Source organism: Micromonospora sp. WMMD967, assembly GCF_029626165.1.
Lineage (GTDB): Bacteria > Actinomycetota > Actinomycetes > Mycobacteriales > Micromonosporaceae > Micromonospora > Micromonospora taraxaci.
This window is the reverse complement of the sequence record NZ_JARUBK010000001.1, coordinates 630137-745018: the sequence shown is the minus strand read 5'-3', so window position 1 is coordinate 745018 and position 114882 is coordinate 630137. Positions and strand designations below refer to the sequence as shown.

Genomic DNA, 114882 nt, shown 5'->3' with positions numbered 1-114882 from the left:
CACGCGCCTCGGCGTCCCTGGCCCGCTGGTAGGAGGCATGGATCTCGGCCTCGGCCTCGGTGCGGCCGACCCAGGTCGCGCCCTCCACCGACTTGCCGGGCTCCAGGTCCTTGTAGACCTCGAAGAAGTGCTGGATCTCCAGCCGGTCGAACTCGCCGAGGTGGTGGATGTCGCGCAGGTGCTCCTGGCGGGGGTCCTCGTAGGGCACGCAGAGGACCTTGTCGTCCCCGCCCTTCTCGTCGGTCATCCGGAACATGCCGATCGTGCGGCAGCGGATCAGGCAGCCCGGGAAGGTCGGCTCGGGGACCAGCACCAGGGCGTCCAGCGGATCGCCGTCCTCGCCCAGCGTGCCCTCGATGAACCCGTAGTCAGCCGGGTACTGAGTCGAGGTGAAGAGGGTGCGGTCCAGCCGGATCCGGCCGGTCTTGTGGTCCACCTCGTACTTGTTCCGGTGACCCTTGGGGATCTCAACCGTAACGTCGAAATCCATGTGCACGCTCCCTCGTCTGCCCACGCTGGCTAACGGAACCACTGGCGCCCTCCGGACAGGTGAATGCCCACCCGCCGACTCCGGCCGCCGCATAGTCTTCGGACCGAAGTAGTGTCACCCAAGCCGATTTTCGCTGGGGGAGGAGGGGGTCGTGGGGAGGGAAGATTCACACTACCGCCCGGACGGGGGCTCCGGGCACGGTACCGGACGATCCGGTTCGGGCGGTGCGACGGGTCGCGTCCCGGTGCCCGAGGCTCACCTTCCACGGACTCCGGAGCCGGCGAACCAGGCGCCGGAGGTCTCGCCCGAGAGGCCTCCGCCGCTGCCCTGGCGCCCGCCGGGCGGGTCGCCCCCTCCCGGCCCGAACAACGGTCGCTTTCCGGCGCTCGACGGTGACCGACCGGCGAGCGGTAGGCCGCAGGGAAACGCCTCGGTGCCGGTCGGCCCGGCGTCGGGCGGTTCGCCGAGGGGCAGTGCCTCGGTCCCGGCCGGTCCCGTTCCGGGCGGTTCGTCGAGGGGCAGCGCGTCGGTGCCGGCCGGTCCCGTTTCGGGCGGTTCGCCACGCGGCAGTGCCTCGGTCCCGGTCAGCCCCGCGCCGGTCAGCCCGGTGCCCGGCCGCGCCCCGAACGCTCCGGGCGGCCCGCCGCTGGGTCCGCCGATCTCCGCGTTGCCCGCGTCCGCCGATGCCGCGCCGGCCCCTGCACCCGTCCCGCGGGGCCGCCGTCGGCGGCTGCCGGTGGTCCTGGCCGTCGTGCTGTTGCTGGTGCTCGCCGGCGTCGGAGTCGTCGTCACCCGACCCGGCCCGGTCGCCGGCTGGCTGGGCGACGACGCCGGGTCCGGCCCGAAGGCCGCCGCTGAGACCCCGGATCCCGATCCGTCCGACGTGCTGGCCGGCCCGGACCCGAACGCGCCGCTGCCCACCGCCGACGGAGTTCGTGCCGTGCTCGACCCGCTGGTCGGCGTCGCCGCACTCGGCAGCCGGGTGAACGTCTCGGTGGCCGACGTGATCTCCGGCCAGACACTGTTCGCCAAGGGCGCGGACGACGGCACGGTCCCCGCCTCGGTGACCAAGCTCGCGACCGGGGTGACCGCGCTGGCCGCCCGTGGACCCGGTTACCGGATACCCACCCGCGCGGTGGCCGGTGCGAAGGCCGGCGAAGTGGTGATCATCGGGGGCGGCGATCCCACCCTGGCGATCGACAAGAAGGGCTACTACCCGGGGGCGGCACGCCTGGACGACCTGGCCGCCCAGGTGCGCACCGCGCTCGGCGGGGCCTCCCCGACCAGCGTGACCGTCGACGGCTCGGTCTACTCCGGCCCGGTCTACGGCCCAGGCTGGGACGACGACATCCCCACCGGCGGGTCCGGCGGCGCGGTGACCGCGTTGATGACCGACGGGGCGCGCCGAGACCCGAGCGTCGACCACGGGGCGGCCGCGCGGTTCGCCGAACCGGACCTGGCCGCCGGCAAGGCGTTCGCCCGGCTGCTCGGCGTGCCGACCGACACCGTGAAGCGCGGCACGGCGCCGGCTCCGGCCCAGGCCGCAGCCGGTGGCACCCCGGCACCCGGTGCCGAGTTGGGCGTGGTGCAGTCCCCGCCGATGATCCGGATGGTCGACATCATGATCAGCGAGAGCGACAACCTGGTGGCCGAGGCGTTGGCCCGCCAGGTCGCGTTGGCCCGTAACCAGCCGGCCTCGTTCGACGGTGGCGCCGCCGCGATGGACGCGCAGGTGGCCGAGCTGGGTCTGCCGGCCGACGAGATCACGCTCTCCGACGGCAGCGGGTTGTCCCGCCGCAACCGGATCAGCCCGTCGCTGCTGACCGACCTGATCCGGCTGGCGGCGAGCCCGGACCATCCGGAGTTGGCCGGCGTGTTCGGCGGTCTGCCGGTGGGCGGCTGGTCCGGGACCCTGGACGAGCGCTACCGGAACACCCCCGGCACCGCCGCCGGTGCGGGCAGCGTCCGGGCCAAGACCGGCACGCTGACCGCCGTGCACTCCATCGCGGGCCTGGTCACCACCGCCGACGGTCGGCTGCTCACCTTCGCCGTGCTCACCGACCAGGTGCCGGGCGGGAAGGAGACCGCCCAACCGGCGCTGGACCGGATCACCGCCGCGTTGGCCGGCTGCGGCTGCGGCTGACGTCGCCGAGCCGGGGTCGTCCGGCCCCCGCCGGAGCGGCCATCGGCGTCGATCGAGGACGCGAGGCCGGGCCGGGGTGTCGCGGCGCGGGTACGGTGGGTTCATGGCGCAGTTCGTGGACTGGGATCTGGCCGCCGCCACCGCGGGGGCGTTGAGCAAGTCGGGCCCCCGGGTGTCGTACGCCGAGGCCACCGACGTGGTCGGCGACCTGCGGCGGCTGACCGACGAGGCGGCCGGGCACGTGGCCGACTACACGGGGTTGACGGCGCAGGTGTCGCACCCGCCGGTGCGGGTGGTCGACCGCCGCGACTGGGCGGCGACCAACATCGCCGGTCTCCGCGAGGTGATCACCCCGCTGGTGAGCCGGCTCTCCGGTGACAAGCAGCCGGGCGCGCTGACCGAGGCGATCGGGTCCAGGTTGACCGGGGTGCAGGCCGGGACGGTGCTGGCCTACCTCTCCGGTCGGGTGCTCGGCCAGTACGAGGTCTTCTCGGCCGACCCGGGTCAACTGCTGCTCGTCGCACCGAACATCGTCGAGGTGGAGCGCAAGCTCGGCGCCGACCCACGGGACTTCCGCCTCTGGGTCTGTCTGCACGAGGTGACCCACCGCACCCAGTTCACGGCCGTCCCGTGGATGCGGGCCTACTTCCTGAGCGAGGTGCAGGCGTTCGTCGACGCCTCGTCCAGCGGGAACGAGCACCTGGTCGAGCGCTTGCGGCGCGGGGTGGCCACCCTGTCCGAGGCGGTCCGCGACCAGGACAGCCGCACCAGCGTGCTGGACATCGTGCAGACCCCGGCGCAGCGCGCCGTGCTGGACCGGCTCACCGCGTTGATGACCCTGCTGGAGGGGCACGCCGAGTTCGTCATGGACGGCGTCGGGCCCCAGGTGATTCCGAGCGTGGAGCGGATCCGGGCGTCGTTCAACCGCCGCCGTGAGGCCGGCAACCCGCTGGAGAAGGCGATCCGCCGGCTGCTCGGGGTGGACGTCAAGATGCGCCAGTACGCCGAGGGGCGCAAGTTCGTGCACGGTGTGGTGGAGCGGGTCGGCATGGAGGGGTTCAACTCCATCTTCAACTCGCCGCTCACACTTCCGCGGCTGTCGGAGCTGGGCGACCCGGACGCGTGGGTCGCCCGGGTGCACGGCCCGGCCGGCACCATCCCGGCCGCTGGCTGACCACCCGACGGTGGCCGCGCTCGCTCCGCCGGTGGCCGCGATCCGGGTGGCGGTCCGCCGTGCTCTGACCGGTCTGCCCTCGGACGGGCCGGTGCTGGTCGCCTGCTCGGGCGGCGCGGACTCGCTCGCCCTCGCGGCGGCCACCGCGTTCGTGGCACCCCGGCTGGGCCGCGGCACCGTGCTCGTCAGCGTCGACCACGGCCTGCAGGGCGGCTCCGCGGAGCGCGCCGAGGCGGTGGCCGCGTGGGCCCGTGGAGCCGGTTTCACCGCCGCATCGGTGGTCCGGGTGGAGGTGGCGGGGCGTCCGGGTGGGCCGGAGGCGGCTGCCCGGGAAGCGCGGTACGAGGCGCTGGTCGAGGCCGCCCGGCAGCACGGCGCGGTCGCTGTGCTCACCGGGCACACCCGTGACGACCAGGCGGAGACCGTGCTGCTCGCGCTCGCCAGGGGTGCCGGTCCGCGCGGCCTCGCGGGGATGCCGGCCCGGCGTGAGCTGGACGGTGTGCCGCTGCTGCGTCCGCTGTTGGAGATCGGCCGGGACGAGACGCGCGCCGCGTGCGCCGTGCTCGGGTTGAGCCCGTGGCAGGACCCGCACAACACCGACCCGTCGTACGCCCGGTCGCGCGTGCGGGCCGACCTGCTCCCGGCGTTGGTGCGGGCGCTCGGACCGGGGGTGGTGGACAACCTCGCGCGTACCGCCCGATTGGTGGCGGCCGACAACGCCGCGCTCGACGAGTTGGCGGCGACGGCGCTGGCGGCGGCTCGGCACCCCGACGGAGGGCTCTGGGCGCCGGCGTTGCTCGCTCTCACCCCTGCGGTACGCGGCCGGGTGCTGCACGCCTGGGCGCGGGAGTTGGGCGCCCAGGCGGGTGCGTTGTCGCACCGGCACGTCGGCGCGCTGGACGCTCTGGTCACCGCCTGGCACGGTCAGGGCCCGGCGGACCTGCCCGGCGGGGTCCGGGTCCTCCGCCGGGCCGACCGGCTGGCACCCGGCTGAGACGCCGGCCGGCGGTACCCGTCGCCCGCCCGACTGGGCGGGTCGCGGCCGGCGGAGTGGTTGTCAGCCGCTGTGTGCCCGGTCCCGGAACGTGGTCCGGTAGCTGTGGGGGGTGGCGCCGACCCGGCGGCTGAAGTGGTGGCGCAGCGCCGCCGCGTCGCCGAAGCCGGCCTGGTCGGCGACCGCCTCCACGCTCAACGGGGTCTCCTCCAGCAGCCGGCGGGCCAGTAGCACCCGTTGGTTGGTGAGCCAGTCGTGCGGGGTGGTGCCGGTCTCGGCGCGGAAACGGCGGGCGAACGTGCGGGGTGCCATGCCGGCGCGCGCTGCCAACTCCTCGACGGTGATCGTCCGGTCCAGGTGGCCCATCAGCCACTCCAGCACCGGCTCCAGCGTGGGCGCCTCGGGTGCCTTCGGGATGGGCGCCTCGACGTACTGGGACTGGCCGCCGTCGCGGTGCGGCGGGACCACCATCCGCCGGGCCAGTCGGGTCGCGGTGGCCGAGCCGTGTTCCTGGCGGATCAGGTGCAGGCAGGCGTCGATGCCGGCCGCCGTGCCGGCGCTGGTGAGCAGCCGACCGTCCTGGACGTAGAGCGAGTTGCACCGCACGCGGGCGCGGGGGTGCCGGTGTTGCAGCTCATCGACGTGCCGCCAGTGGGTCGTGCACTCCCGGTCGTCGAGCAGCCCGGCCTCGCCGAGCAGGAAGGCGCCGGAGCAGACGCTGAACAGGTACGCCCCACGGGCGTCGGCGCGGCGCAGGGCGTCCAGCACCGGGCCGGGAACGGTGGTGCCCTGTTTGTGCGCGGGGACGGCGACCAGGTCGGCCTCGTCGACCGGGCCGAGGTCGGCGTGGGGCGTGAGGTGGAAGCCGGACGACGTACGCACCGGAGCGCCGTCGGGGCTGCACACCTGGAAGCGGTAGCCGGGGAAACCGTCGGCGGTGCGGTCGGTGCCGAACACCTCGGCGAGCACGCCGAGCTCGAACGGAGCGACCTGATCGAGGGCGAGGACGGCAACGGATCGGAGCATGTGACGAGGGTAACCCGACAGGTGGCAGTAAATCGATGGTCACTGGCATTACTGCCACTGTCCGGGCGGTCCGGGTGGGCGCAGACTGGTCTCAGTCCGGTGCGCACCGGCGGCGAAACCGACAGCAACCATGCGAAAGTGAGCGCCGCCATGGAGTTCCTGTTCCTTCTCCTGTTCCTCGTCCTGCTCGCCGCCGCCTCGGCGGCCGGGCTCACTGCGGACAGCCACGATTCGGCCGACTGGAAGCCGAGCGATGACGGTCGCCGATGGCGTTCCCGTACCAACTGATGTGGTTGGCGCAGTTTGCGTAGAAAATCCTTGGCGGGACCGCGCCAAAAGGTGCGGCCCCGCCGACGGAGGCCATCCGACGTACGGCAGGCTAGGAGCATGGCTGACGGCTCCTGGTACGACGCCGACATCGACCACGTGATCATTTCCGAGGCGCAGATCCGCGAGAAGACGGCGGAGCTGGCCAAGCAGGTTTCCGCGGACTACGCCCACGTGGGCGACGGACTGCTGCTGGTGTGCGTACTCAAGGGTGCGGTGATGTTCATGGCGGACTTCGCCCGGGCGTTGGGCCGCAACGGCCCACCGGCCGAGCTGGACTTCATGGCCATCTCCTCCTACGGCCAGGGCACCACCTCGTCCGGTGTGGTCCGCATCCTCAAGGATCTGGACCGGGATATCGCCGGTCGGCACGTGGTGGTCGTCGAGGACATCGTCGACTCCGGGCTCACCCTGTCCTGGCTGCTGCGCTACCTGGAGTCGCGCTCGGCGGCGAGCGTCGAGGTGGTCGCGCTGTTCCGCAAGCCGGACGCGGTCAAGGTGCCGGTCCCGGTGAAGTACGTGGGCTTCGACATCCCCACCGAGTTCGTGGTCGGGTACGGCCTGGACTTCGGTGAGCGCTACCGGGAGCTGCCGTACGTCGGCGTGCTCAAGCCCGAGGTCTACGCCCGCTCCTGACGCCCGGCCGTGAGCTGTCGCGGCGGCTCGGCGGCGGCGTGAGGCCCATTCGTATCGGCATCCATCAAGCCGACGTTCAGCGCGCTCTCAGGTGTTGCGGTTACCGTGGAACACGGTGGCCCGGAGGTTACTCCGCGCCCGACCCCCTCGACCGCGTGACCGGGCGTTCGGGTGGCCGGGCCGGACTCCCCGCCACGCCGGTTCCGACCCGGGGCGTTTGATGGTGCACGACTGCGGGGCTCGCAAGCTCACTCCTCGCGTACACGGTGTACCGTCGAATGACCGCGGCGCGGCAGTTTTCGCGCCTCGGGGTCGAGGCCGGCCCGCACGGCGGCTCCGGCCGCCGCACACGCGGCGACACCATCAGACGGTCAGGACGTCGATCAGGAGGATGCGGGCGCCTCGGCGCTCGACAACAGTATGGAACGTACGCGTTTCTTCCGCCGACCGGTGGTCTGGATCATCCTGGTCATCCTCGGCGCCGTTGTGCTCAGTCAACTGTTCACCGCTGGTCCCAGCTACCACCGCGTGGACACTTCCGTTGCGCTCGACCAGCTGCACACCGCCAAGATCAATAAGGTCGTCTTCCAGGACAAGGAGCAGACGGTCCAACTGGACCTCGCTCAGAAGACGAAGTTCGGCAAGACCGAGACCGACAAGATCGAGGCTCAGTTCCCGTACCAGGCTGGCGACCAGATCTGGAACGAGGTGCTGGACGCCAAGGCGGCCAACCGGGTCACCGGTCCGGCCGACGTCAAGGTCTCCTCGGACAGCATCTGGGTGAGCCTGCTGGTCAACCTGCTGCCGATCGCGCTGCTCGTCCTTCTGCTGCTGTTCTTCATGTCGCAGATGCAGGGCGGCGGCTCCCGCGTGCTCAACTTCGGCAAGTCCAAGGCGAAGATGATCACCAAGGACACTCCGAAGACGACCTTCGCGGACGTCGCGGGTGCCGAGGAGGCCGTCGAGGAACTGCACGAGATCAAGGACTTCCTGCAGAACCCCGCGAAGTACCAGGCTCTGGGCGCCAAGATCCCGAAGGGCGTGCTGCTGTTCGGCCCGCCCGGCACCGGTAAGACCCTGCTGGCCCGCGCGGTCGCCGGCGAGGCCGGAGTGCCCTTCTACTCCATCTCCGGCTCCGACTTCGTGGAGATGTTCGTCGGTGTCGGCGCGAGCCGGGTCCGCGACCTCTTCGAGCAGGCCAAGGCGAACGCCCCGGCGATCGTCTTCGTCGACGAGATCGACGCCGTCGGCCGGCACCGTGGCGCCGGCATGGGCGGCGGTCACGACGAGCGCGAGCAGACGCTCAACCAGCTGCTCGTCGAGATGGACGGCTTCGACACCAAGGGCGGGGTCATCCTGATCGCCGCCACCAACCGGCCGGACATCCTCGACCCGGCGCTGCTGCGCCCGGGCCGGTTCGACCGGCAGATCCCGGTGGACGCCCCCGACATGGAGGGCCGCAAGGCCATCCTGCGGGTGCACGCCAAGGGCAAGCCGTTCACCCCCGACGTCGACCTCGACTCGGTGGCACGGCGTACCCCGGGCTTCAGCGGCGCCGACCTCGCCAACGTGATCAACGAGTCGGCCCTGCTCACCGCCCGCAAGGACCAGCGCGCCATCACCAACGACTCGCTCGAAGAGTCGATCGACCGGGTGATCGCAGGTCCGCAGCGACGGACCCGCGTGATGAGCGACCAGGAAAAGAAGATCACCGCGTACCACGAGGGTGGGCACGCGCTGGTCGCCTGGGCGCTGCCGCACGCCGCGCCGGTGCACAAGGTGACGATCCTGTCGCGCGGCCGCTCGCTGGGCCACACCCTGGTGCTCCCCACGGAGGACAAGTACACCCAGACGCGCGCCGAAATGATCGACACCCTGGCGTACGCGCTGGGCGGTCGGGCCGCCGAGGAGCTGGTCTTCCACGAGCCGACCACCGGTGCCGGCAACGACATCGAGAAGGCCACCCAACTGGCCCGCGCGATGATCACCCAGTACGGCATGAGCTCCAAGCTCGGCGCGATCAAGTACGGCACCAGCGGAGACGAGCCGTTCCTCGGCCGCAACATGGGCCACGAGCGGGACTACTCGGACTCGGTGGCCGCCGAGATCGACGGCGAGATGCGGGCACTGGTCGAGCTGGCGCACGACGAGGCCTGGGAGATCCTGGTGGAATACCGGGACGTCCTGGACAACATCGTGCTCGAGCTGATGGAGAAGGAAACCCTCTCCACCGCCGACATGGCGCGGATCTGCTCCCGGGTGGTCAAGCGCCCGCCGCTGGCCCCGTACAACGGCTTCGGCAAGCGCCAGCCCTCCACCGAGCCGCCCGTGCTCACCCCTGCGGAGAAGGACAAGCTCAAGGCGCAGGCCCAGGCTGACGGCGCGCAGGCGTCGGTCGGCGGTGGGACGCCGTCCAACAACTCGGACGGCACGCACTGAGCAACGACCCGACGGCCAGCTCCCCCCACCGGGAGCTGGCCGTCTCCGCGACCGAACCCGACGGCGACGACGAGCTGGACTACGTGGCCGCGCGGCTGATCAGCGGCAAGCTGACCGGTCGCCCGGTCGAGGACGCCGTCGACCTGGGCCGGATCGAGAAGGCCGTCCGCGAGATCCTGATCGCGGTCGGCGAGGACCCGGACCGCGACGGTCTCCAACAGACCCCGGCCCGCGTCGCCCGCGCGTACGCCGAACTCTTCGCCGGCCTGCGGGTCGACCCGGCGCAGGTCCTCAGCACCACCTTCGAGGCCAACCACGAAGAGCTGGTGATCGTCCGGGACATCGACGTCATGAGCCTCTGCGAACATCACCTGCTGCCGTTCCGGGGCAGCGCGCACATCGGCTACATCCCCGGCCCGGACGGGCGGATCACCGGCCTGTCCAAGCTGGCCCGGCTGGTCGAGGTCTTCGCCCGTCGACCCCAGGTGCAGGAGCGGCTCACCTCGCAGGTCGCCGACCTGCTGATGAGCAAACTCGCACCACGCGGCGTCGTCGTCGTGCTCGAATGCGAGCACATGTGCATGGCGATGCGCGGCATTCAGAAGTCCGGTGCCAAGACCATCACGTCAGCGGTGCGCGGCATCCTGCAGACGGACTCGAAATCGCGGGCCGAGGCGATGGCACTGATCATCCCCCGCTGACCCACCGACACACCACGGCCGGCCGACCCCTCCCGGGACGGCCGGCCGATTCCGTTCCTGCCCCAACCGCGGCCCGCGCTGGTCAGCCGGCGAGCACTGCAAGCAGCAGGCCGGCCGTTACCAGTACCGCCGGCACCAGACACACCAGCGCACCGAAGCGCACCGTACGGTCCAGCCGCTCAGCCGGGCCGACGCGGAACAACCGCCCGATGCCCACCCAGCCGGCGACGAACGCGACCGCCGGCATCGGAAGCCCACAGATCAGCGCCGCCACGGTGGCCGGCCCGATGCCCGTGGCGGCGTACACCGCGACTTGAATCAGCGGCACCACCAGCGCCAACGGCCCGTACACCAGGAGGTTGCGCGCCCGGACCGACCACGACCCCGGCCGGAACCGGCGGCGCGTGCCCAGCGCCGCGTCCGCCGCCTCGGCCCGACCCCGCGCGGCCCGCAGCGCCGCCAGCACCGCCGCCGGGCCACCCGCCATCGACCGGGCCGCCTCGGTCAGTTCCGGCGGCGACGGCACCAGGGAGATCGCCGGTACGCCCAACTCCCGCAGCCGCTCCTGCTGACTCGCCAACCCGGTCCGGACCGCCGTCAGCTCCTCCCGGGCGGCCTCCGCCGACCGGGCCTGCTCACCGGCTGCGGCAGCCGCGCTGCGGCGTACCCCATCCAGCTGACGCGCCGCGGCCAGGTACTCCGCCCAGACCGTGCTCGGCTCGACCGCCGTCGGCGTCACCTGCCCGTCCGCCGAAGCGGCCCGCTGCCGCCCCGGCCCGGTCACCGTCGCGTTCGGACCCACCTCGACACCTCCCGCTCGCGTCACCGCATCAGCCGGTCTCGTCAGCGAACGGCACCAGGACGCGGCCCCGCTCGTCGGGGCCGTCCCACAGCACCGCACGGTCGGGACGAACCTGCCAATCCACCGGCCGCCCGAAGACGGCCGTGAGCTGCGGGACCGGCACGTCCAGCACGACCACGGCGGCCAGCTTGTCGACCTCGCCCGCCGGCTCGAACAACGCCGCGAACGGCGGCACCGCACGCCACCAGCCCAGCAGGTGCCTCCCGGTCGGTGGCCCGTCCCGCAGCAACGCCCGCAGCCGGTCCACCGGCAACTCCCGGGGGCCCGGCCGGTCCAGGCCGAAGACCACCAGGTACGTCGGCAGTTCGTCGGCCGAATCCGCCAGCAGCGTCGGCAGGTCCACCACCTCGGCCGAATGACGGGTCGCCAGCTCGGCGGTCAACGCCTCCGCCAGCGCCCGCGAGCCCGGGTCCGGTGCCGCCACCAGAAAACGAGCGGTGCCCGGCGGATGATGGTCGGCGGTGCTCCGGGCAGCTGTCGCCAACAGCCCGCCCGCCGCGGCACCCGAACCCAGCACCGCGAGGTTGCGCCCGGCCGCCGGCCCCAACGGCACGGCGACCGTCGAGCGGGCCAGGTCCACCGCACGGCCCAGCAACGCGGCCGGCCCGTGCGCCTGCCCGGCCAACGCCGCCCGATGCCGCGGATCGTTGCTCAGCAGAGGTCGGGCGTAACCGGCGAAGACCACCGGCGGCACCGACCCGGCCGGGCGGGCCGCCCACAACTCGTGCCGAAGCTCCTCCACCACCTCCGGGTGGTCCTGCGGGTCCGGATAGCGGATCAGACGTTCGTGACCGCGGATCGCACCCCGAGGGCCGCCGAGCCCTCCGGCGGTGTTGACCACCGCGCTGCCCACCGGCAGACCGGCCGCCGAGTCGTTCGTCGGCTCCAGCACCGGGCTGCCGCCCGGCAACGCCACCCGCACCGGAAACTGCCCGAGCACCGAATCCCGGTGACCGGCATCGGCGCGGCCGCTCAACCCCAGCTCACCCGCGCCGGCCAGCACCAGGTGCACGCCGAACGCCCGACCGGACCGGGCCAACCCGTCCAACTGGGCCGCCACCTCGGCTGCCAGCCGGTCCCGCTCGGCGAAGAGCAACGGCACGTTCTCCACCACGCAGACGATTCGGGGCAACGACTGATGCTGACGCAACTCCGCGAACCGTTGCCCGCCGGCCCGCGCCGCCGCCTCCGCCCGCCTCCGCACCTCGGCCGTCAGCTCGTCGAGCAGATCCCGCACGTACTCCCGGTCGGCGGCCATCGCGGCGGCCTGCACCTGCGGAATCCATGACCGGTCCCGCTCGGTCTGCAGGAACTCCACGAAGGACTCACCATCGCCGAGATCCGCCAGGTAGAGCGACAGCTCGTCCGGGCCGTACCGGGCGGCCAGACCCAGCAACGCCGTGGTCAGGAACGCCGCACGACCACCTGCGGAACGGCCACTCACCAGCCAGTGCGGCGTCAGCTCGGTGAAGCCCAACGGCACCGACCGGCCCCCGGCATCGCCGACCGTGGTCGTCATCCCGTCCACGGAGTCCGACTCCCACAGACGCTCACCCCTCGGCGGCAGCAGAGCCGCCAACGCCAACCGTGAACCCGCCTCCACCTGCTCGGCCAGCCGTCGACAAACCGCGCCCACCAACTCGGTTGGCGGATCCGACTCCACGAACACCGGCGAGTTCAACCCACCCGGGGGATCCGCGCCCGGCCCGGCGAAGGACGACCCCGGCGGATCGCCGACCAACGCGTACGCGTTGCGCAACGCCACAGCAGTGGTACGCGGCAGCGGCGCCCGGACCGCGTACGGGCCGGCCGGAGGCCAACCGGCCACCACCAGATGCAACCCCGCCGCCGGACCCTGCTCGGCCAGCGCCTCAAGCCGTGCCAGGTCGCTCGGGCCAGTCGACTCCGGCAACGCCGCGACCACCAACAGCAACGTACGGTCGTGCCGACGCCGCCCACTCGCATTCGGCGTGACCCACTGCTCCGCCTCGGTCAACACCGCGCGCAGGCCCGTCACGTCCACCGCGGGCGGCGGCAACAGGCCGGCATCGGCGAGCGGACCGAACGACGTCAGCACCGAACCAGTGGCATCCACCGCACGAACCAACAACGCACCCGCCGGTGTCGCACCCAACAACCGCAGGAGTACGGCCCGGAGCAACCCCGCCACCCGAGGCTCCCGGGCGTCCGCGTCCACGCTCAGATGACCGGTGCCCACCAACGGCACCAGTGCGGGAAAACGGGCGTCATCCAACGGTGCCGCCGTGCCGACCCGCACGAACAGCGGCGGACCATCACCCGCCGGAGTGTCAGCGGTCAGCGAATCCAGTGCCGCACCCGACCAACCCGGAGCCAGCCGTGCCGCGACCTCGCGCAGGCGGTCGGCCACCTCGTACTGGCGGCGCTGATCGGCCGGGGCCGGTCGCGTCTCGTCCAGGATCCCGGCAGCGGCGGTCGCAACTGCCGCCGCCCGACGATGCAGAGCTGCGGCGCGGTTCGTACGAGCCTTCGGACCGGCCACCGCGTCCACCCCCTCTGCCCGAGGTTGGCAACCCCTCCCCAGCAGAGACGGTATCCCAGCCGGGTCCGCTCCTCCGGGAGGTGCCTCGGCGGTGCGCCGGGGATGTCGTGGATCTCACCGGTGGGGAGGGGTCCGTCACGATCCGCTGGATCTGAGGCATTGGCTCCGAGGCGTCCAGCCGATAACTTCAGGAGGTGGAATCAGTGCAGCCCCCCGCCGGTTCCCAGGTCTCCCGCGTACCGGCCCAACGGGCACCGTCCGAGCAGCTGCCGCCGGCTGCGGCACCACCGGCGCCTCAGCCGCCGCGCCGTCGAATGCGGACCGTGCTCACCGTCGTCGCCGGGGTCCTCGCTGTGCTCTGCATGGCCGGAGCCATCACGGGCTACGTGCTGTACAACCGGGCGGCAGCCCCCGATCGCAGCGCACCCGACGTGGCTGTTGACAACTACCTACGCGCATTTCTCGTAGACCGCAACGACGCGAGAGCGGACCTCTACACCTGTGAAGGTGGGGCGGAGTTGGAGGCTATCCGGAGTTTGCGGAGCGACCTCCTTGAGCGTGAGAAGCAGCTTGGTGTCACTATCCGTGTCAGTTGGGGCAGCCTGGACGTCAATGATCAGGGCAGCACCAGCTCGGTCGAGACGGTCATTCGGCGTACTGCCACGGTGGATGGCGTGCAGCAGAGCTTGACCGACACGTGGCGATTTGACGTCGAGAAGCAGGATGGCTGGCTGGTCTGTAGCAGCAGCAAGGTTGAATGACCTTACTCGATCCACAACAAGTGGACCGGTACCTCCAGGGTGGTGGGTGACTGGCCGCGCCAGGCCCACCGGTACCACTCCACCTCCGGGGTGATCCGGACGCAGATGTCTCCCTCGGCACCCGAGTAGGTCTCGGTGACTGCCCGCAGGTCGCGATGTTCACGGCCATCCTCGACGTGCACCACCCGTCGACCGGTCACCGCGTCGGCCTCGAAGACGGGTGTGGGTGGCCGGTGTGCTGGGCCGTCCAGCGAGACCAGTCGGATGCCGGTCTCCCGTTCATCCTCCGCGACCGGGCGGCTGCCAACCGTCTCCACCCAGACCCGCTCGACCGGCACCAACGGAGCGAACACCTCCACCTGGTCGGCTTCGGCCCGGTACCACTCGTGCTCGGGGATGACCGGCACGTAGGTCCGGGCGTTCTGCACCACCCTGTCGTCCGCGCGCAGGTCCCCTCGCCAACCCATCCCCGGCAGCCCTACCAGAACCCGTCTCCCACGTAGCTCCACCCGATCGGTGGCGGGGACGACAGCCAACGGGCGGGGCGGCCGGGGCGCCCAGTCTGGCTGGTCAGCGAACGGGTCCGGCAACGGTCCGGTCATGCTTGCGGTGGCCTCACTCGGCGGCACGCAGCGGGGCGCCCCGCTCGCGCATGAACGGAACCGGATCGATGGCGCCGGAACTCTTCCGGTTGTTGCGCTCGTGCACCTCGAAGTGCAGGTGCGGGCCGGAGGAGTTGCCGCTGCTGCCGACCTGCCCGATCACGTCGCCGGCCGCGACGATCTGATGAACCTTGACGCGTGGCTGAACCACCATGTGGCAGTAGCGGGTGATGTAGCCACCGGCGTGCAGCAGGTCGACGAACCAACCGCAGCCGCCCTTGTCCGGGTACCCGTCGACGTCACAGTCCCGCCGATTCCTGTTGTCCGGGTCGCATTGAGCGACCAGCACCCGACCGGATGCCGCTGCGCGGATCTCGGTACCCTTCGCCGCGCCGATGTCCACCCCGTGATGGCTGGGTCGGCTGGCGGTGCGGAAGCCGGAGCCGACGTCGCCGGGGATCGGTGCGGTCCAACCGGAGGCAGCGATCTCGCCGCGCTCGGCCGCGTCGCACACCGCCTTGCCGTTGATCTCGACTGTGCGGGCCGCGCCGCCGGCCAGCGCGTTCACAAGTTTGCTGGCCAACTCCTCGTGCTTGGCGTACGCGTCCGGATAGGCGCTGACCTGCACCTGCTGTGCCACCACAGTCAGCGGTCGGCGCTGCCAACTGCGGACCTTGACGAGCTTCTCGTAGAACTTCCGAGCTGCGTACGAGGGAGTTAGCCGCTCGGCGACCGATCCCCAGCCGGGCCGTTGCTGGAACAGCCCCAGCGAGTCGTGGTCGGCCCCGACGCCCTCGTTCGGCAGGTTGAGGGACTCGGGCTCGGCTCTGTTCGCCAGGTTGCGCAGGGCTGACTCCTGCATCGCGGTTGCCAGGGCGATCACCCAACCCCGCGACGGCACCCCCATGTCCTGACCGACCTTGATGATGATCGCGGCGTTGCGAACCTGCGCGTCGCCGTACTCGGCGAACCGCGGTAACTCGCCCACGATGTCCACCGGACGGACCGGTCCGCAACCCCAGCCAGCCAGGTTGTCCCCGTCCTCCGCGTCGCCGCCGAGCCCACTCAGGAAGAACGCCGCCGTCCCGCCGGTGCAGCAGAGCAGAAGCAGCACACCGGTGAGAATCGTGGCGATCACGCCGACCCGCACCGGCCGGCGGATGGCGGAACCCCTGCCGGCGCTCACGGCCGCTCCCAATCCACCACGTCGACCATCCACCCCTTGTCGGACGTGACGAGTTCCAGCCTCAGCCGGCCGTTGTCAAGCGGAAGCAGCAACTCGACGAACGTCTCGGTGCGCTCCCGCATGGTTGGCGGACCGGTGACCTGCTCGGCGGGCACAGTCTCAGGTTCGGCGCCAGCCATCTTCTCGGTCAGGGCAGGCGTGGAGAGCGGCCGGAGGCCGGCCTGCCACTCCTCCGTGGTCATCCCGGGGCGGCCCAGCCATGCCTTGGTGAACCGGTCAGCGGTCTGTTCGGGTGTGCGCCCACCGGGCGACGTCACCGGTGATGGCGGAGCCTCATTGGAGAGCACCCCGTCGTCACCGGTCGTCGGGTCCACTGTGGTGATCGGCTTGTTCGGGCGGCTGCTCAAGCCGTCGGTCGGATCGAGGGGCCCGGAGATCAACCGAGCTGCACCGAGCACGCCGAAAACGAGTACCGCGATGACCAGTGCCACGCCCAGCCGGGACCGCAGCGCCCGGGTGAAGAGAGACTCCAGCGCCCGTCGCATCACCGTCACCGCGCCTCTGAGCGCACCCGAGGTCCGGAACGGTCCGGCGTGCGCTCCGTCGACCCCGGCCGGTAGACGACGAACGACGGGTTCTCGGCCGGCACGTCCGGCTCGGTCCACGTTGCCGGCTGCCGGCGACGTGGCTGGGGGGCGACGGGACGGCCCCGGCGCCCGGTCTCGGTCGCCGGTGCCTCGTCGGGACGTTCCCGGCCGTCGGGGCGTCCGCCGTCGCGCTGGCCCTCACTGGGAGCCGACGGCGTCGGAACCGGATCCTCCCGGCGGGCCTCCGGGCGCAGTCGGGTCTGCTCCGCGTCGGGTGACCGTCGGCGCCCGCCCACCGGCTCGGCCGGGCCGCCCGGCTCTGCCACATCCAGTCGTGCAGCGGTCCGCATGTCGCGGAAGAACCGGCGGTGCCAGGAGCCGGCGGAACTCACCGCCTCGCTGCTGTCCTTGCCGCCGAGTTGGGTGATCCGTCGGTACGGCCGCAGCAGCAGCCAGCCGACCACCCCGCAGAGCCAGACGAGCACCACCTGAAGCCAACCCGCCAGGGTGGGTGTGCTCATGATCAGATCGACGGCGAACAGGTAGATCGCGGCGCCGGTGCCGAAGATGGCGATGTTGAACACCGCAGCGACCACGGCGTTCCCCAACCGCCGTAGGCCGGCGCTGGCGGGCCGGAGCAGACCCACGGTGCCCAGGATCGGTGCCGCGATCACCGCCCACCGGAAGATGAGGAAACCCAGCAGGACCAGCAAAGACGCCGTCAGGTCGAACATCGCGAAGAGCAACGCGGCCAGCACCGCGATGAACCCCGCGCCGACCCGGTCCATGTCCCGCACACCTTGGAGGTATTCGTACGCCTCCGGGTCCTCGGTCTGGATCTGCTGGGCGACACGTGCCCACTGCTGCTGCTTGGCCTTGATCGTCGCCTCCCGGGTGGCCGGGTTGGCGCGCAGCTTCTCGGCCTCTTCCCAGGAGAGCGCCTTGGCGTCGTACAGGGCGGGGCCATACTTCCGAGCGGTCTCGCTGTCCGCGGAACCGAGCACTCCACGCAACCAGTTGCGGTAGAGCATGGTTTCGGTAGCGGTGTCACTGGCTCGCACGGCGGGGGTGCGGGAGTCCTTACAACGGTTCGGGTCTGGATCGAGGCACCGTCCCGGATCCGGTTCCTTCGCCTGTGGGCCGACGGCGTCGTGAACGACTCCGAGACTCGTGACAAGTGCGCCGTCGGCGACATTGGCCGACTTGACCGGCCAGGCGGCGAGGGCCGTGACCGCGACCATCACCAGAAGCGCCCAGCCTGCGGTGGTCATCGCGTTGCTCATGTCTGACTGACGGGACCGCCAGAGCAGATAGAGCCCCACCACGCACAGGGTGATGATGCCGAAGACGCTGAACACCTTCTCGTACACGGCCTTGGTTGCCTGCTCGACCAAGGGGTCAGCCCAGCCCCACATCGAACCGGGGTCCCAGGCGCGCTCTCGAAGTGCGTTGGACGCACCGATGATTGCCGTGGCGGCCATGAACTCACCATTGGCGATCGTCGTGGTGAACTTGTAGTCCGGATGCAGCACGCTAGAAGCGCAGCCACCCTCGATGTCATAGGTGTTGTAGCTGTAGCCACCGTAGCCGTAAAGGCTGTAACGGCCTGCCACTCCATTCGCAGCGTCCTTCGGCGGTGCTGCTGCGAACCAGCCGGCGAGGCCCGAGTCCGGCGTGCCCGGGGTGGGCGCGTTACGGCACTTGACCTCGTCTTCGCTCACGGTCTGGAGCTTCTCTACGCAGGCTCGGAAGTCGGCCTGCCATTCGGCTGTCGTGCAGAGGTCGGCGCGGGCTTGGGCGACGGGCGGTGCGGCGGCTGCGGCCTGCGCGCCGATCAGCGGCCAGGTGAGGGTGGCCCCGGCCAGGACGCCGAGGGCGAGCAGGAACGACACGATCCTTGCCCGGGCCCCAGGGCCTGTGGCCCGGCCCGCCTCGGCTCGACCGAGGACCTTGACCCAGGCCCTAGCCATGTCACGCCTCCAGATCCGGCAGGGGGATGCTCGGCAGGACTCCGGCCGCCGCGGCGATGGCCGCAGGCGTCGTGTCGAGGTGGTCCAGTAGCCCTTCGACGTACGAGACGTCGACGCGGACCTTCTGCACCCGGCCGTCGACGTCGCGCATCACGAACTCGCGGAAGCCGAGGCGGGAGGCCGAGTTGGTGTCGGCGGCGGAGAGCGAAGCGAGTGTTGCCTCGTAGCCGTCGTTCACCGGCACCCGCAGCAGCCGTAGCGCCTCGGAGGCGATCTCGGCGTCCTCGGCGATGCGGCCGACGAAGACGGTGGAGACGAGGTTCTGCACGTCGAGGCCGAGGATGTCGCGGGGGTTCTGCGAGGCGACCAGCGCGGCGAGGTTCCACTTACGGGAGTCGCGGGCGAGTCGGACCAGGAACGAACGCCCGGACCGCCAACCCTCCATGAAGTGCGCCTCGTCCAGGCCGACCAGTTTGCGGGACGACATCGAGCCGCCGTAGCAGCGCCGAACGGCGAGCCGGTGCGCGGTGTGCAGCATCGGCAGGGCCAGTGCCTCCTCGGCCGACCAGTACTCGCGTTCGATCTTGAGGTCGGGCAACCGTAGCCCGGCCATGGTGATCACGGTGAGTGCGGCGTCGGCGCCGAGCAGCCCTTCCGGGGGGCGGCCGAAGAAGAGCATGGCCAGGGGCATTTCGGCGGTGTCCAGCAGGAGGTTGGCCAGCTCCTTGCCGGCGTCGTCGTCGAGGCGCCCGAGGCAGCTCACGACGTCGTCGAGGGTGGATGTCTCCTCGGCGGGAACCTGGCGGACGGCGTGCCGGAACAGGGTGGCGGTGGACGCCTCCCTGGCCACCTGCGGCGGAACGAGCATCATGCAGATGTCCTGGACCAGCATGCGCCGCTCGGCCCGCGCGTTGGAGACCGCGATCTCGAATTCGCGGTCGCCGGCGGCCCCGGTGCCGAACTCGGTGCGCAGTGGCGTCGGGATGAGCGAGTAGGGTGCCAGGGTGCCGTGCTCCGAGCCGGTCAGGTTCAACACCCGGGAGTACGGCCGCAGCTCGGGCATCGAGCAGAGGCGGGCCAGCGGCCCGGACGGGTCGAGCAGGGTCACCTGGACACCACGGCGGGCGGCCAGGTAACCCAGGGCGCCGAGCAGGGTCGACTTGCCACCACCCGGTTCGGCGACGAAGACCGCGAGCCCGGAGCGTTCCCGGACCTCCATGGGGAAGTGCAGGTCGAGGAACACCGGGCGGCGGCAGGTGCCGGCGGTCCGGCCGATCAGGTCACCGCGCCGGTCGCCCACGTTCGATGCGGCCTGGGGGAGCGCTGCTGCGAGCAACGGCACCGGCATACGCCGGACGTACCCGGTGTTGGCGATCGGCTCGCCGGGGATGAACTCGCGGGCCAGCCAGTCCTGGTTCTTCGGGTGTTGCAGGGAGATGCGCAGTTCCCGGGAGTAGAGCTGGATGAGCCGGCGGGCCCGCTCCAGGCATTCCTCCCTGGTCCGACCGCCGACAGCGATCCGGTGCCAGCCGTGTGCACGGGCCGAGTCGACCGGCAGGCCGGTGGTCATCTCGTCGCCGATCACCAGCGCGCGCTTGGCGAGCCGCTCCAGCTCCGGGGGTGCGTCGATGCCGTGTTCGGCGTAGTCGAGCTGCTGCGAGCGGATCATCCGTAGCCGGTGCTCAAGGTTACGGAAGGAGTCGCCCGAGCCGAGGATGTCGACGCGGGTGGAGATCTCCATCGGCCAGGGCAGCCGCTCGTGGAAGTGCAGCCAGGGCTCGTGCCGTTCCGGGATCTCCAGCGGCTCCATCCGACCGACCGCGAGCACGGCCACGTGCCGTTCCTCGCCGGTCATCCGGTTGACCAGCTTGACCGTCGAGCCGTACGGGGTGCGGTAGCGCTCCACCTGCTCGGTCAGGGCGAGCAGGTCACCGCGTTCCCAGCGTCCGTCGGTCACCGGCGAGAGCGTGCCGGGGGGTGCCATGCATAGCGCCACCGAGCGGTAGAGCAACCATTCCAACTCCTGTGCGGTGACCCGTCGGCCTCGCATGCCGAAGGCGCCGAGCACCTCGTCGAATTGTTCGACGGTGCGGCCCAGCTTGCGGCGTTCGCCCTCGGCGGTGCCCCGACCGAAGGTGCGCAGCATGCGTTCGGTGAGGGAGTCGCCGAGGGAGCGCCGGGCGAAGGTGACGCCCAGGTAGGTCTGGCCCTCGGCGTGGTTGACCGCCATCAGGTGCCGTTGGGCGGCGACCAGGTGGTCGGCCCAGCCGGTGGTGCCGGGCACGTCGGCGAGTGGCGCGGCGGTGTGGGCGTCGATGGTGCGTGCCCACTCGTCGGCGGGGAACGGCCTGGTGGTGCGGCGCAGGTGCAGCCGGAAGCCGGCCAGGCCGGCGTACTGCTCGGAGATCGCCGACAGGAGCGCCTCGCGTTCGGCGTCCGGCCGGAATGCCCAGCGGACCTCGGGCAGCCAGTACCAGGCGGTGACCGTGTTGGGAGTGAAGGTGAGGTGACCGGCGATCTCGGTGATGGCCAGTTCGACCGAGGGATCCCGGTCGCCGAATTTGATCTTCGGCGCGCGGATCCGGGTCGGCTTCGTCGGACGGTCCTGGCGGCTGGCGGCGCGTCCCCGGGGCGAGGCGACGTCCTTGCCCACTCCATTGGGCCGGTCCGCGCCACCGGCGCGGCGTTGGGGCCGCTCCAGGGCTGGCCGATCCGTCGGGGCGGCGCTGGCCGGATGCTCGACGGGAGCGGTCGGCCGATCCGCCGGAGGGGTGGGAGCCGGAGGTCGTTCCACAGGTGCCGCCGGTCGACCCGACGTGGCCTTCGGCCGGGACGATGGCGTGCTGTCGGATGGGCGGGTCGCCGGACCGAGGGCCCTCGGCGCCGGGGCTCCCTCGGCGGGCGGGTCGGGTTCGTCGGCCGGCCGGAGCATCGGCAGCCGATCGCCGGCCTGGTGCGGCACCCGTGACTCGTTGCCCGGGTAACCGCCGTGCCGAGGCTCGACGCGCCGGCCGCCGTTGCCGGGCTGGTCGTCGGGGGTCCACGGTGGTTCCAGGTCGGGGACCGGTCGAGCTGGTGTCGGACCGGCCGCAGGCGGTTGCTGCTGCGGCATCGCCACCTGCTCCCGCGTGCCAGGGCCGGCCGAGACGGCTCGTGGGCCGGGCCGGGAGCCACCGAACAGGTCCAGGAAGGGCGAGTCGATGTCGGCGTTCTCGCCGGCGGCGACCGCGCTCGGCTCGGCCGGCGGCGTCCGCCGAGGGACCGGACGGGGCGCCTGGAACACACCGACCGCGCCATGGCCGGGCGACGTCACGAGCGCGGGATCGAGCGCGACCTCGTCCTCGTCGTCGGTGTAGTCGAATGACTGCGCACGGTGACCTGCCGGCACGGCCGGGCGACCGGCCGGGGGACCCGGCGTGGACGAGCGACTCATGCGACCGCCCTACCGACTGTCGACACCCTGCTGCCCGCGTGCTGCGGCGGACCAATCGGCGTGCGCCCGGTCATGCCAGCTCCTCCCGGATCCTGATCCGGCTGCCGACGAGGCGCGGATCGCGCTGCTCGACCGCCGGCTCCCGGGTGCGTCGCCAGTCGGTCAGCGCGGTGCGGATGACCACCCGCGCCGGCCGATCGGGGTCGACGTGCCGGAAGATGAACGACGTGGTCACGATGGCGAGCGCGATCTCCCAGGCTGGGAAGAGCTCGACCGTCAACGTGAACAGCCAGTGGATGAACATGTAGAGGGGGACCAGCAGCATGAAGAGCCCGTACTGGGCGTAGGGCAGGTGGACCGGAAGGGTGTAACCGGGCGGCCCGAGGTAGACCAGGCGGGCCCGGTAGATGTCGTCGTCGGTGCGCAGCCGCATCTGGTGACCGCGCCTATTCGAAGATCAGGTCGATCAGGTAATCGCCGACGAAGAAGAGCGTTGCCGCGCCGGCGATGAAGGCGAGGCCGACGATGGCGATCGCGGAGCTGGTCAGCACCTTGGAGATCTCGCCCCGGCTGGCACGGCCGATGAAGATGACGCCGAGGACGGCGAGCAGGATCGGCGCGATCTTGCTGGCGAAGAAGGTGACGACACTGTTGGTGTCGATCCCCTTCGGTGCCGGCTCGGCGAGCGGAGCCGACGCCAGGGTGGAGAGCGCGTGGGCGACGCCGGACGACGCCGTCTCCATGAGCTCGAAGGCGATCACTGGAACCTCCCCATAGCGCGGCCGGCGGTGCCGCTGCGGTGCAATAGGCGAACCTGGCGGGAAAAGTGCTCCACAGGGCGCAGCGTTCTTGACCCTGTGTTCGTTACTCACCACAGAGCGTGGCGAGGTTTGGGCGGTTTTCCCCCGCTTCGGCCCTCCCTCCAAGCTTCGCCATCTCGATGCTGGCCAATTCCAAAGCGTACGGGCCGCCCCGGATTGCGACAAGCCGCGAAGGGCCTGCCTGATGCTGCCCGAATGACCGATCGTACACCTGTTCTAACGAGCACGTCAGGGGTGGTGGTGCGAGGCCGACCCGGGTCGGCGGGCACCGCTGCCACGACCGGTACCTTCTAGTCGTGACCGATCTGGTGCGGGCTCCGGGCCCGGTGGTGATGGGCGTCCTCAACGTCACGCCGGACTCCTTCTCCGACGGCGGACGGTACGCCGACCTCGACGCCGCCGTCGGACACGGCGTCCGTCTGCGCGACGCCGGCGCGCACCTGGTGGACATCGGCGGCGAGTCGACCCGCCCGGGTGCCGAGCGGATCGACGCCGCCACCGAGGTCGAGCGGGTGTTGCCGGTCATCCGCGAGCTGACCGCCGCCGGCGTCGTGGTCAGCATCGACACCAGCCGGGCGCGGGTGGCGGAGGCCGCCCTGGCCGCCGGCGCGGCGGTGGTCAACGACGTCTCCGGCGGGCTCGCCGACCCGGACATGGCCCGCGTGGTCCGTGACGCGGACTGTCCCTGGGTGCTGATGCACTGGCGGGGCCACTCCCGTGAGATGCGTGAACTGGCCACCTACACCGATGTGGTGGCCGATGTGCGGGCCGAGCTGACCCAACGCGTCGACGCGGCGCTGGCCGCCGGGGTGGCCGCCGAGCGTCTCGTCGTCGACCCCGGCCTCGGCTTCGCCAAGACGGCCGCGCACAACTGGGAGCTCAGCGCCCGACTGCCGGAGCTGCTGGACCTCGGCTACCCGCTGCTCTTCGGCGCCAGCCGCAAGTCGTACCTCGGCGGGCTGCTCGCCGCCCCGGACGGCACGCCGCGGCCGACCGCCCAGCGGGAGGCGGCGACGGTGGCGACCAGCGTTCTGGCGGTCGCCGCCGGCGCCTGGGGCGTACGCGTGCACGACGTGCGGGCCACCACCGACGCGCTCGCCGTCTGGGCCGCGACCGGCAGCCCGCGCCTGACCGCCGGGCCCGGCGGGGAACACGTCGTCCAGGCCCGGGAGATCCAGCAGGAGGCACGGCGATGAGCACGGACCGGATCCAGCTGACCGGCCTGCGGGCCCGTGGCCGGCACGGGGTGTACGACTTCGAGCGGGCACAGGGGCAGGACTTCGTCGTCGACGCCGTCCTGGAGATGGACCTCGCACCGGCCGCTGCCAGCGACGATGTCACCGACACCGTCCACTACGGGGAGTTGGCCGAACGCCTGGTCGCCGTGGTGACCGGTGAGCCGGTCAACCTGATCGAGACCCTCGCGGACCGGCTCCTCGCCGTCTGCCTCGCCGACGAGCGGGTCGCCACCGCCACGATCACCGTGCACAAACCGGAGGCGCCGGTGCCGCACACCTTCACCGACGTGGCCGTCACCATGACCCGGACGCGGGCCCGATGACCAGGGCCGTGTTGTCGCTGGGCAGCAACCTGGGCGACCGTCTGGAGCACCTGCGCACCGCCGTCGCCACGCTCGGCGACGCCGTACTCGTGCTCTCCGGGGTGTACGAGACTCCGCCGTGGGGCGACGCCAACCAGCCCGCGTACCTCAACGCGGTGGTGCTGGTCCAGGACGGGAGCGCGACCGCGCGCGACTGGCTGGAGCGGGCCCGGGACGCGGAACGCGCGGCCGGGCGCGTGCGTGACCCGCAGCGGCGGTTCGGCCCGCGCACCCTCGACGTGGATGTGATCGCCGTGTGGGGTGACGACGACGAGCCGGTGCTCAGCGACGACCCGGAGTTGACCCTGCCGCATCCGCGAGCGCACCTGCGCGCGTTCGTGCTGCGGCCGTGGATCGACATCCAGCCGTACGGTCGGCTGCCCGGTCACGGGTGGCTGACGGATCTGCTGACCACGGGTCCCGCGGCGGACGAGGCGCTGGAACTGCGTCCCCGACCGGAGTTGGCGTTAGAGTCGACGGCATGACCGAGCGGAGCCGGCCGGCATGACGCAGGCGAAGTCCCCACGACCGGGCGGGTCGGGCCCGGATCGGTCCCGGATGGGCCCCACCCGGATCTCGACTCTCGTCGTGGCCGCCCTGGCCTCGGCGGCGGTTGCCTGGCTGCTGATCAGCAGCCTCTACTACAGCGGCATCCCGCGGCTGCCCTGGCTGCCGGTGGTGACGCTGGCCGGGCTGGCGGTGCTCGAGGCGTACGCCGCGATCAACACCCGGGGCCGGATCGAACGCAAGCCCGGCCGGGACCCGGTCAACCCGCTGCTGGTCGCCCGTTTCGTGGTGCTGGCCAAGGCGTCGGCACTGGCCGCGGCCATCTTCGCCGGCTTCTACGCGGGGCTCACCGGCTGGCTCTTCGTGGAGACCACCCGCGCCGCCATTGACGATCGTCCGGCGGCGGGCGGGGGCCTGCTCGCCTCGCTGGCTCTGGTCGGTGCCGCGCTGTGGCTGGAGCGCTCCTGCCGGGTGCCGGAGCGTCCGGACGACGACCGCGAGCAGGACCCACGGGACAGCCGCCCCGGCCAGCGCTGAGCAGGGGGTTACGCCCGGCTGCGGGCGCGGGTACGGTGCCTGCGATCGGGGAGCAAGGGCCACCCACGGTTCGTCCGCGCGCCGGACCGGGGACGGCCGGCCACTGGGGAGGGGCGGCGTCATGGGGTACGACGAAGTGGGCCGGGAACGGTCGACGGAACCCTCGTCCGGGGTGCCCGCCGCCGTTCTGGAGAACGTCTTCGACGACCCCACCCATGGTGAACCCGGCCGGGACCGGATCGGCGTACATCTGGGGTGGGAGCTCCTGCTGTTGGCCGGGCTGGCTGCCCTGGGCTGGCTGCTCTGGCAGGACGATCCGGCCGCTCTGCGCGGCGGCAACCTGCGGACGTTGCTGGTGGCCGCTGTCGGGTTGGGGCTGCTCGCGCTGGCCGCCGGGCTGAGCCTGCGGACGGCGGCGCCGAACCTGGCCGTGGGGCCGATCGCTGTCGCCGCCGCCCTGCACTACGCCGAGCAGGGCGATCGTGGTCTGCTGGCGTCGGTCGGCCCGGCCGTGGCGGTCGCCGCGCTGGGCGGGCTCGCGCTGGCGCTGGTCGTGGTGGTGCTGCACGTGCCCGGCTGGGCTGCCAGCCTGGCCGGCGCGGCCGGCGTGGTGGTGTACATCGAACGACGTTCGGCGCCCGTGCTGGTGCAGGGCGACTACGACCCGGGGCGCAGCGCCGGGTACCTCTTCGCCGGCTTCGCCGCGGTGGCCGTCCTCGGTGGGTTGTTCGGTGCCATTCGGGCCGTCCGGCGGCTGGCCGGCAGGTACCGACCGATATCCGACCCGGCCCGACGGCGGGGCGCGCTGGCGGCCGTGGTCACGGCTGTCGCGTTGGTCGGGTCCAGTGTGCTCGCGGCCCTCGCCGGTGTGCTGCTCGCCGCGAACGGCCCGGAACTCGTCGCGCCCACCTCGGGCCTCGACTGGACGGTGCTGGCGGTGGGGGTGACCCTGCTCGCGGGCACCAGCGCCTACGGCCGGCGGGGCGGCGTGTTCGGCACGCTGCTGGCGGTCGGTGTGGTCACCCTCTTCCAGACGTACGCGCCGGAGCGCGGTTGGACGCTGAGCAACTGGGCGGTCGGTGGGGTGGTGCTCGGCGTCGGACTGCTGGTGACCCGGCTGGTCGAGACGTTCGGGCGACCCCGGCCGGGCAGCGTCGACAAGCCCGAGCCGGTCAACGACGGCACGATCAGCGCCGGCTGGACCATGCCGCAGTCCCAGCCGGTCGACAACTGGCCCCCGACGCTGCCGACTCCCGCCGCGCCCCAGCCGGTCGACCCGTGGCGGGATCCGCGGTGGGAGGACGGCCCGCGCCGCTGGGACACCGACGAGCGGTGACAGGCGTCGCGTCGCGTCCGCCGAGCCGGGGCTGATCTCGACAGTTAGGCTCGGCGGCATGACCGACACACCTGCCGCCACCCCCGGCGGAACCTCCTTCGAGGAGCTTGACGCGTTGCCCACCGAGGAGCTGCGGGAGCGGGCGTTCGCCCTGGCCCGGGAGCGTCGCGACGTCGGGTTCTACTGGTCGGTGATACGACACCTGCCGAACGCGGACGAGGCCACGGTCCTGGACGGCGCACCGAACTCGATCGGCCCGACGATCGACGAGGCCAACGCGCTGTGGCGCGAACTGACCGGTCACGGGTACGAGGAGTCGGCGCCGCTGCTGCGGGCCGCCTTCATCGACTACCTGATGAAGCACTGAGCCGCTCGGGGCAGCCCAGGTCCACCCGAGCTACCGGTTCGGGGTCTGGGCGTATCGCGTCGCTCCTGCACCGCTCCGGCCCGGTCGGTCGTTACGGCACGGCTGCCGGCACCGGCGGGCTCGCCGTGTTGCTGCTGGTCGGCATCGCTGGCAGCCCGGCTTTCACCGGCTGGGCCGCCACGCAGACCGCCCCGCAGTCCGCCGCCGCGTTCTACGTGCGCCTGCTCGCGTGGCCGGCGTGGCGGCTCGACGCGGACGGGCAGGCCGGCGGCTTGTTCGCCGCCGACCTGCGAGCCGTGCTGGTGGTGGTCCTCGCGGTGGGTCTGCTCTACCTGCTGCCGGCCGCCCAGGTGGCCCGGGTGCCCGGCTCGGTCAGCCAGTTCTTCTCCGGCTGGGCCGCGTACGTGCTGGCCGCCGGGCTCGCGGCCGTGCTCGCGGCGCTGCTCGGCCCCACCCCGTCCCTGCTGGGTGCCATGCAGGACGCCAGTGCGGGCGCCGGCTACGGCTTCCTCACCGGTTGGATCATCGGCACCGCCAGCCTCGGCGGCCGCGCCTGACCCGAAGCCGGCCAGCCCGGGCCGGGTTGACCGGCGCGGCCCGGACCGGCGCGGCCCGGACCGGCGCGGCCCGGACCGGCGCGGCCCGGACCGGCGCGGCCCGGTTCCGACGTCGGCCGCCCACGAGCCGAGCAACCCGGGACAGGGCCGGTCGGCGTCGGGTCAGTCCGTCGTGCGGCCGAGGTCGAGCAGGCGCTGTCGGGTGAGCGTGCCCACCGGTCGCCCGGCGTCGGTCACCACGAGCTGGTCCCGCCCCGAGGTGAGCAGCACCGCCAACGCGTCGTACGCGGAGCCGTCCAGTGCGACGGTGGGCAGGTCGGCAGCGGCGTCGCCGGACACCGGCTCCAGTGACTCCCGGTCGAGTGGGGTGACCGCCAGCCGGCGGATGCCCCGGTCGGCGCCGACGAACTCGCGTACGAACGGGGTGGCGGGCGCGCCGAGCAACGCGGCCGGCGTGTCGTACTGCTCCAGGTGCCCGCCCCCGGACAGCACGGCGATCCGGTCGCCGAGCCGGACGGCTTCGTCGAGGTCGTGGGTGACCAGCACGATCGTCTTGCGGACCTCGGCCTGGAGGCGGAGGAACTCCTCCTGAAGGCGGGCCCGCACGATCGGGTCGACGGCTGAGAACGGCTCGTCCATCAGCAGGACCACCGGGTCGGCGGCGAGCGCACGCGCCACCCCGACCCGCTGCCGCTGGCCGCCGGACAGCTCGTTCGGGTAGCGACCGCCGAACTGGGTCGGGTCCAGCCCGACCAGGTCGAGCAGTTCGTCGACGCGGGCCTTCGTCCGGCCCTTGGGCCATCGGAGCAGCCCCGGCACGGTGGCCACGTTGGCCCGGACCGTCTGGTGTGGAAAGAGGCCGACGTTCTGGATGACGTACCCGATTCGGCGGCGGAGCCGCACCGGGTCGACGTCGGTGACGTCCTCGTCGCCGAGCATGATCCGGCCGGCGGTCGGCTCGATCAGGCGATTGATCATGCGCAGCACCGTCGACTTGCCGCAGCCGGACGGGCCGATGAGCACCACCAGTTCGCCGGCCCGGACGTCCAGGCTGAGATCCCGGACGGCCTCGGTGCCGTTCGGATACCGCTTCTGGATGCCCTGCAGGGAGATCGACGCCGCACGAGGGGATTCGGCCGCGTCGGCAGCCTCCGGGGTAACGTCCACGTATGTCCTTCCGCCTGAGCTACCGGGCCGACCCGGGTAACCCCTGGTTCTCCTGGCAGTACGTGCGGGACAACTCTGACACGATCCTCGCCGCCGTGCGCGAACACGCCTCCCTCACCGGGCGCGCGGTGTTGATCGCGGTGCTGATCGCCCTGCCGCTGTCGGTCCTCGCGTACTGGTTCCGTCCACTCGCCGGGCCGATCCTCGCGGTCAGCGGGGTCGTCTACACCATCCCGTCGTTGGCGCTCTTCGCGTTCATCGCCCCCTACCTGGGCACCGGTACGACGACGGTGCTGGTGGGGCTCGTCCTCTACGCGTTGTTGCTGATCGTGCGCAACATGGTGGCCGGGCTCAACCAGGTGCCTCCGGAGGTCGGCGAGGCCGCCGAGGGCATGGGCTACGGCCGGTGGGGTCGGCTGTTCCGGATCGACCTGCCACTGGCCCTGCCGGGCATCGTGACCGGCGTCCGGCTGGCGACCGTCTCGACGGTGGCGTTGGTCACGGTCGGGGTGCTGGTCGGGCACGGCGGTCTCGGGCAGTTGATCTTCGCGGGCTTCCAGAACAACCTCTACAAGGCCGAGATCATGACCGCCGCGCTGCTCTGTGTGGCACTCGCGGTCGTGCTCGACCTGCTGCTCGTCCTGGTCGCCCGACTGGTGACCCCCTGGTCCACCCGGAGGGCACGGTGACCGTCGCGGCGAACCCGATCAGCCAGGCCATCGTCTGGATCAACGACCCGCTGAACTGGACCAACCCCGGGGGCATGCTGGACCGCCTCGGCGAGCACCTGACGATTTCCGCCCTCGCGGTGGCGCTCGGCTGCCTGGTGGCCTGGCCGCTCGGCCTCTGGCTCGGGCACCTCGGTCGGGGCGGCGGTCTGGTGGTGCTGGTGTCGAACGCCACACTGGCGATCCCCACCCTGGCGCTGCTGACCATCCTGCCGGTGGTCTTCGCCAGCGGCTTCGGGCGTACGCCGGTCGTGGTGGCGCTGGCCGTCTTCGCCGTACCGCCGCTGCTCGCCAACGCGTACACCGGGGTGCGACAGGTCGACCCGGAGACCCGCGACGCGGCCCGGGGGATGGGCCTGTCCGGCGGGCAGCTGCTGCGTCGTGTCGAGCTGCCGCTCGCGGTGCCCTACCTGGCGGCCGGCTTCCGGACGGCCGCGGTGCAGGTGATCGCGACGGCGGCGTTGGCGTCCTTCGTCAACGGTGGTGGTCTCGGTCAGATCATCCGGACCGGCTTCGGCATCGGTATCGCGGCCGGCGGCGGGCAGATCGTCGCCGGCGGTGTGCTGGTGGCCGGCCTGGCGCTGCTGGCCGAGGTCGTCCTGGGTGGCGTGGAACGGCTGGTCACCCCACGTCCACTGCGGCGCGGGCGGCAGGGCGCGGCGCGGCCCCGGCCGGCCGACGCCACCGGACGCGCCTGACCCGCTGACCCGTCCGGGTGAGCCCGCGTCGAGCCGGCGGCCAGTGGTGGGCCGATCGGTGACGATGCGGTGACGAAGTCCACCTCAGGTTGTCGGTCGCTTCCGGACCATGTTGGGTGGATATTCGCGGGCGGCCGACAGCCAGGATCGCCCGTCGGACACGCGGCCGGCCCGGTACGGGCCGCGCCGGGACACGGAAGGCGGGCACATGCGCGCACGTACACGTCTGGCCATCGGCGCGGTCAGCGCCGTCGCCGGGGCGGCACTCCTCACCGGCTGCGGTGGCGCGGGCTCGTCCGGCACCGACGCACCGCAGACCAGCGCCTCCGGCGCCGGTTGCGCCCCGGTCGCCGGCCAGCAGCTCATCGCACTGCAGGACGACAAGAAGCTCCAGAACTCCGACAACGTCATCCCGGCGGTCAACAGCAAGGCCGCCAACCCGCAGCTGATCGCCGCACTGGACAAGGTCTCCGCGACGCTGGACACCCCGAAGCTGATCCAGCTCAACAAGGCCGTGAACGACGAGCGTAAGACCCCGAAGGTGGCGGCCGAGGAGTTCGCGACGGCCAACAACCTCACCGCGGGCATCGCCAAGGGCCCGGGCGGCGACATCACGGTGGGTGCCGGCAACTTCGCCGAGAGCCAGATTCTGGGCGAGTTGTACCGGATCGCGCTCACCGCCGCCGGCTACCAGGTCAAGGTGCAGCAGATCGGCAACCGGGAGCTGTACGAGCCGGCGCTGGAGAAGGGCGAGGTCCAGGTCGTCCCGGAGTACGCGGCGACGATGGCCGAGTTCCTCAACACCAAGGCCAACGGTCCGAACGCCCAGCCGGTCTCCTCACCCGACATCAACACGACGGTGACCGCGCTCAAGGCCGAGGGCGACAAGGTGGGCATCACCTTCGGTGCCCCGGCCGCCGCGCAGGACCAGAACGCCTTCGCGGTGACCCAGGCCTTCGCCGACAAGTACGGCGTGCGGACCCTGTCCGAGTTCGCCGCGAAGTGCTCGGGCAGCGCGACGGTGCTGGGTGGCCCGCCGGAGTGCGAGCAGCGCCCGTTCTGCAAGCCGGGCCTGGAAAAGACGTACGGGCTGTCGGTGGGCAAGTTCTCCTCTCTGGACCAGGGCGGGCCGCTGACCAAGAGCGGTCTGCGCGACGGCTCGATCAGCGTGGGTCTGATCTTCTCGTCGGACGGCGCGTTCGCGACGAGTTGAGCGTTGTCCCGAGGTGCTGAGGACGCCCCCGCCCTGATCGGGCGGGGGCGTCCGCGCGTCCGGGACCCCGTTCCCTCCGGCGGATCTCCTCGGTAGGCTGCACATCCATGCCAGCCCCGGCCACCTCTGACACCCGGCGTCAACCACCGCTGCTGACCATGCTCTTCTGGGCGGGCGTCGCCCTGGCGCCGGTGGCGGCACTGATCCTGCTGGTCGCCGACGGCAACGGCCCGCTGCGCTTCGCCGCGGTGCTAGCCATCGTCGCTGTGGTGCTGATCGGTCTCTCGATCGCGCTGCGCCCCGACGCGGAGGGCGCCTCGGCGCGGGCCGACGAGTTGCTGGAAGAGATCGAGGAACTCCGCCGGGAGTTGCGCGCCGAGATCGTGGCCGCCGCCCAGCGCGGTAACCAGGCACTTGACCAGGCACAACGCGCTCAGGAGGGGATCGGCGCGATCCGCCGGCGGCTCGACGCCAGCGGTGCCGCCCTCGCCGGTGCCGTTTCCGCCGCCGATCCGGCGGGTGCCGGGCGGGCGCGGGTGCCGGCCGGTGAGCCGCCCGTGGACGAGGTGCCGGTGGCCCGCAGCCGGGTCCAGGCGCCGGGTGACGCGCCAGCGGGCCGCGTACGGGTCTCCGCCCCGGACGTCGCGTCCCGACGGGCTCGCCCCGAGCGGGTGGCCCCCGACGAGTCGGCGTACCCGAGGGAGGCCGCCGAACCGCCGGCCGCCGCCGGGATGTACGGCGCGGACCGGTCGACCGGCACGGCGTACGGCTCCGCCCGCCCCCGGGAGCACGATCGCCCCGACCCCGGACACCGGTCGGCGGGCGTCGTCCGGCACACCGAGACCGTGCACGTCACCACCCGGCACACGGTGGTGGACGGCGGGCACCCGGAGCGCGCGGGGCGCTACGGCGGCGGCGGGTACGCCGGGCAGTGGACTCCGCCGGCGCAGGAGTGGAGCCGGGGCGCCGAGCGGCGCACGCCGGACTTCGAGGAGGAGGGGTCGGGCTGGACGGGCGGCCCTGACGAGCCGGAGTGGACCGATCCGCGCGACGCGTACGCCCAAGCCGACGAGCCTGCTGCGGCCCGGTCGCATCGCACGCCGGAGGGGCCCGCCTCGCGCTCCTGGGACAGCCCGGACGATCGCGGTTGGTCGGAGCAGCGTGACCGGGCGAGCGGTGCCGCGCCGCAGTCCGGGCCGCCGCTGCGGGCAGACGACACCGGTGAGTACTGGTCGCAGTTGCGGGCCGGTGACCGGTGGGCCGCCGTCCGCGACGACGAGAACGGCCGTGAGCTGCGGGTCGGCGAGCGCCGGGCCGAGGTGCACGCCGACGCCAGCGGTACCGAATACCGGATGGCCGACCGCTGGGCGGCCGTCCGGCACGAGGACCCGCGCGGTTACGACGAATCGCGCCGGCACGAGGACCCGCGCGGTTACGAGCCGCGCCGGCAAGAGGAGCCCCGCCGGCACGAGGAGCCGCGTGGTTACGACGAGCCGCGCCGGCACGATCGCGACGGTGGCTGGCGGGGTGAGCCGGCGGGCCGACCGGCGCTGCCGGAGGGCGGCGTCCCGGTGCCGGACGAGTGGCGCCCACCGCGCCAGCGCGGCCACCAGGCGGAACCCTCCCCGGAGCGGCCCGGTCGCCGTCGGGTCGACGAGCGCTACGGCTACCCGCCGCAGGACGACGTGCCGCGTGCCGGGGGTGCCCCGCCCGAGCGCTGGCGCTGACCGGTCAGGCGGTCCCCGTCACTTGTCGATGTCCCCGACGACGAAGAACATCGAGCCGAGAATCGCGATCAGGTCCGGGACCAGGCAGCCGGGGAGCAGGGTGGCCAGCGCCTGCACGTTCGCGTACGAGGCCGTGCGCAGCTTCAACCGCCACGGTGTCTTCTCACCCCGGGACACCAGGTAGTAGCCGTTGATGCCGAGCGGGTTCTCCGTCCAGGCGTACGTGTGCCCCTCCGGTGCCTTGAGCACCTTCGGCAGCCGTGTGTTGATCGGCCCGGTCAACTGGTCCACCCGGTCGAGGCACTGCTCGGCGAGGTCCAGTGACGCGTACACCTGGTCGAGCAGCACCTCGAAGCGCGCGTGGCAGTCCCCGGCGGTGCGGGTGACCACCGGCACGTCCAGTTCGTCGTACGCCAGGTAGGGGTCGTCGCGGCGCAGGTCCAGGTCGAGCCCGGAGGCGCGGGCCACCGGCCCGGACGCCCCGAACGCGGCGGCGTCCGCGGCGGACAGCACGCCCACACCCACGGTCCGGGCCAGGAAGATCTCGTTGCGGCGGATCAGGTGGTCCAGGTCGGGCAGCCGCCGTCGTACCTCACCGATCGCCGCGCGGGCCCGACCGGTCCAGCCGTAGGGCACCTCCTCCTTCAGGCCGCCCACCCGGTTGAACATGTAGTGGATCCGGCCGCCGGAGACCTCCTCCATCACCGCCTGGATGGTTTCCCGCTCCCGGAAGGCGTAGAAGATCGGCGTGATCGCCCCGATCTCCAACGGGTACGAGCCGAGGAACATCAGGTGGTTGAGCACCCGGTTCAGCTCCGCGAGGGCCATCCGCAGCCAGGTGGCGCGCTCCGGCACCTCCATGCCCATCAGGCGTTCCACGGCGAGCACCACACCCAGCTCGTTGGAGAACGCCGAGAGCCAGTCGTGCCGGTTGGCCAAGACGATGATCTGCCGGTAGTCGCGTACCTCGAACAGCTTCTCCGCGCCCCGGTGCATGTAACCGACGATCGGTTCGCAGGCGACGACCCGCTCGCCGTCGAGCACCAGCTTCAGCCGCAGCACACCGTGCGTCGAGGGGTGCTGCGGGCCGATGTTCAGCACCATGTCGGTGCCGAGCTGCTGGTCGCCGGTGCCGGCGACCAGGCCGGCCCCGGTGCCGACGGTCAGTTCGCGGAGGGCCCCGGCGTCGGTGGTCATGCCCGTCATCGTGCCACGGCCGGGCCGGGCGGGATGCCGACCGGTTGGCGCAACCACCAGTGCCCGCCGAGCCCGGCCGGGTCGGTTAGCTCGGCCACCGCCGACGCCGCGGCCAGCGCCCGCACGTACCCCGCCGGGTCACTGCCGGCCAGGCTGAGCGGCGGTCGGCCGCCGTCGGCCCCGAGCGCCCGCAGCGCCTCGGACTGCGAGACCAGGGAGTACGCACACCCGGCGACCTCCGCGCCGGCGGAGGCGACCGAGTCCATGGCCACGTGCGCTGTCACGTCAGTCGACCCGTCCGGAACCGGAGGCACCTGCCGCCCACCCCGGTACCCGGTCAACGTCCCGTCCACCGGTCGGTCGGCGCTCAGGTGCCCGTAGTCGACCGCCACCGCGAGCCCTCGGTCGATCCGCCCTACTGCGGTGGCCCAGGCCTCGTCCCGGGTCCTCCCTATTTCCGCGCGGTTGCTGTGGGGGGTTTCCGGGCAGCCCGGCCGGCTCCGGGCGGTCAGGCTTGATCCCTGCGCCGGCCGGGCTGCCCGGAAACCCGACTCGCTTGCGCTTGTCGCGTCTGGTGAGGTCAGACCCCGGGCCGCTCTGGCTGGGCTCGTGGGGTGGGGCCACCACGTCGTCAGCCAGTCGAGGTCGTCGGGGGTCACCGACTCGCCGATGGTCTCCCCGCCGTTCTCAGGGTCGACGAGCACGTATCGCCAGCCGTCTTCGGTGTGGACGGCCACGTCGAGTGGGACGTTGTCCAGCCACTCGGTGGCGATCAACAGTCCGGTGATGCCCTCGGGGATCGCATCGGTCCAGCTGATCTCTTCGGGCAGGTTCCCGGGGCGGTCGGCGTACTCGACAGCGGTGAAGCGGACCCGTTCCGCAAGCGACCGGCGAACGGTGCCCGACGACGGATCGTCCGGCGACCGGCGGACGGAGGCCGCAGGAGTCAGGGTTTCCGGGGAGCCCGACCACGCAGGGATCAAGCCTGACCGCCCGGAGTGGGCGGGCTCCCCGGAAACCCCCACCACGAGTCCGACGAGAGCCCGCAGCAGCTCTCCACGCCCAGCGCCCACGTCGACCACGTCGAGTCGGTAGGGGTGTCCGAGGGCGGTGTCCACCTCGACAATCAGGCGTAGCAGCGCGCTGGCGAAGGCCGGGGAGGCGTGCACGCTGGTTCGGAAGTGATCGGCCGGCCCGCTGCCGGCGACGAAGAAACCGTCCGGCCCGTAGAGGGCCTGGCTCATCGCGTCCCGCCAGGCGATCGGCATCTGTCAGCTCCGAGTCCAGAGGGCAGAGGGGTGCGCGGTGATCAGGTGATGAGAAGTAGGTCGAAACCGATCCCGGCCCCTATCTTTCATCACCTGATCACGATGGCGCAGGGGACCCTTATTTCGGTGGTGAAGGTTTTCACACATGCTTGTCCTGGTTCGGCGGGCCGGGCGCATACTTGCGATCGACCGGTACCCCTTCTCGAGGACTGGATCATCGTCATGAGCGCACCGCTGCGCCCGCGTCCGGCCGCCCCGCACGGGCCTGCCGTCTCGCGGGATCGCGCCGTTCTCGGCGCCCCCCGCCTACTGACCGTCGGTGTCATCGGAGCCGGTCGGGTCGGAGCCGTCCTGGGTGCCGCACTCGCCGCCGCCGGGCACCGGGTGGTCGCCGTCGCCGGCGGCTCCGGGGCGAGCCGTGCCCGGCTGGCACTGCTGCTGCCCGAGGTGCCACGCCGTCCGGTCGCCGCCGTTGCGCACGCCGCCGTCGACCTGCTGCTGATCGCGGTGCCGGACGACGCGTTGGCCGCCGTGGTGGCCGACCTCGCCGATCGGGGTGCGTTGCGTCCCGGTCAGGTGGTCGCGCACACCTCCGGCGCGCACGGCCTCGCCGTGCTGGCGCCGGCCACCGAGGTGGGCGCCCAACCGCTCGCCCTGCACCCCGCGATGACCTTCACCGGTACGCCGGACGACCTGGCCCGGCTGGCCGGCATCTCGTACGGGGTGACCGCCCCTGCCCAGCTGCGCCCACTGGCCGCCCGACTGGTGACCGACCTGGGCGGCGTGCCCGAGTGGGTGGCCGAGTCGGACCGCCCGCTCTACCACGCCGCGCTGGCTCACGGCGCTAACCACCTGGTGACCCTGGTCAACGAGGCGACCGACCGGCTACGCGACGCCGGGGTGGACCGGCCGGAGAAGGTGCTCGCTCCGCTGCTGCGGGCCGCCCTGGAGAACGCCCTGCGCCTGGGCGACGACGCCCTGACCGGGCCGGTCTCCCGGGGCGACGCGGGCACCGTCGAGCGGCATCTGGCCCGGCTGGCCGCCACCGCCCCGGAGTCCGTTCCCGCGTACCTGGCGTTGGCCCGGCGTACCGCCGACCGGGCGATCGCCGCCGGCCGGCTGCGGCCGGTGGACGCGCAGTCGCTGCTCGGCGTGCTGGCCGACCGCGGTCGGGAGGTGTCGCTATGACGCAGGTCGTGCACACGCGCGCCGAACTCGCCGAGGCCCGGGCCGCCCTGAAGGGCACGGTCGGGGTGGTGATGACCATGGGCGCGCTGCACTCCGGGCACGAGACGTTGCTGCGCGCGGCCCGGGAACAGGCCGACCACGTGCTGGTGACGATCTTCGTGAACCCGTTGCAGTTCGGGCCGAACGAGGACTTCGACAGGTACCCGCGCACCCTCGACGCTGATCTGGAGGTGTGCCGCCGGGCGGGGGCCGACCTGGTCTTCGCCCCGTCGGTGACCGACATGTATCCGGACGGCCAACCCCGCGTACGCCTCGATCCGGGTCCGCTCGGCGCGGAGCTGGAGGGCGCGAGCCGCCCCGGCTTCTTCCACGGAGTACTCACAGTGGTGTTGAAGTTGCTCCAGCTCACCCGGCCGGACCTGGCGTTCTTCGGCGAGAAGGACTACCAGCAGCTGACCCTGGTCCGGCGGATGACCCGGGACCTGGACGTGCCGGTGGAGGTGGTTGGCGTGCCGACCGTCCGGGAGCCGGACGGGCTGGCGTTGTCGAGCCGTAACCGCTACCTGAGCGAGCCGGAGCGGGCCGCCGCGCTGAGCCTGTCCGCCGCGTTACGGGCCGGTGCGCGGGCCGCCGACGACGGTCGGGACGCGGGCGCGGTGCTGACCGCGGCGCACGCCGCGTTCGGCACCGGTACGCCTGGGGCCCGCCTCGACTACCTGGTGCTCACCGACCCCGAGTTGGAGCCGGGGCCGGTGTCCGGGCCGGCCCGGCTGGTGATCGCCGCCTGGGTGGGCGCCACCCGGTTGATCGACAACGCGGCCGTCCACCTCGCCCCGCGCCCCTGACGCGGCCGCACCGCACCGACCTCCACCAACCTTGTGAAAGGCCACCCTGATGTTGCGGACCATGCTCAAGTCGAAGATCCACCGCGCCACGGTGACCCAGGCCGACCTGCACTACGTCGGTTCCGTGACGGTGGACGAGGATCTGCTCGACGCCGCCGACCTGCTCCCCGGTGAGCAGGTGGCGATCGTGGACATCACGAACGGCGCCCGGCTGGAGACGTACGTGATCCCGGGCGAGCGGGGCAGCGGCGTGATCGGCATCAACGGTGCCGCCGCGCACCTCGTGCACCCCGGTGACCTGGTCATCCTCATCTCGTACGGGCAGATGGACGATGCCGAGGCCCGGTCGTACCGCCCGCGGGTGGTGCACGTGGACGCCGACAACCGGGTGATCGAGTTGGGCGCGGACGTGGCCGCCGTGGCATCCGGCATGGTCGGTGACCCGGTGCCGAGCCCACTGGCGGTGTCCGCTGTCTGATCCCCTGCGAGGCGATTCCGGTCTGTTACCGGAAGGTCATTAGCGGTTACCCTGGGGTACTGGCGTAAGCCGGTCGGTGGCTGGGGGAGGCCGCGATGCGCCGTGCCATGACGACAGTGATCGTCGCTGCCGGGGCAGCGTTGTTGCTGGTTGGCTGCGCCGGCTCCGGTGGCCTGGACGCTGACCTGACCGACGACTGGGCGGCGTTGCCGCCACCGTCGGCGTTCACCCCGTCTGCCGGTGTGTGCCAGGCCGCCGACTTCACCGAGGTGGTCACCCTCGCCAGTTACGAGCCGGTGGACTGCGCCGGCCCGCACCGGCTGGAGACCGTGCACGTGGGGGCGTTTCCCGCCGAACGGGCGAGCGCCCCGGCTAGCGGGTCGGCCGAGTTGCGGGGCGCGTTCGCCGAGTGCGACACCCGGGCGACCGGCTACGTGGGCGACGACTGGCGGGCGGGTCGGCTGCGTCTTTCCGTGGCTCTGCCGTCCGGCCCGGGCTGGGGTGCGGGTTCCCGCTGGTTCCGGTGCGACCTGACCGAGTTGACGACCACCGAGGCGGGGGCCACCGTGGTGGTCCGGTCCGGCAGCCTGCGCGATGCGTTGAAGGGGCAGTCCGGGCTGCGGCTCGGTTGCCAGCAGACCCGCGTGGCGGCCGGCCGGGGTGTGCAGACGCTGGTGCCGGTGGAGTGTGCCCGGCAGCATGACGCCGAGTTCGTCGGGGTGTGGCGTGCGCCGGACATGCCGTACCCGGCCCGGGACGCCGACTGGGCGCCCCTCTACACCGGGTGCCGCAGCGCCCTCAGTCGGTACGCGGGCGTGCCGGACGACGCCGACCTGCGCTTCCGCAGTGGTGTGGTGGTCCGTCCACCGGGGGCGGGGCGGTGGAAGGTCGGTGACCGGGGCGTGCGCTGCTACCTGTGGCTCAGCAACCGTACGGTGACCGCCTCGCTGAAGGGCGCGGGCCCGGCCGGCCTTCCGGTCCGGACGAAGTGACAGTGAGCCCCCGGCCGGCGCGACGCGGACGGCGGCGGACGGGGTAGCCGAAAACACTCGTCCCGCCCCCGCCGCCCCGGGCGAGGATCGTTCGGGTTGACTGGGAGGATGGACGTTCCGACCGTCGACCTGCCGGCCCTGCCCACGTTGCTGGCCGCGCCCGCTCCCGGCTGGGTGGAGACCACCGACGTGATCGTGGTGGGTTCCGGGGTTGCCGGGCTGACAGCGGCGCTGCACCTGCGCGAGGCGGGCCTGCACGTCACGGTGGTCACCAAGGTCAACATCGACGACGGTTCGACCAGGTGGGCGCAGGGCGGCATCGCCGCCGTGCTGGACCCGACGGACACTCCGGCGGCGCATGCCCGGGACACCGAGATCGCCGGGGTCGGGCTCTGCGATCCGGCGGCGGTCCAGGTGCTGGTCGAGGAGGGCCCCACCCGGCTGCGCGAATTGATCCGCATCGGCGCCGAGTTCGATCGTCATCCGGACGGATCCCTGATGCTGACCCGTGAGGGCGGACACCGGGCGGACCGGATCGTGCACGCGGGCGGGGACGCGACCGGCGCGGAGGTGCAGCGGGCTCTGCACGCCGCCGTGCAGCGCGACCCGTGGATCCGGTTGTTCGAGCACGCCCTGGTGCTGGACCTGCTGCGCGCGCCCGGGGACGGCCCGGACGGGCTCGGCCCGGCCTGCGGCATCACCCTGCACGTGCTCGGCGAGGGCAGCGAGGACGGCGTCGGGGCGTTGCTGGCCCGGGCGGTGGTGCTCGCCACCGGGGGGATGGGACAGATCTTCTCAGCCACCACAAACCCGGCGGTCTCCACCGGGGACGGGGTGGCACTGGCGCTGCGGGCCGGCGCGGCGGTGACCGACGTGGAGTTCGTCCAGTTCCACCCGACGGCACTGATCACCCCGTCCGGCGAGGGAGTCCCCGGTGCCGGGCACGCGCAGCAGCCGTTGGTCTCGGAGGCGCTGCGGGGCGAGGGCGCGTACCTGGTGGACTCCGACGGCAAGCGGTTCATGGTCGGCCAGCACGAGTTGGCCGAACTGGCACCCCGGGACGTGGTGGCCAAGGGCATCCACCGCGTGCTGCTGGCGTCCGGCGCGGACCACGTCTTCCTCGACGCACGCCACCTGGGCGGGGACTTCCTGGCCGGACGGTTCCCCACGATCGTGGCGTCGTGCCTGGCGATCGGCGTGGACCCGGCGACCGACCTGATCCCGGTGGCGCCCGCCGCCCACTACGCCTCCGGCGGTGTCCGCACCGACCTGCGGGGTCGCACCTCCATCCCCGGCCTGTACGCGTGCGGCGAGGTGGCCTGCACGGGCGTGCACGGCGCGAACCGGCTGGCCAGCAACTCGCTGCTGGAGGGCCTGGTCTTCTCCCGGCGGATCGCCGAGGACATCGCGGCCGGCCTGCCCGAGCAGGTACAGCCGGCCGACACCGGTGCCTGGCGCGGCGGCGCGGGTTGGGTGCTGCCCGCCGAGGTGACGCCGACCCTGCAACGGTCGATGACCCGCGGTGCCGGCGTGCTCCGGTCCGCGACGACGCTGGCCGGTACGGCCGGAACGCTCACCGAGCTGGGCGCTGCCCGGGGCCGGCCGCGGACCGCCGACTGGGAGGCGACGAACCTGCTCACGGTGGCGTCGACGCTGGTGGCTGCCGCGTACGCACGTGGTGAGACGCGGGGTTGCCACTGGCGGGAGGACTTCCCGACGGCCGACGAGCGGTGGCTGGGCCACCTGGTCGGGTCGGTCGGGGCGCAGGGCCGGGTGACGCAGCAATGGGAGGGGAAGGCACAGTGAGCGCGAGGAGTGAGCCGGTGTTGCGAGCCCCGCAGTCGCGAACAGAGGCGGCACAGTGAGCGCGAGGAGTGAGCCGGTGTTGCGAGCCCCGCAGTCGCGAGCGGAGACGGCACTGACGGAGTCGACGGAGGCTGCGTTGCGTGCGGCTGGTTTGGACCCGGCCCAGGTGCGGCAGGTGATCGAGACCGCGCTGGTCGAGGATCTGGGTCCGGAATTCCTCGACGTCACCAGCGTGGCCACCATCGGGGCGGAACAGACCGACACCGCCGATCTGGTGGCCCGCGCGGACGGGGTGCTGGCCGGGATGGCTGTGGCCGCGGCCGTGTTCGAGCTGGTGGGCGAGGTGACGGGCTTCGGTCGTACCGTCGAGGTGTCGGTGCTGGCCCGGGACGGGGAGCGGGTGGCGCGCGGCGCGGTGCTGGCGACGGTGACCGGCCCGACCCGGTTGCTGCTGACCGCCGAGCGGACGGCGCTCAACCTGCTCTGCCGGATGTCCGGGGTGGCGACGCACACGCGCGCCTGGGCGGACGCCCTGGCCGGCACGAAGGCGATGGTGCTGGACACCCGTAAGACGACGCCGGGGCTGCGGGCGTTGGAGAAGTACGCGGTACGGGCCGGTGGGGGCACCAACAAGCGGATGGGCCTCTACGACGTCGCCATGATCAAGGACAACCACAAGTTGGCGGCCGGGAGCATCACGGCTGCCTACCGGCGGGTCCGGGAGGCGTTCCCGGAGGTGCCGGTGCAGGTCGAGGTGACCACTGTCGACGAGGCGGTGGAGGCCGTGGAGGCCGGTGCGGACTTCCTGCTCTGCGACAACATGACGCCCGAGGTGTTGGCCGAGACGGTCACGGCGGTGGGTGACCGGGCCGAGTTGGAGGCGACCGGCGGGCTGACCCTGGAGGTGGCGGGTCGGTACGCGGCCACCGGCGTCGACTTCCTCTCGGTGGGCGCGCTGACCCACTCGTCGCCGATCCTGGACATCGCGCTGGACCTGCGTATCGAGTAGTTGTCTAGGCTGCGTGGGTGCTGCTCTGCATCGACATCGGAAACACCAACACCGTGCTGGCGACCTTCGACGGCGACAAGCTGGTGCACTCCTGGCGAATCAAGACCGATGCCCGCTCGACGGCGGACGAGCTGGGCCTGATGTTCCGGGGCCTGCTCGCCGGGGACAACGTCGAGATCACCGGGGTGGCCGCCTGCTCCACGGTGCCGGCGGCGCTGCGGTCGCTGCGCACCATGTTGAGCCGCTACTACGCGGACCTGCCGAGTGTCGTGGTCGAGCCGGGTGTGCGCACCGGTGTGCAGTTGGCGATCGACAACCCGAAGGAGGTGGGTTCCGATCGGGTGGTGAACACCCTGGCCGCGTACACCCTCTACGGCGGGCCGTCGATCGTCGTGGACTTCGGCACCACCACCAACTTCGACGTGATCAGCGAGCGCGGCGAGTTCCTCGGCGGCGCGTTCGCCCCGGGCATTGAGATCTCGTTCGACGCGTTGGCCGCCCGGGCCGCGCAGCTGCGCAAGGTCGAGGCCACCAAGCCCCGGTCGGTGATCGGCAAGAACACCGTGGAATGCCTCCAGGCTGGCCTGTACTTCGGCTTCGCCGGACAGGTGGACCGGATCGTCGAGCGGATGACCGAGGAGTTGGGCGAGGTGCGGGCGGTGATCGCCACCGGCGGCCTCGCCTCCCTGGTGATCAACGAGTGCCGCAGCATCACCCACCACGAACCGATGATCACTCTGATCGGCCTGCGGATGGTCTACGAGCGCAACAGGTGACCCGGGCGTGGTCGGCGGCGGGTCCGTGCGGGGTGTCAGCGCCGCCGGGCCCCGTCAGAGGTCGCCAGGCCGGTCGGCGGTCGCCCGGCCCGGTCAGCGCCGCCGGGCGCGCAGGACGATCGTGCGGTACGGCAGCTCGACGGTCTCCCGGCCGCTCAGGTCGGGGTGGCTGGCCAGGAGCTCCCGCAGCTCCCGGTCGATCCTCGCCCGCCGATCGGTCGGGGCGGTGAGCCAGTACGAGCGGGTGTGCAGCATCGCCACGATGTCGTCGGGCGTGAGCGTGGTGTGGTGGGGGAACTCGCCCAGCTCGATCGGCTCGAACGCCGGGCCGAAGTTGGGGTACTTCTCGATCACGTTGCCGGCGTTGTCCCCCAGGTGCGCGATCCGGCCCAGGTCGGCGACCCAGCTGACCCGTTCGTCCCGGATGTTCCAGATCGGGGCGAACGTCCCACCTGGCCGCAGCACCCGGGCGATCTCGGCGTGCGCCAACTCCCGGTCGAACCAGTGGTACGCCTGCCCCACCAACAGGGCGTCCGCGACTCCGTCGGGTAGCGGCAGAGACTCCGCGCCGCCGGCCAGCGCCGTCAGCCCCGGGGTGGCGGCCGCCAGCTGGGCGCGCATGTCGGGGTCCGGTTCCACGGGGGTCACCTCGTGGCCCAGGGCGAGCACCCCGCGGGTGAGGATGCCGGTGCCCGCGCCCAGGTCGACGACCCGCGCGGCGCTCCCCAACCCGTCCAACGCCCACCGCACGGCCCAATCCGGGTAACGGGGTCGGAACCGGTCGTACTCGGCTGCGGCCGCGCCGAACGAGAGGGCCTGAGTGTGATCCGCCATGCCGCGCAGGTTATCCGTTAACGACCCGATGAGGGCTTGAGTACGCTCGGGCCTGACCCCGCCGACAATCCTTCGTTGAGGAAGCGTGCCGTGAGCGAGCAGAACGCCGTGCCAGTGGACCCCGCCGACGACCTTCCCGAGCAGATGAAGGTCCGCCGGGAGAAGCGGGACCGGATGCTCGCCGACGGCATCGAGCCTTACCCGGTCGGTTTCTCCCGTACGGCCACGCTGGCGCAGGTCCGGGAGCGCTACGCCGACCTGCCGACCGACACCGCGACCGGTGACCAGGTCGCTGTCACCGGTCGGGTGATTTTCGTGCGCAACACCGGCAAGCTCTGCTTCGCGACCCTCCGGGACGGCGACGGCACCGAGTTGCAGGCGATGCTCTCCCTGGACCGGGTCGGGCCGGAGCGGCTGGAGGCGTGGAAGCGCCTGGTCGACCTCGGTGACCACGTCGGCGTCACCGGCGAGGTGATCACCAGCCGCCGCGGTGAGCTGTCGGTGCTGGCGCAGCAGTGGGAGATGACCGCCAAGGCGCTGCGCCCGCTGCCGGTGGCCCACAAGCCGCTCTCCGAGGAGGCGCGCGTCCGGCAGCGTTACGTCGACCTGATCGTCCGGCCGCAGGCACGGGAGATGGTGCGCACCCGCGCGGCCACCGTACGCAGTCTGCGCGATTCACTGCACGGGCAGGGCTTCATCGAGGTGGAAACGCCGATGTTGCAACTGCTTCATGGTGGTGCGACGGCCCGACCGTTCGTGACCCACAGCAATGCGTTGAACACCGATCTGTATCTGCGAATCGCGCCGGAACTGTTTCTCAAGCGCGCCGTCGTTGGTGGCGTCGACCGAGTCTTCGAGATCAACCGCAACTTCCGTAATGAGGGTGTCGACTCTTCGCACTCGCCGGAGTTCGCGATGCTGGAGACGTACCAGGCGTACGGGGACTACGACACGATCGGCGCGCTGACCCGTAATCTCGTGCAACAGGCGGCGATCGCCGTGAGCGGTTCGACGGTGGTGACCCACGCCGACGGGCGGGAGTTCGACCTGGGCGGCGAGTGGCGATCCGTGACGCTGTTCGGTGTGCTTTCCGAAGCGCTCGGCGAGGAGGTCACGGTCCGCACCGACCGGACCCGCCTGGTGGAGTACGCGGACAAGGTGGGATTGGCCGTCGACCCGAAGTGGGGGCCCGGCAAGCTGGCCGAGGAACTGTTCGAGGAACTGGTCGTGCCCAGCCTCCAGGCGCCCACCTTCGTGCGGGACTACCCGGAGGAGACCAGCCCGCTCACCCGAGCCCACCGCAGCGAGCCGGGTCTGGCCGAGAAGTGGGACCTCTACGTGCTCGGTTTCGAGCTGGGCACCGGATACTCCGAGCTGGTCGACCCGATCGTGCAGCGCGAGCGGCTGGTGGCCCAGGCGCAGCTGGCGGCCCGTGGCGACGACGAGGCGATGCGTCTCGACGAGGACTTTCTCCGGGCGATGGAGTATGGAATGCCCCCGGCCGGCGGTATGGGAATGGGAATCGACCGCCTGTTGATGGCCCTGACCGGGCTGGGAATTCGGGAAACGATCCTCTTCCCGTTGGTCCGCCCCGAGTAGTCGTGCCCGGCTCGCGCCGAGCCGTAACGGCATCCTATTGACGCCGGAAGCGGCTTACGGGTTATTGTGCTCTCGTTAAGCAGGAGCACCCTGCTCGAAAGGAATGTGGGACGTGGCCAAGCAGATCATTCACAAGCTGGTCGATGACCTGGACGGCGGGGACGCTGACGAGACCGTCAAGTTCGCCCTCGACGGCGTTCAGTACGAGATCGACCTGTCGAAGGCCAACGCCGCTAAATTGCGCGATGCTTTTGCCTCGTACGTGGGTGCCGGCACCAAGGTCGGCCGTGGTGGCGTCGTGATCGGTGGGCGTGCCGCCCGCGGTCGGGGTGGCGCGACCGCCGACCGGGAGCAGAACAAGGCGATCCGGGAGTGGGCCAAGAAGTACGGCAAGGACATCTCGGACCGGGGTCGTATCCCCCAGGAGATCGTCGACGAGTACCACGCCAAGCGCTGACCAGTCAGTAACCAGGTGGCGAGCAGCCACCGCAGGCGACACCGACGCCGGGCCGGAGCACCTCTCCGGGCCGGCGTCGCCGTATCCGATCGCTCCTTCCCGGCACCGGCAGGTGACGGCCGGGCGGCAGCGGGCGGGCGGGAAGCTTTCGTGACCCGGCGACGTTGTCCACAACCAGTGGAACAGCTATCCACAACCTGTGGACAACGTCCAAGAGGCCGGACGCGGCGTTCGTCGCGCGTCCCGGGCCGCCCTCTCCGAGCCCCCGGAAGCGCCTTCGGGGCCCGAATCGGGCGCCTGTGGCGCCCGTCGGATTTCGCTCTGCGCGTAGCGACAGGACTACCGGAACACCTCCTGAGCGCGGACGGTTGTCCAAAACGACGTGGAACCGACCCAGAGCAGAGACACACGACCTCAGCTGAGTCGGTCGGCGACGATAGAGTAAGGAGGCACGGACGCCCGTCCCGGACGTTCGTGCACCGGCCCCGCCAAGATCTTGACCATCAAGGCGCACGGCACGTGAGGAGCACGAGGGCATGTTCGAGCGGTTCACCGACCGAGCGCGACGGGTTGTCGTCCTGGCCCAAGAAGAGGCCCGGATGCTCAACCACAACTACATCGGTACGGAACACATCCTGCTGGGCCTGATCCACGAAGGTGAAGGCGTCGCGGCAAAGGCCCTGGAGAGCCTCGGCATCTCCCTTGAGGGCGTCCGCCAGCAGGTCGAGGAGATCATCGGCCAGGGCCAGCAGGCGCCGAGCGGGCACATCCCGTTCACGCCGCGGGCCAAGAAGGTGCTGGAGCTGTCGCTGCGCGAGGCGCTGCAGCTCGGCCACAACTACATCGGCACCGAGCACATCCTGCTCGGGCTGATCCGTGAGGGCGAGGGCGTCGCCGCCCAGGTGCTGGTCAAGCTCGGCGCCGACCTCAACCGGGTCCGCCAGCAGGTGATCCAGCTGCTCTCCGGCTACCAGGGCAAGGAGCCCGCCGCCGCGGGCGCCGCGCCGGGTGAGGCCGCGCCGTCGACCAGCCTGGTGCTGGACCAGTTCGGCCGCAACCTGACCCAGGCCGCCCGCGAGGGCAAGCTCGACCCGGTCATCGGGCGCGAGAAGGAAATCGAGCGGGTCATGCAGGTGCTCTCCCGCCGTACCAAGAACAACCCGGTCCTGATCGGTGAGCCCGGCGTCGGTAAGACCGCCGTGGTGGAGGGGCTGTCCCAGAAGATCATCAAGGGCGAGGTGCCCGAGACTCTGAAGGACAAGCAGCTCTACACGCTCGACCTGGGTGCGCTGGTCGCCGGCTCCCGCTACCGCGGTGACTTCGAGGAGCGCCTCAAGAAGGTGCTCAAGGAGATCCGCACCCGCGGCGACATCATCCTGTTCATCGACGAGATCCACACCCTGGTGGGTGCGGGTGCCGCCGAGGGCGCGATCGACGCCGCCAGCATCCTCAAGCCGATGCTGGCCCGTGGTGAGCTGCAGACCATCGGTGCCACCACCCTCGACGAATACCGCAAGCACCTGGAGAAGGACGCCGCTCTCGAGCGCCGCTTCCAGCCGATCCAGGTGGGTGAGCCCTCGCTGGCGCACACCATCGAGATCCTCAAGGGCCTGCGCGACCGCTACGAGGCGCACCACCGCGTGAGCATCACCGACGCCGCTCTCGTCGCGGCCGCAACTCTGGCCGACAGGTACATCTCCGACCGCTTCCTTCCGGACAAGGCGATCGACCTGATCGACGAGGCCGGTGCCCGGATGCGGATCCGGCGGATGACCGCGCCGCCAGACCTGCGTGACTTCGACGAGCGCATCGCCCAGGTGCGTCGCGACAAGGAGTCCGCGATCGACGCTCAGGACTTCGAGCGCGCCGCCCAGCTGCGTGACAAGGAGAAGCAGCTCCTCGGCCAGAAGGCTCAGCGGGAGAAGGAGTGGAAGGCCGGTGACCTGGACGTCGTCAGCGAGGTCGACGACGAGCAGATCGCCGAGGTGCTCGGCAACTGGACCGGCATCCCGGTCTACAAGCTGACCGAGGAGGAGACCTCGCGCCTGCTGCGCATGGAGGACGAGCTGCACAAGCGCGTCATCGGCCAGGAGGACGCGGTCAAGGCGGTCTCGAAGGCGATCCGGCGTACCCGGGCCGGCCTGAAGGACCCAAAGCGCCCGTCGGGCTCGTTCATCTTCGCCGGCCCGTCCGGTGTCGGTAAGACTGAGCTGTCCAAGGCGCTCGCCGAGTTCCTCTTCGGCAGCGAGGATGCCCTCATCCAGCTGGACATGTCCGAGTTCCACGACCGCTACACGGTCTCCCGGCTCGTGGGTGCCCCTCCCGGCTACGTCGGCTACGACGAGGGCGGGCAGCTGACCGAGAAGGTGCGGCGTCGGCCGTTCTCGGTGGTCCTCTTCGACGAGATCGAGAAGGCTCATCCGGACGTGTTCAACACGCTCCTGCAGATCCTCGAAGACGGTCGGCTCACCGACGGTCAGGGTCGGATCGTGGACTTCAAGAACACGGTCATCATCCTGACCACCAACCTGGGCACCCGTGACGTCGCCAAGGCGGTGTCGCTGGGCTTCCAGGCCTCGGAGGACTCCGAGTCGAACTACGACCGGATGAAGCAGAAGGTCAACGACGAGCTCAAGCAGCACTTCCGGCCTGAGTTCCTCAACCGGATCGACGACACCATCGTCTTCCACCAGCTGCGCCAGACCGAGATCCTCTCGATCGTGGACATCATGATCCAGCGGATCGAGGGCCAGCTCCGCAACAAGGACATGGGTCTGGAGCTGACCGACAACGCCAAGAAGTACCTGGCGGCGAAGGGCTTCGACCCGGTGCTCGGTGCCCGTCCGCTTCGTCGCACGATCCAGCGCGACATCGAGGACAACCTCTCCGAGCGGATCCTGTTCAACGAGCTGACCCCGGGCCAGATCGTCGTGGTGGACTGCGAGGGCGACCCGAACGACATCGACAAGTCCAAGCTCGTCTTCCGGGGTGCGGAGAAGCCGGTCGAGGTTCCGGACGCTGTTCCGGCCGACCTCGGTGGCACCGCCGCCGGCACCGCGGCAGCGGGTGCCGACGAGTAGCACGACCAGTAGCAAGGGGCGGGGCCCCGGTGGCATGAGCCACCGGGGCCCCGCCTTTTCGCCGTTCGCACGGGTCGCGCCGGAGCCCCGGCCCCACCGGTGCCCGGCCCGCCCCGCCCGTGCGCCGCGCGGTCTCCTCCACCGCAAGATCTACGCAACATCGGGGATAGTGCTGCCTCACAGCGTCCGGAGGCAGCAACTTCCCTGATGTTGCGTGCGCAGCGACGTGGGCGGCGTGGGTCGGGCGGCCTTGGTGTCCTGTGGGGGCCTTGGCGACCGCAAGATCGCGCTACATCCTGGATGTAGTGGCCTCCGGCGCGAGTGAGGCCACTACATCCAGGATCGAGCACGATCTTGAGGCGGCTGGCCAGGTCAGGGTGAGCCTGGGCTGGGCGCGGCAGGACAAAGGGCGTGTGCGGGGTGCGGCGGTCAGGTGGTGAGGTCGGCGGTGGGGTGGGACGGACCGTCGCCGACGAGGCGGAAGCTGTCGGCGCCAGCTGCTTCGACGAGGCCGTCCTGAACCAGTCCGGCGAGGGCGCGGGCGCGCTGGACGTCGTCGGTCCAGACCTGGTCCAACCGCTGGTGCGGGACGGGTTCGGTGGACTCCCGCAGCAACCCCAGCAGCAGGCCGCGGACCTGCCGGTCGGTGCCCGCGTACCGCTGGGGTCGGCGGGTTGGCCCGGCTGGTGCCTCCTGGCCGGAGGCCCGCCACGCGCAGATCGATTCGACCGGGCAGGCTGTGCAGCGCGGCGATCGGGCCGTGCAGATCACCGCGCCCAGCTCCATGAATGCGGCGCTGGCGAGTGCCGCCGTGGCCGGTTCCGCCGGTAGGAGTTCTTCGGCGGCGACCAGGTCGGCGGGTCGGGTGACGGGTCCGGCGTCCGGCTCACCGGCCACCGCTCGGCTGACCACACGACGTACGTTGGTGTCGACCACCGGGTGCCGCTGCCCGTACGCGAAAGCGGCCACCGCCCGCGCCGTGTAGGTGCCGACGCCGGGCAGTGCCAGCAGTTGCTCCAACCGGTCCGGTACCTGGCCGCCGTGCCGGTCCACGATGGCGACGGCGCAGTCGCGCAGCCGGACCGCCCGACGGGGGTAGCCGAGGCGTCCCCACATCCGGATCGCCTCGGCCTGGGTGTCGGCGGCCAGCGCCGCCGGGTCCGGCCAGCGGGCCAGCCACGCCTGCCAGGCTGGTACGACTCGGACGACGGGCGTCTGCTGGAGCATGACCTCGCTGACCAGGATGGCCCACGGGGTGACGTCGGGTTCACGCCACGGCAGCTTGCGGGCGTGCTGCTGAAACCATCGGCTGACCAGTGTGGCGAAATCGGGTTGAGTCATGGCGTCGTCGATGATGTCACGCTCCGCGATCCCGGTGGATGGGCGGCTCGGGCGGGGTGCCACGACGGTGTTCGTCGGATCGGAGAGAATGCGCGGATGAACGAGCTCGCGATCACCGTCATCGGTCGGGACCGGCCGGGCATCGTGGCCGACGTCGCCGAGGTGCTGGCCGGACTGGGCGCCAACCTCACCGACAGCACGATGACGCGGCTGCGGGGGCATTTCGCGATGACCCTCATCTGCACCGGACCAGGCGCGGAGGAGGTCGAGGCCGCGTTGGCGCCGCTGGCCGCCGAGGGTCAGCTGTTGGCGACGGTACGCGCGGTCACGCCGGACGGCGACGTGCCTCCGGCGGGTGAGCCGTATGTGATGGCGGTGCACGGTTCGGACCGGATGGGCATCGTCGCGGCGATGACGCGGGTGCTCGTCGACGCCGGTGGGAACGTGACGGACCTGAGTACGCGGTTGGCTGGTTCGCTCTACGTGGTGTTGGCCGAGGTGGAGTTGCCGGCCGGGGTGGCCGACACGCTTGTGGACCGGCTGCATCGGACGGCTGGTGAGTTGGGCGTGGAGGTCACGCTCCGGCCGGCGGACCCGGATCTGTTGTGACCGGCGGGGAGAGCGTGCCGGATGTCGGTCTGGGCGGCTGGACGCCTGAGTCGTTGGTCGTGTCGGGTGAGGTGCGGCCGGTGGTGTCGGCCCCGCACCCGGTGTTGAGTCGGGCCGCCGAGGAGGTCGATCCGACAGCGAAGGAGACGGTCCAGCTCGCGGCCGACCTGGTGGCGACGATGCGGGTGTCGCCGGGCTGTGTCGGGCTGGCCGCCCCGCAGATCGGTGTGGGTGCTCGGGTGTTCGCTGTCGACGTGACGGGGCACCCGAAGGCGGTCACTGTGCATGGCACGTTCGTGCTCTGCAACGCCCGCGTGGTCGAGGCGACTCGTTGGAAGCCGGGCCGGGAGGGGTGCATGTCGGTGCCGGACCTGACCGGGGACGTGAAGCGGGCCAGTCGGCTGGTGGTGGAGGGCGATCTACCGGGCACGGGTGAGCAGGTCCGGTTGGTGACCGACGGGTTCGAGGCCCGGGCGTTGCAGCACGAGATCGACCATTGTGCGGGGCTGCTCTTCCTTGATCGGGTGGCGGGTGCGCACGCCGTCTACCAGCGGAAGGTCTACCTCTGATCGGCTGCCGGACCGTCCGCCCCTCCGTCCTCAATGGAGGTTCGTACGCGCGCACGGGGGCGGTTCCGGCGCGTCGTACAGTGCTGGCGGGCGGAGCGCGACTACGGTGGGGGGCATCATGCGTCTGACGGTCGGCCCCCTGCCACCCGCCGTGTACTGGCGGCGTCGCGTCGTCGTACTCGGAGCGGGGCTTCTCTTCCTGATTGTCCTGCTTTATTCCTGCAGCCAGTCGGGTCGTTCCGGCGGTCAGGATCCGAAGGCGGGAGGGTCGCCGTCGACGACGTCGTCGTCCGCGACGTCTGATCCCAACGGGCCGGTGTTGACACCGCAGACCGGGGCGCCGTCGCCGTCCACGTCCGGCGCCGATTCGGCTCCCACGAACCCGAGCCCGGCGATCACCAGCAACGACCCCGCGCTGGGCGCGGCAGCCGGCTCGGCGGACGACGGCACCTGCACCAACGACGAGATCAGCGTCGTCTCGGTGGCGAGCCCGACCACCGTCCAGCGGGGGGCGTTGGTCGACCTGCAACTCAAGATCAAGAACACGTCGGACCGGACGTGCAGCCGGAACGTCGGCGCCGAGGCGCAGGAGATCTTCGTCAAGTCCGGTGCGGAGAAGATCTGGTCGTCGGACACCTGCGGTAAGGCGCAGGGTGCGGACGTGCAGTCCTTCACGCCGAACTTCGAACGCTCCTACCAGGTGGCCTGGAACGGCCGGGACACCAGCCGGTGCGACGGCAGCGGGTTGGCAGCCGGGCCGTTCCCGCCCGCCGGGTCGTACCAGGTGTTCGCCCGGGTGGGCACGAAGCTCAGTTCACCCACGAAGCTCACCGTCACCGGCTGAGCCCGGGTCGGACGTAGCGTCGCCGGGCCGCAGGTGGCGTTACCGGGTCAGACGTAGCGTTCCAGGATGGACGCCTCGGCGAGCCGGGACAGACCCTCACGCACGCCTCGGGCCCGGGCGTCGCCGACCCCCTCGACGGCCTGCAGGTCCTCCACCGTCGCGCCCAGCAGCCGCTGGAGGCTGCCGAAGTGCACCACCAGGCGGTCGACCACCGCCACCGGCAGCCGGGGCACCTTGGCCAGCAGTCGGAAGCCGCGCGGGCTGACCGCCGCGTCCAGCGCGTCGGACGCGGCCGGGTAGCCGATCGCCTTGGCGACCGACACCAGGTCGATCAACTCGGTGGCGCCGAGCAGGTCCAGCTCGACCAGTGCCTCGTCCAGCGTGCGCGACTTGCGGCCGACCGGGAGGTAGTCCCGGATGACGAGCGTCCGGTCGGCGTCCACGCCGGCCATCAGCTCGTCGAGTTGAAGGGCGAGCAGACGGCCGTCGGTGCCCAACTCCACCACGTAACCGGCGATCTCGTCGGCGATGCGGCGAACCATCTCCAGGCGCTGCACCACGGCCACCGCGTCCCGGACGGTGACCAGATCCTCGATCTCCAGTGCGGAGAGCGTGCCGGAGACCTCGTCCAGGCGGAGCTTGTAACGCTCCAGGGTGGCGAGCGCCTGGTTGGCGCGGGAGAGGATGGCCGCCGAGTCGTCCAGCACGTGCCGCTGGCCGCTGACGTAGAGGCTGATGATCCGCATGGACTGGCTGACGGAGATGACCGGGTAACCCGTCTGCCGGGCCACCCGCTCAGCGGTGCGGTGCCGGGTGCCGGACTCTTCCGTCGGGATGGACGGGTCGGGCATCAGGTGGACGGCTGCCCGGACGATCCGGGTGCCGTCGCTGGAGAGCACCACGGCGCCGTCCATCTTGCACAGCTCGCGGACCCGGGTCGCGGAGAACTCCACGTCCAGCGGGAAGCCGCCGGTGCACAGACCCTCGACGACCTTGTCGTAGCCGAGCACGATCAGCGCACCGGTGCGACCCCGCAGGATGCGCTCCAGGCCGTCGCGCAACGCCGTGCCCGGGGCCATCAGGGCGAGGTTGGCCCGCAACGGGTCTCCAGCACTCCCGGCGGCGCCTGCGGTCACGCTCACGCTGATCGGGCGGGCAGGCGAGCCCACGGCGCCGGTGCGGGCCTGGGGCGGCGCGCCGGCTGGCTTGGTGGTATCGCGGTCGATCGGCACGGGCACAGTCTACGGACTGCCGTGCGGTGGGTGCTGTCGTGGTTACTGTGATGTGTCACGATGCGGCCCTTCCAACCGGTTTCCCTCTTGCGACGTGCTGTCCGGTATGGCCACCCACGTCGGCACGGTGGGTCACTCGGCGGACGCGCGGGCCGCATGTTGCAGCGCCGAACGGACATCCGTGACCTCGGTCACCCGCATCTGCTCGGGGCCGGCGTCGGTGCTGGCCGGGCCACAACCGGGCGGAACGAGGGCCACCTTGAACCCCAGCCGGGCCGCCTCGGCCAGCCGGCGCGGCACCGCCCCGACCCGGCGCACCTCACCGGTCAACCCCACCTCACCGATCGCCACCAGGTGTGGAGCGATCGCCAGGTTGAGGCCACCGGAGGCGACTGCCAACGCGACCGCCAGGTCGGCGGCCGGCTCCACCACCCGGATGCCGCCCACCGTGGCGGCGAAGACCTCCCGGTCGTGCAGCGTCAGCCGCTCCGTGCGCCGTTGCAGCACCGCGAGCACCATCGCCAGTCGGGCCGAGTCGAGGCCGGAGACGGTGCGTCGGGGCGACCCGGCCACCGTTGCGCCGATCAGGGCCTGCACCTCGGTGACCAGCGCTCGTCGCCCCTCCATGGCCACTGTCACGCAGGTGCCCGGGACCGGCTCTGCATAGCGGGTCAGGAACAACCCGGACGGGTCGGCCAGGCTGCTGATGCCGCCCTCGTGCATCTCGAAGCAGCCGACCTCGTCGGCCGCGCCGAACCGGTTCTTCACGCCGCGCACCAGGCGCAGCGAGGAGTGCTTGTCGCCTTCGAAGTGCAGCACCACGTCGACGAGGTGCTCCAGCACCCGGGGCCCGGCTACCTGGCCGTCCTTCGTGACGTGCCCGACCAGCACCGTCGCGATGCCCCGCTCCTTGGCGACCGAGACCAGCGCGGCGGTGACCGCGCGGACCTGGGTCACCCCGCCGGGCACCCCCTCGGTGCCGGTGGTCGAGATGGTCTGCACCGAGTCGAGCACCAGCAGGCCCGGCTTGACCGCGTCGAGGTGACCGAGCACCGAGGCCAGGTCGCTCTCGGCGGCGAGGTAGAGCTGGTCGTGCAGCGTGCCCATCCGCTCGGCGCGCAGGCGCACCTGGCTGACCGACTCTTCTCCGCTGACCACCAGCGAGGGGCTGCCGGAGCCGACCGCCCACTGCTGGGCCACGTCCAGCAGCAGGGTCGACTTGCCCACGCCGGGCTCGCCGGCGAGCAGCACCACGGCACCGGGGACCAGGCCGCCGCCGAGCACCCGGTCCAGCTCGCTCACCCCGGTGGGGCGGGCGCGGGCCGGAGCGGCGCTGATGGTCGCGATCGGTCGGGCCGGCTCGGACGGCATCCGGGAACTGACCACCCGGCCGGAGACCGTCGGGCCGGTGATCGTGCTCTCGACCACCGAACCCCACTCGCCGCACTCCGGACAACGCCCCACCCACTTGGGCGGCTGGTGCCCGCAGGCGTCGCACTCGTAGGCCGGGCGCGGCTCGCGGGCGCTGGACCGGCCACGGGTGGCACCGGCCGCGCCGCCACGCGGAGGGGTCGATCGGGAGGTGGTCACATCAGGACGCTAGCCCTCGCGTACGACGAAAACACCCCGGCGTGGTGGTCACCACGCCGGGGTGTTCGTCGATCTGACGGTCGGGTCACTCGTGGGTCGTGCCGCCCTCGTTGCCCTCGTAGCCGCCCTCGCGCTCGATGATCGGGGAGGGGGGTGCGGCCGGGGTGAGCGGCACCGCGATCGGTGCCTGCCCGGTGACCGTGTTGCCGTTACCGAAGTCGAAGGTCACGACGACGTTCTGGCCGGAGCGCAGCGCCTCGGTCAGGCCGATCAGCCGGAGCTGCGTGGTCGCCTCGGAGTTGAACTGGACGTAGCTCAGCGGCGCCAGCTCGATCCGGGCCGGCTGACCCGGCGCGGACGGGCTGGCCGAACCCGACGCCCGCGCGGACTCCGGGGCGGACGGGGTGGCCGAGGACGACCCGGTCTCGGAGGGCGTCGCCGACGGGCTGGCCGAGCGCGACGTCGGGGTCGACGGGCTGGCCGAACCGGACGGGGACGGGCTCATCGAGGCGGACTCCGAGGTCGACGGCGACGGGCTCGCCGAGCCGCCGCTGATCACCACCTCGCGTGCGCTCTCGGTGGTGACGGTGACAGTCACCGTCTCCTTCGAGTCGTTGTAGATCACGGCACCGAGCGTCGCGTCCTGGCCGGCCCGGTAACCCTCGGCGCCCGGGTAGTCCACCAGCAGCCCGCGTACCGAGAAGGAACCGTTGGCGGTGGTGAGGTTGACGCCCTGGACCGACGGCTCCTTCAACGCGGTCTCGGCGATCTGACCGGTGCCGCATCCGGACGCCAGCAGGCTGGCCGCCGCAATCCCGGACAGCAACAGGGCCGCCCGCCGGGATCCCCTGATCGAGCGCGTCACGTCGGTCCTCCTCGTCACAATCCCCACCCGGCCGCACGCCGGGCACGGTGGCCATACCCGCGCAGACCGCGCTCCAGGGTAGTTGGAGCTGATCGAGGCCCGCACGCGGACCCGGCATTGCCACCTGCTCGGGTGCCGCTCACACCACCCGACCGCTCACCACCAGCAGCACCACGTCGATCAGGGCCACCAACAGCATCGCCCGGAAGGCCGACACCGGCCGCCGGCCGGCCCGGACCGCCGAGCGGGCCGCGTACCAGCTCAGGGGTGGCACCACCGCGGCCGTGCCCACCGCCGCCAGGCCGATCGCCGACGGCGGCCCGGGCGGCCCGAGGACCAGCGCGGCGGTCGCCGCGAGGAGCAGCGCCGCCGCCGCGGCCCGGCTGCCGGCGGCGCCCAGCCGGTGGGGCAGGCCGCGCACCCCGGTCCGCGCGTCGTCGGCCAGGTCGGGGAGCACGTTGGCGAAGTGCGCGCCGGCACCCAGACACGCCGCCGCGACCACCAGCCAGGCGGGCGGGGTCGGCTGACCGGGCAGCGCCAGCACCACGAAGGCGGGCAGCGCGCCGAAGGAGACGGCGTAGGGCAGCACCGAGAACACCGTCCCCTTCAGCGGCCAGTCGTAGAGCAGCGCGGAGACCAGGGCGACGGTGAGCCAGAACGCCGCCGCCGGGTTCGTCGTCAGCGCGAGCAACGGGCAGGCCACCGCGGCCACCGCGGCGGCCCAGGCCGTGGTGCGCCGGCCGACCGCGCCGGCGGCGACCGGTTTGTCGGTACGCCCCACAGTGGCGTCCCGCTCGGCGTCCAACGCGTCGTTGGTCCAGCCGACAGCGAGCTGGCTGGCCAGCACGGCGAGCACGACGGAGACGATTCCGGCCGGCCGGTGACCCACCCCCCAGGCCAGCAGACCGGAGACCGCGGTCACGGCTGCGGCCGGTTCCGGATGGCTCGCTCTGACCAGCCCTAACACCCTCGACGACATAAGGGAAGTCTGGTCGTTACCGAGCAGTCGTGCCACGCTCGGTTCCATGCGAGACGTGGCTGCGGCTGCGGCGTCCACCGATCCCAGGGTGCTGCCGCGCAACGATCCGCGCCAGTACGACGACCTGGCCGGTGAGTGGTGGCGTCCCGACGGCGCGTTCGCGATGCTGCACTGGCTGGCCGAGGCCCGCGCGGCGCTGGTGCCGCCGGCCACCCGGCCGGGCGCTGTGCTGGTGGATCTGGGCTGCGGCGCGGGCCTTCTCGCGCCGCACCTGACCGGCAAGGGCTACCACCACATCGGAGTCGACCTGACCCGTTCGGCGCTGGTCCAGGCAGCCGAGCACGGGGTACGCGTGGTGCAGGGCGACGCCACGGCGGTCCCGCTGCCGAGCGGTTGCGCCGACGTGGTCTCGGCGGGTGAGTTGCTGGAGCATGTGCCGGCGTGGCCGCGCGCGGTGGCCGAGGCGTGCCGGTTGCTGCGTCCGGGTGGTCTGCTGGTGCTGGACACCCTGAACGACACGGCGTTGGCCCGGCTCGTCGCGGTACGGATCGCCGAGCGACTGCCGACCGTGCCGCGCGGCATCCACGACCCTCGGTTGTTCGTGGACGCTCAGGCCCTGGTGGCCGAGTGTGCCCGGCACGGTGTCGACCTGCGGCTGCGGGGCATCCGTCCGCAGCTCGGGGGCCTGCTCGCCTGGTTGCTACGCCGCGCCCGCGCGACCGGCGGGGCCGCTGCCGGCCGACCGCCGCGCATCGTGCCGACCCGGTCCACCGCCGTTCTCTACCAGGGCCGGGGGGTCCGCAAAGGATAGTCGGGCCGTGGCGGGGTATGGGACGCCGAGGAGGAGACGATATGACGGTTCAGGCGCTTGAGGCAGCCCGCCGGTTGGCGCCGCGGTTCGCCGCGCGGGCGGCGGAGCACGACCGCGACGGTTCCTTCCCCGCCGAGGACTTCCGTGATCTGCGGGAGGCCGGGCTCTTCGGGTTGATGGTGCCCCGGGCGTTGGGCGGTCTGGGGGCGAGCTTCGCCGAGTACGCGGCGGTGGCCACCGAGATTGCCCGGGGCAACGGCGCGACCGCGTTGGTGTTCAACATGCACGCCTCGGTGACCGGTGCCCTGGGCGCGGTGACCGAGGAGCTGGCCGAGGCGCTCGGTGTGCCGGACGAGGCGTTGGCCACCCGGGACCGCCTGTTGACCGCCGCCGCGGAGGGTTCCTGGTACGCGGTGGCGATGAGCGAGCGTGGCGCGGGTGCCCGGTTGTCCCAGCTCACCACCGCCTACGAGGCGACCGACGGCGGTTGGCACCTCAAGGGCAGCAAGACCTTCTGTTCCGGGGCCGGGCACGCCGACGGCTACCTGGTGGCGGCGCGCAGCGCGGCCGACCAGTCGGTGGTGTCGCAGTTCCTGGTGCCGGCCGGTGACGGGCTGACCGTGGAGCCGACCTGGGACTCGCTGGGCATGCGCGCGACCTCGTCGCACGACCTGCACCTGGACGTCACGGTGCCGACCGACCGGCTGCTCGGCGGTGTCGAGGGGCTGGCGTTGGTGGTCGCCCAGTTGATGCCGCACTGGTTGGTGGCCAGTTACGCGGCCGTCTACGTGGGGGTGGCCCGGGCGGCCATCGACGCGGCGGCCGAGCACCTCAACGCCCGCAACCTGGGCGGCCTGCCGGCGGTGCGGGCGCGACTGGGTCGGGCGGACGCGGCGACGGCAGCCGCTCAGCTGGTGGTCGCCGAGGCGGCCCGCCGGGTGGACGAGGCGCCGGGCGACGAGGAGACCAACCGCTGGGTGTGGCGCGCGAAGCTGCTCGCCGGCACCACGGCCGCCGAGGTGGCGGCGTCGGTGTTGGAGGCGGCGGGCACCTCGGCGACCCGCCGTGGCCATCCGTTGGAGCGGCTCTACCGAGACGCACGGTGCGGCTCACTGCACCCGGCCACGTCGGACGTCTGCGCCGACTGGTTGGGCATCGCCGCGTTGGGCGGCGACCCGGATCGCGACGGAACGGCACCACGTTGGTGAGCCGGCCGGGTGCGACCCGTGCGGAGGAGGAAAGGCCAGTCGAGGTGGCTGGTGGGACGACCAGGGGGAGGACAGCATCTGACGAGAGGTGGGGATCGTGTCCGTACCAGTGATCGCGGGGCTCGGGACTGCACAGCCGCCGTCCGCTCTCCAAGACGAGTTGTGGGAGGGCTTCTTCTCTCGGCACTTCTCCGGCACCACCCGGTCGTTGGCCCAGCGCATCTTCGCGAACTCCGGGGTGACCCGGCGACAGGCCGCGGTCAACCCGCTGCTGGAGGACGTGTCGGACTGGCCGACCGAACGCCGGATGCGTCGCTACCAGGTCGAGGCCCTTCCGCTCGGCAAGGAGGCGGTGGGCCGCGCGTTGACCGCGGCGGGGCTGGGCGCCGGTGACATCGGCCTGTTCATCGTGTGTTCCTGCACGGGGTACGCCACCCCCGGGCTGGACATCCTGCTCGCCCGGGACCTCGGCATGGCCGCCGACACCCAGCGGATGTTCGTGGGCCACATGGGCTGTTACGCGGCGCTGCCGGGGCTCGGCGCGGCGAGTGACTTCGTCACCGCGCGGGGGCGGCCGGCGCTGTTGCTCTGCGCGGAGCTGACCAGCCTGCACATCCAACCGTCCAGCGCCAGGGTGGACACCCAGCAGATCGTCTCGCACGCGCTCTTCTCGGACGCCGCGGTCGCCGCCGTGGTCGTGCCGGGCGGTCCGGGGTACGCGCTGCGCGAGGTCACGTCCGTCACCGACACCTCGACGGCCGACCACATGACCTGGGATGTCACCGACGCGGGTTTCCGGATGGGGTTGTCGCCGAAGGTGCCGCAGGTGTTGTCGAGGCACGTCCGCCAGCTGGTCGACGACCTGCTGGCGCGGCACGGCGTCACCAGCTCCGAGGTGGACGGTTGGGCGGTGCACCCGGGAGGGCCGCGGATCCTCAACGTGGTCGAGCGGGAGTTGGCGTTGCCGCCGGAGGGGTTGGCGGCGTCCCGGGCGACGCTCGACGAGCACGGCAACTGCTCGTCGCCGACGGTGCTGCTGATCCTGGACCGACTGAGCCGTACGACGCCCGCCGCTCGACGTGTCGTCATGCTGGCGTTCGGCCCCGGCCTCACCCTGTACGCCGCCCTGCTCGATCGACAGGACTGACTGCCCGGCTTCCACGTTGATCCAGCCGGTTCCGCCGATAGTGCGGTATCCCCGGCACTCGGACACCGCGCTATCGCCGCACCGGAGTGGATCAACGTGGATGCGGGTCACTGGGTTGGCGAACCACCCGATATCAGGCCGGCCACAGCGACTGTCGCACCGGTCGCCGGTAGGCTCGGTGAATGCGGGCGACGACGGACGATCGGCTGCGTTCAGCGGTGCTGGGGGCCGTGGCGGTGGCCGTGCTGGCCGGTGGTGGCGGCTGGTGGCATGCCGCCGCGCCCACCCCGACGGCCACGCCGGCCGGCCCTTCGACGGCCGTGCCGACGGTCGGGCCGGCCGGCCCTCCGGGGTCCGCGCCGAGGTTCGGGACGACGGTCGGCCCGCGTGAGCCCGCGCCACTGGAGCGCACCCTGGTCACCCCCGTGGTGCCCGGCGAGCGGTTCACCATCCGGGTGGACGACGCGGACGAGATCGTCAGCGTGCCGCGCGGTTTCTGGGCGGAGATCGACCCGGAGACGGGCATGATCGCCGACATCGACGGAGATCCCGGGATGCTCCTGTTCCAGGGTGGTCTGCTCCCGTTCCGGGAGACGGTCTGGCGGGAGCGGGCGGCGCTCGCCCCGGGGGAGCGGATCGTCCGGCAGTCGGCTGAGGGCGGCGCCCGTCTCCTGTTGCAGTACAGGTGCACCAGGCCGGGCAGCCTGACGGTGACTGTCGTCGGGGCCGGTCTGGCCGGGCCGTCGGAGATCGACTGCGACGGCACCGTCGCCAGCGCCCGGGTGCTGTCGCACGGCCGGCCGTTCCGGGTGGTGCTGTCGGCGACGGGAGGGCGGGAGGTCGACGTCGAGGCCCAGCTCGTCGAGCTACCCCGCTGAGCGGCCGTAGGCCGACTCAGGCGGCGAGGGCGTTCAGGTCGTCCTGGTACGCGTGGACCGGACCGAGGTCGGGCAGCACCAGGGTCACCCTGCCGGTGCGGTCGACCAGCAGAGCTGTCGCGACACCGGGACGGGTGGGCTGACCGAGAAACGAGCGCAGCCCTCCGGCGGGGTCGGCCAGTGCGCGGACCTGCCGCTGGTCCGGCGGTGGGCTGGGGACCGTCCGGCCGCCGGTGACGGTCACCACGGAGACGCCGGCTGGCGCGGCGGCCAGGGCGTCGCCGACGTGGTCGGGGCAGGGGCAGCTGTCCACCAGGATGATCATGGCGGGGAGCAGGCCGCGCAGCGGTACGGGTGCCTGGCCCGGGTCGACCAGGTCGAGTGCGGGCAGTGCTCGTCCGGTGAGGGTCGCGGGCGGTGAGTAGGGCGCAGGGGCCGGACGGTCGGTGCGGCCCGCTCGCGGCCAGGTGACCACGAGCAGGCCGGCGAGCGTGGTGAGCACCGCGACCAGCAGGACCAGCAGCGGCAGTCCCAGAGCCCGGTGGCCGCCGGGCAGGCCGCTGGCCCTGTGCAGTTCGCGGCGGATCTGGGCGGCCTCGGCGGCGAGCGCGGAGGCGTCGTCGGGGACCACGACCCGGCCCCACTCGGGTGGCAGGCCGGGCAGGCCGTCGGCCGGCCCGTGGCCCTCGGCATCCGGCTTGCCCATCGGACCTCCTGGAAGGGTCTCGAGAGCGGAGTGCGGCTCGGTCTCCAGGGTCGCGCACCAGGGGCTCCTCCCGCTACACCTGGGCGCAGTCCTGCTGGCCGGGCTACCATGGGAGGAGCGCATAGCCCTTGATCTCGACGTTCTGTTCACCCGTGCCGGGCAGTCATCCGCACGTTACGGAGCGTGTTCGAACCATTGGTTTGACCGCCTGTCAAGCTGAAGCAAGACCTCTCACAGGGCCCCTGAGCTGCGCCAACGGTCAGGACATCGGTGAGACATCGGTGCCTGACCGTGTTACCCTAGACACAGCGAAAGGGGTTTCGAACCTATGGTTTTCAGTGTCGGCGAGACCGTTGTCTACCCCCACCACGGGGCCGCACTCATCGAGGCAATCGAGACTCGGGTCATCAAGGGCGAGCCTAAGCAATACCTCGTCCTGAGGGTCGCGCAGGGTGACCTGACGGTCCGGGTGCCGGCCGAGAACGCCGAGATCGTGGGCGTTCGAGAGGTGGTCGGCGAAGAAGGCCTCGGTAAGGTCTTCGACGTTCTGCGAGCTCCGCACACCGAGGAGCCGACCAACTGGTCGCGGCGTTACAAGGCAAACCTGGAAAAGCTGGCCTCCGGCAACCCGCTGAAGGTCGCCGAGGTCGTGCGTGACCTGTGGCGCCGGGAGCGGGAGCGGGGCCTGTCCGCGGGCGAGAAGCGGATGCTCGCCAAGGCCCGTGACATTCTCGTCGGCGAGGTCGCGCTGGCGGAGAAGAGCACCAAGGACGAGGCGGAGACGCTGCTCGACAAGGTCCTCACCGAGGCCTAGTCCGCACAGCATCGTCGTCCCACTTCGTAGTGAAGAAACCACCGAGGACCGCGACGTGACCGCGCAGCTCAATCCGCGCGGTGACGTCGCGGTCCTCGTGCCTGCGGCGGGTGCCGGCGTACGTTTGGGTCCGGGTCGACCCAAGGCGCTGCGTCTGCTCGCCGGCGAGCCGCTCCTGGTGCACGCCGTGCGTCGGCTGGCCGCCGCACCGTCGGTGCACACGATCGTGGTGGCCGCGCCGGTCGCCGAGGTGACGGCCGTACGTGAACTGCTGACCCCGGTCGCGCCGGTGATCGTCGTTCCGGGCGGTGCGGAACGGCAGGCCTCGGTAACCGCCGCGCTGGCCGCGGTGCCCGCCGGCCCGTCGATCATCCTGGTGCACGACGCCGCCCGGGCACTGGCCCCGTCCGAGCTGGTCGAGTCGGTCGCGGCGGCGGTCCGTGACGGGCGGGACGCGGTGATCCCGGTCCTGCCGGTCGTGGACACGATCAAGGAGGTCGGTGCCGGCGAGGTCGTGCTCGGCACCGTCGACCGTTCCGCCCTGCGCGCGGTGCAGACACCGCAGGGTTTCCGCCGTGCCGTGCTCAGCGCCGCGCACGCCGCAGCCGGTGATTCCCTCACCGACGACGCCGGGCTGGTCGAGAAGCAGGGCGTCGCGGTGAGCTGCGTGCCGGGCTCGGAGTACGCACTGAAAATCACCCGACCGTTCGACCTGGCTCTGGCGGAGCATCTGCTCGCCACCGGCGGTTGACGCGTACGCTCTGATCATGATCGTCCCCAGGGTGGCCATCGGCACCGACGTGCACGCGTTCGAGCCCGGTCGACCCTGCTGGGTGGCCGGGCTGCTCTGGCCCGACCAGGACGGCCTCGCCGGGCACTCGGACGCCGACGTCGTCGCGCACGCGGCCTGCAACGCGCTGCTCTCCGCCGCCGGCCTCGGTGACCTCGGTGCCGTCTTCGGGGTGGGTGAGCCGGAGTGGGCGGGCGCGTCCGGCGTGGCGCTGCTGACCGAGACGGCCCGCCGGGTGCGGGCCGCCGGCCTGGAGATCGGCAACGTGTCCGTGCAGGTCGTCGGCAACCGCCCCAAGATCGGCCGACGCCGTGCGGAGGCGCAGGAGGTGCTCTCCTCCGCCGTCGGCGCCCCGGTCACGCTGTCCGGCGCGACCACCGACGGGCTCGGCTTCCCCGGGCGCGAGGAAGGGCTGGCCGGCATCGCGGTGGCCCTGGTGTACGACGCGCCGGCCGCCTAAGCTCGCCGCGATGTCCACCGACCCCGCCCCCGACCGGTCCGCCGCCGACGGCTACGTCCAGCGCGCCCAACTCCTCGCCGAACTCGGCCGCCACGACGAGGCAGCCGGCGAGTTGACCTACGGGCTGGCGCTCCAGCCGGACGACATGGAAGCCCTCACCATGCTGGCCCGGGTGCACCTGGCCGCCCACCGTCCGGCCGAGGCGCTCACCGCTGCCGATGCGGCAGTGGCTGCCGCACCGGAGGCCCTGCCGCCACTCGTCGTCCGGGCCATGGCGTTGGCCGACCTGGAGCGCTACTCGGAGTCGGCCGCCACCGCCGACCGGATCCTCGCCCTCGGCCCCGCCGACGCGTACGCCCAGCGCAGCGCCGCGGCGATCCTGGCCGACTCCCGCAACGGGCAGCCGGCGCTCAACGCGGCCTGGCGCGGGGTCGAGCTGGCCCCCGAGGAGCCGCAGGCGCATCTGGTGCTCAGCCTGGTCGCCGCCCGGCTGGACTTGTTCGACCTGGCCGAGCGGGCCTACCGGGAGGCGCTGCGGCTCGATCCGCGCATCGCCGAGGCCGGGCACGACGTCGGTGTCATGCGACTGGAGCAGCGTCGCTGGTCGGAGGCACTGGAACACGTGGCCGAAGCGGTCACGATCAGCCCGAGCCGGATCGACTCGCCGCGGACGCTCGCGTACGGCCTGCACCGCCTGGTGCTCTACGGCGCGGGTTGGTCGCTGGCAGCAGCGGTGGTGGTCGCGGTCGCGGCTGCGGCGAACGACGGGTTCTCCCGCGTCCTGGCGGTGCTCGCCGCGCTCACCGGCGGCGTCGTCGTCTGGCAGCTCGCGGCCCGGCTCCCGGGGCTGACCCGGACCGTCCTGCCCGCCATGCTGCACTCGGACCGGGCGATGGCCCTGGCGGTCTACGCAGTGGCCGCCGCGCCGCTGCTGCTGCTGGTGTACGCGGTGGTCGGCTCCCCGTGGCCGCTGGTGCTGGCCATCGCGGTCACGGCGGTGGCCGAGTTCGCAGTCTTCACCAGAACCGCGATCCGCTAACCCAACCAACTCGACGCTCGGCATAACCCGGAAAGATCAACAAGCGTCGGACAGCTCGACCACGTCAGGGTTTCGCCGGAGCCCGCCCCGCGCAGGGATCAAGCCTGACCGCCCGGAGCGGGGCGGGCTCCGGCGAAACCCCAAAGGGCGACTACACAGAACGCGCCCACGTCCAGGCGTACCCCTCGTCCTCGCAGGCGCCGGCGGCGTCGCAGAGGTCCAGGGGGCGGAAGGTGTCGACCATGACGGCCAACTCGTCGAAGTAGTCAGCACCGATGGAACGCTCCGCCGCGCCCGGCTGGGGGCCGTGGGTGAAACCGGACGGGTGCAGGGAGATCGAGCCCTGTTCGATGCCGGAGCCGCGCCGGGCCTCGTAGTTGCCGCCGGTGTAGAAGAGCATCTCGTCGGAGTCGACGTTGTGGTGGTTGTACGGCACCGGGATCGCGTCCGGGTGGTAGTCGACCTTGCGGGGCACGAACGAGCAGATGACGAAGTTGGGGCCCTGGAAGGTCTGGTGCACCGGCGGGGGCTGGTGGATGCGGCCGGTGATCGGTTCGAAGTCGTGGATGGAGAACGCCCACGGGTAGAGGTGGCCGTCCCAGCCCACGACGTCGAACGGGTGCCGGGCGTAGACGTAGCGGGTCCAACCTCGTCGGTGGCGGACCAGCACCTCCACCTCCTCGCCGTCGACGAGCAGGGGAGTGTCCGGGCCGCGGACGTCGCGCTCGCAGTAGGGCGAGTGCTCCAGGAACTGGCCGCGTACGGAGAGGTAGCGCTTGGGTGGGCCGATGTGGCCGGACGCCTCGACGGTGAGCAGGCGGACGGGCTGGTCGCCGGTGGGCACCAGCCGGTGGATGGTCGAGGTGGGGATGATGACGTAGTCGCCGGCGACCGCGTCCAACACCCCGAAGGGGGACTCGACCCGCAGGGTGCCCGACTCGACGTACAGGCAGTGGTCTCCGGTGGCGTCGCGGAACAGTGGTGAGGGCCGGTCGGCGAGAACGTACCCGATGCGGACGTCGTCGTTGGCGAGCAGGTACTGCCGGCCGAGGACGGGGTCGGAGCCGCCGGTGTCCAACTTGTGGGTGCGCAGGTGGCGGGGCTTGAGCGGCAGGTTCGGTGTTCGGGTGAACGTGAGCGGGGCGAACTCGTCGGCGGCCAGGATCGCGGTGGGCGCGTGCCGGTGATAGAGCAGCGACGAGTCGGAGGAGAAGCCCTCCTGGCCCATCAGCTCCTCGGCGTAGAGCGTCCCGTCGGGCTGACGGAACTGGGTGTGGCGCTTGCGCGGCACGTCGCCGACGCTGCGGTAGTACGGCATCTCGCCTCCCGATTTGTTCCGTTCACCGATCAACAGCGTCCGATAATCGGACACTGTTGTCCGTTCCTCGTAGCGTCCCGTACATTCTTGTTCCGTGTCAACGCAGGTGCCCGCACTCCTCGACGGCCTGGTGGACGACGCCGCCGTCTTCCCGCCGGGCAGCGCCACGCTCCCCGACGCGCTCGCCGCTCACCGTCGACACCGCGCGGCCTGGTACGCGGACCTGGTCGGCCCGCTGCTCCTTCCCGCCTCGACCGTCGCGGCGGGCGAGTTGACCGGCCTCGTCGACCCGGGCGAGGGTCTGGTGATCGGGTTGATCGGTGACACGGGCATCGCCCGCCTGCCGTTCGCGCTGTCGTTCCTGGGGCCCTACGGCATCACGGCCCGACAGGTCGAGGTGGCGGTCGCCAAGCGCGGCGAGGATCCGCTGCCCGGCATCGCCGAACTGCTGCAACTCACCGACGCGATGCCGGGTGTCGAGGCCGTCTACGCCGAGCTGCCGTTGACCTTCGGGCTGATGGGCGCGCTGGACGCGCTCGCCGCCGCCCGCGCCGACGGGGTGCCGATCGCCGCCAAGTTCCGCACCGGCGGTCTGGCCGCCGAACTCTTCCCCACACCGGCCGAGCTGGCCGCCGTGATCTGCGCCTGCCGCGACCGGGGCCTCCCGTTCAAGCTCACCGCCGGGCTGCACCAGGCGATCCGGCACCTGGACCCGGAGACCGGCTTCACCCACCACGGCTACGCCAACGTGCTGGCCGCCGCCCTGGCCGCCGCCGACGGCGAGCGCATGGAGACGGTCGCCGAGCTGCTGACAGTTCTCGATCCGCGGCCCCTGCTGGAGCGCGCGAGCGCGCGGCTGGACGCGCCGCGCCCGCTGTGGGTCGGCTTCGGCTCGTGCAGCATCCTGGAACCACTGACCGATCTGATCCGGCTTGGGCTGGTGAACGGGGGCTACGACGCATGACGTGGGTGACCGGTGCCGACGGTTCGCCGTACGGGGTGACGAACCTGCCGTACGGGGTGTTCCGGACCGACGGGGGGCAGCCACGCATCGGCGTGCGGATCGGGTCGTGGGTGTTCGACCTGGCCGCGGCGGAGGCCGCCGACCTGGTGCTGGCCGCCGGTACGCTGTGCCGGCCCACCCTCAACGACTTCATGGCGCTGGGCCGTCCGCAGTGGACGGCGGTCCGGCAGCGGATCACCGAGCTGCTGACCGACCCGGCGCACCGGGCCGCGGTGGAGCCGCTGCTGGTGCCCCTGGCGGACGTGGAGCTGCTGCTGCCGATCGAGGTGGCGGACTACGTCGACTTCTACTCGTCCGAGCACCACGCATCGAACGTCGGCCAGATCTTCCGCCCCGGTCAGCCGCCGCTGCTGCCGAACTGGAAGCACCTGCCGATCGGCTACCACGGGCGGGCCGGCACCGTTGTCGTGTCCGGCACACCGGTGGTCCGACCGACCGGGCAGCGCCCCTCCGCCGACGGCCCGGTCACGGGCCCCTCGGTACGCCTCGACATCGAGGCCGAGGTGGGCTTCGTGGTGGGCGTACCCAGCGCGATGGGTCAGCGGGTCGCTGTCGACGACTTCGCCGACCACGTGTTCGGCGTGGTGCTGGTCAACGACTGGTCGGCCCGGGACATCCAGGCCTGGGAGTACCAGCCGCTCGGGCCGTTCCTCGGCAAGTCGTTCGCCACCTCGGTGTCGGCCTGGGTGACGCCGCTGGACGCGCTCGGCGACGCCTTCGTTCCCGCCCCCGACCAGGATCCGCCGGTGGTCGACTACCTGCGGGACGTGCCGCACCTCGGCCTGGACCTTCGACTGGTGGTCGAGTGGAACGGTGAACAGGTGAGCGAGCCGCCGTTCGCCACCATGTACTGGACCCCGGCGCAGCAGTTGGCGCACCTCACCGTCAACGGCGCGTCACTGCGTACCGGCGACCTGTACGCCTCCGGCACCGTCTCCGGCCCGGACCGGTCGCAGGTCGGATCGTTCCTGGAACTGACCTGGGGCGGGGCGGAGCCGGTCAAGGTGGGCGACGAGACCCGCACGTTCCTGGCCGACGGCGACACGGTGACCATCACCGCCACCGCGCCCGGTCCGGACGGCACCACCATCGCCCTCGGCGAGGTCGCCGGCACTGTTCGTCCGGCCGTCTGAGCGGCCGCCTCCCATCCGTCTCGTGCACGGGACCGGTTATCGCACAGCCCGTGCGATAACCGGCAGTGGTTGATCCGTTGATCGTCCGGATCCCGTTGCCTCGCCGCGCAATCCGGGCCGGACACTGCCCGGCCGTCAGCGGTGGGGCGTCCATCGCACACGGAGGTAACGACGATGCACGATCTTGCGGGCGCGATCTGGCGTACCAGTAGCCGTTCCAACGACCAGGGGCTCTGCGTGGAAGTGGCGGACAACCTGGTCGATGTCCACGGTCTGGTCGCGGTACGTGACTCCAAGGACCAGGCCGGCCCCACACTCGCGGTCAGCCCGCCGGGGTGGACAGCCTTCATCGGCGCGATTCGAGCCGGTCGCTTCGAACGCTGACCGAAAGCCTCGGCACCGGTCGACGACGCCCGGTGCCGAGCAACGGTCCAATCGGACAGAGTGGCCTCCGGGTGGTGGAAATTCCGTCCGGGGGCCCCGTCCGGCCCTCACTCCGCGTACCGTCGGGGACACGGGAGGGCGGCATGTCGACGGTGGCGGTTACCAGAATCATCGAGGCGCACGCTGTCGATGTCTGGCGTCTGCTGACCGACCTGCCCGGCCGTAGCGCCCGGCTGACCGCGGCGGGCCCGATCGAGGTGCTCACCCCGGGGCCGTTCGGCCCCGGCACGGCCTGGCGTGAGGAGCGCGCCCAGCCGGGCGGCGGCACGTCGAGCGAGGAATTCCTCGTGGTGGAGGCACTGGCTCCGCAGCGGCTGGTGCTGTGTTCCTCCGGTGCCGGCGTCGACTACCGGATCACCTGGAGCCTGCGCCCGGTCCGGCGTCGCCGCCGAGGTTGCACGGCGATCACCGTCACCCAGGAAGCGGTGCCGATCGACCCGTACGGCCGGGTGGTGGCTCTGTTGCTCGGTGGCCTCGCCGCGCGTGCGGTCGAGGTGGCGCTCCGGCGTGATCTCGCCGACCTGGCGGCAGCGGCCGGCGTCATCGGCTCGCTCGAAGCCGCCTGAGAGCCGACCGGCCCGACGCGGCGCGGCGCTCGACCCAGGGCCTGTTCCGATCGCTGACGCCGTCCGGGCCGCACCGGGCGTGACCACCGTCGCCGCGACCTGAACGGGCTGCGGCCGGTTCCGCTGGGTAGGGTGCCGGGCGGAGGTGCGGCATGGGGTTCCCGAAGGGCCGGCGACGGCTCGTGATGGTGGTCGCGGCGCTGCTCGCGACAGCGGCCGTCGCGGTCGTCGTCCACCGGGTGCTCGCACCGGCGGAGGTGAGCACGGTGGCGAGGGGTGAATACCCGGCCCCGGCCCGGCCGCCCGCCGGAGTGATCGGCCGGCTTCCGGTCGCCCCGTTGATCGTGGACGAGAGGCTGCGGGTGTACGCCGCGCACCGTCAGGTCTATGCCGACCGGCCGGTCGACGGGCGGTACCGGACCAGCCCGTACTGGTCGTACCGGCGCTGGCCGGCGGAACTGACCGGGATCGTGGCCAGCGGCAGCACTGTGGTCAGCCGCTGGTCCGACGGCCGACTGGTCGCGCTCGACGCCCGGACCGGCGGGGTGCTCTGGAGAGCCGACGGTCCGAAGCCCACCCCGACTGCCGCTGTGGTACGCCGTACCGGCGCGGCCACGGTCTGGGAACCGCGCGGGCTCCGACTCGCCGACCTTCCGGGCGGCCGGACGGTGGTGGTGGTCAGCGGGGACGCCCAGGCGCGCGGGGTGGAGCTGGGCGACGGTCGGGAGCTGTGGCGGGTAGACCTGCCCGGCAGTTGTCGCAGCGATGTCGGGACCACCGCCGCCGGTGAGCTGATCGGTCTGGACAGGTGTGCCGGGCCGGCCACGATCGAGTTCCGGGACGCGCTGACCGGCGTGGTGCGCGAGCGTTGGCGACCGCCGGGTGGTTCCTCCGACGAGTTGGTGGTGACGCCACTCGGCTGCCGTACCGGACAGTCGGACTGCCTGGCCCTGCGGACCGCCGGTCCGGGCGACGCGGGCGGTCGGGGTTGGCTGCTGGGTGCCGGCGCGCCGGTCGCCGCCCCCGCGCTGGATCCGGCCGGTGCCGTGTTGGTGGGTGAGCAGGCGGTCGTCGTCCTCGACGGGGTCGCGGTGGGGCGCTCGGCGCGGACGGGTGCCGAACTGTGGCGGTCCGCGGACCTGGGCGAGGCCCGGGTGCTGGCCGCACAGCCCGGCCGGGTGCACCTGCTGACGGAGGTGAACGACCTGGTGACGCTGGGCCCGGCGACGGGTGCGCAGCTGTCCCGCTTCCGCCTCAACGTGGGTTCGGACGGCACCGGCTGGGTGCCTGGGGCGGTGACGGCCACCGCTGGGTACGTGGCGATGGAGCGACTCCGGCGGCCGGTCGACCCGGACGCGGATGACCAGCGGTACTTCCTGTCGTCCGAACCGGTGATCCTGGCGGCGAGCTGAGGCGGGGAGCCGGCAATCACGGTTCCGGTTCATGTTCGGCGGTATGGTCCCCTCAACATCACTCTGTGTGATCCGGGGGTAACTGGAATGCTGCATCGACGACTCTCCGCGATCCCGGTCGCCGGCCGGCTGGCTATGGTCGTGTTCGTCGTCCTCGTGGCTGCGCTCCTCGCGCCGGTCGCCCCGAACGCCGTCGGCCAGCCGTCGAGCAGGGCGGTGGTGGCGGCGCCGAGCGCCGGCACCGGAGTCACCTTCGAGGTGCGCCCGGCGCCGACCACGGCCCCTCCCACGCAGCCGCCCACTCCGACTGCGCAGCCGACGGAGACCGCTCGTCCGCAGCCGCCGACCCGCTCGCCGCAGCACGGCGGCGAACTGCCGGTCACCGGTGTGGGGCCATCGTTCCTCACGCTGGTCCTGGCGGGTGCGGCGCTCGTGATCGGCGGGGTCCTGCTGCGTCGGCGGCGGTCGGCCGGTTAACTGAAAACGGACAAAAAGCACCTTACTTCCTTCAGACTGCTAGGCGGCGGACAGCAGACTGAAGGGCTCGGCCTCAATGCGGTTTCTACGACGAACGGTGGCCACGGTCGCCTCCCTGCTCGTGCTGCTCGGTGGTCTGGTGGCCCTGCCCGCGCAGCCGGCCTCGGCGGCGCTGGTCCGCACGTTCAGCCCGCGCTTCCAGGAGAGCGAGCGCGGAGATGTCATCTTTGCCGGCAACACCCTGGTGACCTGCTCGACGCCGAGCGGCCCGTGTGCGACCGCGCAGACCGGCACCACCGCCAACAACAACGACTTCACCGCCCGCTACGTCGACGTGGACAGCGTCGCCGCGACGACCAACTCCAGCAGCGCCACGCTGACCGTGCCGACCGGAGCCAGCGTGCTCTGGGCAGGTCTCTGGTGGATGGGCAGCGCCGCGAGCGGTGACGCCGGACGCGCCAGCATCCGGCTCGCCCCTCCCGGCCAGCTCTACACCACCCTCCAGGGTCAGGTCAGCACGGGCAGGGTGGCCACCAACGGGGGCGTCGCGTACTCCGCGTTCGCCGACGTGACAGCGCTCGTCACCGGCAGCGGGAGCTACACAGTGGGCGGCCTGACCACCACGCTGGGCGCGAACGCGCGCGGTGGGTGGGCCCTGGTCGCGGCGATCCGCGACCCCGCCCAGCCGCTTCGCAACCTGGCGGTCTTCGACGGGTACGCCGAGATCAGCTCCGCCGCGGCCGACTCCCGGGTGACCACCACCATCTCCGGTTTCCGCACCCCCAGTGCGGGCGCTGTGACGGCGCGCATCGGGGCGATCGCCTCGGAGGGGGACGCCGGGCTGACCGGCGACGGCATCTCGTTCAACGGGGTCGCGTTGAACGACGCGCTGAACCCGGCGACGAACTTCTTCAACAGTTCGGTCACCCGGCTCGGCTCCCGGGTGACAGCGAAGAACCCGAACTATGTCAACCAACTCGGCTTCGACATCGACTACCTGGCCGCGCCGGCCGGCTCGATCGGCAACGCACAGACCTCCGCGACGGTGGCGTTCAGCACCGGCGGTGAGTCGTACGAGCCGATGGCGCTCTTCACCGCCATCGACATCCTGGAACCGGACGTCATCGCCATGAAGACGGTCGGCCGGGTGGGTGGCGGGAGCCGCGTGGAGCCCGGCGACCAGCTCGAGTACACGGTGTCGGTCACCTCCAGCGGCAACGAGAACGCCACCACAGTGCAACTCACCGACGCCATCCCGGCGGCCACCACGTACGTGCCCGGGTCGTTGAGCGTCAACGGTGCCGCTCGTACCGACGCCGCTGGTGACGACCAGGCCGGCTACGTCGCGGCCAGCAACCGGGTGGTGGCCAACCTGGGCACCGGCGCGACGGCGGCGGGCGGCGGCACGCTGGTCACGGGGGCGGTGAGCACGGTGCGCTTCCGCGCGCGGGTCGTGGACTCGCCGGCACCCGGTGTGACGGTGGCCAACCAGGCGAGTATCAGCTACGGGTCGCCGACGTCGAGCACCGTCTACACGGATCTCACCGACGACCCGTCGGCGGCCGGCGTGGGGGATCCCACCCGGACCGACATCAACGACAGCCCGCAGGCGCAGGCGGTCCAGGTAGGCACGGCCGAGGACACCGCACTCACCTTCACCCTGCGCGACTACGTGGTGGAGCCGGACGGGGACGAGGTCACCTTCACCGTCACGTCGACGCCGTCGGCGCAGGGGACGCTGACCTGTGCGTCGTCCGGCGCCTGCACCTATGTCCCGGCACCGAACGTCAACGGATCGGTGGGCTTCAGCTACACCGTCTCCGACCCGTCCGGACGCTCCGCCTCGGCGACCGGCACCATCACCGTCGCCGCCGTCAACGACGCGCCCGTGGCGGTGGCCGATCGCGCGACCACGGCGGGCGTGACACCGGTGGCCGTGGCAGTGCTGGCCAACGACAGCGATGTGGACGGAGACCCGCTCTCCGTCGTACCGGCGACCGGCGGGACGGGTAACGGCAGCTTCGTGTGCGACACCGTGAGGTGCACGTACACCGCAGGGGCGGGCTTCGCCGGCGAGGACAGCTTCGAGTACACGGTCCGCGACCCGGGCGACGGCCGGGCGACGGGTCGGGTCACGGTGGTGGTCAGTCCGGCGGCGGGTTCCGGCCTCTCGATCAGCGCGCCGGAGACCGCGGTTCTGCCCACGGTTCGGGTGGGTGCCCCGACTGCCAACGGGGTGCTCGGCCCGGTAGTGGTCACCGACGACCGTGGCGCGCAGTCCGGTAGTTGGACGGCGACGGTCTCGATCACCAGTTTCACGGGCGGAGGCGGTGTGGTGCCAGGCGCCTCGGTGACGTACTCCTCGGGCCCGGCCATGCAGGCCATCGGCACCGGGACGTTCCTGCCGCAGCCCGGCGCGCCTCTGGGCACGTCGCAGATCGCCGCGCGCTGGACCGGGGGCACCGGCCCGAACGAGGTGATGTGGAGTCCGAGCCTCACTGTGACGCTCGATCCGTCGCTGGTCAGTGGCGCGTACCAGGCGACGATCGTGCACTCGGTCGCGTAAGAGGGACAGAAGACGCGAAAGCGCACAATGCGGACAAAAACCCATAAAAATGGGCGGGTGGCTGACGTGCCGCCGCCAACACCCGGCGTTACCCAACTGGAAGTGAGGAAGTCTATGCGCTCTCTTCGTGTGGTGGCCTGCGCCGCCGTAGCCGTCGGGGCGGGCCTCGCGCTGACCACCCCCGCGGCCGCCGCGCCCACCGACAGCACCGTCGTCACGTTCAACGTGGTCGGTGCCGGCCTCGACATCACCGCCCCCGAGACGGCGAGCCTCGGCAGTGGACTGCCCGGCACGGTGCTCAGCGGCTCGATCGGCACCGTGCGGGTGACCGACCAGCGTGGCGCCCCGGACGCGTCGTGGACAGCCACTGTCACCTCGACCCACTTCGAGACCGGCGGCGGCAGCCCCAGCGAGCGGATCCTGGCCAGCCAGATCGACTACTGGTCCGGCCCGGGCGCGGAGCAGGAGGGCAACGGCACCTTCACGCCCGGCCAGCTGACTTCGGCCAACGCCCAGCCGTTGGACACCGTCAACCCGATCGTCGCCTTCACCCACACCGGCGGCACCGGCATCAACAGCGTCGCCTGGTCGCCGACGCTGAACGTCAACATCCCCGCGTCGGCCGTCGTCGGCCTCTACACCGGGACGGTGACACATTCGGTGGCCTGACCGGTTCGGGCTTCGTCTGGCGGTGACGGCGTTGGCCGCGCTGCTCGCCGCCACCCCGGCTGCCCCGGCACCCGCCGGGGCAGCCGCGCCCGGTCCGGAGCGGGACAGGCTCGGCATCCAGTTGCTCGAAGCGCCGGTCGACCGGCGGGCGGACCCGCGCGCCCACACCTACATCATCGACCACCTCGCCCCCGGCAGCACGATCAGCCGCCAGCTCAAGGTGGTCAACCGCTCCGACAGCTGGTACCGCCTGGAGCTGTACCCGGCCTCCGCGACTGTGGACGGCGGGCAGTTCCGGTTCGGTGAGGGCCGCAACGCCAACGAGCTGGTCTCCTGGACGTCGCTGGACCGCTCCACCGTCGCCCTCGGGCCTGGCGAGGAGTCCGAGCTGACGGCGACGATCCGGGTCCCGAAGAAGGCGTCGGCCGGCGAACGGTACGCGGTGATCTGGGCCGCGGTCACGTCCGGCCCGAAGGACGGCGGCAACGTCACCCAGGTGCACCGGGTGGGCATCCGTGTCTACCTCGACGTGGGTGCCGGCGGTGAGCCACCGTCCAGCTTCGCCATCGGCGACTTCACCGCCGGGCGGACCGTCGAGGGGCAGGCCACCCTGGCCGTCGCCGTGCGCAACACCGGCGGCCGGGCGTTGGACCTGACCGGCGCGCTCTCGTTGGCCGAGGGGCCGGCGGGAGTTCGGGCGGGCCCGTTCGAGGTGGTCGACGGGACCACCCTGGGCCCGGCGCAGTCCGGGTCGGTCACCATTGCCCTACCCCCGAAACTGCCCAACGGGCCGTGGCGTGCGGACCTCACCCTGACCAGCGGGTTGGTCAAGGAGACCGCGAGCGCCACGATCACCTTCCCGGAGCCGGGTGAGCCGGCCAGCACCTTCGGACTCGACGACCTGTCGATGATCGTCGGTGGTTCGCTCGCCGTCGGCCTGCTGCTCCTGGCCGGTCTGCTGCTCGTGGTGCGCCGCCGCCGGCAGACGCCACTGCGGGCCGCGCGGCTGAGCTGAGCCGCCGCGAGCACTACAGGTCCACGTGTCAGGTCGCCCGGCCCGCCCACTGCGGCGGGCCGGGCCGACCGCTCAGCCGAGTGCCGCCTCCGCAGCCGCCAGGAAAGCGTCGTTCTCCGCCGGGGTGCCGATGGTGACCCGGACGCCGTCGCCGACGAACGGCCGCACGATCACGCCACGCGCCTCGCACGCCTTACCGAACGCCACCGAACGGTCGGTCAGCGGCAGCCAGACGAAGTTGGCCTGGCTCGTCGGCACGTCGGGCAGGAACTTGCGCAGCGCCTCGGTGACCCGGTCCCGCTCGGCGATGACCAGGGCGCACCGGCGCTCCATCTCGGCAGCCTGAGCCAACGCGGCGAGCGCCCCGGCCTGGGCGGCCGTGCTGGTGGAGAACGGGGTGGTCACCTTGCGGATCGCGGCAGCCACCACCGGCTGGGCGACCAGCCAGCCGATTCGCAGCCCCGCCAGCCCCCACGCCTTCGACAGGGTGCGCAGCACCGCCACGTTCGGCCGGTCCACGTAGTCGAGGCCGTCCGGCACCTCCGCGTCGGTGACGAACTCCCGGTACGCCTCGTCGATCACCACCAGCACGTCGTCCGGCACCGCGTCCAGGAACGCGTCCAGCTCCGCCCGGCGTACGGCGGTGCCCGTGGGGTTGTTCGGGTTGCAGACCAGGATCATCCGGGTGCGGTCGGTCACGGCCGCGGCCATCGCCGCCAGGTCGTGCCCGTGCCCGGCGTCGTTGGGCACCCGCACGCTTGTCGCACCACTGGTCGCCGCGATGATCGGGTACGCCTCGAAGGACCGCCACGAGTAGAGCACCTCGTCCCCGGGCAGGCAGGTCGCCCGGACCAGGTGCTCGGCGAGCGCCACCGACCCGCAGCCGGTGGCGATCCGGTCGGCGTCCACGCCGTACCGCTCGGCCAGCGCCTCCCGCAGCGCGACCACGCCCATGTCCGGGTAGCGGTGGGAGGCAGTGATCGCCTCGGTGACCGCCTCCACCACACCCGGCAGCGGCCCGTACGGAACCTCGTTGCTGGCCAGCTTGACGGCCTCCGGAAGGCCCAGCTCGCGAGCCAGGTCGGCGGGGCTGCGCCCCGGCACGTAGTTGGGCAACGCTTCCAGGTCGGCGCGGGTCAGCCGCAGGGCCGGCTGGTGACGTCCGGAGTCGGTCATGGGGTGTCTCCCGAGGGCTGGTTGCGGTCGTCCGAGGGGGCGGGACCGGGGCGGTAAGGAACCTCGACGACCACGGTCTGCGCGCGCTTGTCGTGCAGCGCCTGACGCAGGGGGTGGTCGAAGAGCGGAGAGAGGGAGTCGACAAGTTGCAGCACCAGGCCGATCCCGGCGCAGTACCAGAGCAGGGTCGGCAGGCCCAGCGTGCTCCACCGGCTCAGTGCCCGGCCGAAGCCCAGCGGCTGGTCGGCGGCCATCGGCACCGCCCGGATCCGCATCACCCGCTTGCCGAAGGTCTGCCCACCGGAGGCCATGGAGGGCACTTCGTACGCCAGCCACAGCGCGGTGGCGATCAGCAGGATCACCACGAGAAGCGAACCGGCCTGCTCGCCGGGCACCGGCAGACCCTCGGCGGACGTGTCGCCGCGCGCGGCGCGCCGGAAGAACTCCTGCCAGTACGGTGCCCACTCCTGCGCCCAGCGCCAGACGAACCAGCCGTTGACCAGCACGTTCAGTGCGAGAATGAGACCGAAGTCGATCAGCCGGGCGGTGAATCGGCGACCGTAGCCGGCCAGCCGGTGGCCGTGCGGCCTCGGCTCGGGCGGTCGTCCGTGCCAGCCGGGGTGACCAGCCGGCGGCACCCAGCCGGGTTGGCCGCCCGGAGGTGCCCAACCGGGCGGACCGCCCTGCGGACCCCAGCCGGGCGGGCCGGACTGTGGCCCCCAGCCCGGGCCCTGTGCTTGCGGTGGGCCGTAACCGGGGCCCTGCGCCGGTGGGTGGCCGTAACCGGGGCCCTGCGCCGGTGGGTGGCCGTAACCGGGGCCCTGCGCCGGTGGGTGGCCGTAGCCGGGGCCCTGCGCCGGTGGTGGGCCGTAGCCCGACTGTGGGCCGTACCCCGGGGGTGGGCCCTGGTGCGGCGTCCCGCCCGGCGCGACGGCTTCGGTGCCGGGGGCGGCCGGGCCGGAGGTCGGCGTCGCGGCCGGGGTGACCGGCTCGACCGGCGGAGGACCGTCCGGCGGGGTGGCGTCGACGGGAATGGGCGCGCCGAGCCAACCCTCGCCGTCCCAGTAGCGTCGGGTCTCGGTGTCGGCGGGGTCGACGTACCAGCCGGGTTGCACGCTCACGCCGTCACTCCGCTTCGCCGCCTGCTGGTTCGCTCGCTCCGCTCGCTCACGTGGACACCTTAACGACGAGGGTTCCCGCGAACTTGTCGTGGAGGCACTGCTGCCACGGCTTGTCCCAGAGCTGCCACAACCCGTCGGCGTAGCTCAACCCCGGGACCAGTGAAGCGCCCAGATGCTGCACCAGCCACCGCCGGCCGGCCATCCCCCGGTCCAGCGTCCGGGACGGGTCGAGCGGCACCACGCGCAGTTTCATGATCTTCTTGCCGAGCGTCTGACCGTCGCGCTTGAGGTACTCGACGTGGTAGAGCCAGTAGAGCCCGAGCATCAGCACGAAGAGCGCGAGCTGGAGCAGCAGGAGCGGCAGGAAGAACTCGACGAAGAAGGTGCCCGGGTCGGGTTCCACCAGGGTGCCGTCCGGGTTGGTCTGGTTCAGCTCGGTGACCATCCGCCACCAGAGGACGAAGAAGACCGGCATGAACAGCACCAACAGGACGGCCGTCGCCAACGCCGTGTCGATCAGCCAGGCCAGGAACCGGTCGCCGAAGCCGGCCAGCGGCTGACCGCTCGGGCTCAGCGGAGGCGGTGGCGGGCCGGTCGGCCCGGCGTACCACTGCGGTGGGGCGTACCCGGGTGGGGCGTACTGCGGCGGCGCGGCGTACCCCTGGGGGTGTGGTCCGGGCGGCGGCACGAAGCCGCCGGCGGCGGGCTGAGGCCCACCGACCGGCGGCGTCGGGTACGACGGAGGCTGCGTCACGCTCGCAAGTGTTACAGGTTGCCGCGGGCTTCCTGCTCACGCTCGATCGCCTGGAACAGCGCCTTGAAGTTGCCCTTGCCGAAGCCCAGCGAGCCGTGCCGCTCGATCAGCTCGAAGAAGACGGTGGGGCGGTCCTGCACCGGCTTGGTGAAGATCTGGAGCAGGTAGCCGTCCTCGTCCCGGTCGACCAGGATCTTGCGGGCCTTCAGCTCCTCGATTGGCACACGGACCTTGCCGATGCGCTCGCGCAGCTCCGGGTCGTCGTAGTACGAGTCCGGGGTGTCCAGGAACTCCACGCCGGCGGCGCGCATCGCGTCGACGCTGGCCAGGATGTCGTTGGTGGCGACGGCGATGTGCTGCGCGCCCGGGCCCTGGTAGAACTCCAGGTACTCGTCGATCTGCGACTTCTTGCGGGCGATCGCCGGCTCGTTGAGCGGGAACTTCACCTTGCGGGTGCCGTTCGCGACGACCTTGCTCATCAGGGCCGAGTAGTCGGTGGCGATGTCGTCGCCGACGAACTCCGCCATGTTGGAGAAGCCCATCACCCGCTTGTAGAACTCGACCCACTCGTCCATCCGGCCCAGCTCCACGTTGCCGACCACGTGGTCGACGGCCTGGAAGAAGCGCTTCGGCTGGATGCCGGCGGCGATCATCGGCTGGCGGTCCACGATCGGGCCGCGGGCCACGAAGCCGGGCAGGAACGGCCCGGTGTAGCGGGACCGGTCGACCAGGGTGTGCCGGGTGTCGCCGTACGCGGCGATGGCGGCCATCCGGACCGTGCCGTGCTCGTCAGTCACCTCGTGCGGCTCGACGACGCTGGCGGCGCCCTGCGCGATGGCGTGCGCGTACGCGGCGTCCACGTCCGGGACCTCCAGCGCGATGTCGCTGACCCCGTCGCTGTGCTTCGCGACGTGCTCGGTGCCGTCGGCGTCCGGGCGCACCGCGCCGGTCAGCACGAAGCGGGCCGAGCCGCTGGTCAGCACGTACTGGGCGTGGTCGCGGTAGCCCTGCTCCGGGCCGCGGTACGCCACGCAGGTCATGCCGAACGCGGTGGAGTAGTAGTGGGCGGCCTGCTTGGCGTTGCCGACCAGGAAGTGCACGTGGTCGAGGCCCCGGACCGGGAACGGGTCGTGGCTGATGTCGTGGTCGACAGCGCCGACGAGCCGGTCGACGTCGACGTCCTCGGTCGACTGGGGTCGGTCGATCGCCTGGGTCATGGTGGGCTCCCTCGCGTACCGGCCGGCCTCGTGGGCCGCCGTTGTCGGTTCTTGTGGCGAGGATCGCTGGCCCGGCACCGGCTGGGCAACTGTCGACGGAAGTGCTGGTCAGGTTGCGCATTCGGTATGGTCTGCACCCATGAATGGTGAGCAGAATGTACAGCTCGACGCGCTCGACGTGCGCTTGATCGAACTGCTCGCCGAGGAGCCGCGGATCGGGGTGTTGGAGTGTTCCCGGCGGCTCGGGGTCGCCCGCGGCACCGTGCAGGCCCGGCTCGACAAACTGGTGGAGCGACGGGTCATCGAGGGCTTCGGCCCCGAGATCGCACCGGCCGCGATCGGGTTCGGCGTGACCAGCTTCGTCACCCTCGAAATCAGCCAGCGGCACGGCCACGACCCCGTCACCGCCCACCTCGCCGCGATCCCGGAGGTGCTGGAGGCGCACACCATCACCGGCTCCAGTGACCTGCTCTGCCGGATCGTGGCCCGCTCCAACACCGACCTGCAACGGGTCATCGACCAGATCGTCTCGTCCGCCGGCATCACCCGCGCGTCGACGATCATCGCGCTGGCCGAGCAGATCCCCTATCGCACCCTGCCGCTGGTGCGCAGCGCCGTTAGGGCGCTCTAACACCTGTGCGCCCAAAAAGCGTGGCGACACGGCGGCGTGGGCGTACGGAAGATCCGCGATCGTGGCTACGGTGTGCGGGTGGCGAAGGGGAGCGTGCGCGGTGGGCTGCTGCTCGGCCTCGCCGTGGTCGTCGCCCTCGCCGCGACCGGCGTGTGGAACCCCTTCCCCGGCCTCTGGGAGTGGGTGGACCGCAGCGAACCCATCTCCGAGCCCGACGTGGTGTGGCAGCAACGGGTCGGCGGCACTCCGCGCAGCGTGACCATCGCCGGCGACGCCGTAGTGGTCGAGCAGCGCACCCGGGTCGAGGCGCGCAGCCTGGCCACCGGCACCCAGCTCTGGGAACGCAAGGCGGACTGGTCGGCGGTGGCCGGCGGTGACCGGGACGCGGTCGTCGCCGTGGGCAAACTGCTGGTCAAGGGGTACGAGCTGCTCGACCCGGCCACCGGCGCGACCCGGCGACGCGACGACGACGCGGTGGCCGTGTGGACGTACCGCAACCTGCTCCTCGACGCCCGCTGCACCGACGCGACCGACTGCACCCTGAGCGCCTGGGACCCGCGCGGCACCGCGCCACTCTGGACAGCGTTCCTGCCCGGGGTGCACAGCGGCCTGCTCGCCGACAACCCCGGCCTGCGCGGCACCCGACGGCTCACCTCCACCCGGATCGACGACGGGGTGGCCGGTGCGGAGGCCGCCCCGCCGCTGCTCGGCTTCCCGGTGGACGGACGGGTGCACGTGGTCGACACCGCCACCGGTCGGGTGTTGCAGAACGTCGAGCCCGCCCGCGACGAGCGGCTGTCGGTGGTCGGCGGCCGGATGCTGCGGATCGCGGCCCGCTCGCAGGACGGCGCCTGCTACTTCGCCATCTCCGCCCGGGACCCGGCGACCGGCCAGGAGGCCTGGCAGCGGGCCGGGGTCAACCTGCGTACCGCCGACTCCGCCGGTTGCGTCCAGCGGGAGGACCCGCAGGGCGCGCGGAACGTGCTGATCGGTGTGGGCCCGGACGGCCGCGAAGCGGTCATCGACGGGTACGACGGACGGCTGCTCTGGGTCGGTGAGTCGGGCACCAAGTTGATCGCCGTGGACGACCGTGTGGCCGTGTTCCGGGCTGCCGACAAGCGCTCGGTGATCGCCAGTGAGCTGGGCACCGACAAGGTGCTCTGGACGCGCCCCGCCGGTGGCAAGGCCGCTGCCGCGCTCACCCCGTACGCGGCGGTGGTCGCCGACGAGAAGCCGTCCCGGCTGGTCGCCGTCGACCCGCGCAGCGGCCGGGAGTTGGCCGCCCTGCGCACCTCGGCGAACGCCCTCGCGGTCGGCTCGCAGGGCATGATCGTCGGGGAGGGCCGGGAGATCGGGTACGTCCGGTTCGGCGCGACCGGGGGCTCGCCCGCCAGACCGCCCGGCGACGGTGGGAATCCCCGCCCGGGTGGTCCCGGACCCGGCTCCGGGCCCGGCGGGTCGAACAACGGCGACTGCGGGCCGAAGGGTGAACTGTGCCCGGAGCCGGAGGGCGGCAAGGACGGCTGAGCGGGATTCACCTGCTCCTCGGCGCGACGGCTGGGCGCCCGACACGCGGCGGATGAGAGCGGCGTCCCAGGACGCGCCCGGCGGGTGGGAGTGATCGACCGGTCTGCCCTAGGCTTGCCGCTCATGAGCAGTGCCGCCGCATTCTCGTACGCCCCTCTGCTGCCGACCGGCCCGGACCAGACGGACTATCGCCTGGTCACCGACGAGGGTGTGGACGTCGTACACGGCCCGGGAGGCCGCCGGTTCCTGACCGTGGAGCCGGCCGCGCTCACCGCGCTGACCGCCGAGGCGATGCACGACATCGCGCACTTCCTGCGCCCCGCGCACCTGGCCCAGCTCCGGGCGATCATCGACGACCCGGCGGCCTCGCCGAACGACCGGTTCGTCGCGTTGGACCTGCTCCGCAACGCCAACATCGCCGCCGGTGGGGTCTTGCCGATGTGCCAGGACACCGGCACCGCGATCGTGATGGGCAAGCGCGGCCGGCACGTGCTGACCGACGGGGCCGACGCCGAAGCCATCTCCCGGGGCGTCTACCAGGCGTACACCAAGCTCAACCTGCGCTACTCCCAGCTCGCCCCGCTCACCATGTGGGACGAGCGGAACACCGGCAGCAACCTGCCGGCCCAGGTGGAGCTGTACGCGGAGGACCCGGACGGGCACCCGGACGCGTACAAGTTCCTGTTCATGGCCAAGGGCGGCGGCTCGGCCAACAAGTCGTACCTCTACCAGGAGACCAAGGCGCTGCTCAACCCGACGCGGATGATGCAGTTCCTGGAGGAGAAGCTGCGGCTGATCGGCACCGCCGCCTGCCCGCCGTACCACCTGGCCATCGTCATCGGCGGCACCTCCGCCGAGTACGCCCTGAAGACCGCGAAGTACGCCAGCGCCAAGTACCTCGACGCGCTGCCCACCTCCGGCTCGATGAGCGCACACGGCTTCCGTGACCTGGAGCTGGAGGCGGAGGTGCTGGAGCTGACCCGCAACTTCGGCATCGGCGCCCAGTTCGGCGGCCGGTACTTCTGCCACGACGTGCGGGTGGTCCGGTTGCCCCGGCACGGCGCGTCCTGCCCGGTGGCGATCGCCGTCTCCTGTTCGGCGGACCGGCAGGCGGTCGCCAAGATCACCCCGTCGGGCGTGTGGCTGGAGCGCCTCGAAACCGACCCGGCGCGTTTCCTGCCGGACGTCACCGACGACTCGCTGGACGCCGAGATGGTCGTACGGGTCGACCTCAACCGGCCGATGGACGAGATCCGCGCCGAGCTGTCCAAGTACCCGGTGAAGACCCGGCTGTCCCTGTCCGGCCCGCTCGTGGTGGCCCGGGACATCGCCCACGCCAAGATCGCAGAGCGGTTGGACGCCGGCGAGCCGATGCCGCAGTACCTGCGCGACCACGCGGTCTACTACGCCGGCCCGGCGAAGACCCCCGAGGGGTACGCTTCCGGCTCCTTCGGCCCGACCACCGCCGGCCGGATGGACGCCTACGTGGAGAAGTTCCAGGCCGCCGGTGGCTCCCAGGTGATGCTGGCCAAGGGCAACCGCTCCGGTCAGGTGACCCGCTCCTGCCAGCAGCACGGCGGTTTCTACCTCGGCTCGATCGGTGGCCCCGCCGCCCGCCTCGCCCAGGACTGCATCAAGCACGTCGAGGTCCTCGAATACGCGGAGCTGGGCATGGAGGCGGTCTGGAAGATCGAGGTGGAGGACTTCCCGGCCTTCATCGTGGTCGACGACAAGGGCAACGACTTCTTCGCCGAGGTCACCAAGCCGGTGCTCACCATCGGTCGCCACTGACCGACACGTACGCGAAGGGGCGCCGGGCGAACTCGCCCGGCGCCCCTCTGTCGTCCGTGCACTACCGACATCGGTACGCCCGCCCCGCCGGGGTGGGACGGGCGCACCGCCCCCGTCGGATGTCGTCACCGACAACCCGGAGTGAGTCTTCTGCGCACCGCTGTCGATCCGCTCTCAGATCACTATCGCCTGGCTGCGGCGATCTGTGACCGCCGGACTACTCTGCTGGAAGTTGCGGCGGTGATGCGGGGGAGCAGATGCGGTTCGGGATCCTGGGGCCCCTGCGGGTCGGCGGTGGCGAGTCCACCGTCACCGCGGGTCGCGACCGGATCGTGCTCGCCATGCTGCTGCTGCGCTCCGGTCGGCTGGTGCCCGTCGAGGATCTGGTGGACGCGGTCTGGGAGGACAACCCGCCGGCCACCGCCCGGGCCCAGTTGCAGACCTGCGTCTCACGATTGCGCCGCCGGTTCGTCGAGCTGGGGCTGGCGTCGGACCTCATCATCACCGACCCGGCGGGGTACGGCGTGCGTACCGCGCCGGACGACCTGGACGCCGAGGTCTTCGCCCGGGGCGTGGAGGCGGCCCGCACCTCCGTCGCGGCCGGTCGCCTGGTCGAGGCGCGTACGGAGTTCCGCGCCGCTCTGGCGCAGTGGCGAGGGCCGGCGCTCGGCGGCATCCCGAGCAGCAGCGTCCGCCGTCGCGCACAGGCGTTGGACGAGCAGCGCCTCACCGCACTGGAGGAGTGCGTCGACGTCGAGTTGCGCCTCGGTCAGGCCACGGAGCTGATCGAGGAGTTGACCGAGAGCGTCGACAGGCATCCGTTGCGGGAGCGCCTGCGAGGCCAGCTCATGCTGGCACTGTCGTCGGTCGGGCGGCAGGCCGACGCGCTCGCCGTCTACCGGGAGGGCCGGCGGTTCTACGCCGACGAGCTGGGCATCGAACCGGGCGCCGAGTTGCAGGAGCTGCACCAGCGGGTGCTCGCCGGTGACCTGGCACTGACCGGCCGAGAGACTCGGTCGGTCCCGTCGGTCCGCTCACTGCCCAGGGCGATCGGCGACTTCACCGGCCGGCAACAAACCCTGGCTCGTCTGATCAAGGACGTGGAGGCCGGAGCGCGGATCCAGCTGATCGACGGCATGGCCGGCAGTGGCAAGACGACTCTGGCGGTGCACGTCGCCACCGCCCTCGCCGCCGACTACCCGGACGCCCAGCTCTACATCGACCTGCACGGGCACAGCGAGCGCACCCCGTTGACGCCGAGCGCTGCGGTGGCAACGCTGTTGCGGCAGATCGGTGTGCCTGCCGAGAGGGTGCCGACCACCCAGGACGACAGGCTGGCGCTCTGGCGCAGCGAGCTGGCGGGCCGCCGGGCGTTGCTGTTGTTGGACAACGCGGCGACCGCCGACCAGGTGATCCCGCTGCTACCCAACGGTTCGCAGTGCCTGATCCTGATCACCAGCCGTCGTCGACTGGTCGGTGTGGACGAGGGACGGCCGTCGTCGCTGCCCGTGCTCGACACCGACGAGGCCGTCGAGCTGCTGGGGCACGTGGTCGGTGTGGACCGGGTGGCGGCCGAGCCGGACGCGGCCGCCGAGGTCGTCCGCCGCTGCGGGCACCTGCCCCTCGCCATTCGGCTGGCGGGTGCCCGGCTGGCGCACCGCCCCCGTTGGCGCATCGCCGACCTGGCCGAGCGGCTGAGCACCCGACCTGATCCGTTGGCCGAGTTCGAAGCGGGCGAGCGGTCCGTCGGGCGCGCGTTCGCCCTGTCGTACGCCCAGGTGTCGCCGGCGGCGCAGCGTGCGTTCCGACTGCTGGGTCTGCACCCGGGGGTACGGTTCGACAACTCGGTCGCCGCCGTCCTCGCCGAGTTGCCTCTGACCGATGCGCAGGACCTGCTGGACGAGTTGGTCGACGCGCACCTGGTCGAGGAGGCGGAACTGGGCCGGTACCGGCTGCACGACCTGGTCCGCGAGTACGCGCGAACCCTGGTGGCCGAGCCGGAGCGGGCGGTCGAGCGGCGGGACGGCATCGAACGTCTGCTCAACCACCACCTGCACGTGGCCGCGACGATCGCACGCACGAGGGAACCCTCCTCGGCCCATTCGCTGATAGTGGCGGCGGCGCCGATCCGCCCCGACCTGGTCACGATCGTCGCCGAGCAGGGGCACGCCTGGCTCGAGGAGAACCTTGCCCTGTGGACCGCCCTGGTCCGGCTGGCGGAGACCGAGGGGTTCCTGCGCTACTGCTGGCAGTTGGCGAGGGCCTGCTGGCACGCCCAGTTCGAGGGCGGTCGCCTGGACGAGTTGATCGAGACGCACTCCGCTGGTCTGCGCGCCGCCGAGAAGCTGGGTGACGACAGCGCCGTGGCGACGATGCTCAACTATCTCGCCTCGGCCTACTACCGGCTGGGGGATTTTCCGGAGTCGATCCGGTTGATGGAGAGGGCGCTCGAAATCTTCCGCAGGCTCGGCCTGCGCCGCGAGTTCCGCAACACTCTGGGCAACCTGGGCACCTCGTACGCCGTCAACTTCCAGTTTCGTCAGGCCCGGGAGTGTTACGACGCCGCCCGGGCGCTGGCGACGCGGATGCGCGACAAGTCCGCGCTGGCGAACGAACTCAACAACCTGACGATGACCCTGCTGCTGTGGGGCCGACCCGACGAGGCGCTGCGCACCGCCCGGCGACACCTGGGGATCGCCCGCGAGGTCGGCGACCTGCGCCGGATCGGTAACGCGCTCGGGCACCTCGGGATGATCCGGCACCGGATGGGCGACGTGGGACCGGCCAGCCGGCTGCTGAGGGTGGCGCTACGCGTCAAGCGACAGGTGGGCGCCCGGTTCGGTGAGGGCGAGGTGTTGAACGAGATCGGGATGATGGAACGGGAGGCTGGCCGCCCGGAACGCGCTGCCGATCTGCACCGGGCGGCGCTCGTGGCGATGACCGAGGTGGGGGACCGCGCTGCCCAGTGCGGCTCGCGCAACCTGCTGGCCCGAGCGATCCTGGACCAGGGGGACGCGACCAGTGCGCTGGACCTCTACCGCCGCGTCCTGGCCGACACCACCAGGCTGAGTACGCGTTACGAGAGGGCCCGGGCGTTGGAGGGCATCGCGCGCTGCCTGGCGTCGACCGATCCGGCCGGCGCGCGTGAGCATCTGGTCCGGGCCCTGGCCCTGTTCCGGCAGATCGAGTCGCCGGACCAGCACGAGGCGGAACGGCTGCTGGCCGAGTTGGGCTGACGGATCATCTGCGGTTCGGCGACGGGCGCGGCAGGATGGTACGCGTGACGACTCCAGAGGCGACCGGTTACCGCATCGAACGTGACTCCATGGGCGAGGTGGAGGTGCCGGCCGAGGCGTTGTGGCGGGCGCAGACCCAGCGCGCGGTGCAGAACTTCCCGATCTCCGGTCGGGGCATCGAGCCGGCCCAGATCAAGGCCCTCGCGCAGATCAAGGGCGCGGCGGCCGCTGTCAACGGTGAGCTCGGCGTGATCGACGCGAACGTGGCCGCCGCGATCACCGCCGCCGCCGCGCACGTCGCGGACGGTGGCTACGACGACCAGTTCCCGGTCGACGTGTTCCAGACCGGCTCGGGGACGTCGTCGAACATGAACACCAACGAGGTGATCGCCACCCTGGCCAGCCGTGAGCTGGGCTCGCCGGTGCACCCGAACGACCACGTCAACGCCTCCCAGTCCAGCAACGACGTCTTCCCGTCCTCGATCCACCTGGCCGCCACGCAGTTCATCGTGGAGGACCTGCTGCCGTCGCTGAACCACCTCGCCGCTGCCCTGGAGGCCAAGGCTGCGGAGTTCGAGACGGTGGTCAAGGCCGGTCGCACGCACCTGATGGACGCCACGCCGGTAACCCTGGGCCAGGAGTTCGGGGGGTACGCCGCCCAGGTCCGTTACGGCGTCGAACGGCTGGAGGGCTCGCTTCCCCGACTGGCCGAGCTGCCCCTCGGTGGCACCGCCGTGGGCACCGGGATCAACACACCGCTGGGCTTCGCCGCCGCGGTGATCGACAAGCTGCGTGAGTCGACCGGGTTGCCGTTGTCCGAGGCGCGTAACCACTTCGAGGCGCAGGGCGCCCGCGACGCGCTGGTGGAGACCTCGGGGCAGCTGCGGACCCTGGCGGTCGGCCTCTACAAGATCGCCAATGACATCCGGTGGATGGGTTCCGGCCCTCGCGCCGGCCTCCGTGAGCTGCGCATCCCCGACCTCCAGCCGGGTTCGTCGATCATGCCGGGCAAGGTCAACCCGGTCGTCGCGGAGGCGATGCGGCAGGTCTGCGCCCAGGTGATCGGCAATGACGCGACGGTGAGCTTCGCCGGTTCGCAGGGCGACTTCGAGCTGAACGTGATGCTCCCCGTGATGGGCCGCAACCTGCTGGAGTCGATCCGGTTGCTGTCCGCGGTGAGTCGGCTCTTCGCCGACCGGCTGGTGGTCGGCCTGGTCGCGGACGCCGAGGTCTGCCTGGCGTACGCGGAGGGTTCGCCGTCGATCGTCACCCCGCTCAACCGCTACCTGGGGTACGACGAGGCCGCGTCGATCGCCAAGGAGGCGCTCGCCAAGCAGACCTCGATCCGTGAGGTGGTCATCTCCCGGGGGCACGTCGACTCGGGCAAGCTCACCGAGACCCAGTTGGACGAGACGCTGGACCTGCTTCGGATGACCCACCCCTGACCTGCCCGGCGTGGACACCGCGTGGTGCCGCCCAGCCGAGAAAGCGGGTGAAGAGCGTTGCCGGATCGGGGCCGTCGTGCGGGTTGAGCCGGTACAGGTCGGCCGCCGCGTCGTGCAGGACCGTGCACAGGTAGACGCTCAACGCGATCCGGTCGTGGGCGTACTCCCCGCAGAGGGTGAGCCGGGCCACCGGGCACGGCCACGGCGCGGCGCAGACCCGGCAGAGCCAGAGCGGACGCAGCGGCAGGTGCGGTCGACGGGGCGTCGGCGTTCGGTCGTTCAGGGCGGGCCGGGACATGGTGTTGCCGTCCTTTCGAGCTGACTCGTTTGTGACATCACCCCTGCCGTCCGCCCCGCCGCCCAAACTGCCGAGATCTTGGACAGTTTCCGTCAACTGCTGACGGAAACTGTCCAAGATCTCGAAGAACGCGGCGTGGTCGGTGGGGTGGGACCGCCCGGCACGGGGGAGCGGGCGGTCCCGTGCGACGCCGCCGGGCCCGGGGGACGGGGAGCGGCGTCGCACTTCACAGTCTGGTGATCGGGCGACTACGGTCGGAAGGGTTCGGTCGCGTCGTCACAGCCGCCCTGCGTTCGGTGGTGACACCGTTGGCGACCGGCTGGAATCGATCGTCGGCGGGGTGGAGGGCGGCTGGCATGGCCGATGGGCAGATGACGGCGGCGGCGTTCCTCATCGCGGAGCTGCGCCGGGCGCGGGTCCGGCGGGGCTGGAGTCAGGACGAGCTGGCGAAGGCGGTCAACTACTCGGCGTCGATGGTCAGTGCCGTCGAGTTGGGTCAGCAACCGCCCACAGCGAAGTACCTGGAACTCGTCGACCGGGCCCTGGACACCGGCGGCTTGTTCGGCCGTATGTCGACCGAGTTGGTCAGCCTCGACCGGGCGCAGCCCTGGCTGCGGGGCTGGCAGGCGATCCTTGAGCATGCGCGCACGATCCGGTGGTATGAGCCCCGCTACGTACCCGGGCTCTTCCAGACGGAGGGATACGCACGGGCGGTCTTCGAGGCCGGCGGCCTGCTCGCTCCCGAGGAGGTCGACCGGCGAGCGACCGAGCGGATGGACCGCCAGAACGTGCTGCACAGCGAACGTGCGCCGCAGATCGTGGCGGTGCTGGACGAGGCGGTGCTGCGGCGACGGGTGGGCGAGCGGAAGGTGATGCGCGACCAGACGCTGCACCTGGTCGGCATCGCCACCGGGCACCCTCGCGTCCGGCTGCACGTGGTGCCGCGATCCGCTGAGGAATATCCGGGGCTCGGCGGGCCGTTCGCGCTCGCTGCCCTGCCCGACACCACAGAGCTGGCCTACCTGGACAGCCAGGTTCGCGGTCAGGAGCTGGACCAGCCGCGGGATCTGGCGCGTTTGCAGCGGGTCTGGGAGGCTACCTTGGGCGAAGCCCTGCCCCCGCAGGCTTCCATCGAGTTGATGAGCGAGGTGGCCGAATCGTGGAGTTGACCGGCGCTCGATGGCGCAAGAGCAGCCGTAGCAACCAGGACGGCAACTGCGTCGAGGTGGCTACGGACCTTGGGGGCGTGGTCGGGGTGCGAGACAGCAAGGACCCGGACGGGCCCGTGCTCGTAGTCGACGCGTACTCCTGGCGGCTCTTCGTGGTCGCGCCCCCGCGCTGACGCGACTGCCTGGCGCGCGGCGGCGATCGGGCTTGCCGCGCGCAACTTCGCCGATGTTGCTGCTTCGGCGGCGCCGGAGGCAGCAGTTTCGCCGATGTTGCGCGGATCTTGCGGGCGCGGCCCGGTAAACGGCTCGACGGTGGGGTGGCGCGACGGGATGATCCGGTCGTGGATGACGGTGACCTGGTGGTCCCAGCGGGGACCGAGCGGCTGCGGTTTCGACGGCTGACCATGGGCGACGTGGACGCGTTGGTCGAGTTGGACAGCGACCCCGAGGTGATGCGGTTTCTCAGCGGTGGGGTGCCCACGTCGCCGGCGACCGTCCGGGACGAGCAGTTGCCGAGGTTGCTGGCCCAGTACGGGCGGCATCCCGGGTTGGGCCGCTGGGCGGCGCTCGATCGGGAGTCGGGCGAATTCCTGGGTTGGTTCGCGCTCGACCCGTCGGCGGACGGCAGCGAGGCCGAGTTGGGTTACCGGCTGCGCCGCTCGGCGTGGGGGCGAGGGCTGGCCACCGAGGGGTCGCGGGCGCTGGTCCGGTACGCCTTCGACACCGTCGGGGTGCGTCGGGTCTGGGCCGAGACGATGGCGGTCAACGAACGCTCCCGGCGGGTGATGGCGAAGGCGGGGCTGCGCCACGTGCGCACCTTCCACCTGCAGTGGGACGACCCGATTCCGGGCACGGAGCACGGCGAGGTGGAGTACGAGGTGGTTCAGGAGCGGCCGGCGGCTCGGCGGGCACGGTAGGCGGTAACGGCGGCCCGGTTGCCGCAGCCGGCCTCGCAGAACCGTCGCGACCGGTTGCGGGACAGGTCGACGACGACGTTGTCGCAGTCCGGGTACTCGCAGATGCGCAGCCGGCTCAGCTCGCGGGAACGGACCAGGTCGGCCATGGCCATCGCCGCCTCCACCGCGATCCGGGTGGCCAGCGGCGCGTCGCGGGGAACGGCGTGCAGGTGGTACGGCTCGTCGTCGTGCTCGATGAGCTGGGGCAACGCCTTGTGTTCCAGCAGCAGGCCGTTGACCAGCGCGACGATCTCGGGCGGCTCGGCGTGCCAGATGCGACGTAGCTGGGGTCGCAGTTCCTTCACGGCGCGCAACTCGGCGTCGGTGTGCTCGTGCCGGCCGCTGTAGGAGTGCCGGACGAAGAACGCGTCGAGCGCGGCGACGTCGGGCAACAGCTCACCGTCCCGGCCCGCGGTGTTGACCAGTGCGGCGGTGGCGATCAGCGAACATTCGGTGTCATGAGCGAATAGCATCTTGACTCCTGTCAGGGCGGACGCTTAGCGTCATCAGTACAAGGATAGTTTGCTCATGACACGGTGCCGTCTCCGAGGAGCGCGACATGCACTCACGACCTGCTGCCGGCGCCGCGTTGGCGCTGCTCTCCGCAGTCACGTTCGCCACCTCCGGCACCTTCGCGCGATCCCTCATCGAGGCCGGCTGGTCGGCCGAGTCGGCAGTGATCGCCCGGGTCGGCGTGGCCGCCCTCGTGCTGGCGATCCCCGCCCTGTTGTCACTGCGGGGCAGGTGGTCGGTGCTGCGCGGCAACGCCACGTCAATCGGTATGTTCGGGCTCCTCGGGGTGGCCCTGGCCCAGGTCTGCTTCTTCAACGCCGTGCGCTACCTGCCCGTCGGTGTCGCGCTGCTGCTGGAATACCTGGGCATCATCCTCGTCGTGGGGTGGATGTGGCTGCGACACGGGCAGCGACCCCGCCGGCTCACCGTAGCCGGATCGGTGGCCGCCCTGGTCGGGCTGGCGTTCGTCCTCGACCTCGCCGGCACCGCCGACTTCCACCCGGTGGGCGTGCTCTGGGGGCTGGGCGCGGCATTCGGCCTGGCCGGCTACTTCGTGCTCGCCGGTCGGGTCGATTCCCGGCTGCCCTCGGTCGCCATGGCCAGCGGCGGGATGGCAGTCGGCGCCGGCGTGCTGCTCCTCGTCGGGCTGACCGGTCTGCTGCCCCTGCACGCCACCTTCGGCGACGTCACCTTCGCCGGACGGACCACCAGTTGGTTGCTGCCCATCGCCGGGCTGTCGCTGGTGGCCGCCGTCATCGCGTACCTGGCCGGGATCGCCGGCACCCGCATCCTCGGCCCCCGGCTGTCGTCGTTCGTCGGGCTGACCGAGGTGCTGTTCGCGGTGCTGATCGCCTGGCTCTTCCTGAACGAGCTGCCCACCGGCTGGCAGCTCTTCGGCGGAGCGTTGATCGTCGCCGGCGTCGCGCTGGTACGCCTCGACGAGCTGCGCGGGTCGCCGGCGGAGCCCACGCCGGTCTCGTCCGAGCCGGTGCTCGCGCTCGACGCTCGCTAGCCGTGCGGAATGCCCGTGCCCGGTTCGGGGGTGTCGGTGCCAGGTTGCCGGTGGAACAGTGGGCGTCGTGCTGACCGCCGTGGTGTTCGACGCCGACGAAACCCTGCTGGACCTGCGGCCGGCGGTGACCGGCGGGCTGATCGCCGTCCTCGACGAGATGCGCCAACGCACCCCGGCGGCGGCCGAGGTGACGCTCGCCGAGCTGGAGTCGGACTGGGGTGCGGTCTTCGGCGACCTGGCGGCCGCCCCGGTGATGGAGATCCGCCGCGCCGCGCTGGCCCGGTCGCTGGCCCGCGCCGACCTGGGCGACCACCTGGACGAGTTCGCGGCCCTCTTCTTCGCCCGCCGGTTCGCCCTCACCAGGCCGTTCCCCGACGTGCCGGCGGCGCTGGCCACGCTCCGCGAGAGCTACACGCTGGGCTTCGCCACCAACGGCAACAGCCGCGCCGAACGGTGCGGGCTCGCCGGGGAGTTCGCCTTCGAGGTGTACGCGCACGAGAACGGCCTGCCCAAGAAGCCCGCCCCGGAGTTCTACGCCGCGGTCGTCAGCGCGGCGGGGGTGCCGGCCGAACAGATCGTGTACGTCGGTGACTCGTGGGAGCACGACGTGGTGGCGCCCCATCGCGCCGGCCTCCGCTCGGTGTGGTTGAACCGCGCCGGCCTGCCCCGCCCACTCGGTCACACGCCCGACGCCGAGGTGTCCACCGTGGCGGACCTGTCGGTGGCGCTCGCATTGTTTGCCGAAGTAGAGATTCGCCGCCATAACGGACGTTCAGCTGGCGTAAACCTGCCGGGTGCTGTGTGATGGCTGCCACGTCCCTCAACGAGAGGATCCGATGTGGTGAGCAAGCGCTTCACCGCCGGCGCTGTCGCGACCGCGGCAGTGTTGGCACTGACGGCTGCGGGGCTGGGTGTGCCGGCCAGCGCCGCGCCGAGCACCTCCCGCACCTTCACCGTCGTCGCCGAGGACGGTGTCGCCGCCGAGACGGCGGTAGCCGCGATCCGGGCGGCCGGCGGCACTGTGGTGTCCCGGTCCGACGAGGTCGGCATGTACCAGGTCACCAGCGACCGGGCCGACTTCGCGGCCAAGGCGACCGCCGCTCCGACGCTGATCGGCGCCGCTGAGCAGAAGGCCATCGGCCGCAAGCCCAAGCTGGACCGGGTCGAGCAGGAGCACCTGACCGCAGCAACCCGTGCTGCCGCTGGTGCCGCCGCCCGGAAGGGCGCCAAGCTCGACCCGCTCGACGACAAGCTCTGGGGCCTGGCGATGCTCCGGGCCGACAAGGCCCGCAAGATCGAGCCGGGTGACCGTCGGGTGACCGTCGGTGTGCTCGACACCGGCGTCGACGCCAGCAACCCGGACATCGCGCCCAACTTCAACTGGGCACTGTCACGCAACTTCGCGCCCGACCTGATCGATGTGGACGGCCCCTGCGAGGTGCCGAGCTGCCTCGACCCGGTGGGCACCGACGACGGTGGGCACGGCACCCACGTGGCCGGCACCATCGGGGCCGCCGCCAACGGCTTCGGCCTCTCCGGTGTCGCCCCGAACGTCTCCCTCGTCGAACTCAAGGGTGGCCAGGACTCCGGCTACTTCTTCCTCGAGCCGGTGGTCAACGCCCTCCTGCACGCCGGCCGGTCCGGCATCGACGTGGTCAACATGTCGTTCTACGTCGACCCGTGGCTCTACAACTGCACCGCCAACCCGGCCGACTCCCCCGAGGACCAGGCCGAACAGCGCGCCATCATCAAGGCGATGAAGCGGGCGTTGGTCTTCGCCCACAACAAGGGCGTCACCCTGGTCGGTGCGCTCGGCAACAACAACGAAGACCTGGGCGCGCCGCGCACCGACACCACCAGCCCGGACTACGGCGCCGACCCGTACCCCCGGCCGATCGACAACGAGAGCTGCTGGGACCTGCCCACCGAAGGCCCGCACGTGATCGGTGTGTCGTCGGTCGGCCCGTCCGGCAAGAAGTCGGACTTCTCCAACTACGGCACCGAGCAGATCTCGGTGGCAGCCCCGGGTGGTTGGTTCCGGGACGGCTTCGGCACCGACACGTTCCGTACCGACGCCAACATGATCCTGTCCACGTACCCGAAGCACGTGCTTCAGGAGGAGGGCTCGGTCGACGCCGACGGCAACATTGTCGCCGGCTTCGAGGAGTCGGTCTTCAAGCAGTGCAAGGCCAACGGTGAGTGCGGCTACTACACCTACCTCCAAGGCACCTCGATGGCGTCCCCGCACGCTGCCGGTGTCGCCGCGCTGATCGTCAGCCGGTACGGCAAGGCGCAGGGCCGGACCGGCTTCGGCATGTCGCCGGACCTGGTCGAGCAGCACCTTTACCGCACGGCCGCCGAGCACGCCTGCCCGGAGCCGCGGTTGCAGCAGTACCGCAACGAGGGCCGCGACGAGACCTACGACGCGTACTGCGCCGGTGGGGTCAACTTCAACGGCTTCTACGGCTACGGGATCGTCGACGCCTACGCGGCGGTGAAGACCCCGCTCAAGCCGAACGCCCGCCCGTAAGGCACCACCCAGCGGGCCCGGTCGACCACTGTCGACCGGGTCCGCTGGCATTCCGGGCCTCCGCCGCCCCGTCCTGCGGGCTCGCTCTGCCCTACCTGGCTTTGATCCACTCGTGTTCCTGGAAACCGCGCTGTCGAAGGCCGATTGACACCGCGCTTGCAAGGAACGCGAGTCGATCAAGGCTGGTGGGGCGGTCACCGTCGCCAACCTCGGCTGGCCAGCGCGGCACGTACCTCACGGAGCACAGCCGGGAACTCGCCGTGCAGTCGTCGACTCGTCACGTGCAACACCAGCCAACCCGCGCTGACCAGCAGGTTCAGTCTGCGGCGATCGCGGTGCAGTTGGTCTGCGTCGGAGTGCCACTGCCCGTCGTACTCGACCGCCACCCGATATTCCGGCCACGCCAGGTCGGGGTGAAGGACCACCCCGCTGGGCAGACGTATCGAATGCTGGACGACCGGGCGCGGTAGCCCGCCGAGAATGAAACGCACGCGCAGGTGCGACTCCGGCGGAGACTGGGCTCCGCCGTCGGCCAGGTCGAAGAGCCACCGCGCCCGCCGCCCACCCGGCCGGTCGGCGTTGCGGTCGGCCATGGCTGCCAGCGCGTCGCGATCCGTCAACCCCTGACCGAGCAGTGAGTCGATGATGGCGATAGCGCGCAGCGGGTCGAGCCAGACGGCCGTTTCCCAAGCTGCCCGCGCGGGGTCGGAACGCGGGATCAGGCCACCCGGGTGAGTGCTGAGAGCGGGCATGAAGGCCGTCGTCCGACCGTCGCCCGGTCTGGGTGTCCTGGCCTCTGGTCCGACCGTCAATGCATTGGGCCTGGCCGCTGTGTCTGCCGCTCTGGCGGTCATGCCGCCCGGTCTGGTGGTTGCCATGCCTCCTGGTCTGGTCGGCATGCCGCCCGTTGGCTGGCCTGCGATCGGTGGACGCCCCGGGCCTGTCGTATGCCTAGGGCCGGGTGGACGGCGAAGGGACGGTGATTGCCCGACTCGCTCTGGCGCCTCGCTGCCGGGCACTGGGGTGATGGCGTTGACGTGCACGCGGAGGCCGCGCTGTGGCCCGATTCGAGGCGATCGCGGCACGAGGACGTGTACGTCGTCGGTGAAGGCCGCGGCGTGTTCGACACCGAGCAGGTACGCGGCCGATGGGCCACCGACGGTCACCCCGGGCGGAAGTCGGAGGAGCGCGGCGCGACAGGCCAGGGCGTGGTCCCGGTCGAGCCGTGCGTCGGCGTAGATGTCGTGGCGCAGCCGCACCCAGGCGGCGCTGCGTAGCTGGTGCTCGGTGAGCAGGCCGTCCCGAACAGCGTCGGAGCCACGGAAGACCTGCCAGGTCAGAGGATCGGGGCGGTGCGGACGAGGTGGCATGCGGAGCAGCCTGCCGACCTTCGGCTGACCGCCGAAACCCCTGTGGACAACCCGACCCGGGACGACCGGCCGAGCCTGTGGACGACCGGGACTTCGCATACTGATCGTGGTATGACTCGCCCGGCGTTTCGGCCGGTAGAGGTCAGTCATCATTCGCGCGGACGCGATCCACTCGCGTTACTGAAAGTCGGGCCCTTACTAGCAGTGCGATACCCCGACATCCATGAACACGAGTTGATCAAGCGCTTGTTGGGGCGGCGGACGGTCGAGCGGGGCGGCGGGCGGACGGCTAGTGGGGTCAGCTCAGGGCGCTGGCGATGGCTGTCGCGGCGGCCAGCACCTGGGGGCCGATCGTGTCGACGTCCAGCGGGGCGAGCGCGACCACCCCGACGCTGGCCTCCAGGCCAGGTACGCCCAGCACCGGTGCGGCCACCCCGTACGCCCCGGCCTGCAACTCCCCGCTGCTGCTCACCGGCTCCGCCAGCCCGCTGCGACCGGCCAGGATGGCGCGGCCCGCCGCCCCCCGGTCCAGCGGATGCCGTGCCCCGGTCCGGTACGCGACGTGGAACGACGTCCAGCTCGGCTCGACCACGGCCAGTGCGACGCCGTCGCCCGCCTCGACGACTGTCAGGTGCGCGGTCGCGCCGGCCTGCTCGGCGAGACGTCGTAGGGCGGGCAGCGCGCCCTCGGCGAGCAGCGGCTGAGCGCGTCGGGCCAGGTGCAGCAGGCCGGCGCCGAGGCGCAGTCGGCCGTCGCTGTCCCGCCGCAGCATGCCGTGCCCGATCAGCGGACTGACCAGTCGGTAGACGGCCGCGCGACCGATGCTGAGTTGGTGCGCGGCCTCGGTGACGGTCAGACCACCCGGGGCGTCCGCGACCAGGTGCAGCAACCGCAACCCCCGGTCGAGGGTCTGCGACGCCTCCCCGGCCCGCCCCCCAACGCCGCCGGCCTGTCCCGCGACGGCGTCGGCCCGCCCAGCGCGGGTGTCGCCCCGTCCCGTGATGCCGTCGGCTCGCCCCGCAGGGCCGTCGGCCTGCACCGCGACGCCGTCGGCCTGGCTCGGGAGCCCGGCGGCGGGGGCGCTGGGGTCGGCCGGGGTCTCACCGGAGCGTGCGGTCGCATCCACGCCTGGCAGCGTACGACCCGGCACCGGCGGACCCGGACAGGCACGGACAGCTACCCTTGTGCGGTGACGCTACGCCTGTATGACACCGCCACCCGATCGGTGCGGGACTTCGTCCCGCGGGAAGCCGGCAAGGTGGGGGTCTACCTGTGTGGTCTCACTCTTCAGGCTCCGCCGCACATCGGTCACCTTCGCTCCGGCGTCAACTATGACGTGCTGCGCCGCTGGCTGCTGGCCGCCGGCTACGAGGTCACCTTCATCCGCAACCTGACCGACATCGACGACAAGATCCTCGTCAAGGCGGGTGACCAGGGGCGACCGTTCTGGTCGATCGCGTACGCCAACGAGCTGCTCCTCGCCGAGTCGTACCGGTCGTTGAACGTGTTGCCGCCCACCTACGAGCCGCGCGCCACCGGGCACATCCCGGAGATGCACGAGCTGATCACGAAGTTGATCGCGGACGGGCACGCGTACCCGGCGACCGACGGCTCGGGTGACGTCTACTTCGACGTGGCGTCCTGGCCGGCGTACGGGTCGCTGTCGGGTCAGTCACCGGACGCGATGCAGTCGGCCGGCGACGCGCCCGACCGGGGCAAGCGGGACCCGCGTGACTTCGCGCTCTGGAAGGGTGCCAAACCGGACGAGCCGGCGGACGCGTACTGGCCGTCGCCGTGGGGGTTGGGCCGTCCGGGCTGGCACATCGAGTGCTCGGCGATGTGCTGGCGGTATCTCGGCCCGGAGTTCGACATCCACGGCGGTGGGCTGGACCTGACGTTCCCGCACCACGAGAACGAGATCGCCCAGTCCCAGGCCGCCGGGCTGCCGTTCGCCCGCTACTGGGTGCACCACGGGCTGCTCAGCATCGGTGGGGCCAAGATGGGCAAGTCCGCGGGCAACGCGCTGGGCCTGGCGTACGTGGACTCGCTCGGGGTCCGGCCGGTGGAGCTGCGCTACTACTACGCCGCCGCGCACTACCGCTCGGTGATCGACTACTCGGAGGATTCGCTGCGCGACGCGGCCACCGCGTACCGCCGGATCGAGGGTTTCGTGCAGCGGGCGGCCGAGCGGGTCGGTGCCGGGCAGTTGGGCGACCTGCCGGCCGGGTTCGTGGCGGCGATGGACGACGACCTCAACACGTCCGCCGCGCTGGCCGTGCTGCAACAGCACCTGCGCGACGGCAACACCGCGCTGAGCGCCGGCGACGATGTGACTGTCCGCACCACCCTGGCCGTGGTACGGGCAATGCTGGATATCCTCGGGATCGACCCCCTCGACCCGGCCTGGACCGGTGGCGGCCGACCCGATGATCTCCGTGCCGTGGTGGACTCCCTGATCGCGCTGGCCCTGGAGCAGCGCGCGCAGGCCCGGGGCCGCAAGGACTGGACCGCCGCCGACGCGGTACGTGACCAGCTCAAGCTGGCCGGCGTGGTGGTCGAGGACACCCCCCAGGGCCCCCGTTGGACTATTGGAGAGCAGGACTGATGGCCGGCAACTCGCAGCGCCGTGGCCGGCGACTGACGTCGAAGGCAAGCGCCCCCAAGGGCTCCGGCGGCAAGAACAAGGACTCGCTGGCCGGGCGGGGTCGCACCCTGCCCGCTGACGAGCGGCCGTGGCACAAGGGCTACTCGGGCACCGAGAAGCTGCCGCAGCGCACCGCCTGGAAGCAGGACAAGGAGCGCCGGGTGGCGGCCGAGGAGGGGCGCGCCCCGAAGATCGGTCAGCCGGGCACCAAGGACACCACCTGGGGCAAGGGTGGCGGTCGGGGCGTACCGGTCGGTCGTGGCGCGACCGGTGGTCGGGGTGGCAAGCCCACCGCGCGGTCCGGTCCCCGGGTTTCCCCGGGGCGCAAGTCCAACCCGTCCAAGGACTCCCCGGAGCTGTTGGTCGGGCGTAACCCGGTGCTGGAGGCGCTGCGCGCCCAGGTGCCGGCGACGGCGCTCTACACGGCCCAGGGCATCGACGTGGACGAGCGGACCAAGGAGATCATCCGGACCGCCGCCGACCGGGGCATCGCCAACCTGGAGATCAGCCGGGCCGAGTTGGACCGGATGACCGGTGGGGTGCTGCACCAGGGTGTCGGGTTGCAGGTGCCGCCGTTCGCGTACCAGCCCTTCGAGGACATGGTCGCCGCTTCCCTGGAGCAGCAGGCACCGCTGCTGGTCGCGCTGGACGGCGTCACCGATCCCCGCAACCTGGGTGCGGTGATCCGATCGGCTGCGGCGTTCGGCGCGCAGGGTGTCTTCGTACCCGAGCGTCGTGCTGCCGGAATCACCGCGACCGCCTGGCGGACCAGTGCCGGCGCGGCCGCGCGGGTGCCCGTGGCGCAGGTGACCAACCTGACCCGGTCGTTGAAGGCGTGCCGGGACGCCGGCTTCATGGTCGTCGGCCTGGACGCCGACGGCGACACCGACCTGTACGACCTGGAGGCCGCCGTCGGCCCGCTCGTCGTGGTGGTCGGGTCCGAGGGCCGGGGTCTGTCCCGCCTGGTCGGAGAGACCTGCGACCTGACCGTCAGCATCCCGATGATCTCCGAGGTCGAGTCGCTCAACGCCAGCGTGGCGGCGGCGGTCGCCCTCGCCGAGGTCGCCCGGCGGCGCTCCGTCGAGCTGTAGAACGCCAGGTCGATGCCCCCTCCCACGCGTGGGAGGGGGCATCGTCGTCAGATCTGCCGGGTCCACACGACGAAGGGGGCGGCCCGCCGAAGCGGACCGCCCCCTGTCGGTACGGCGTTACGTCAGATCCGGCTGCCGGTGGAGGCGTGGAAGACGTGGCTACGACCGGCGGTCGGCTTGACGAACACGGTGTCACCCATGTTCGGCATGTTGCGCCGGTCGGTGCGGACGACGAAGCGCTCCGAGTTGCCACCGAGCGCGGCGTGACCGTAGACGTTCGCGTCCGAGCCGAGGTCCTCGACCAGCTCGACCACGACCGGCATGCCGCCCTCGGTCGGGCTGACCAGCTCGCAGTCCTCCGGGCGGAAGCCCACGGTGACCTTGCCGTCGCCACCCTCGGCGCGGGCCGCCTCGACCTGCTCCCGGGTCAGCGGGATGTACATCTCGGCGAACTCGGCGCCCTTCTCGTTCAGCGGCACGGTCTTGATGTTCATGGCGGGCGAGCCCATGAAGCCGGCGACGAACACGTTGGCCGGGGTGTCGTAGAGCGCGCGCGGGGTGTCCACCTGCTGGAGGACACCGTCGAGCAGCACCGCGACCCGGTGACCCATGGTCATGGCCTCGACCTGGTCGTGGGTGACGTAGACCGTGGTGACGCCCAGCTTGGCCTGCAGGGACGCGATCTGGGTACGGGTCTGCACACGCAGCTTGGCGTCGAGGTTCGACAGCGGCTCGTCCATGAGGAAGACCTGCGGCTCGCGGACGATCGCCCGGCCCATCGCGACACGCTGACGCTGACCACCGGAGAGCGCCTTCGGCTTACGGCTGAGGTACTCCTCCAGCTGGAGCAGCCCGGCCGCCTCCTTGACCCGCCGGTCGATCTCCGACTTGGAGGTCTTGCGCAGCTTGAGGGCGAACGCCATGTTCTCGTACACCGTCATGTGCGGGTACAGCGCGTAGTTCTGGAAGACCATCGCGATGTCGCGGGCCTTCGGGGGGAGATGGGTGACGTCGCGCTGGTCGATGTAGATCGAGCCGGCGTCCACGTCCTCCAGGCCGGCGAGCATCCGCAGGCTGGTGGACTTACCGCAACCGGAGGGGCCGACCAGGACGAGGAACTCGCCGTCGCCGATCTCGAGGTCCAGCTCGTTGACGGCGGGACGCTCTTGGCCCGGGTAGACCCGGGAAGCCTTGGAATAGGTGACCGTAGCCATGGTGAAGCGCTTCCTTTCACCGGCAGGAACGTGCCGGACGATCCGAGTGAAGGAGCGACCGGCACGTGTCCGCGCCGGCCAACGGACGGCGGCTCGGTCGCGAGGGCACCGGGTCGTCGTCCGTGTCATGAACCGTAAACGTGTTTCCCCGTGCTGCCAAGGTGAGGGAGCATGGAACGACGGTGGCCCGGCTACGCATTCCGGTCACTCCGGCACGGTCGGACATCAATCGACACACCGTCGAGCGCCGTGAAGGCGTATCGGCGTCGGGTTGTTGACGTTTCCCGTGCTCGGGAGCCCTCGCGAGCGGGATATCCGGAAGTCACTCGCTATGCTGACCTCGACACACGCGCCCCTGTAGCTCAGCTGGCCAGAGCACTCGCCTTGTAAGCGAGATGTCGCCGGTTCGATCCCGGCCGGGGGCTCCATCTATACCCTCCGATCCCGCATCGGGGGGCGCAACGGTCGACCGGGTGAGACAGAGGCCGATGAGTCGTGCGGTGGAGGAGTCGAACCGGGCGATGCTGCGCGCCCGGGACGCCATGGACCGGGCGTACGCCGAGCCTATGGACATCCCCGCCCTGGCCCGGATCGCGCACGTCTCCGAGGCGCACTTCATCCGTACCTTCCGGGCCACGTTCGGTGAGACCCCGCACCGCTACCTGCAACGTCGCAGGGTCGAGCGGGCCATGACGCTGCTGGTGGAGACGAGCCGGGACGTGACGGACATCTGCTACGCCGTCGGCTTCGGCAGCCTGGGGACGTTCAGCCGGACGTTCCGGCAGATCGTCGGCGAGTCGCCCTCGGACTTCCGGCGTCATCGCGTCGCCTCGGCCAACGTCCCGTCGTGCTTCACCAAAGCCTGGACGCGACCCAGCAGTTTTGGATAAGCAGCAGGTCACGGTCTACCTCTAGCGTCATGGGCATGACGATGAACGCGATCAGCCGCTCCCAGATCTACGTCCTCGACCAGGACGAGGCGCTCGATTTCTACGTGAACAAGCTCGGCATGGAGGTCAACACCGATCAGGATCTCGGCTTCATGCGGTGGCTGACTGTCAACCTGCCCGGCGACCCGGAGCGGGAGATCCTGCTGGAGAAGCCGGGCCCGCCGGCGATGGACCCGGCGACCGCCGAGCAGGTCCGCGAGTTGCTCACGAAGGGCGCCCTGGGCGGGTACCTCTTCATGACCACCGACGACGCCCACAAGACGCACGAGGATCTCGTGGCGAAGGGCGTCGAGATCACCGACGAGCCGACCGAGCGCCCGTACGGGATCGACTTCGGCATCCGGGACCCGTTCGGTAACAAGATCCGTATCGGCCAGATGTTCCCGCGGGCGTAGGGGAGCAGACGATGAGCCAGGCCGCACATTTCCCTCTGGTACGACCGGCCGCCGTCGGTCGGGACCGTGCACTGCTGATCGGCGGGGTGCTCGCCGGCCCGATCTTCGCCGCCTCGGCGATCGTGCAGGCGTCGACCCGGGAGGGCTTCGACTTCCGTCGGCATCCGGTCAGCGTGTTGAGCACCGGCGAGCTGGGCTGGATCCAGATCGTCACGTTCCTGGTCAGCGGAGTGCTCTGTGCGCTGGCCGCGAACGCGCTGCGACACCGTGCTGAGGCAGGGTCGGTGTGGCTACCTCGGCTGCTCGCGCTGTACGGCCTCGGCCTGATCGGGGCGGCGGTCTTCAGCGCCGATCCGGCCGACGGGTTCCCGGTCGGCACGCCTCGGGGCGCCGGTCAGATCAGCTGGCACGGCGGCCTGCACTTCCTGGTGGCGGCGGTTGCCTTCGTGTCGCTGATCGTTGCGACGGTGGTGGCAGCCCGTCGGGCCGCACGGCAGGGGGCACGTGGTCGAGCGGCGTACAGCTTGGCGACCGGGGTCTTCTTCGCGGTGAGCTGGGTCGCGTTGATGGTCCGACCGGCACCGACCGTGATGGTGGCGTTCGGCCTGGCGGTGTCGGCCGGTTGGCTGTGGGTCTCGGTCACCTTCGCGCGAGCGGCGTCCGGGAAGGCCGACTGAGCTGACGTGAGCGGGACCGGGGGGCGCGGGGTCGCAACCGCGCCTCCCGGTGTGTTGGGGTGTTCGACATGATGACCCGACTGCTGTACCTCGCCCGGCACGCCGAACAGGACCTGACCGGTCTGAGCAGTGCCGCGACCGAGGAACCCGACTCCGGGCTGTCGGAGCGGGGCCGGCAGCAGGCCACCCTGCTCGGCGAACGGTTGCGGGGCCGGCGCTTCGCCGCCGTCCACCACGGGCCGCTGCGCCGGGCCGCGCAGACCGCCGAGCTGGTCGCCGCGTCGCTGCCCGAGGTTCCGGTGTACGAGACGGAGCTGGCCGGTGACCACCTTCCACACGACACGGACCCGACCGGCCTGCCGCCCGCGTACGCGACATTCCTGGCCCAGTTCACGGCGGCCCAGCGGGTCGACGGGCCGCAGGTGACGGCGGCGGCCGTGCGGCGGTTCGCCGGGCCGGCCGTCGAGGCGAGAGCCGGTGACGAGCCGGTCCGCGAGCTGGTCGTGACGCACACTTTCCTGATCGGCTGGCTGGTGCGGCACGCCCTCGACGCGCCGGAGCGGCGCTGGCTGGGCTTGAACTCGCACAACGCGGGGTTGACCGTGATCCGCTACAGCCCCTCCGGCCCGCCGAACCTGCTCGCCGTCAACGACGTGGCCCATCTTCCGCCGGAGTTGCGGACCACCGGCCTGCCGCCGGACTACCTGGTGTAGGTGCCGGTGGCTCGCAGCAGCAGCTTGACCACCGCCTGGGTGGCCGGCGGCGGGCTCGCGTCGGCCGGGCAGTCGGCGTACCCGCTCTCGTTGCTGCCGACGGTCAGCCGGTAGTGGAGCACGTCCGAGCAGCTGGTCGAGGTGGGTGGCGGCCCCGCTTCGGCAGCGAGCCGGGGGTCGGTGGCCAGGCTGGTCAGGCTGCCCAGGTCGGCAGGAGTGAGTGTGCCGTTGCGTCGGCTGCCGGCCCGGTTCACCATGGTCCACCGTCCGTCCGGCTCGACGGTGATGGAGTCACCACGCCCGGCGAAGCCGCCAGACATCCGTAGCGTCACCCGGGCGGCGGTGGCGCCGACAGTCGGGGCGACCGTGGGGGTGACGCCGGGCGTCGGGATGCCGGTGGCCGGGACGGTGGCCGTCGGGGCGGGGGTCTCCGGGGGAGGATTTCCGGCGGTGCCGGCCCGGTCGGTGCCGGTGCACCCGGCCAGCAGGGCGACCAGTAGCGCGACGGTGACGCCGGTTGTCGACGTGACTCTCATCCTCGTCGGACGCGCCGCCCGCAGCTTCGGTTCCCCGTCAAGGGCGTCCTCCGGGCGGCGTCATCGATCCCGTGCCTCGCTAAGTCATGGCAATCTTGGACAGTTTCCGTTAGCGCGTAACGGAAACTGTCCAAGATTGCCATGCACAGCGCCTGCGGCGGGCCTGACCGATCGGTCACGGGCCGGCGCGGTTATGGTCGCCGGGCCTGGTGCGCGGTGACGCGGGTCGGTCGGCGTCGCGTCGTGGGTCGGCGTCGCGTCGTGGGTCGGCGTCGCGTCGTGGGTCGGCGTCGCGTCGTGGGTCGGCGTCGCGTCGCGGGTCGGTCAGCGTCGTTGCGCACTGTGGCGCGGATGGGGAGGTGGGCGTGTCGGACGCGGAGTTGACAGTCGAGGTGACCGGGCCGGTCGCGACGGTGGTGATCCACAACCCTGCTCGGCGTAACGCGATGACGGCCGCCATGTGGCGTCAGCTCCCCGAACTGCTCGACCGGCTGGAGCCCGACCCCCACGTACGGGCGTTGGTGCTCACCGGCTCCGGCGGTGCCTTCTGCGCGGGTGCCGACCTCGGTGATCTGGCCGAGCTGCTGGACGCCGGTGACGCGAGCATCGCCGTGGATGCCGAGGAACGGCTGGCCCGTTTCGCCAAGCCGACAGTGGCGGCCGTCCGGGGTGCCTGCGTCGGCGGTGGCGCCCAGCTCGCGGTCGCCTGTGACCTGCGGATCGCCGCCGAAGACGCCCGTTTCGGCGTACCGCCGGCCCGGCTCGGTCTGGTCTATCCGGCACCGACCACGCGCCGGCTTGCCCGGCTGGTGGGCCCGTCCGCCGCCAAGCACCTGCTGTTCACCGCCGAGCTGATCGACGCCGAACGCGCCCTGCGGATCGGCCTGGTCGACGAGGTGGTGCCTTCCGACCGGCTCGCCGGACGGGTGGACGAGTTGACGGCGACGATCGCCCAGCGGTCGCCGGTGAGCGTCGCCGCCGCGAAGGAGATCATCGACGATCGGGCCGGGCCGGCGCGGGTGGCCTGGTGGCACCGGAAGGTGGTGACCACCGGCGAGGCCAGGGAGGGTGTCGCGGCGATAGCCGAGCGCCGTACGCCCCGCTTCGCCTGGCAGCCACCGACCGGCGACTGACTGCGTTTGAAGCGTCGCCGTCGATGGGTAGTTCCCGCTTCACGCGGTGATCGGGGGACCACTATGGACGCGGCAGCGAGGAATCCGGACCGGATTTGGCGCGGACAGCGGCCACTCCGTCTCATTCTCCTCGTCGTGCTGCTGCCCGCGGTCGTCGGCGGGCTCGCGGTCGGTGTCGCGATGGGTGGCGAGAACACCGGCATGTTCGACGGCGACCCGCCGCGCTGGGCCAGCAACCTCGGCCTCGTCCTGGTGCTTCTCGGAGTCGTCATCGAGGTGGCCGCAGCCATCTGGTTGGTCGCCACCGGCCGCTACCGGTCGGGACGGCAGTCACCCCTGATCGGGCTCAGCTGGTCGCACCGACGTCGGCTGGACCGGCAGGTGCGACGCGACGCACCCGAAACCAACGAAGACCCGGCTCTGCTCGTGGAGACTGCCAGACAATTCGTCGGTCAACGCTATCTGGCGGTGCTGTGCGCGGGGCTGCTGATGACGAGCATCGGCCAGGTTTTCGTGGGGTCCGCGCCGTTCCACACGATGATCGGCGGGTTGCTGGGGCTGATCTGGGTGGTGCTGATCGTGTCGGTCTTCCGCAACGCCCGCCGGGGTGAAGCATTCCTCCGGAACCACCCGGATCTGAGCGAGCGGTAGCCGAGGCTCCGCCCCGCTCATCGCAGGATCTCGATCCCGGGTGGCCCGACGTCGGGTCGGTACGGCAGGCTGTCGGTCGTGCAGCGTGATCAGTTGCTCGCGGGCCGCTACCGGCTCCTGGAGCGCCTCGGCAGTGGTGGCATGTCGGCGGTGCACCGGGCGTACGACGAAGTGCTCGAACGGGATGTCGCGGTGAAGGTGCTGGTCGCCTCAGACGCAGGAGCGCGGCAGCGGATCCAGGGCGAGGCCAGGGCGGCGGCCCGCCTGTCGCACCCGCACGTCACAAGCGTCTACGACTACGGCGAGTCGTCGGTCGACGGCGTCCAGGTTCCGTTCGTGGTGATGGAGTTGCTCGGGGGTCACACCCTCGAACAGCGGCTGACGGTCGGGCCGTTGCCGCCCCGCGCTGGTCTTCGGGTGTGTGCCGAGGTGGCGTCCGCGCTCGCCGACGCGCATGCGCGGGGGTTGGTGCACCGCGACATCAAGCCGGGCAACGTGATGCTCACGCCCAAGGGCGCGAAGGTGCTCGACTTCGGCATCGCCGCGGCGGCCGGAGACTCGGAGATCGACTTCGAGGGGCGGTTGCTGGGTACGCCCGCCTACCTGGCCCCGGAACGGCTGGAGGCCGGCGAGGTCCTGCCGGCCTGCGACGTGTACGCCCTCGGCCTGCTGCTGCACCGGGTGCTCACCGGTCGGCTGCCGTGGCCTGCCGAGGCGCAGAGCGGGATGCTCCGCGCCCACACGCACGTCGAGCCGGCCCCGCTGCCCCCGATCGACGGTGTGCCGTCCGAGGTCCACCGGCTCTACCGCTGGTGCCTGGCCCGCGATCCCGCCGACCGGCCGCCGGCCGTCGAGGCGGCCCGCATCCTGCTTGACGCCGCCGCTGCCTCCGCCAGCCCAGCCGGTGAGGTCGGCGGGACGGCCGTCAGCCCTGCCCCCGAGGTGAGCGGGACGCCCGTCAGCCCTGCCCCCGAGGTGAGCGGGACGCCCGTCAGCCCTGCCCCCGAGGACGTCAAGCCGGCCGCTGGCACGCAAGGGACGGCCACCAAGCCAGCTGCTGGCACGGAAGGGACGGCCCCCGGTGCGAAAGCTTGCGGCACCGACGAGGACCGCGCGCCGCGCCCCGATCCGACCGCACCAGGGAGCGCCGTCCCGGCTTCCCGGCGGGGAACATGGCGGCGGCGACGGGCCATGGTGGCGGTCAGCGGCGCGGTGCTGGTCGCGGTGGCGATGGCCGGGTCGCTCGGCGACTCGAACAACCGGCGGCACGGGCCGAAGGGGCCCTCCACGGGTAGCGGCCCGGGCACCACCACCGTGGGGATGCCGAGCAGCGAGGAGCCCCTCGTCGTGGACGACACGGGGCCGGCCGTCGTCCCGCCGGCCCGCACCGGGGCGCCTGCTACCCGGTCGGGCCCTCCGGCCGGCCGGAGCCCGTCCGCCAGCAATCCAGCGCCGAGCCCGACCGTGAGCCCGACCGTGGCCGCGCCGACGCCCACCCCAGGCGAGGGCACGTCGGCGGACGCGCGCGGCGGAACTGTCACCTTCCGGTGCGTTGGGAAGTCGGTCGAGGTGCTCGCGGTGACGCCTGCCCCCGGCTTCCGGGCCGAGGCGTACGACCCGGGCCCGGCGAAGCAGATCCAGGTCGAGCTGACCTCCTCCGAGCACACCAGTGAGATCCGGGTGAACTGCCCCAACGGTCGCCCGAACTCGAAGGTCAAGGAGCGCACCGCCTGATCGGGGGCCGGCGGGTGCCGTGGCCGGGATGTACCCGGACACGGCCCCCCGTTCCCGCCGGCCGGTCCGTCACCGCCCGGCCAGTGCCCCCCAGCCCGGGTTCACCGGTTCCCGGCGCAGTGGCATGCCTGCCTCCGCCGGCGTCCGGTCGCCCTTGCGCTGGTTGCAGGCGTAGCAGGCGGCGGTGGTGTTCCGCCAGGTGTTCCGGCCGCCGCGCGAGCGGGGCAGGATGTGGTCGATGGTGGAGGCTGCTCCGCCGCAGTACGCGCAGCACCTGTCGTCGCGGCGCAGCACGCCGGAGCGGGACCAGGCCGGTCCGGAGCTGAAACGCCACCTGGTGACCACGTAGCGGACGAGCCGTACCACCCGGGGCATCGGGAAGACCCCGATCACCTGGTCCGGCTCGGCCTCGTGGATCTCGGCCACCCGACGGCAGAGCATCCGGACGGCGTGTTGGACGGTGACCCGGTGCAGCGGGCCGAGGTCGGCGTTGACGACGAGGACGGCGTCCACCGGGACTCCTTTCCAAACGGTGACCGGACAGCGAAGAGCCGCCCGGTCCGGCTGTCGGACGGGCGGCTCGACGCGTACGGGTACGCGTCAGTCGGGCCGGCCCGCCCGGGGACGTTCCGCGCGCCAACCGTCGCTGGGCAGCGGCGACGGCACGGTGGTGACGTGCGACATCGTCATAGCTGCTCCTGCGGTGGTGGTTGACCTTGCGCGATCACGGTAGGTCGGCGGGGGAGACACCGGCAACGTATTTCGATCGGCCCGCGTTCTCGGGACGCCGCTGGCGGCGGGACGTCGCTCGCGGCGGTGCCTGCGCGGTGGTCAGTGGTCGGTTCAACCGCACGGCCATCCGCGCGGTGAGTTCGCTGTCCAGCAGCGGGCGGTTGACCTCGCCCGCGACCGCCAGCGCCGGCCCGGACACCGACCGCCAGATCGCGGCCAGTCCGGCGCCGAGGCCCACCAGGGCGACGGTGGCCCGGGTGGCCGGTGAGCCGGCGGCCGCGGCGGCACTCACGCCCACCACCGCGAAGAGCACCACCAGCACGGGTACGAGCACCGGCCAGAAGATGCCCCGTGCCGCCTGCGCCACCAGTCGCCGGTCCCGGATCATCAGGTTCCTGGCGATCACCGCGTAGTCCTCCTCGTCGAGCAGGTCGCGCGGGTGCAGGCCGCCGGTGAGCACGTCGCGCCAGAGGTCACCCTGGCCGCGTAGCGCCCGGCTCAGCTCGACGGGCGTCGGCGCGGTCGGATCGCCGTGGCCCGCCCTGTCGACGGCGTCCGACCAGGCGGCCAGTGACCGACGCACCACGGCTGCCGAGTACGGCGGCAGGACCGTGGCCAACTCGTCCAACCACCTGCTGATCTGGATCTGCCGACCGCCGAACTGCCTCAGCAACTGGGTGGCGTCGCCGGCCCGGACGGTGTCGGCCACCGACCGGCCCAGTCGGTAGGCCAGGCCGACCCGGTGGTTCGTGGCCATCGCCCAGCGGAGCACGTCCACGTTGAGGTCATCGAGCGCGAGCAGCAGCGGCACCGGGTCGGCGGTGTCGGGCCGGTCCAGGTCGGGCAGGAGGGTCCGGGCGGCGGCGGTGTCGGGCACCGGCCCGTTGTGTCGGGTGAGTTCGGCGATCTGGGCCAGGGCGACGTCCACGCCGTCGAGGTACATCCGCATCCGTCGGTGCGGGGACATCTCGGTGAGGTTGGAGAGTTTGGCCGGTGGTACGGCCGGACGCGCCTCGGCGGACGCTGCTCCCAGGTCCGCGTGTTGACCGTGGTGGTAGGCGTCGGCCATCCACCAGCCCAGTCGTAACGCGGTGACGATGCAGGAGCGTTCGTCGCGGATCAGTGGGTACGCGTCGTCGCGGCCGATCTCGTCGATGTGGTTGTCGCCGCCGGCGCGGTGCAGTGGTGACATCGTCCGCTGCCCTCCCGCCCGGCCGATCGACGGTTGATCATTCGAGCGTACGGCAGCTTATGTGGCTTATGTCGGGTTTTGTCGATTCGGCTAGCCTCGTCCGGCCAGCAGCCCTCGCGGTCGGATCGAACGCACCGGCTCGGCCGACGCGCCCTCGGCCCGCAGGATGTGGTTCGCGGCGATGATTCCGGTCGCCGCGGAGCGTTCCATCAAAGCGCTCGGGAAGTCCGTGGCGATGCCGTCACCGGCCAGGTAGACGCCGGGCGCGTCGGTGCGTACCCCCGGACGCCAGGCGTGGCTGCCCGGCGTGAACGCCGGCGCCTGCGCCTCGACCCGCGCCCGCAACTCGCGGACCCGCAGGTCACCGGCCTCCGGCCAGAGCGCGACCAGCTCGCGGCGCATCCGCTCGGCCAGCTCGTCGGCCGGAACGCCGGGCTCGCAGGCGTACGCGTGCAGCTCGATGACCGACCCGCCGGTCTGCCGCGCCCAGCGCCTCGGCTCGTCCTCCAACCGGTGGTAGAGCGTCACCGAATCCAGAGTGGGCTGCCGGGACACCCCGCTGAACACCGCCCGCTCGGCGGCCACGTCCCCGTCGCACCAGTAGCGCGCCACCGCGTACGGCGGACCGGGCCGACCGAACGCGGGCATCCGTGCCGCCAGCTCCGGTGCCTGCTCGACGAGATCGGGAGACGCCGCGACCAGCGCGGCGAGCGCCGGCGGGTCGACGGCCAGCACCACGTGCCCGGCCTGGTGGCTGCCGCCGTCGGTGGTCGTCACCCGCCAGCCGTCGGCGTCGCGGTGCACACCGGTCGCGGCGGAGCTGGTGAGCACCCGCCCGCCGTGCTTCTCGACGTGCCGGGTAAGCGGCTCCCAGATCGCCGTTGCGTAGTCCTCGTCGGGGCAGTCGAACGCCAGCCCCTCCGGGTTGCCGAGCAGGTAGAAGTGGAACTGCGCGACCATCTCGGCGGCCGACATCTCGGCCTCGTGGTTGAAGAACGAGTGCGAGAAGACCTCGAACAGCATCGCCCGGGCCCGGTCCGGCAGCCGCAGCGAGGCCAGCAACTCGTCGGCGGTGGTGTCGTCCAACTCGGCGTAGGTGCGTACCGGATCGTAGGTGAGCAGCGGCAACGCGGCGTCCCGATCCATCAGACGCAGGTCGGCCAGGCGCAGGCTGGGGCTGCGCAGCAGCAGCGCGAGCAGGTTCGCCGGCGGCGCCGGTGGCAGCCTGCCGAACTCCTCGGTCGGCCACTGTTCACTGAGGATCGGGTAGCCCGGAATGGGCTTGAGGAAGCCCAGATCAGTGTCGACGCGGCGGAGGATCGAGCGCCAGTTGTAGTACTGCCGGAAGAACGCGTGGAAGCCGTGCTCGTTCTGCTGACTGCCGTCCGGAAGAGCCTCCGGCCAGGCGCCCAGTCGACCGCCGAGCGTCGCCGCGGCCTCCAGCACGGTCACCGTCACACCCCGCTCGGCCAGCACCACCGCCGCCGACATGCCGGCGATGCCGCCACCGACCACCACCGCCGTGGTGGGTCGCGGCACGCGGTCCGCGCCACCGCCGCCCGGGTCCACCACGTGTTGCCGTACGCCGATGAGCCGACCCACCACTTGCGACAACGCCATGGCACACCTCCGTCGGCCAGTCTCCCCTACGGAAGGCAGCGGCGCTCGCGGTCGGAGGCGGGCCAGACGTACTCCAGATCCTCCGGCACGTCGTCGCCGAACAGGGGGCGGTAGTGCGACGGGTCCTTGCGCAGCAACGACGAGCGGTGGCTCAGGTGCAGGTCGTCGCGGCCCAACCACGGGGGCAGCTCGCCGGCCCGTTCGAGCTCCGCCTGGGTGCGTACGACAGCGGCCCCGCAGGCGGCGGCGAGGTCGACGGTCATCGTGGTGGCGCAGGTGTCCGCCCGCCCCGGCTCGGTCCACACCGCGCACATGTCCAGCCCGTAGCGGGTGAGCGCCTCCTCGTACCCGGCCCACATCTTCACGGCCGGGTGGTTGCGCCAGCCGTAGTCGGGTCGCGTCAGCCCGCGTAGCACCTGGATGGCCTCCACCCGCTGCTTGCCCAGCCGCTTCTGGTCCAGCGTGCGGGCGCTGGCCACGAAGTCCGGGTACGGGAGGAACGTCTGCATGCCGCTGCTCTACCCGTCGCCGGGCCGGGCATGCCTGACCGGGGATGATCCGGACAGGGTCGCCCAGCAGGGCAGCGCTGATTACGATCCGGGCATGGCAGAGCCGTGGCGGGACCGGGCGCGACGGGCGGTCGAGTGGAACTGGCGGCTGCGCTCCGTCGGCGATCCGCGCCCGCACTACGTGGTCTGCGGCAAGGACGCGCTTGCCTACTACGTGGCCCGGGCGATGCTCGAATCCGAACTGCCGGTGGGTGGGGCCCGGGTGACAGTCGTGGTGCCCGAGCGCTACCGCAGCAACGGCCCGGACGTGGCGGCGCTGCGCGGGGTTCGGGTGGTCCGCTCGGACCGGCTGGACGTGGACACCTTCGAGACCGCCGGTCTGGCCGGGGCGGCCGGATTGGCCCTGCTCAACCAGGACGACGTCGGCAACCTGCACGCCGCACTCTGCGCGCAGGCCGTCGACCAGCGGGTCCGCCAGGTGCTGCGGATGTTCAACGGCACCCTCGCCGACGGCGTGCGCAAACTGCTGAAGGCACCCGTCGAGGTGCTCTCCGACGCCGAGATGGCCGCACCGGCCTTCGTGGCCGCCGCGCTCGGCGAGGTCGACCCCAGTTCCTTCCAACATCGGGACAAGACGCTGCGGGTTGCGCGGCGGGCCGACGTCCGACCGCAGGACGTGGTGTGCGCGTTGGCCCACCTCACCGAGGCGCAGGGGGTGGAGTTGCTGCCGGCCGAGCAGGCCGGCGCGGACCTGGTGCTCGCCGAGGCGACCGGGCAGCCGCCGGGCACCGAGGTCGCCGCCCGTCGATTGGTCCGGGCCCGTCGGCGGCGTCGCCCGATCGCGGTCCTGGTGCGGGCCGTACGTGGCTTCGCCACCCGCAAGATCGGCATCGCGGTGATGCTGGTGCTCGCGCTGATCGCGGTGCTGGGGGCGCTGATCTCCCGCGCCGAGAACGTGTCTCCGTTGGAGGCGTTGTATCTGACGCTCGTCACCACGCTCAGCGGCGCCGACCCGGACACTGGCAAGCCGGCGGACGCGCAGATCATGCAGGTGGTGCTCAACCTGGCCGGCCTGGCGCTCATCCCGCTGATCACCGCGGTGGTGGTGGACGGCATCGTCAACGCCCGGCTGGCTCTGCACACCGGCCGGTTGCAGCCGGCGCGGGCCGGGCACGTCGTGGTGATCGGTCTGGGCAACGTCGGCACCCGGGTGATGGCGCAACTGCGCGAGTACGACGTCGAGGTGGTGGCGATCGACAAGGACCCGGAGCCGCGCGGCGCCGCCCTGGCCCGTCAACTGGAGGTGCCGCTGATCGTCGGCGACGCCGCACTGCCGGAGACACTCGTCGCCGCGTCGGTGGCGGAGTGTCAGGCACTGGTGGTGGCGTCCACCGACGACGTCGCCAACCTGGAGGCGGCGCTCACCGCCCGCGATCTGCGTAACGACCTGCGGGTGGTGCTGCGGTTCTTCGACGGTGACTTCGCCGAGCGGGTGGAGGAGACCTTCGCCCTCGGGGTGTCCCGGTCGGTCTCCTACCTGGCCGCCCCGGCCTTCATCGGTGCACTCACCGAACGCGCGGTGATCACCACAATCCCGGTCGACCGGCACGCGCTGCCGGTCGCCGAGGTGCCGGTCGCCGCCGGATCCGAGCTGGACGGACGACCGCTGGACGTGGTCAACCGGGACGGGCAGGTCCGACTGATCGCCCGGACTCCGGCCGGCGGTGGCAAGACGATCTGGTGGAAGGACCTCGACCCCCGACAGGTGATCTTCGCGGGCGACCGGTTGACTGTCGTCGCCCGCCGACGGGGGCTGGACTGGTTGACCCGGCAGTGCGCGCCACCCGTGCCGGGCCGGACGCTGACGCCTCCCGACCACGTCGGATCGGTGCCCCGGCCCGTGCCGGCGTCACCCGGCGCCGCCCGATCCGCGGGCTCGCTGCCCGTCCCCGCCGAGCACGCCTCGGCGGCCGGGCCGAGCGATCAGGAGGTGGCAGCCTCCGCCCCCGGCGCGGCCCACCCGGTGTCACCGTCCCGCTCGCCAACCGTCGGGGCCGTGCCGCCGGCCCAGGGCGCGGGTGCTGACCTGTGGACCAGCGCGTCGGCGGACGACGCCCGTCCCCGGGACGAACCTGATCCCCGCGCGACGCGGTCCGGCTGATCGTCCTGCCTCTGAGCGACAATCCACGCATGCGTTTCCGCATCCTGGGGCCGACCCAGGTGCTGCTGGCCGACGGGCGCGAGATTCCCGTGGGCGGCCCTCGGCTGCGCGCGCTGCTGGCGCTCCTCCTGCTCGACGCGGGACGCGTCGTCTCCGCCGACCGACTGATCGACGGCCTGTACGGCGAACACCCGCCCCGAGGCGCGGCCAACGCGCTCCAGTCCCAGGTGTCGCGCCTGCGCCAGGCGCTGCCCGCCGAGGAGAACCCGGTCGAGTTCCACAGGGCCGGCTACCGCCTCGCCGTTAATCCCGAGGATGTCGACGCGTACCGGTTCGAGCGACGTGCCGAGGCCGGGCGGCGCGCGCTCGCCGGTGGTGACTGGCCCCGAGCGGCGACCGTGTTGCGCGAGGCGCTGGAGCTGTGGCGTGGCCCCGCCCTGGCCGACGTACCGGGTGCGCCCGCGCAGGCGGCCCGGCTGGACGAGCTGCGGCTGGCCGCGATCGAAGACCGGGTCGACGCGGACCTGGCGATGGGTGCGTCGGCCGCACTGGTCGCGGAGCTGCGGGAGTTCGTCGTCGCTCATCCGCTGCGGGAGCGGTCACGGGGCCAGCTCATGCGTGCGCTGTCCGCACTGGGCCGGCCGGCGGAGGCGCTGGCCGAGTTCGAGGCCGCCCGGAGCACGTTGGCCGAGCAACTCGGCACCGACCCGTCGGCGGAGCTGGCCGCGATCCACCTCGCGGTGCTGCGGGGTTTGGCGAGCGGGTCGACCCGACGGGCGTTGCCGAGCCAGCTCACCACGTTCGTCGGGAGGGACGAAGAGCTCAAGCGCGTCGGCGATCTGCTCGGCGAGCGGCGGCTGGTAACCCTCATCGGTCCCGGAGGAGCCGGCAAGACCCGGTTGGCGATCGAGGCAGCCGGCCGTCAGGACGGGGAGGTGCGCTTCGTCGAGTTGGCCGGATTGGCCGACGGTTCGGACGTACCGCAGGCGGTGTTGACCGCGCTCGGCCTGCGCGACGCGGGCCTGCGCGCCCCGGCCGA

General features: G+C 71.8%; 106 protein-coding genes, 1 tRNA gene and 1 pseudogene (2 of these 108 only partly in view). 72 read left to right on the top strand and 36 right to left on the bottom strand.

All coding sequences use genetic code 11. From position 1 onward, the window contains the following. Positions 1-490: the 5' portion of an inorganic diphosphatase gene (locus O7631_RS03575; protein ID WP_269682022.1), read on the bottom strand. It extends 17 nt beyond the left edge of the window; only the first 490 of its 507 coding nucleotides appear in the window; the start codon lies at positions 488-490; the stop codon falls past the left edge of the window. A gap of 658 nt (positions 491-1148) precedes the next feature. Here O7631_RS03575 and dacB point away from each other — a divergent pair. From dacB to tilS, 3 genes are all read left to right on the top strand, one after another. After that, positions 1149-2633, top strand: a complete 1485-nt coding sequence (dacB, locus tag O7631_RS03570; RefSeq protein ID WP_278147830.1) for a D-alanyl-D-alanine carboxypeptidase/D-alanyl-D-alanine-endopeptidase — start codon at positions 1149-1151, stop codon at positions 2631-2633. A 103-nt stretch (positions 2634-2736) separates the two neighbouring features. Next, positions 2737-3807 carry a zinc-dependent metalloprotease gene (locus O7631_RS03565; protein ID WP_278142997.1) on the top strand — a complete coding sequence of 357 codons (1071 nt, stop codon included), beginning with the start codon at positions 2737-2739 and terminating at the stop codon, positions 3805-3807. Between the two features lie 10 nt (positions 3808-3817). Continuing rightward, positions 3818-4801 carry a tRNA lysidine(34) synthetase TilS gene (gene tilS, locus O7631_RS03560; RefSeq protein ID WP_278142996.1) on the top strand — a complete coding sequence of 328 codons (984 nt, stop codon included), beginning with the start codon at positions 3818-3820 and terminating at the stop codon, positions 4799-4801. Between the two features lie 63 nt (positions 4802-4864). Here the strand turns inward: tilS and O7631_RS03555 are convergent, their stop codons facing one another. Beyond that, positions 4865-5827, bottom strand: coding sequence for a helix-turn-helix domain-containing protein (locus O7631_RS03555; RefSeq protein WP_278142995.1), 963 nt, complete (start codon positions 5825-5827; stop codon positions 4865-4867). A gap of 138 nt (positions 5828-5965) precedes the next feature. Between O7631_RS03555 and O7631_RS03550 the strand changes: the two genes are divergently transcribed. From O7631_RS03550 to folE, 4 genes are all read left to right on the top strand, one after another. Beyond that, positions 5966-6115: a hypothetical protein gene (locus tag O7631_RS03550; RefSeq protein ID WP_157742442.1), complete on the top strand. Its 150-nt coding sequence runs from the start codon at positions 5966-5968 to the stop codon at positions 6113-6115. A gap of 99 nt (positions 6116-6214) precedes the next feature. Continuing rightward, positions 6215-6790, top strand: a complete 576-nt coding sequence (gene hpt / locus O7631_RS03545; RefSeq protein ID WP_030328005.1) for a hypoxanthine phosphoribosyltransferase — start codon at positions 6215-6217, stop codon at positions 6788-6790. Between the two features lie 420 nt (positions 6791-7210). Then, positions 7211-9229, top strand: a complete 2019-nt coding sequence (ftsH, locus tag O7631_RS03540; RefSeq protein ID WP_269682025.1) for an ATP-dependent zinc metalloprotease FtsH — start codon at positions 7211-7213, stop codon at positions 9227-9229. A 35-nt stretch (positions 9230-9264) separates the two neighbouring features. Beyond that, positions 9265-9930, top strand: coding sequence for a GTP cyclohydrolase I FolE (gene folE, locus O7631_RS03535; protein ID WP_030328001.1), 666 nt, complete (start codon positions 9265-9267; stop codon positions 9928-9930). 82 nt (positions 9931-10012) lie between these two features. Here folE and O7631_RS03530 read toward each other — a convergent pair whose 3' ends face one another. Further along, positions 10013-10714, bottom strand: coding sequence for a hypothetical protein (locus O7631_RS03530; protein ID WP_278147829.1), 702 nt, complete (start codon positions 10712-10714; stop codon positions 10013-10015). A 46-nt stretch (positions 10715-10760) separates the two neighbouring features. Beyond that, positions 10761-13322: an FtsK/SpoIIIE domain-containing protein gene (locus O7631_RS03525; protein ID WP_278142994.1), complete on the bottom strand. Its 2562-nt coding sequence runs from the start codon at positions 13320-13322 to the stop codon at positions 10761-10763. Between the two features lie 194 nt (positions 13323-13516). Between O7631_RS03525 and O7631_RS03520 the strand changes: the two genes are divergently transcribed. Further along, the gene (locus tag O7631_RS03520; protein WP_278147828.1) at positions 13517-14074 is read left to right on the top strand and encodes a hypothetical protein; all 558 of its coding nucleotides are present in this window, start codon (positions 13517-13519) and stop codon (positions 14072-14074) included. Between the two features lie 2 nt (positions 14075-14076). Here the strand turns inward: O7631_RS03520 and O7631_RS03515 are convergent, their stop codons facing one another. The 7 genes from O7631_RS03515 to O7631_RS03485 all read right to left on the bottom strand — a co-directional run bounded on the left by O7631_RS03515 (position 14077) and on the right by O7631_RS03485 (position 22613). Beyond that, on the bottom strand, positions 14077-14676 hold the full coding sequence (locus O7631_RS03515; protein ID WP_278142993.1) for a hypothetical protein: 600 nt from the start codon (positions 14674-14676) through the stop codon (positions 14077-14079). Between the two features lie 13 nt (positions 14677-14689). Further along, a complete protein-coding gene (locus O7631_RS03510; RefSeq protein WP_278142992.1) occupies positions 14690-15862 on the bottom strand; it encodes a M23 family metallopeptidase in 1173 nt (390 codons plus the stop codon). After that, positions 15859-16416 carry a hypothetical protein gene (locus O7631_RS03505; RefSeq protein ID WP_278142991.1) on the bottom strand — a complete coding sequence of 186 codons (558 nt, stop codon included), beginning with the start codon at positions 16414-16416 and terminating at the stop codon, positions 15859-15861. Before O7631_RS03505 ends, O7631_RS03510 begins: the two co-directional genes overlap by 4 nt. Then, entirely contained in the window at positions 16413-18419 is a 2007-nt protein-coding gene (locus tag O7631_RS03500) for an MFS transporter (RefSeq protein ID WP_278142990.1), read from the bottom strand. Before O7631_RS03500 ends, O7631_RS03505 begins: the two co-directional genes overlap by 4 nt. A gap of 1 nt (position 18420) precedes the next feature. Continuing rightward, entirely contained in the window at positions 18421-21852 is a 3432-nt protein-coding gene (locus O7631_RS03495; RefSeq protein WP_278142989.1) for an ATP-binding protein, read from the bottom strand. A gap of 70 nt (positions 21853-21922) precedes the next feature. Then, complete coding sequence (locus tag O7631_RS03490; RefSeq protein WP_053654782.1) at positions 21923-22285, bottom strand: hypothetical protein; 363 nt, start codon at positions 22283-22285, stop codon at positions 21923-21925. A gap of 13 nt (positions 22286-22298) precedes the next feature. Further along, positions 22299-22613 (bottom strand): hypothetical protein, encoded by a 315-nt coding sequence (locus tag O7631_RS03485; protein WP_030327982.1) that lies wholly within the window; start codon positions 22611-22613, stop codon positions 22299-22301. A 356-nt stretch (positions 22614-22969) separates the two neighbouring features. On the opposite strand from O7631_RS03485, the gene folP reads away from it, so the two are divergent. The 7 genes from folP (at position 22970) to O7631_RS03450 (ending at position 27577) form a co-directional block, all read left to right on the top strand. Next, a complete protein-coding gene (folP, locus tag O7631_RS03480; protein ID WP_278142988.1) occupies positions 22970-23869 on the top strand; it encodes a dihydropteroate synthase in 900 nt (299 codons plus the stop codon). Then, complete coding sequence (folB, locus tag O7631_RS03475; RefSeq protein WP_278142987.1) at positions 23866-24234, top strand: dihydroneopterin aldolase; 369 nt, start codon at positions 23866-23868, stop codon at positions 24232-24234. Before folP ends, folB begins: the two co-directional genes overlap by 4 nt. After that, complete coding sequence (gene folK / locus O7631_RS03470; protein WP_278142986.1) at positions 24231-24758, top strand: 2-amino-4-hydroxy-6-hydroxymethyldihydropteridine diphosphokinase; 528 nt, start codon at positions 24231-24233, stop codon at positions 24756-24758. The genes folB and folK overlap by 4 nt, the downstream gene beginning before the upstream one ends. Before the next feature lie 19 nt (positions 24759-24777). After that, entirely contained in the window at positions 24778-25317 is a 540-nt protein-coding gene (locus tag O7631_RS03465; protein ID WP_278142985.1) for a DUF3180 domain-containing protein, read from the top strand. 121 nt (positions 25318-25438) lie between these two features. Beyond that, complete coding sequence (locus O7631_RS03460) at positions 25439-26653, top strand: ABC transporter permease (protein WP_278142984.1); 1215 nt, start codon at positions 25439-25441, stop codon at positions 26651-26653. A gap of 58 nt (positions 26654-26711) precedes the next feature. After that, positions 26712-27020: a hypothetical protein gene (locus tag O7631_RS03455; RefSeq protein ID WP_088987292.1), complete on the top strand. Its 309-nt coding sequence runs from the start codon at positions 26712-26714 to the stop codon at positions 27018-27020. 125 nt (positions 27021-27145) lie between these two features. Further along, the gene (locus O7631_RS03450) at positions 27146-27577 is read left to right on the top strand and encodes a hypothetical protein (protein ID WP_347403493.1); all 432 of its coding nucleotides are present in this window, start codon (positions 27146-27148) and stop codon (positions 27575-27577) included. A 162-nt stretch (positions 27578-27739) separates the two neighbouring features. Here the strand turns inward: O7631_RS03450 and O7631_RS03445 are convergent, their stop codons facing one another. Further along, on the bottom strand, positions 27740-28744 hold the full coding sequence (locus O7631_RS03445) for an ABC transporter ATP-binding protein (RefSeq protein WP_278142983.1): 1005 nt from the start codon (positions 28742-28744) through the stop codon (positions 27740-27742). A 2-nt stretch (positions 28745-28746) separates the two neighbouring features. Between O7631_RS03445 and O7631_RS03440 the strand changes: the two genes are divergently transcribed. The 4 genes from O7631_RS03440 to O7631_RS03425 all read left to right on the top strand — a co-directional run bounded on the left by O7631_RS03440 (position 28747) and on the right by O7631_RS03425 (position 33110). After that, entirely contained in the window at positions 28747-29433 is a 687-nt protein-coding gene (locus O7631_RS03440; protein ID WP_145778602.1) for an ABC transporter permease, read from the top strand. Next, the gene (locus O7631_RS03435) at positions 29430-30170 is read left to right on the top strand and encodes an ABC transporter permease (RefSeq protein WP_278142982.1); all 741 of its coding nucleotides are present in this window, start codon (positions 29430-29432) and stop codon (positions 30168-30170) included. The genes O7631_RS03440 and O7631_RS03435 overlap by 4 nt, the downstream gene beginning before the upstream one ends. A gap of 208 nt (positions 30171-30378) precedes the next feature. After that, positions 30379-31383, top strand: coding sequence for a glycine betaine ABC transporter substrate-binding protein (locus tag O7631_RS03430; protein WP_278142981.1), 1005 nt, complete (start codon positions 30379-30381; stop codon positions 31381-31383). A 107-nt stretch (positions 31384-31490) separates the two neighbouring features. Further along, positions 31491-33110 carry a hypothetical protein gene (locus O7631_RS03425; protein WP_278142980.1) on the top strand — a complete coding sequence of 540 codons (1620 nt, stop codon included), beginning with the start codon at positions 31491-31493 and terminating at the stop codon, positions 33108-33110. Between the two features lie 18 nt (positions 33111-33128). Here O7631_RS03425 and O7631_RS03420 read toward each other — a convergent pair whose 3' ends face one another. Continuing rightward, positions 33129-34316: an NADH-quinone oxidoreductase subunit D gene (locus O7631_RS03420; RefSeq protein ID WP_197699330.1), complete on the bottom strand. Its 1188-nt coding sequence runs from the start codon at positions 34314-34316 to the stop codon at positions 33129-33131. Next, positions 34313-35575: an SAM-dependent methyltransferase gene (locus O7631_RS03415; RefSeq protein WP_278142979.1), complete on the bottom strand. Its 1263-nt coding sequence runs from the start codon at positions 35573-35575 to the stop codon at positions 34313-34315. The genes O7631_RS03420 and O7631_RS03415 overlap by 4 nt, the downstream gene beginning before the upstream one ends. Positions 35576-35797: 222 nt before the next feature. On the opposite strand from O7631_RS03415, the gene O7631_RS03410 reads away from it, so the two are divergent. The 7 genes from O7631_RS03410 to O7631_RS03380 all read left to right on the top strand — a co-directional run bounded on the left by O7631_RS03410 (position 35798) and on the right by O7631_RS03380 (position 42669). Continuing rightward, positions 35798-36763 (top strand): Rossmann-like and DUF2520 domain-containing protein, encoded by a 966-nt coding sequence (locus tag O7631_RS03410; protein WP_278142978.1) that lies wholly within the window; start codon positions 35798-35800, stop codon positions 36761-36763. After that, on the top strand, positions 36760-37608 hold the full coding sequence (panC, locus tag O7631_RS03405; RefSeq protein ID WP_278142977.1) for a pantoate--beta-alanine ligase: 849 nt from the start codon (positions 36760-36762) through the stop codon (positions 37606-37608). The genes O7631_RS03410 and panC overlap by 4 nt, the downstream gene beginning before the upstream one ends. Before the next feature lie 49 nt (positions 37609-37657). Then, positions 37658-38086 carry an aspartate 1-decarboxylase gene (gene panD / locus O7631_RS03400; RefSeq protein WP_278142976.1) on the top strand — a complete coding sequence of 143 codons (429 nt, stop codon included), beginning with the start codon at positions 37658-37660 and terminating at the stop codon, positions 38084-38086. Between the two features lie 95 nt (positions 38087-38181). Next, on the top strand, positions 38182-39078 hold the full coding sequence (locus O7631_RS03395) for a septum formation family protein (protein ID WP_278142975.1): 897 nt from the start codon (positions 38182-38184) through the stop codon (positions 39076-39078). A 108-nt stretch (positions 39079-39186) separates the two neighbouring features. Continuing rightward, positions 39187-40884, top strand: a complete 1698-nt coding sequence (locus O7631_RS03390) for an L-aspartate oxidase (protein ID WP_278142974.1) — start codon at positions 39187-39189, stop codon at positions 40882-40884. Between the two features lie 112 nt (positions 40885-40996). Beyond that, positions 40997-41893 carry a carboxylating nicotinate-nucleotide diphosphorylase gene (gene nadC / locus O7631_RS03385; RefSeq protein ID WP_278147826.1) on the top strand — a complete coding sequence of 299 codons (897 nt, stop codon included), beginning with the start codon at positions 40997-40999 and terminating at the stop codon, positions 41891-41893. 17 nt (positions 41894-41910) lie between these two features. After that, entirely contained in the window at positions 41911-42669 is a 759-nt protein-coding gene (locus tag O7631_RS03380) for a type III pantothenate kinase (RefSeq protein WP_088987307.1), read from the top strand. A gap of 93 nt (positions 42670-42762) precedes the next feature. Here O7631_RS03380 and O7631_RS03375 read toward each other — a convergent pair whose 3' ends face one another. After that, positions 42763-43503, bottom strand: a complete 741-nt coding sequence (locus O7631_RS03375; RefSeq protein ID WP_278142973.1) for a class I SAM-dependent methyltransferase — start codon at positions 43501-43503, stop codon at positions 42763-42765. Between the two features lie 90 nt (positions 43504-43593). On the opposite strand from O7631_RS03375, the gene lysS reads away from it, so the two are divergent. From lysS to O7631_RS03360, 3 genes are all read left to right on the top strand, one after another. Then, entirely contained in the window at positions 43594-45102 is a 1509-nt protein-coding gene (gene lysS / locus O7631_RS03370) for a lysine--tRNA ligase (protein ID WP_278142972.1), read from the top strand. Between the two features lie 112 nt (positions 45103-45214). Next, positions 45215-45559 carry an Lsr2 family protein gene (locus O7631_RS03365; RefSeq protein WP_347403492.1) on the top strand — a complete coding sequence of 115 codons (345 nt, stop codon included), beginning with the start codon at positions 45215-45217 and terminating at the stop codon, positions 45557-45559. Between the two features lie 536 nt (positions 45560-46095). Then, positions 46096-48639, top strand: a complete 2544-nt coding sequence (locus O7631_RS03360; RefSeq protein WP_145778617.1) for an ATP-dependent Clp protease ATP-binding subunit — start codon at positions 46096-46098, stop codon at positions 48637-48639. A gap of 429 nt (positions 48640-49068) precedes the next feature. Here the strand turns inward: O7631_RS03360 and O7631_RS03355 are convergent, their stop codons facing one another. After that, a complete protein-coding gene (locus O7631_RS03355) occupies positions 49069-49980 on the bottom strand; it encodes an A/G-specific adenine glycosylase (protein ID WP_278142970.1) in 912 nt (303 codons plus the stop codon). A gap of 96 nt (positions 49981-50076) precedes the next feature. Here O7631_RS03355 and O7631_RS03350 point away from each other — a divergent pair, with 96 nt between their 5' ends. From O7631_RS03350 to O7631_RS03340, 3 genes are all read left to right on the top strand, one after another. Next, the gene (locus O7631_RS03350) at positions 50077-50589 is read left to right on the top strand and encodes an ACT domain-containing protein (protein WP_278142969.1); all 513 of its coding nucleotides are present in this window, start codon (positions 50077-50079) and stop codon (positions 50587-50589) included. A 14-nt stretch (positions 50590-50603) separates the two neighbouring features. Further along, positions 50604-51158: a peptide deformylase gene (locus O7631_RS03345; protein ID WP_278147825.1), complete on the top strand. Its 555-nt coding sequence runs from the start codon at positions 50604-50606 to the stop codon at positions 51156-51158. Positions 51159-51276: 118 nt separating this feature from the next. Next, positions 51277-52002 (top strand): hypothetical protein, encoded by a 726-nt coding sequence (locus O7631_RS03340; protein WP_278142968.1) that lies wholly within the window; start codon positions 51277-51279, stop codon positions 52000-52002. A 47-nt stretch (positions 52003-52049) separates the two neighbouring features. Here the strand turns inward: O7631_RS03340 and disA are convergent, their stop codons facing one another. The 4 genes from disA to O7631_RS03320 form a co-directional block, all read right to left on the bottom strand. Continuing rightward, positions 52050-53234, bottom strand: a complete 1185-nt coding sequence (gene disA / locus O7631_RS03335) for a DNA integrity scanning diadenylate cyclase DisA (RefSeq protein WP_269682056.1) — start codon at positions 53232-53234, stop codon at positions 52050-52052. A 132-nt stretch (positions 53235-53366) separates the two neighbouring features. After that, positions 53367-54824, bottom strand: a complete 1458-nt coding sequence (gene radA, locus O7631_RS03330) for a DNA repair protein RadA (RefSeq protein ID WP_278142967.1) — start codon at positions 54822-54824, stop codon at positions 53367-53369. A gap of 85 nt (positions 54825-54909) precedes the next feature. Next, positions 54910-55689, bottom strand: a complete 780-nt coding sequence (locus tag O7631_RS03325) for a hypothetical protein (protein ID WP_269682058.1) — start codon at positions 55687-55689, stop codon at positions 54910-54912. 139 nt (positions 55690-55828) lie between these two features. Further along, a complete protein-coding gene (locus tag O7631_RS03320; protein WP_278142966.1) occupies positions 55829-56716 on the bottom strand; it encodes a UbiA family prenyltransferase in 888 nt (295 codons plus the stop codon). Here O7631_RS03320 and O7631_RS03315 point away from each other — a divergent pair. The 4 genes from O7631_RS03315 (at position 56715) to O7631_RS03300 (ending at position 60712) form a co-directional block, all read left to right on the top strand. Beyond that, entirely contained in the window at positions 56715-57479 is a 765-nt protein-coding gene (locus tag O7631_RS03315) for a methyltransferase domain-containing protein (RefSeq protein ID WP_278142965.1), read from the top strand. The two genes, O7631_RS03320 and O7631_RS03315, sit on opposite strands and share 2 nt — an antisense overlap. Before the next feature lie 41 nt (positions 57480-57520). Beyond that, a complete protein-coding gene (locus O7631_RS03310; RefSeq protein ID WP_278142964.1) occupies positions 57521-58687 on the top strand; it encodes an acyl-CoA dehydrogenase family protein in 1167 nt (388 codons plus the stop codon). Positions 58688-58784: 97 nt separating this feature from the next. Then, a complete protein-coding gene (locus O7631_RS03305) occupies positions 58785-59834 on the top strand; it encodes a type III polyketide synthase (protein WP_278142963.1) in 1050 nt (349 codons plus the stop codon). Positions 59835-60016: 182 nt separating this feature from the next. After that, positions 60017-60712 (top strand): hypothetical protein, encoded by a 696-nt coding sequence (locus O7631_RS03300; RefSeq protein WP_278142962.1) that lies wholly within the window; start codon positions 60017-60019, stop codon positions 60710-60712. Between the two features lie 16 nt (positions 60713-60728). Here O7631_RS03300 and O7631_RS03295 read toward each other — a convergent pair whose 3' ends face one another. Continuing rightward, complete coding sequence (locus O7631_RS03295; protein ID WP_278142961.1) at positions 60729-61418, bottom strand: hypothetical protein; 690 nt, start codon at positions 61416-61418, stop codon at positions 60729-60731. A gap of 328 nt (positions 61419-61746) precedes the next feature. Here O7631_RS03295 and O7631_RS03290 point away from each other — a divergent pair, with 328 nt between their 5' ends. The 4 genes from O7631_RS03290 to O7631_RS03275 are packed head-to-tail and all read left to right on the top strand — an operon-like array spanning position 61747 to position 64521. Continuing rightward, positions 61747-62232 carry a CarD family transcriptional regulator gene (locus O7631_RS03290; RefSeq protein ID WP_007073334.1) on the top strand — a complete coding sequence of 162 codons (486 nt, stop codon included), beginning with the start codon at positions 61747-61749 and terminating at the stop codon, positions 62230-62232. Positions 62233-62287: 55 nt separating this feature from the next. Beyond that, a complete protein-coding gene (ispD, locus tag O7631_RS03285; protein WP_278142960.1) occupies positions 62288-62983 on the top strand; it encodes a 2-C-methyl-D-erythritol 4-phosphate cytidylyltransferase in 696 nt (231 codons plus the stop codon). A gap of 13 nt (positions 62984-62996) precedes the next feature. Beyond that, positions 62997-63482 (top strand): 2-C-methyl-D-erythritol 2,4-cyclodiphosphate synthase, encoded by a 486-nt coding sequence (gene ispF, locus O7631_RS03280; protein ID WP_278147824.1) that lies wholly within the window; start codon positions 62997-62999, stop codon positions 63480-63482. Between the two features lie 10 nt (positions 63483-63492). Then, a complete protein-coding gene (locus O7631_RS03275; protein ID WP_278142959.1) occupies positions 63493-64521 on the top strand; it encodes a tetratricopeptide repeat protein in 1029 nt (342 codons plus the stop codon). Positions 64522-64672: 151 nt separating this feature from the next. Here the strand turns inward: O7631_RS03275 and O7631_RS03270 are convergent, their stop codons facing one another. After that, positions 64673-65839, bottom strand: a complete 1167-nt coding sequence (locus tag O7631_RS03270; RefSeq protein ID WP_278142958.1) for a cupin domain-containing protein — start codon at positions 65837-65839, stop codon at positions 64673-64675. Between the two features lie 94 nt (positions 65840-65933). On the opposite strand from O7631_RS03270, the gene O7631_RS03265 reads away from it, so the two are divergent. The 9 genes from O7631_RS03265 to O7631_RS03225 all read left to right on the top strand — a co-directional run bounded on the left by O7631_RS03265 (position 65934) and on the right by O7631_RS03225 (position 75145). Next, on the top strand, positions 65934-66803 hold the full coding sequence (locus O7631_RS03265) for a hypothetical protein (protein ID WP_278142957.1): 870 nt from the start codon (positions 65934-65936) through the stop codon (positions 66801-66803). Further along, positions 66800-67996: a fumarylacetoacetase gene (gene fahA / locus O7631_RS03260; RefSeq protein WP_278142956.1), complete on the top strand. Its 1197-nt coding sequence runs from the start codon at positions 66800-66802 to the stop codon at positions 67994-67996. The genes O7631_RS03265 and fahA overlap by 4 nt, the downstream gene beginning before the upstream one ends. Before the next feature lie 174 nt (positions 67997-68170). After that, the gene (locus O7631_RS03255) at positions 68171-68380 is read left to right on the top strand and encodes a DUF397 domain-containing protein (protein ID WP_088987326.1); all 210 of its coding nucleotides are present in this window, start codon (positions 68171-68173) and stop codon (positions 68378-68380) included. Positions 68381-68523: 143 nt separating this feature from the next. Beyond that, a complete protein-coding gene (locus O7631_RS03250; protein WP_278142955.1) occupies positions 68524-69006 on the top strand; it encodes an SRPBCC family protein in 483 nt (160 codons plus the stop codon). A gap of 152 nt (positions 69007-69158) precedes the next feature. Further along, entirely contained in the window at positions 69159-70418 is a 1260-nt protein-coding gene (locus O7631_RS03245) for a PQQ-binding-like beta-propeller repeat protein (protein ID WP_278142954.1), read from the top strand. A gap of 87 nt (positions 70419-70505) precedes the next feature. Further along, positions 70506-70895: an LPXTG cell wall anchor domain-containing protein gene (locus O7631_RS03240; protein ID WP_278142953.1), complete on the top strand. Its 390-nt coding sequence runs from the start codon at positions 70506-70508 to the stop codon at positions 70893-70895. Between the two features lie 97 nt (positions 70896-70992). After that, the gene (locus O7631_RS03235; RefSeq protein WP_278142952.1) at positions 70993-73461 is read left to right on the top strand and encodes an Ig-like domain-containing protein; all 2469 of its coding nucleotides are present in this window, start codon (positions 70993-70995) and stop codon (positions 73459-73461) included. A gap of 114 nt (positions 73462-73575) precedes the next feature. After that, positions 73576-74130 (top strand): hypothetical protein, encoded by a 555-nt coding sequence (locus tag O7631_RS03230; protein WP_278142951.1) that lies wholly within the window; start codon positions 73576-73578, stop codon positions 74128-74130. Between the two features lie 22 nt (positions 74131-74152). After that, entirely contained in the window at positions 74153-75145 is a 993-nt protein-coding gene (locus tag O7631_RS03225; RefSeq protein WP_278142950.1) for a hypothetical protein, read from the top strand. Positions 75146-75217: 72 nt separating this feature from the next. On the opposite strand, the gene hisC is transcribed toward O7631_RS03225, so the two are convergent. Genes hisC through hppD form a run of 4 tightly spaced genes read right to left on the bottom strand, consistent with a single transcriptional unit; the run spans position 75218 to position 79413 of the window. Further along, positions 75218-76321 (bottom strand): histidinol-phosphate transaminase, encoded by a 1104-nt coding sequence (hisC, locus tag O7631_RS03220; RefSeq protein ID WP_278142949.1) that lies wholly within the window; start codon positions 76319-76321, stop codon positions 75218-75220. Further along, complete coding sequence (locus O7631_RS03215) at positions 76318-77442, bottom strand: RDD family protein (RefSeq protein ID WP_278142948.1); 1125 nt, start codon at positions 77440-77442, stop codon at positions 76318-76320. Before O7631_RS03215 ends, hisC begins: the two co-directional genes overlap by 4 nt. 46 nt (positions 77443-77488) lie before the next feature. Further along, entirely contained in the window at positions 77489-78196 is a 708-nt protein-coding gene (locus O7631_RS03210; protein ID WP_278142946.1) for an RDD family protein, read from the bottom strand. A gap of 11 nt (positions 78197-78207) precedes the next feature. Beyond that, positions 78208-79413, bottom strand: coding sequence for a 4-hydroxyphenylpyruvate dioxygenase (gene hppD / locus O7631_RS03205; protein WP_278142945.1), 1206 nt, complete (start codon positions 79411-79413; stop codon positions 78208-78210). Between the two features lie 139 nt (positions 79414-79552). On the opposite strand from hppD, the gene O7631_RS03200 reads away from it, so the two are divergent. From O7631_RS03200 to O7631_RS03180, 5 genes are all read left to right on the top strand, one after another. Then, positions 79553-80044 (top strand): Lrp/AsnC family transcriptional regulator, encoded by a 492-nt coding sequence (locus tag O7631_RS03200; RefSeq protein ID WP_145778644.1) that lies wholly within the window; start codon positions 79553-79555, stop codon positions 80042-80044. Positions 80045-80122: 78 nt separating this feature from the next. Then, entirely contained in the window at positions 80123-81571 is a 1449-nt protein-coding gene (locus O7631_RS03195) for a PQQ-binding-like beta-propeller repeat protein (protein ID WP_278142944.1), read from the top strand. A 123-nt stretch (positions 81572-81694) separates the two neighbouring features. Beyond that, on the top strand, positions 81695-83362 hold the full coding sequence (locus O7631_RS03190; protein WP_278142943.1) for a fumarate hydratase: 1668 nt from the start codon (positions 81695-81697) through the stop codon (positions 83360-83362). A 257-nt stretch (positions 83363-83619) separates the two neighbouring features. Continuing rightward, on the top strand, positions 83620-86598 hold the full coding sequence (locus O7631_RS03185) for a BTAD domain-containing putative transcriptional regulator (protein WP_278142942.1): 2979 nt from the start codon (positions 83620-83622) through the stop codon (positions 86596-86598). A gap of 35 nt (positions 86599-86633) precedes the next feature. Further along, positions 86634-88043 (top strand): class II fumarate hydratase, encoded by a 1410-nt coding sequence (locus O7631_RS03180; RefSeq protein WP_278142941.1) that lies wholly within the window; start codon positions 86634-86636, stop codon positions 88041-88043. On the opposite strand, the gene O7631_RS03175 is transcribed toward O7631_RS03180, so the two are convergent. Then, complete coding sequence (locus tag O7631_RS03175) at positions 87988-88341, bottom strand: hypothetical protein (RefSeq protein ID WP_278142940.1); 354 nt, start codon at positions 88339-88341, stop codon at positions 87988-87990. The genes O7631_RS03180 and O7631_RS03175 overlap by 56 nt on opposite strands. 356 nt (positions 88342-88697) lie before the next feature. Between O7631_RS03175 and O7631_RS03170 the strand changes: the two genes are divergently transcribed. The 3 genes from O7631_RS03170 to O7631_RS03160 all read left to right on the top strand — a co-directional run bounded on the left by O7631_RS03170 (position 88698) and on the right by O7631_RS03160 (position 90427). Then, positions 88698-89510 (top strand): helix-turn-helix transcriptional regulator, encoded by an 813-nt coding sequence (locus tag O7631_RS03170; RefSeq protein ID WP_278142939.1) that lies wholly within the window; start codon positions 88698-88700, stop codon positions 89508-89510. Continuing rightward, positions 89501-89683 carry a DUF397 domain-containing protein gene (locus O7631_RS03165; protein ID WP_278142938.1) on the top strand — a complete coding sequence of 61 codons (183 nt, stop codon included), beginning with the start codon at positions 89501-89503 and terminating at the stop codon, positions 89681-89683. The genes O7631_RS03170 and O7631_RS03165 overlap by 10 nt, the downstream gene beginning before the upstream one ends. 168 nt (positions 89684-89851) lie before the next feature. Further along, positions 89852-90427 (top strand): GNAT family N-acetyltransferase, encoded by a 576-nt coding sequence (locus O7631_RS03160; RefSeq protein ID WP_278142937.1) that lies wholly within the window; start codon positions 89852-89854, stop codon positions 90425-90427. On the opposite strand, the gene O7631_RS03155 is transcribed toward O7631_RS03160, so the two are convergent. Continuing rightward, positions 90394-90939 (bottom strand): CGNR zinc finger domain-containing protein, encoded by a 546-nt coding sequence (locus O7631_RS03155; protein WP_269682087.1) that lies wholly within the window; start codon positions 90937-90939, stop codon positions 90394-90396. The genes O7631_RS03160 and O7631_RS03155 overlap by 34 nt on opposite strands. 86 nt (positions 90940-91025) lie before the next feature. On the opposite strand from O7631_RS03155, the gene O7631_RS03150 reads away from it, so the two are divergent. The 3 genes from O7631_RS03150 (at position 91026) to O7631_RS03140 (ending at position 94521) form a co-directional block, all read left to right on the top strand. After that, positions 91026-91991, top strand: a complete 966-nt coding sequence (locus tag O7631_RS03150) for a DMT family transporter (RefSeq protein WP_278142936.1) — start codon at positions 91026-91028, stop codon at positions 91989-91991. A 67-nt stretch (positions 91992-92058) separates the two neighbouring features. Then, complete coding sequence (locus O7631_RS03145; RefSeq protein ID WP_278147823.1) at positions 92059-92796, top strand: HAD family hydrolase; 738 nt, start codon at positions 92059-92061, stop codon at positions 92794-92796. Positions 92797-92832: 36 nt separating this feature from the next. Then, positions 92833-94521: a S8 family serine peptidase gene (locus tag O7631_RS03140; protein WP_278142935.1), complete on the top strand. Its 1689-nt coding sequence runs from the start codon at positions 92833-92835 to the stop codon at positions 94519-94521. Between the two features lie 194 nt (positions 94522-94715). On the opposite strand, the gene O7631_RS03135 is transcribed toward O7631_RS03140, so the two are convergent. Both O7631_RS03135 and O7631_RS03130 read right to left on the bottom strand, forming a co-directional pair. Beyond that, a complete protein-coding gene (locus O7631_RS03135; protein WP_278142934.1) occupies positions 94716-95273 on the bottom strand; it encodes a DUF559 domain-containing protein in 558 nt (185 codons plus the stop codon). 916 nt (positions 95274-96189) lie between these two features. Then, positions 96190-96816 (bottom strand): annotated as a pseudogene (locus O7631_RS03130) (helix-turn-helix domain-containing protein); the annotation flags it as partial. A 264-nt stretch (positions 96817-97080) separates the two neighbouring features. On the opposite strand from O7631_RS03130, the gene cysS reads away from it, so the two are divergent. Then, positions 97081-98496 carry a cysteine--tRNA ligase gene (cysS, locus tag O7631_RS03125; RefSeq protein ID WP_269682092.1) on the top strand — a complete coding sequence of 472 codons (1416 nt, stop codon included), beginning with the start codon at positions 97081-97083 and terminating at the stop codon, positions 98494-98496. Continuing rightward, positions 98496-99626: a 23S rRNA (guanosine(2251)-2'-O)-methyltransferase RlmB gene (gene rlmB / locus O7631_RS03120; RefSeq protein WP_269682093.1), complete on the top strand. Its 1131-nt coding sequence runs from the start codon at positions 98496-98498 to the stop codon at positions 99624-99626. Before cysS ends, rlmB begins: the two co-directional genes overlap by 1 nt. A 122-nt stretch (positions 99627-99748) precedes the next feature. Here rlmB and ugpC read toward each other — a convergent pair whose 3' ends face one another. After that, positions 99749-100840, bottom strand: coding sequence for a sn-glycerol-3-phosphate ABC transporter ATP-binding protein UgpC (ugpC, locus tag O7631_RS03115; protein WP_088987349.1), 1092 nt, complete (start codon positions 100838-100840; stop codon positions 99749-99751). Between the two features lie 351 nt (positions 100841-101191). Between ugpC and O7631_RS03110 the strand changes: the two genes are divergently transcribed. From O7631_RS03110 to O7631_RS03090, 5 genes are all read left to right on the top strand, one after another. Further along, positions 101192-101268 (top strand) — tRNA-Thr (locus O7631_RS03110). A 60-nt stretch (positions 101269-101328) separates the two neighbouring features. Next, the gene (locus O7631_RS03105) at positions 101329-101730 is read left to right on the top strand and encodes an AraC family transcriptional regulator (RefSeq protein ID WP_278142932.1); all 402 of its coding nucleotides are present in this window, start codon (positions 101329-101331) and stop codon (positions 101728-101730) included. Positions 101731-101765: 35 nt separating this feature from the next. Next, positions 101766-102185: a VOC family protein gene (locus O7631_RS03100; RefSeq protein ID WP_088991350.1), complete on the top strand. Its 420-nt coding sequence runs from the start codon at positions 101766-101768 to the stop codon at positions 102183-102185. An 11-nt stretch (positions 102186-102196) separates the two neighbouring features. After that, positions 102197-102862, top strand: a complete 666-nt coding sequence (locus O7631_RS03095; RefSeq protein WP_278142931.1) for a DUF998 domain-containing protein — start codon at positions 102197-102199, stop codon at positions 102860-102862. A gap of 68 nt (positions 102863-102930) precedes the next feature. Further along, entirely contained in the window at positions 102931-103575 is a 645-nt protein-coding gene (locus O7631_RS03090) for a histidine phosphatase family protein (RefSeq protein ID WP_278142930.1), read from the top strand. On the opposite strand, the gene O7631_RS03085 is transcribed toward O7631_RS03090, so the two are convergent. Continuing rightward, positions 103563-104111, bottom strand: coding sequence for a hypothetical protein (locus tag O7631_RS03085; protein WP_278142929.1), 549 nt, complete (start codon positions 104109-104111; stop codon positions 103563-103565). The two genes, O7631_RS03090 and O7631_RS03085, sit on opposite strands and share 13 nt — an antisense overlap. 359 nt (positions 104112-104470) lie before the next feature. Between O7631_RS03085 and O7631_RS03080 the strand changes: the two genes are divergently transcribed. From O7631_RS03080 to O7631_RS03070, 3 genes are all read left to right on the top strand, one after another. Beyond that, positions 104471-105244 (top strand): enoyl-CoA hydratase/isomerase family protein, encoded by a 774-nt coding sequence (locus tag O7631_RS03080; RefSeq protein WP_278142928.1) that lies wholly within the window; start codon positions 104471-104473, stop codon positions 105242-105244. A 135-nt stretch (positions 105245-105379) separates the two neighbouring features. Continuing rightward, the gene (locus O7631_RS03075) at positions 105380-105895 is read left to right on the top strand and encodes a hypothetical protein (protein WP_278142927.1); all 516 of its coding nucleotides are present in this window, start codon (positions 105380-105382) and stop codon (positions 105893-105895) included. A gap of 78 nt (positions 105896-105973) precedes the next feature. Then, positions 105974-107629, top strand: a complete 1656-nt coding sequence (locus O7631_RS03070; protein WP_278142926.1) for a serine/threonine-protein kinase — start codon at positions 105974-105976, stop codon at positions 107627-107629. A 69-nt stretch (positions 107630-107698) separates the two neighbouring features. Here O7631_RS03070 and O7631_RS03065 read toward each other — a convergent pair whose 3' ends face one another. From O7631_RS03065 to O7631_RS03050, 4 genes are all read right to left on the bottom strand, one after another. After that, positions 107699-108142, bottom strand: a complete 444-nt coding sequence (locus O7631_RS03065) for an HNH endonuclease (protein WP_088987353.1) — start codon at positions 108140-108142, stop codon at positions 107699-107701. Positions 108143-108353: 211 nt separating this feature from the next. Further along, positions 108354-109553, bottom strand: coding sequence for a hypothetical protein (locus O7631_RS03060; protein WP_278142925.1), 1200 nt, complete (start codon positions 109551-109553; stop codon positions 108354-108356). Between the two features lie 90 nt (positions 109554-109643). Next, positions 109644-111173, bottom strand: a complete 1530-nt coding sequence (locus tag O7631_RS03055; protein ID WP_278142924.1) for an FAD-dependent oxidoreductase — start codon at positions 111171-111173, stop codon at positions 109644-109646. A gap of 26 nt (positions 111174-111199) precedes the next feature. Beyond that, the gene (locus O7631_RS03050; RefSeq protein ID WP_278142923.1) at positions 111200-111682 is read right to left on the bottom strand and encodes an MSMEG_6728 family protein; all 483 of its coding nucleotides are present in this window, start codon (positions 111680-111682) and stop codon (positions 111200-111202) included. A gap of 94 nt (positions 111683-111776) precedes the next feature. Here O7631_RS03050 and O7631_RS03045 point away from each other — a divergent pair, with 94 nt between their 5' ends. Both O7631_RS03045 and O7631_RS03040 read left to right on the top strand, forming a co-directional pair. Beyond that, positions 111777-113843 carry an NAD-binding protein gene (locus O7631_RS03045; protein ID WP_278142922.1) on the top strand — a complete coding sequence of 689 codons (2067 nt, stop codon included), beginning with the start codon at positions 111777-111779 and terminating at the stop codon, positions 113841-113843. Positions 113844-113872: 29 nt separating this feature from the next. Next, a protein-coding gene (locus O7631_RS03040) for a BTAD domain-containing putative transcriptional regulator (protein WP_278142921.1) crosses the window boundary here: on the top strand, positions 113873-114882 show its start. It continues 1840 nt past the right edge of the window; the window shows 1010 of its 2850 coding nt (coding positions 1-1010); its start codon is at positions 113873-113875; its stop codon lies beyond the right edge, outside the window.

What these genes read in the sequence shown, in the direction of transcription:
- O7631_RS03565 (WP_278142997.1), top strand. Translation starts at nt 2,737, where the DNA reads ATGGCGCAGTTCGTGGACTGGGATCTGGCCGCCGCCACCGCGGGGGCG.
- O7631_RS03555 (WP_278142995.1), bottom strand. Translation starts at nt 5,827, where the DNA reads ATGCTCCGATCCGTTGCCGTCCTCGCCCTCGATCAGGTCGCTCCGTTC.
- hpt (WP_030328005.1), top strand. Translation starts at nt 6,215, where the DNA reads ATGGCTGACGGCTCCTGGTACGACGCCGACATCGACCACGTGATCATT.
- ftsH (WP_269682025.1), top strand. Translation starts at nt 7,211, where the DNA reads ATGGAACGTACGCGTTTCTTCCGCCGACCGGTGGTCTGGATCATCCTG.
- O7631_RS03515 (WP_278142993.1), bottom strand. Translation starts at nt 14,676, where the DNA reads ATGACCGGACCGTTGCCGGACCCGTTCGCTGACCAGCCAGACTGGGCG.
- O7631_RS03500 (WP_278142990.1), bottom strand. Translation starts at nt 18,419, where the DNA reads ATGGCTAGGGCCTGGGTCAAGGTCCTCGGTCGAGCCGAGGCGGGCCGG.
- O7631_RS03495 (WP_278142989.1), bottom strand. Translation starts at nt 21,852, where the DNA reads ATGAGTCGCTCGTCCACGCCGGGTCCCCCGGCCGGTCGCCCGGCCGTG.
- O7631_RS03490 (WP_053654782.1), bottom strand. Translation starts at nt 22,285, where the DNA reads ATGCGGCTGCGCACCGACGACGACATCTACCGGGCCCGCCTGGTCTAC.
- folB (WP_278142987.1), top strand. Translation starts at nt 23,866, where the DNA reads ATGAGCACGGACCGGATCCAGCTGACCGGCCTGCGGGCCCGTGGCCGG.
- folK (WP_278142986.1), top strand. Translation starts at nt 24,231, where the DNA reads ATGACCAGGGCCGTGTTGTCGCTGGGCAGCAACCTGGGCGACCGTCTG.
- O7631_RS03465 (WP_278142985.1), top strand. Translation starts at nt 24,778, where the DNA reads ATGACGCAGGCGAAGTCCCCACGACCGGGCGGGTCGGGCCCGGATCGG.
- O7631_RS03460 (WP_278142984.1), top strand. Translation starts at nt 25,439, where the DNA reads ATGGGGTACGACGAAGTGGGCCGGGAACGGTCGACGGAACCCTCGTCC.
- O7631_RS03455 (WP_088987292.1), top strand. Translation starts at nt 26,712, where the DNA reads ATGACCGACACACCTGCCGCCACCCCCGGCGGAACCTCCTTCGAGGAG.
- O7631_RS03440 (WP_145778602.1), top strand. Translation starts at nt 28,747, where the DNA reads ATGTCCTTCCGCCTGAGCTACCGGGCCGACCCGGGTAACCCCTGGTTC.
- O7631_RS03430 (WP_278142981.1), top strand. Translation starts at nt 30,379, where the DNA reads ATGCGCGCACGTACACGTCTGGCCATCGGCGCGGTCAGCGCCGTCGCC.
- O7631_RS03425 (WP_278142980.1), top strand. Translation starts at nt 31,491, where the DNA reads ATGCCAGCCCCGGCCACCTCTGACACCCGGCGTCAACCACCGCTGCTG.
- O7631_RS03420 (WP_197699330.1), bottom strand. Translation starts at nt 34,316, where the DNA reads ATGACGGGCATGACCACCGACGCCGGGGCCCTCCGCGAACTGACCGTC.
- O7631_RS03415 (WP_278142979.1), bottom strand. Translation starts at nt 35,575, where the DNA reads ATGCCGATCGCCTGGCGGGACGCGATGAGCCAGGCCCTCTACGGGCCG.
- O7631_RS03410 (WP_278142978.1), top strand. Translation starts at nt 35,798, where the DNA reads ATGAGCGCACCGCTGCGCCCGCGTCCGGCCGCCCCGCACGGGCCTGCC.
- panC (WP_278142977.1), top strand. Translation starts at nt 36,760, where the DNA reads ATGACGCAGGTCGTGCACACGCGCGCCGAACTCGCCGAGGCCCGGGCC.
- panD (WP_278142976.1), top strand. Translation starts at nt 37,658, where the DNA reads ATGTTGCGGACCATGCTCAAGTCGAAGATCCACCGCGCCACGGTGACC.
- O7631_RS03395 (WP_278142975.1), top strand. Translation starts at nt 38,182, where the DNA reads ATGCGCCGTGCCATGACGACAGTGATCGTCGCTGCCGGGGCAGCGTTG.
- O7631_RS03390 (WP_278142974.1), top strand. Translation starts at nt 39,187, where the DNA reads ATGGACGTTCCGACCGTCGACCTGCCGGCCCTGCCCACGTTGCTGGCC.
- O7631_RS03375 (WP_278142973.1), bottom strand. Translation starts at nt 43,503, where the DNA reads ATGGCGGATCACACTCAGGCCCTCTCGTTCGGCGCGGCCGCAGCCGAG.
- O7631_RS03360 (WP_145778617.1), top strand. Translation starts at nt 46,096, where the DNA reads ATGTTCGAGCGGTTCACCGACCGAGCGCGACGGGTTGTCGTCCTGGCC.
- O7631_RS03355 (WP_278142970.1), bottom strand. Translation starts at nt 49,980, where the DNA reads ATGACTCAACCCGATTTCGCCACACTGGTCAGCCGATGGTTTCAGCAG.
- O7631_RS03350 (WP_278142969.1), top strand. Translation starts at nt 50,077, where the DNA reads ATGAACGAGCTCGCGATCACCGTCATCGGTCGGGACCGGCCGGGCATC.
- O7631_RS03340 (WP_278142968.1), top strand. Translation starts at nt 51,277, where the DNA reads ATGCGTCTGACGGTCGGCCCCCTGCCACCCGCCGTGTACTGGCGGCGT.
- O7631_RS03315 (WP_278142965.1), top strand. Translation starts at nt 56,715, where the DNA reads ATGCGAGACGTGGCTGCGGCTGCGGCGTCCACCGATCCCAGGGTGCTG.
- O7631_RS03320 (WP_278142966.1), bottom strand. Translation starts at nt 56,716, where the DNA reads ATGGAACCGAGCGTGGCACGACTGCTCGGTAACGACCAGACTTCCCTT.
- O7631_RS03310 (WP_278142964.1), top strand. Translation starts at nt 57,521, where the DNA reads ATGACGGTTCAGGCGCTTGAGGCAGCCCGCCGGTTGGCGCCGCGGTTC.
- O7631_RS03300 (WP_278142962.1), top strand. Translation starts at nt 60,017, where the DNA reads ATGCGGGCGACGACGGACGATCGGCTGCGTTCAGCGGTGCTGGGGGCC.
- O7631_RS03295 (WP_278142961.1), bottom strand. Translation starts at nt 61,418, where the DNA reads ATGGGCAAGCCGGATGCCGAGGGCCACGGGCCGGCCGACGGCCTGCCC.
- O7631_RS03290 (WP_007073334.1), top strand. Translation starts at nt 61,747, where the DNA reads ATGGTTTTCAGTGTCGGCGAGACCGTTGTCTACCCCCACCACGGGGCC.
- O7631_RS03275 (WP_278142959.1), top strand. Translation starts at nt 63,493, where the DNA reads ATGTCCACCGACCCCGCCCCCGACCGGTCCGCCGCCGACGGCTACGTC.
- O7631_RS03270 (WP_278142958.1), bottom strand. Translation starts at nt 65,839, where the DNA reads ATGCCGTACTACCGCAGCGTCGGCGACGTGCCGCGCAAGCGCCACACC.
- fahA (WP_278142956.1), top strand. Translation starts at nt 66,800, where the DNA reads ATGACGTGGGTGACCGGTGCCGACGGTTCGCCGTACGGGGTGACGAAC.
- O7631_RS03255 (WP_088987326.1), top strand. Translation starts at nt 68,171, where the DNA reads ATGCACGATCTTGCGGGCGCGATCTGGCGTACCAGTAGCCGTTCCAAC.
- O7631_RS03250 (WP_278142955.1), top strand. Translation starts at nt 68,524, where the DNA reads ATGTCGACGGTGGCGGTTACCAGAATCATCGAGGCGCACGCTGTCGAT.
- O7631_RS03245 (WP_278142954.1), top strand. Translation starts at nt 69,159, where the DNA reads ATGGGGTTCCCGAAGGGCCGGCGACGGCTCGTGATGGTGGTCGCGGCG.
- O7631_RS03240 (WP_278142953.1), top strand. Translation starts at nt 70,506, where the DNA reads ATGCTGCATCGACGACTCTCCGCGATCCCGGTCGCCGGCCGGCTGGCT.
- O7631_RS03230 (WP_278142951.1), top strand. Translation starts at nt 73,576, where the DNA reads ATGCGCTCTCTTCGTGTGGTGGCCTGCGCCGCCGTAGCCGTCGGGGCG.
- hisC (WP_278142949.1), bottom strand. Translation starts at nt 76,321, where the DNA reads ATGACCGACTCCGGACGTCACCAGCCGGCCCTGCGGCTGACCCGCGCC.
- hppD (WP_278142945.1), bottom strand. Translation starts at nt 79,413, where the DNA reads ATGACCCAGGCGATCGACCGACCCCAGTCGACCGAGGACGTCGACGTC.
- O7631_RS03200 (WP_145778644.1), top strand. Translation starts at nt 79,553, where the DNA reads ATGAATGGTGAGCAGAATGTACAGCTCGACGCGCTCGACGTGCGCTTG.
- O7631_RS03190 (WP_278142943.1), top strand. Translation starts at nt 81,695, where the DNA reads ATGAGCAGTGCCGCCGCATTCTCGTACGCCCCTCTGCTGCCGACCGGC.
- O7631_RS03185 (WP_278142942.1), top strand. Translation starts at nt 83,620, where the DNA reads ATGCGGTTCGGGATCCTGGGGCCCCTGCGGGTCGGCGGTGGCGAGTCC.
- O7631_RS03180 (WP_278142941.1), top strand. Translation starts at nt 86,634, where the DNA reads ATGGTACGCGTGACGACTCCAGAGGCGACCGGTTACCGCATCGAACGT.
- O7631_RS03175 (WP_278142940.1), bottom strand. Translation starts at nt 88,341, where the DNA reads ATGTCCCGGCCCGCCCTGAACGACCGAACGCCGACGCCCCGTCGACCG.
- O7631_RS03170 (WP_278142939.1), top strand. Translation starts at nt 88,698, where the DNA reads ATGGCCGATGGGCAGATGACGGCGGCGGCGTTCCTCATCGCGGAGCTG.
- O7631_RS03155 (WP_269682087.1), bottom strand. Translation starts at nt 90,939, where the DNA reads ATGCTATTCGCTCATGACACCGAATGTTCGCTGATCGCCACCGCCGCA.
- O7631_RS03150 (WP_278142936.1), top strand. Translation starts at nt 91,026, where the DNA reads ATGCACTCACGACCTGCTGCCGGCGCCGCGTTGGCGCTGCTCTCCGCA.
- O7631_RS03135 (WP_278142934.1), bottom strand. Translation starts at nt 95,273, where the DNA reads ATGCCCGCTCTCAGCACTCACCCGGGTGGCCTGATCCCGCGTTCCGAC.
- rlmB (WP_269682093.1), top strand. Translation starts at nt 98,496, where the DNA reads ATGGCCGGCAACTCGCAGCGCCGTGGCCGGCGACTGACGTCGAAGGCA.
- ugpC (WP_088987349.1), bottom strand. Translation starts at nt 100,840, where the DNA reads ATGGCTACGGTCACCTATTCCAAGGCTTCCCGGGTCTACCCGGGCCAA.
- O7631_RS03105 (WP_278142932.1), top strand. Translation starts at nt 101,329, where the DNA reads ATGAGTCGTGCGGTGGAGGAGTCGAACCGGGCGATGCTGCGCGCCCGG.
- O7631_RS03100 (WP_088991350.1), top strand. Translation starts at nt 101,766, where the DNA reads ATGACGATGAACGCGATCAGCCGCTCCCAGATCTACGTCCTCGACCAG.
- O7631_RS03095 (WP_278142931.1), top strand. Translation starts at nt 102,197, where the DNA reads ATGAGCCAGGCCGCACATTTCCCTCTGGTACGACCGGCCGCCGTCGGT.
- O7631_RS03090 (WP_278142930.1), top strand. Translation starts at nt 102,931, where the DNA reads ATGATGACCCGACTGCTGTACCTCGCCCGGCACGCCGAACAGGACCTG.
- O7631_RS03085 (WP_278142929.1), bottom strand. Translation starts at nt 104,111, where the DNA reads ATGAGAGTCACGTCGACAACCGGCGTCACCGTCGCGCTACTGGTCGCC.
- O7631_RS03060 (WP_278142925.1), bottom strand. Translation starts at nt 109,553, where the DNA reads ATGTCACCACTGCACCGCGCCGGCGGCGACAACCACATCGACGAGATC.
- O7631_RS03055 (WP_278142924.1), bottom strand. Translation starts at nt 111,173, where the DNA reads ATGGCGTTGTCGCAAGTGGTGGGTCGGCTCATCGGCGTACGGCAACAC.
- O7631_RS03050 (WP_278142923.1), bottom strand. Translation starts at nt 111,682, where the DNA reads ATGCAGACGTTCCTCCCGTACCCGGACTTCGTGGCCAGCGCCCGCACG.
- O7631_RS03045 (WP_278142922.1), top strand. Translation starts at nt 111,777, where the DNA reads ATGGCAGAGCCGTGGCGGGACCGGGCGCGACGGGCGGTCGAGTGGAAC.